This window comes from Ottowia pentelensis (assembly GCF_964341695.1).
The window spans coordinates 388,906-500,102 of record NZ_OZ224513.1 but is presented as its reverse complement, the minus strand read 5'-3'; the positions used below and the strand labels follow the sequence as shown (position 1 = coordinate 500,102).

The following is a 111,197-nucleotide window of genomic DNA, read 5'->3' as shown; positions in this document are numbered from 1 at the left end:
GCTGCTGGCCGCCTGCGCCACGCCGGCACGGCTGAGCCCGGCCGACCAGGCCCGGCTGGACGCCCGCCTGAACGCCCTGCTGCCCACCGACGTGCTGCTGCTGGGCGAGCAGCACGACGCGCCCGAGCATCACCGGCTGGAGCGCGCCACGGTGCAATGGCTGGCCGCGCGCGGGCGGCTGGCGGCGCTGGTGCTGGAGATGGCCGAGCAGGGCCACGACACGGCCGGCCTGCCGCGCAGCGCCAGCCAGGCCCAGGTGCGCCGCGCGCTGGCCTGGGACGAGGCCGGCTGGCCCTGGGACACCTACGGCCCGGTGGTGATGGCGGCGGTGCGCGCCGGCGTGCCGGTGTGGGGCGCCAACCTGCCGCGCGCCGAGATGCGCCAGGCAATGCAGGACGCCAGCCTGGACACGCGCCTGCCGCCCGCCGCCTGGGCCGAGCAGCAGCGCCGCATCCGCGAAGGCCACTGCGACCTGCTGCCCGAAGGCCAGATCGTGCCCATGACGCGCATCCAGATCGCGCGCGACCGAGCCATGGCCGAGACCGCGGTGCGCGCGCTGCAGCCGGGCCGCACCGTGCTGCTGGTGGCCGGCAACGGCCATGTGCAGCGCGGCCTCGGCATTCCGGAGTACCTGCCTAACAATATCAAGTCAAAAGTGGTCTCAGCCCAGGCAGAGCAAGCGCGAGCAGCTATCAATTCAGGATATTCGGCGATCCAGGCCGAAGCCGGCGCCGACCAGGTCTGGCCCACACCGCCGCTGCCGCCACGCGACCCCTGCGCCGAATTGCGCCAGCACTTCAAGCCCGCCGACGCGGCCCGATAGGCGCGGCGCCGAGGGCTATTGCACCAGCGGCGAGGCCGCGGCGTCCAGCGCCACGCCGTCCAGCTCGGCCTGGCCCGCCAGCACGCGCACGTACTGGCCGAGCGCGCGCCGCTCGGCGGCGTTGCGCAGCTCGGCCGCCACCCGTTCGCGCACCGCCTCGAAAGGCAGCTGCTCGCCCGGCACCCGCTGGTCGACCGCGACGATGTGAAAGCCGTAGCGCGTGTTGACCAGACCGGGCAGCACGCCCAGCTGCACGCCGTTGAACAGTGCCTGCTCGAACTCGGGCACGGTGGCGCCACGCTGCAGCTGGCCGAGCTGGCCGCCCTGCGCGCCCGAGGGGCAGTTGGACTGGCTGCGCGCCCGCTGCTCGAACAGCTCGGGCTGCGCCATCAGCTCCTTCAGCGTGCGTTCGGCCTGCGCGCGCACGGCCGGCACCGGCGTGCCGGGCGTGACCTGAAACAGGATATGGCGCGCATGCACCAGCTCGCCGTTGCGGTAGCGCGGCAGGTGGGCGTCGTACCAGCGGCGGCATTCGGCGGGCGTGGGTTCGGGCACGCCGACTTCGCGCGCCAACAGCTGCTCGATGGCCTCGGTGGTGGCCTGGGCGTCGGCGCCCTCGGCCAGCAGCTGCAGCGCCTGCGCGCGCTGGCGCAGCAGCTCGTGCACGGCGGCCAGCTGCGGGCTGGGCCAGTCGGCCGCATCCACCGCGATGCCGTTGACGGTGATGGACTCCGGCATCAGTTCAGGCTCCCGCCGCGCTTGCGCACGATCTGGTGCGGGCGCACCAGGTAGGCCAGGGTGCCCACGCCGCTCCAGATGTGCACCATGCGCGTGAAGGGCGACACCAGGAAGATGGTGAAGCCCAGCAGGATGTGCAGCTGGTACACCCAAGGCACGCCCTGCACCAGCTGGGCGTTGTCGCCGCGCAGCAGCACCACGCCCTGCACGTAGGCCACCAGGCGCTCGAACATCGCCCCATCCATGTGCTGCGCCGACAGCGGCACGGTGATCACGCCCAGCGCCAGCTGCAGCCACAGCATGGCGATGACGGCGATGTCCCATCGGCGGCTGTTGCCGCGGATGCGCTGATCCGACAGGCGCCGGTGGATCAGCAGCGTGGCACCGACCAGGGCGATGACGCCCGAGACGCCGCCCACCCCCATGGCCAGCAGCTGGTGCTGGCTGGGGCTCATCAGCCACATCACCAGCGGCTCGGGCATCAGAAAGCCGACGAAGTGGCCCAGGATCACCATCAGCACGCCGTAGTGAAACAGGTTGCTGCCCAGCTTGAGCTGGCCGTTGCGCAGGATTTGCGAGGAGTCGCTCTTCCACGAATAGGGTTCGCGGTCGAAGCGCACCAGGCTGCCCAGCAGCAGCACGACCAGGCAGATGTAGGGGTAGAGACCGAACAGGAAGGCGTTGAGCGGGGCAGGCAGGGTCATGGTGAACGCTCCGGAATCAGTCGATGGCTTGCTTGACGCGGTGCACGGTGAGCGGTTGCGGCCGGCCGGCCGGCGGCTCGAAGGCGGGGCGCTCTTCCCAGTCGCGGTCCAGGTCTTCGGGTGCGGCGGCCGGGACGTGCGCGTCCAGCCCCTTCTGGCCGGCCAGCGCCAGCAACGCCGCCGGCACCGCAGCATGGCGGCTGCCGCGCTGCGCCAGCGCCTGGCCCAGCGCGCGCAGCACGTGCGCGCATTCGCCGATCAGCTGCGGCGTTTCGGCCGGCTCGCAGCAGCTGAGGTATTCCAGCAGCACGGGCAGGTGGTCGGGCAGCTCGACGCCGGCCAGTTGCAGACCCACGCGCTGGTAGCGCTCCATCAGCTCCAGCATGGCGGGTCCGCGCTGGCGGTCGTCGCCGTGCACGTGCTCGAACAGGTTGAGCGAGGTGGCGCGACCATGGTCGAACAGCTCGACGTAGCGCGCCTGCACCTCCAGCAGTTCGCCTTGCCCCAGCTCATCGACCAGGGCTTGGAGCCCTGCTTTCTGACGCGCGTCCCAGCGGCGCTCGGCGCGCAAGGCCTGGGCGATCTCGGGCAGCGCGGCACGCAAATCGTCGTCGGGGTAGGCCAGCAGCGCGGCCAGCGCGCGCAGCGTGGTGGCGTGGGTGCGGGGCATCAGGTGTCCTCGTCCACCAGGCGGATCGGGATCATCTTGCGCCGACCCATCTTGCCGCCGAACAGGCCGGCCTTGGCGTCGATGCCGTCGCAGCCGTTGCCGAAGGTGAAGCCGCAGCCGCCGCGCAGCTGATAGGCGTTCTCGACCTCCTCGCGGTGCGAGGTGGGAATGACGAAGCGGTCCTCGTAGTTGGCGATGGCCAGGTAGCGGTGCATGGCCTCGACCGTGGCCGCGTCCAGGCCCACGCTGGCCAGCAGGCCCGCATCCTGCGGCTGGCCCAGCTGCCGCGCGCGAAACCAGGCGCGCATGGCCAGCATGCGCTTGAGCGCGCCGGCCACCGGCGCCTCGTTGCCGGCGGTCAGCAGGTTGGCCAGGTAGCGCACCGGAATGCGCAGCGAATCGACGTCGGGCAGGCCGTGCTCGGTGCTGCCCACGGCGCCGGCGTTGGCGTGCGCGGTGATGGGCGACAGCGGCGGCACGTACCACACCATGGGCAGGGTGCGGTATTCGGGATGCAGCGGAAAGGCGATCTTCCACTCCACCGCCATCTTGTAGGTGGGCGAGTTCTGCGCCGCCTCGATCCAGGCCTCGGGCACGCCGTCGGCCAGGGCCTGGCGCTGCACGGCAAGGTCGTGCGGGTCGAGAAAGACGTCGAGCTGGGCCTGGTACAGGTCGTTCTCGTTCTCGACGGCCGCCGCCTCGCCGATGCGGTCGGCGTCGTACAGCAGCACGCCCAGGTAGCGGATGCGGCCGACGCAGGTTTCCGAGCACACGGTGGGCAGGCCGACCTCGATGCGCGGGTAGCAGAAGGTGCATTTCTCGGCCTTGCCGCTGACCCAGTTGTAGTAGATCTTCTTGTAGGGGCAGCCCGACACGCACATGCGCCAGCCACGGCACTTGTCCTGGTCGATCAGCACGATGCCGTCTTCCTCGCGCTTGTAGATCGAGCCGCTGGGGCACGAGGCCACGCAGGCCGGGTTCAAGCAGTGCTCGCACAGGCGCGGCAGGTACATCATGAAGGTGTTCTCGAACTGCCCGTAGATGTCCTTTTGCACCGCCTCGAAGTTGTAGTCCTGGCTGCGCCGGCTGAACTCGCCGCCCAGGATTTCTTCCCAGTTGGGCCCCCATTCGATCTTGTCCATGGTGCGACCCGACACCAGCGAGATCGGGCGCGCCACCGGCGCGGTGGGCAGCTCGGGCGCGGTCTGCAGGTTCTCGTAGTCGAAGGTGAAGGGCTCGTAGTAGTCGTCGATCTCGGGCAGGTTGGGGTTGGCGAAGATGCGCGCCAGCACGCCCAGGCGCCCGCCTTGCTTGAGCACCAGCTTGCCGCGCGGCGTGAGCGCCCAGCCGCCCTTCCAGCGCTGCTGGTTTTCCCAGTCCTTGGGGTAACCGATGCCGGGCTTGGTCTCGACGTTGTTGAACCAGGCGTACTCCATGCCCTTGCGCGAGGTCCACACGTTCTTGCAGGTGACCGAGCAGGTATGGCAGCCGATGCACTTGTCCAGGTTCAGCACCATGGCGACTTGCGCGCGTATCTTCATGTCCGTGCTCCCGCGCCGGTGGCGCCCAGTTCGCGCTCGCGCGCGGCGCGCTGCACGTGGTCCATCCAGTCGATGCGGGCCATCTTGCGCACCACCACGAAGCCGTCGCGGTCATTGCCGACCGGGCCGTAGTAGTTGAACTTCCAGGACAGCTGGGCGCAGCCACCGATCATCTGCGTGGGCTTGACCAGGATGCGCGTGACCGAGTTGTGGATGCCGCCGCGCATGCCGGTGATCTCCGAGCCCGGCACGTTCACGATTTTTTCTTGCGCGTGGTACATCATGCACATGCCCTCCTGCACGCGCTGGCTGACCACCGCGCGCGCGGTGAGCGCGCCGTTGGCGTTGAAGCACTCGATCCAGTCGTTGTCCGCGATGCCGACCTTTTGGGCGTCGACCTCGGACAGCCACACGATGGGGCCGCCGCGCGACAGCGTCAGCATGATGAGGTTGTCGGTGTAGGTGCTGTGAATGCCCCACTTCTGGTGCGGGGTGAGAAAGTTGAGCGCGATCTCGGGGTTGCCATTGGACTTAAGCCCCAGCACCGCCTTGACCGAGCGCGTGTCCAGCGGCGGGCGATACAGCGCGAAGGCCTCGCCGTAGTCGCGGATCCACGGGTGGTCGAGGTAGAAGTGCTGGCGCCCCGTCAGGGTGTGCCAGGGCACGCTTTCGTGCACGTGGATGTAGTGGCCGCTGTAGCTGACCTCCTCGCTCATCAGGCCCGACCAGGTGGGCGCGGTGATGGCCTTCTTGGGCTGCGCCTGCAGGTCGCGAAAGCGGAACTTCTCGCGCGCGCGATCGGCGGCCAGGTGCGCATGCGCGCGCCCGGTGTGGGCCGACAGCGCCTCGAAACCGCGCACCGACAGCGCGCCGTTGCTGATCGGGTCGAGCATCAGGATGGTCTCGCAGGCGTCGATGTCGCTGTCGATGCGCGGGCGCCCCTGGGCCGGGCCGGCGGTCACGGTCTGGTTGAGCGCGGCCAGCGCCGCCACCTCGGGCGCGTTGTCCCACTGCAGGCCGTGGCTGCCGGAGCCGAGGCTGTCCAGCAGCGGGCCGAGCGCGGTGTAGCGGTCGTAGGTGGCGGGGTAGTCGCGCTCCACCACCACCACGTCGGGGCCGGTCACGCCCGGCACCAGCGGGCACTGGCCCTTCTTCCAGTCGGCCACCTCGAAGGGCTGCGCCATCTCGCCCGCGCTGTCGTGCAGGATGGGGCGCAGCACCACGTCCTGCTCGCGGCCCAGCCGGCCCACGGCCAGCTCGGAAAATTTCCTGGCGATGGCCTTGTAGATCTCCCAGTCGCTGCGCGACTCGTACACCGGGTCGACGGCGGCGGTGAACGGGTTGATGAAGGGGTGCATGTCGGTGGACGAGAGGTCCTGCTTCTCGTACCACGAGGCGGTGGGCAGCACCACGTCGGAATACAGCGCGGTGGTGGACATGCGAAAGTCCAGCGTCACCACCAGGTCCAGCTTGCCCTCGGGCGCCGGGTCGCGCCAGCGCACTTCCAGCGGCTTTTGGCCACCCTGCGCGCCCAGGTCCTGCCCCTGCAGGCCGTCGCGCGTGCCCAGAAAGTGCTTGAGGAAATACTCGTGGCCCTTGCCGGACGAACCCAGCAGGTTGGAGCGCCACACGAACAGGTTGCGCGGAAAGTTGGCCGGGTGGTCGGGGTCCTCGCAGGCCAGCGCCAGGCGGCCCGACTGCAGGGCCTCGACCACGTAGGCCTTGGCGTCGACACCGGCGGCCGCGGCATCGCGCGCCACCTGCAGCGGATTCTTGCCCAGCTGCGGCGCCGAGGGCAGCCAGCCCATGCGCTGCGCGCGCACGCTGCAGTCGACCAGCGAGCCGGTCTGCCGGCTGCGGTCGGCCAGCGGCGAGAGCAGGTCGGCCATGCCCACCGTTTCATAGCGCCACTGGTCGGAGTGCAGGTAGAAAAAATCGGTGCCCGCCATCTGGCGCGGCGGACGCACCCAGTCCAGCGCGAAGGCCAGCGTGGACCAGCCGACCTCGGGGCGCACCGCCTCCTGCCCCGTGTAGTGCGCCCAGCCGCCGCCGCTTTGCCCCACGGTGCCGCACAGCATCAGCATGTTGATGATGGCGCGGTAGGCCACGTCCTGGTGGAACCAGTGGTTCATGCCCGAGCCGATGATGACCATCGAACGGCCCCGGGTCTTCTCGGCGTTGTCGGCAAAGCCGCGCGCCACCTCGATCACCTGCGCGGCCGGCGTGCCGGTGATGCGCTCCTGCCACGCGGGCGTGTAGGGCACGTTGTCTGCGTAGTCTTTGGCGCAGGCGCCGCCCAGGCCGCGGTCGACCCCGTGGTGCGCGCACAGCAGGTCGAACACGGTGGCGACCATGACTTCGCCGGCCTGGGTCGCCAGCTTGCGCGCGGGCAGCTTGCGCAGCAGCACCTCGTCCTGCGCGTTGGCGGTGTAGTGCTCGTTGGCCACGCCGCCGAAGTAGGGAAAGGCGACGTCCAGCACCGCGTCGCTGCGCTCGATCTCGGTCAGCGACAGCGTGATGTCGCGCCCATCGACGGCCTTTTCGTCGAGGTTCCACTTGCCGTGGTCGACGCCGTGGTGGTCGGCCCAGTGAAAGCCCATCGAGCCGCGCGGCGCCACCGGCCGGCCGTCGGCATCCAGCCCCACCGTCTTCCAGTCGGCATGCTCGGGCGTGCCCAGCGCGCCGTCGAAGTCGCTGGCGCGCAGGTAGCGGTCGGGCACCCAGCGCGCGCCGTCGCGGCGCAGGGTGACCAGCATCGGCAGGTCGGTGAAGCGGCGGCCGTAGTCCTGGAAATACGGCACCCGGCGGTCGATGAAGAACTCGCGCAGGATCACGTGCACCATGGCCATGGCCATGGCGCCGTCGGTGCCCTGCTTGGGGTGCAGCCAGACGTCGGACAGCTTGGCGACCTCGGAGTAGTCGGGGCTGACGCCGACGATGCGCGTGCCGTTGTAGCGCGCCTCGACGAAGAAATGCGCGTCGGGCGTGCGCGTCTGCGGCACGTTGGAGCCCCAGGCCATGATGAAGCCCGAGTTGAACCAGTCGGCCGACTCGGGCACGTCGGTCTGATCGCCCCAGACCTGCGGGCTGGCCGCCGGCAGGTCGCAGTACCAGTCGTAGAACGAGAGCATGCTGCCGCCGATCAGGCTGATGTAGCGCGCGCCCGCGGCGTAGGACACCATGGACATGGCCGGAATCGGCGTGAAGCCGGCAATGCGGTCGGGCCCGTACTGCTCGATGGTGTGGATGTTGGCCGCCGCCACCAGCTCCAGCGCCTCGTCCCACCGGGCGCGCACGAAACCGCCCAGACCGCGCATGGCCTTGTATTCGGGGCCCTCGGCCTGGTTCATCAGCGCGGCCCAAGCCTCGACCGGCGCCAGCGTCTGGCGCAGTTCGCGCCAGCGCTTGATCAGGCGGCCGCGCACCATCGGGTACTTCAGGCGGTTGGCGCTGTAGAGATACCACGAGTACGAGGCGCCGCGCGCGCAGCCGCGCGGCTCGTGGTTGGGCACGCCCTCGCGCGTGCGCGGGTAGTCGGTCTGCTGGATCTCCCAAGTGACCACGCCCTGCTTGACGTGGATCTTCCAGCCGCAGGAGCCGGTGCAGTTGACGCCGTGGGTGGAACGCACCACCTTGTCGTGCGACCAGCGGTTGCGATAGCCGTCTTCCCACTGGCGGGCCTCGGTGCGCAACTCGCCCCAGCCGGCGGCGAACGGCTCGCGCTCACGCGTGAAGTAACGCAGACGCTCCAGAAACTGTCCCATGGCCCGATCCTCGGCGGATGTTGGTATCGGTGGTCACCGAGCCCATCCAGCCGCGTGCGGTCATGGCCACCGCCCTGCTGTCAGCCCGCCCAGTCGGCCATCGCTGCGATCATGGTGCTGCCGGGAAACAGTATGGCCAGTTCTGCGCTTGGCATCAAACCCATGGACGTGGTCAGGGCATTTGGCGACAGCACCTCGTGCGAGTGCCGCCGGCGCATCGGAGTTCCATCGGGCGCGACAAATTCGTCGGCGGCGGCGCTGGTTCAGTGGCGATACGGGTTGTTGGGCCGCCGGTCGTAACGGTCGGGCACGCCGTCCCGATCGCGGTCGCGGCGATGGCGCGCGCGATCGTGGCCGCGCCCTCGGTCGCGGTCGCGGTCGCGCCACTCGCGCTCGCGCCAGTGGGGCGGGCCGGCATGCACCGGGCGCCGCTCCCAGCGCTGCGGCCGGTACACCCAGCGCGGGCCCTCGGCCACCCAGGCGGGCGCCACGTAGGCATAGCCCGGCCGCGCCGCCAGCCAGTAGCCCCGGCGCCAGACGTAGTTGCCATGCGCCCATTCGTAATGCCCCGGCGCCCAGACGTAGCCGGGGCGCGCCATCGGCATCGGCTCGGGGCGCGGCGGCGGGGGCGGGCCGATCTGCACCGAGAGGTAGGCCTGGGCCTGCGCCGCGGTGGGCAACGCCAGGGCGCCGATCGAGGCCGCCAGCACGGCGGCGGACAGCAGGGCGGGTTTGACCAGGGTGCGCAACATGGTGGGATCTCCTCTTGAACCAATCGGCCCCCATTTCAACGCATGAAGCGCGTGGCGGCCGTAAACCGCAGGCAAAGCCGTGCAAAAGAATGAGCCGGCAGGCCCGCGAGGCCCCTGCGACAATCGGCGCCGATGCAAGACACCTACATTCTCACCCTGTCCTGCCCGGACCGACCGGGCATCGTGCATGCCGTCTCGGGCTTTTTGCTGGAGCACGGCGGCAACATCGAGGAAGCGGCGCAGTTCAACGACGCCGGCAACGGCCTGTTCTTCATGCGCGTGCAGTTCTCGTGCGCGCCCGGCAGCCCCGACGCCCTGCGCGAGGGCCTGGGCGGGCTGGCCGAGCGCTTCGGCATGCGCTGGCAACTGCACCCGGCCAGCCAGCCCATGCGCACCGTGATCTTCGTCAGCCGCGAGGGCCACTGCCTCAACGACCTGCTGTTTCGCTGGAAGTCGGGCCTGCTGCCACTCGACATCCGCGCCATCGTCAGCAACCACCGCGATTTCTACCAGCTGGCGGCCGGCTACAACGTACCCTTTCATCACATCGCCGTCGGCAAGGCCAACAAGGCGCAGGCCGAAGCGCGCCAGATGGAGATCATCGAGAGCGAGGGCGCCGAACTGGTGGTGCTGGCGCGCTACATGCAGATCCTGTCCGACGAGCTGTGCCAGCGCCTGGCCGGGCGCGCCATCAACATCCACCACAGCTTTTTGCCCAGCTTCAAGGGTGCCAAGCCGTATTACCAGGCGCATGCGCGCGGCGTCAAGCTGATCGGCGCCACGGCGCACTATGTGACCGCCGACCTGGACGAAGGCCCCATCATCGAGCAGGACGTGGCCCGCGTGGACCACAGCAAGAACGTGGAAGACCTGACCGCCATTGGCCGCGACACCGAAAGCCAGGTGCTGGCGCGCGCCGTCAAGTGGCACAGCGAGCATCGGGTGTTGCTGTCGGGGCAGCGCACAGTGGTGTTTCGATAGGGCGGGCGCTGGAAACGGTTGAGCGCTGGGGTATTTTGACGGTGGCTCTTGCGAGTCTCCGGCGATCGCACTCGGCCAAGAGCGGCCAGTCGAAACGCGACAACGAATGACCGCTTCAGGCTGGTCAAAAGCGCTCGTCGTTATCACCCAGTCGACTGCTTTGGACGCTGCACCAGACATTTCCGGTTCTGATTTTTTACGTCGGACTTGTCGGTCGAACTCCCGGGCCGCGGCGTCTAGACTAGAGTTGCTTCTGTTTCGTGCTCAGCTGCTTGGGAAGCATTTTGTTGAGCTCTTCGTCGGTGAAGAAGAGCTCCTCAGAATCTTTGAGCGCCTTCTGTGCAGCGGCATAGGCCTTGGCATTAGTGCGTGGCGCGGCTTTGTAGATGTCCTCTAGCGCTGCGTTCAGCCGGTCGCGCTCTCGCCGCACCTCGTCCATAGATCGACCATCTTGAAGATCCACCAGCAGGCTGAGCAACGCTTCTCGCGCACCCCAGAGCTTAGCGCCCACTTCGGTGTGGAGTTGGCCCTGCTCGCCGAGCGACGCTTCCTTAAAATACAGCGTGAAGCCAAGCAGGATAGCCGACAGGATGGCCCCGATGATGGTGCCAATCGGCTTGTCACCGAAGATAGCAATCAGGAGGCTACTGGCGGTCGCCGCCGACAACACGATTTCCGCGATCTTGATACGCTTGTAGCGGGCGACATAGTTATCCGCCATCTTCTGATGGGTCTTGTGCGTGTACGCTGCTCGTCCATACATCTCACGCAGCTGACTATCTAGGGCACTGGTCAATGTTTGACTAACTAGGGAAGGCGCTGCCATAAAGTCCTCGGTAGATCTGCTTTGCCGTGTAGTCGTATTTGTGCTGCTGGTTGTCGATAGCTTCCCGGGTGCGAAGCTCACCTTGCCGGGCCTTGTACTGAAAGCCACTGCCATAGACCCTTGAGCCACTGCCCGGCGCGGACCAGTAGGTCTGCGTTGTGTTTTGGCCAGCCAAGAACTCGAAGAAGTCCCGGGTCATCCAGTCGTAATAGACATAGGACTTGTCTCGGTATTGCCAGGCTCCGATGAACTGATAGGCCAGCGTGTCGATGAGCATGCCGCTCATAGGAACATTGTTCTGGTCGCGCCAAGCGCGAGTCATGCGGGCGAGTTCGACGAGGTTTCCGTTGCACGCACTGTTCCGAGTGCTAAATGCTGCCATCTCCTGCTTCGGCTGACACGTGCGCCAAGAGCCGCCGCCGTTAGAGTCCGCGAACGTGTACCCGTCTGCTTTGTTGAGGAATGCTGGAAGCACCTCGAACGTCACACCGTCATTGAACGCGATCACGACAACCTGTCCGTCGCCGCCGATCTTGCTCGTCGGATAGGTCTGCTGGATGGAGGTGCGAACGTGTGCGAGCAGTGCCGACTGCCCGTTGCCCTGGTACTTGTCGAACCGTTCGTACAGCACCGCTGGAAGCTCATAGAGCAAGTCAACGTCGCTGACACTCGGGATTGCCGTTGAACGACCATACGAACCTACGTAGAAGCGGTAGCTTGTCTTTGAAGCCAAGCTACGCAGGTCGGCATTCAACTGCCCGACGATTCGGCCCGTCCGGTAGGCGAACGATCCGCGCTCGTTCGCGCCTATGCGGATGTTTCCACAGAAGCCCTGAAACCATTCTCCAACGCCCATCCTGCCCCTCCAACAGTTATCTCCCTCAAAACGGCGGCCGTCAAAGCATCGAGCTGCGCGCCTGCCACGGGCGCGTATTCTCGCGTTTCCGGGCCTCCGTTCGACAAGGTAGAGCGTCTGCCATAAAAAGTCTGGGAGCGGCTTGACGCGGCCGGCTCTGAACTCTGTCACCTCTGCAGAGCTGCCGGTTATGAATGGCGCCTGATGGGCAAGAGCCGCAGTAGGCGCTATCAAGTTGACGGACAACACCCGCTGCAAACCGGCCGTAGCACCAGACCATCGACCAACCACAACGGGTCGACCTCGACCGCCGCGCAAACCTTGGCCCCACTGCCCTGACTCGCCTTCGCACGCCTGGACCTACCTGACGTCGCGCAAGCCAAAAATCGCCGTGCCCACCCGCACCATCGTGCTGCCGGCGGCAATGGCGGCTTCCAGGTCGGCGCTCATGCCCAGCGACAGGGTGTCCAGGCCCAGCCCGGCGGCGTTCATGTGGTCAAAAATGGCTCTGGCGCGCATGTGGACGGCGCGAGCAGCTTCGAAATCAGGAGCATGTTCGGGGATTGCCATCAGCCCGCGCAACCTCAATCGCGGCAAGCTGGCCACGGCGCGCGCCAAGGCCAGGGCCTCACCGGGGGCCACGCCCGACTTGTTGGCGCCGCCGTCCACATTGACCCGGATGCACACCTGCAGGGGCGGCAGCTCGGGCGGGCGCTGGGCCGACAGGCGCTCGGCGATCTTCAGGCGGTCCACCGTGTGCGCCCAGGCAAAGTGCGTGGCCACCCCGCGCGTCTTGTTGCTCTGGATGGGGCCGATGCAGTGCCACTCGATGGGCAGATCGGCCAGCAAGGCCATTTTTTCGACCGCTTCCTGGATGTAGTTCTCGCCAAAGGCGCGCTGGCCGGCGGCAAAGGCCTCACGCACGGCCTCGGGGCCGAAGGTTTTGGAGACCGCCAGCAGCGCGACATCCTGCACGTTTCGCCCGCTGGCCTGGCAGGCCGTTGCGATTCGGGTACGAAGCTGTTGGAGATTGCGCTCAATCATCGTCATAATCGCCCGAAAGTATCAAACTGCAACCATCCAACCGCTCGCAGAGGCCCCGTGGACATCACGCAATTGCTGGCATTCAGCGTCAAGAACAACGCCTCCGACCTGCACCTGTCGGCCGGGCTGCCGCCCATGATCCGCGTGCACGGCGACGTGCGGCGCCTGAACGTGGAGCCGCTGGACCACAAGAAGGTGTTCGCGATGCTCTACGACATCATGAACGACACCCAGCGCAAGGTGTACGAAGAAAACCTGGAGGTGGACTTTTCGTTCGAGATCGAGGGCCTGGCGCGCTTTCGCGTCAACGCCTTCAACCAGAACCGCGGCGCCGCCGGCGTGCTGCGCACCATTCCCAGCAAGATCCTGACGCTGGAGCAGTTGGGCGCGCCCAAGATCTTCGGCGAGCTGGCGCTGAAGCCGCGCGGCCTGGTGCTGGTGACCGGCCCCACGGGCTCGGGCAAGTCGACCACCCTGGCGGCCATGGTCAACCACCTGAACGAGATGGAATACGGCCACGTGCTGACGGTGGAAGACCCGATCGAGTTCGTGCACGAGTCCAAGAAGTGCCTGATCAACCAGCGCGAGGTGGGGCCGATGACGCACAGCTTTGCCAACGCACTGCGCTCGGCCCTGCGCGAAGACCCCGACGCCATCCTGGTGGGCGAAATGCGCGACCTGGAGACCATCCGTCTGGCCATGACGGCGGCCGAGACCGGCCACCTGGTGTTCGGCACGCTGCACACCTCCAGCGCGGCCAAGACCATCGACCGCATCATCGACGTCTTTCCGGCCGAGGAAAAGGAAATGGTGCGCGCCATGCTGTCCGAATCGCTGCAGGCCGTCGTCTCGCAGACGCTGTGCAAGCTGAAGGACGGCTCGGGCCGCGTGGCGGCGCACGAGATCATGATCGGCACGCCGGCCATCCGCAACCTGATCCGCGAGGCCAAGGTGGCGCAGATGTACTCGGCCATCCAGACCGGCCAGGGCATGGGCATGCAGACGCTGGACCAGACGCTGACGGACCTGGTGCGCCGCAACGTCATCAGCTCGGCCGAGGCGCGCGGCAAGGCCAAGATTCCGGAAAATTTTCCTAATTGATTTTTCAAGCCGAATCGACCTATAGCCCGCACCAATCAAGCGCAAACAGCTATTGATTCAGGAGTTCACATGGAACGCGACCAGGCCAGCAAATTCATCAACGACCTGCTCAAGCTGATGCTCACGCGCCAGGGCAGCGACCTGTTCATCACGGCCGACTTTCCGCCCGCCATCAAGGTGGACGGCAAGATCGCCAAGGTGTCGCCGCAAAACCTGACGCCGGCGCACACGCTGGCGCTGGTGCGCGCGGTGATGAACGACAAGCAGGCGGCCGAGTTCGAGCGCACCAAGGAATGCAACTTCGCCATCGCGCCGGCGGGCATCGGGCGCTTTCGCGTCAACGCCTTCGTGCAGCAGGGCAACGTGGGCATGGTGCTGCGCGTGATCCCGGCCGAGCTGCCCACCATCGACGGCCTGGGCCTGCCCAAGATCCTGAAGGACGTGGCCATGAGCAAGCGCGGCCTGGCCATCATGGTGGGCGCCACGGGCTCGGGCAAGTCGACCTCGCTGGCGGCCATGGTCGACTGGCGCAACATCCACAGCCAGGGCCACATCATCACGGTGGAAGACCCGGTCGAGTTCGTGCACCCGCACAAGAACTGCATCGTCACGCAGCGCGAGGTCGGCCTGGACACCGACGACTGGGAAGCGGCGCTGAAAAACAGCCTGCGCCAGGCGCCCGACGTCATCCTGATGGGCGAGATCCGCGACCGCGAGACCATGGAGCACGCCGTGGCCTTTGCCGAGACCGGCCACCTGTGCCTGGCCACGCTGCACGCCAACTCGGCCAACCAGGCGCTCGACCGCATCATCAACTTCTTTCCGGAAGAGCGGCGCGCCCAGCTGCTGATGGATTTGTCGCTCAACCTGCGCGCCCTGATCTCGCAGCGCCTGATCGGCAAGCAGGATGGCAAGGGCCGCACGGCGGTGATCGAGATCATGATCAACTCGCCCTTCATCTCCGACCTGATCTTCAAGGGCGAGGTCGGCGAGATCAAGGAGGCGATGAAGAAAAGCCGCGAGCTGGGCATGCAGACTTTCGACCAGGCGCTGTTCGACGCCTTCGAGGCCAACCTCATCACCTACGAGGACGCGCTGCGCAACGCCGACTCGGCCAATGACCTGCGCCTGCAGATCAAGCTGACCAGCAAGCGTGCCAAGACGCTGGACCTGGCCGCGGGCACCGAGCACCTTCAAATCGTCTGACCCCGGCCACGGCGCCATCCGGCTTCCTACAATCGCCGGATGAGCATCACTGTCGCCACCAAAACCTACGAACCCTGCCCGCCGCGCACCGTCGCCTTTCTGGGCCTGGGCGTGATGGGCGCCCCGATGGCCGGCCACCTGGCCCGCGCCGGGCACACGGTCACGGTCTACAACCGCACCGCCGCCAAGGCGACGGCGTTTTGCGCCCAGTTCGCGGGCACGCACCAGGCCGCCACACCCGCCGCCGCGGCGGCGGGCGCCGACTTCGTGTTCAGCTGCGTCGGCAACGACGACGACCTGCGGCAGGTGGTGCTGGGCGACAGCGGCGCCCTGGCCGGCATGAAGCCGGGCGCCGTTTTGGTCGACCACACCACCGCCTCGGCCGACGTCGCGCGCGAGCTGGCCGCGGCGGCGCAGGCGCGTGGCCTGCACTTCGTCGACGCGCCGGTGTCCGGTGGCGAGGCCGGCGCGCAAAACGGCGTGCTGACGGTGATGTGCGGCGGCGAGGCGGCCGCCTTCGAGCAGGCCCGGCCGGTGGCCATGGCCTTTGCCCGCGCGGTCACGCTGCTGGGGCCCAGCGGCGCCGGCCAGCTGAGCAAGATGGTCAACCAGATCTGCGTGGCCAGCGTGGTTCAGGGCCTGGCCGAGGCCATTGCGTTCGGCCAGCGCGCCGGGCTGGACATGAACCAGGTGCTGGCCGTGATCGGCAAGGGCGCCGCGCAAAGCTGGCAGATGGACAACCGCGGCCCGACCATGGTGCAGGACCGCTTCGACTTCGGCTTTGCCGTCGACTGGATGCGCAAGGACCTGGGCCTGGTGCTGGGCGAGGCCCAGCGCAACGGCGCGCGCCTGCCGGTGACGGCCCTGATCGACCAGTTCTACGCCGACGTGCAGGCCATGGGCGGCGGGCGCTGGGACACCTCCGCCCTCATCAAGCGGCTGAAGTAAAGACCGAAACCTACTTTGCTGGTGGCAGCGGCCGCACCTCGACCGGCGGCTGCTGGATCACCGTCGGCTGGCTCACCGGATGCACCTCGACCGCCGGTGCGGCACCGGGTGCCGCACCGGCGCCGCTGGACGGCACCGTGGTGACGGGCGCCGGCGGCGGTGTCGTGCCGGTCGAGTCGGCGGGGTGCAGCGCCGCCTGTTCGCTGATGTTGTCGATGATGCGCACCACCCGCTGCACGCCGGGCACGGTGCGCGCCACCTCGGTCGCCAGCGCCTCCTCGCGCTGGGTCAGGCGGCCCATCAGGTAAACCGTGCCGCGCTCGGTCAGCACCTTGATGCTGTTGGCCGGCACGCCGTTGGCGTCGATCAGCTTGGCCTTGACCTTGCCGGTCAGCACCGTGTCTTCCGAGCGCTGCGCGATGCTGGTGTCGGGCATCACCGCCAGCTCGTTGATGACGCCCACCACGTCCGGCGTGCCGCGCACCGCCTCGGCCGCCAGTTGCCGGTCTTGCGCGGTGGCCACCTCGCCGGTGATCAGCACCTTGCGAAAGTAGCTGGTGATGCTGACGTGGCCGCGGCGTTCGCCCAGCGCGTCGTTGACGCGGCTGGAGGCGCGCAGCTCGATGCTCTGGTCGGCCAGCTGGGTGGCGGTGCTGCGCCGGTCGGTGGCCACCAGGCCGCCCGCGGCGGCGGCGCCGCCCACCACGGCCACGGCGCAGCCGCCCAGCGCCAGCGTGCCCAGCACCAGGCCCAGGGCCATCCATCGTTGCATTCGGTTCGTCATGCGGCACTCTCCTCGTCGCCAAGCAGTTGTTGATCCAGGCCGTCGCACAGGCAGTGCAGCACCAGCAGGTGGGCCTCGTGAATGCGCGCCGCGTGCTCGCCGGGCACGCAGACCTGCACGTCGGTGTCGCGCAGCAGGCGGCCCAGCTCGCCGCCGCCGGCGCCGGTCAGCGCCACCACGCTCATGTCGCGCTCGTGCGCGGCCTCGGTGGCGCGCAGCAGGTTGGCGGCCTGGCCGTTGGTGGACAGCACCAGCAGCAGATCGCCCGCGCTGCCCAGCGCGCGCACCTGCGCGGCCAGGGCGTCGTCGTAGCCGCCCGCGCGCGCCGCCGCGGCGCTCAGCGTGGCGGCGTCGGCACCCAGGGCAAGCGCCGGCAGCTCGGGCCGCGGACGGCCGAAGCCGCCCACCAGCAACGCCACCAGCACCTGCGCCAGCGCGCCCGAGGCACCGTTGCCGCAGGCCAGCACCTTGCCGCCGCCCGTCACGCAGGCCAGCACCGCCTGCGAGGCCTCGGCAATCGGCCGCGCCAGCGCCTCGGCCCACTGGTAGTGCAGGTCGGCGCCGTCGATGAAGCGCTGGTGGATGCGTTGCTCGTGCATTGATAGAAATGATAGCAGCGCCGCGTGAAGCGACGCGGGACGATTGTCAGCAAGTGCGACCGCGCGCCGAAGCCGCGCCGTCACGCCATGGTCATCAACTGCGCGTTGCCGCCGGCCGCCGCGGTGTTGGTGCTGATCGACTGCTCGTGCACCAGCGCCGCCAGCTCGTAGCCCTGGCCCGCCAGCAGCTCGTCGCTGCTGCGGCTTTCGATGCGCACGATGGCGCCCTCGCGCGCCGCCACGCGGGCGGTGAGCGCCAGCAGCGCGTCGCCGTCGCCCTCGAACAGCACGGCCGCCACGGCGCGCGCGCCGTCGTCCAGGCCGGCATCGGGCGCCTCGTGCAGCCAGGCCTTGGCCTCGTCGCCGGCCGCCGCGCGCAGCGCCTGCCACAGGGCGGTGCAACCCGCGTCGGCCGGCGGCAGCACCACGTGGCAGGGGTTGCCGCTGGCCAGGCTGGCGGCCACTTGCTGCAGCAGGCCCAGCGGCGTGCGTGGCAGCGCCCACACCGGGCCGCGCGGCAGCAGGCGGTAGCGGTTGGCTTCGCCCGTGGGGCCGGCCATCGGCCAGCTGGCGCCCACGCGCGCGGCGGCCAGCGCGGCGTCGATGGCGGCGCGCGCAGGCGCCCGCTCGGCCTCGGGCAGCGGCAGGCCGGCCTGGCGCAGGCGCTGCAGCAGGGCCTGCGCGGGCGCCGCTTCGGCAGCGGGCGGCAGCGGAGTCAGCGCGGCCTGCGGCGGGCCCTGCACCAGCCGGTGCAGGTACAGCGGGCCGCCGGCCTTGGGCCCGGTGCCCGACAGGCCCATGCCGCCGAAGGGCTGCACGCCCACCACGGCGCCGATGACGTTGCGGTTGACGTAGACGTTGCCGGCCTGGATGCGCTCGCTCAGGTGGGCGATGGTCTCGTCGATGCGGCTGTGCACGCCAAAGGTCAGGCCGTAGCCGGTGGCGTTGATGTCCTCGATCAGGCGGTCGAGCTGCTCGCGCTGAAAGCGAACCACATGCAGAACCGGCCCGAACACTTCGCGGGTCAAGCGCGAGACGCTATCGATTTCAATGATCGTCGGGGCGACGAAGTGGCCGTTCAGGGCGCCGTCCCGGCCCGGCACCTCACGTTCGACGCGCGTCACCTTCTGGCCCGCCGCCCGCATGCGCTCGACGTGCGCCTCGATCTGCGCGCGCGCGGCCTCGTCGATGACGGGACCAACGTCGGTGTCCAGCCGGTCGGGATTGCCCAGGCGCCACTCCTGCAGCGCTGCGCGCAGCATGGCCAGCTGGCGCTCGGCCACGTCCTCCTGCAGGCACAGCAGGCGCAGGGCCGAGCAGCGCTGGCCGGCCGAGTCGAAGGCCGAGGCCAGCACGTCACCCACCACCTGCTCGGCCAGCGCCGACGAATCGACCACCATGGCGTTCTGCCCGCCGGTCTCGGCGATCAGCGGGATCGGGTGGCCGCCGGCCGACAGGCGCCGCGCCAGCTGGCGCGCGATGCCGCGTGCCACCTCGGTCGAGCCGGTGAACATCACGCCCGCCACCCCCGGGTGCGCGACCAGCGCGGCACCCACGGTCTCGCCTTGGCCAGGCACCAACTGCAGCGCGCCCGGCGGCACGCCGGCCTCGTGCAGGATGGCCACCATGGCGGCGGCCGTGAGCGGCGTCTGCTCGGCCGGCTTGGCCAGCACCGCGTTGCCGGCGGCCAGCGCGGCGGCCACCTGGCCGCAAAAAATCGACAGCGGAAAATTCCACGGGCTGATGGCCAGCACCACCCCCAGCGGGCGCTGGCGCGCGTTGTCGAACTGCGCCGCCACCTGCGCACCGTAGTAGCGCATGAAGTCCACCGCCTCGCGGATTTCGCCCACCGCATTGGCCACGGTCTTGCCGGCCTCGCGCACGATCAGGCCCATCAGCGGCTGGCTGCGCTGCTCCAGCAGGTCGGCCGCGCGCGCCAGCACGTCGGCACGGGCGGCGGGCGGCGTGCCGGCCCAGATCGGCGCGGCCTGCGCGGCGCGCGCGGCGGCGGCCTGCGCTTCTTCGACGCTGGCTTCGCGCACCCAGCCCACCACGTCGGCCCGCTCGGCCGGGTTGCGCAGCGGCTGCCAGCCTTCGGCTTGGGCCGGGTCGGCCGGCGGCTCGACGCCGGTGGGGGCGGCGGCGTGCGGCTGGCGCGTGCTGTGCAGCAGGGCGGCGGCCAGCGAGGCCAGTTGCTGCTCGTGGGCCAGGTTCAGGCCCTGCGAATTGACGCGCGCCTGAGCGCCGAGCTGGGCGAACAAGTCGGCCGGCAGGGCGATGCGCGGGTGCGGCGCGCCCAGGCGGCCTTCCTGGCGGCCCAATTCGAGCACCTGGGCCACGGGGTCTTGCACCAGCTCGGTCACCGGCACCTTGGCGTCGCCGATGCGGTTGACGAAGGAGGTGTTGGCGCCGTTTTCCAGCAGGCGGCGCACCAGGTAGGCCAGCAGGGTCTCGTGGCTGCCCACGGGCGCGTAGATGCGGCAGGGCCGCGCCAGCTTGCCTTCGGCCGTGGCGCCGGTGACCTGCGCGTACAGCGGCTCGCCCATGCCGTGCAGGCGCTGAAACTCGTACTGCCCGCTGTAGTAGCTGCCGCCCACGCCCTGCGCCAGGTGATAGAGGGCCGACAGCGTTTGCGCGTTGTGGGTGGCGAACTGCGGGTACACCGCATCGGGTGCCTCGAGCAGCTTGCGCGCGCAGGCCAGGTAGCTCACGTCGGTGTAGACCTTGCGCGTGTAGACCGGGTAGCCGGCCAGGCCATCGAGCTGCGCGCGCTTGATTTCGCTGTCCCAGTAGGCGCCCTTGACCAGGCGCACCATCAGGCGGCGGCGGCTGCGCCGCGCCAAATCCACCAGATAGTCGATGACCTGCGGGCAGCGCTTTTGATAGGCCTGCACGACGAAGCCGATGCCGTTCCAGCCGCGCAGGCTGGGCGCGGCGCACAGGGCTTCGAGCAGGTCGAGCGACAGCTCCAGCCGGTCGGCCTCCTCGGCGTCGATGTTCATGCCGATGTCGTAGTGCTTGGCCAGCTCGGCCAGGTGCAGCACGCGCGGCAGCAACTCCTGCATCACGCGCTCGTACTGCGCGCGGCAGTAGCGCGGGTGCAGGGCCGACAGCTTGATGGAAATGCCCGGCCCCTCGAAGATGCCGCGCCCGTTTGACGCGGCGCCGATGGCGTGGATGGCCTGCTCGTAGGCCTGCAGGTAGCGCTGCGCGTCCTGCGCGGTGGTGGCCGCCTCGCCCAGCATGTCGTAGCTGTAGCGAAAGCCCTGGGCCTCGTATTTTCGGCTGTTGGCCAGCGCCTCGGCGATGTGCTGGCCGGTGACGAACTGCTCGCCCATCAGCTTCATGGCGCGGTGCACGCCCTGGCGGATCAGCGGCTCGCCGCCCTTGCCGATGACGCGCGTGAGCGCCGAGGACAGGTTTTTCTCGCTGCTGGTGGAGGTCAGCTTGCCCGTCAGCACCAGGCCCCAGGCGGCAGCGTTGACGAACAGCGACGGCGAGCGCCCCACGTGCGCGCGCCAGTCGCCGTGGCTGATCTTGTCGCGGATCAGCGCGTCGCGCGTGGCCTTGTCCGGGATGCGCAGCAGGGCCTCGGCCAGGCACATCAGCGCCACGCCCTCCTGGCTGGACAGCGAAAACTCCTGCACCAGCGCCGCCACGCCGCTGGTCACGGGCGCATCGCGCAGACCCTGCACCAGGCGCGTGGCCAGCGCCTCGACCTGGGCGGCCTGCGCCTCGTCGGGCGTGCGCGCCAGCGGCAGCAGCGCAGGCAGGCATTCGGTCTCGGGCCGATGCCAGGCGGCCGTGATGGCGGCGCGCAGCGGGGTCTGCGGCAGCACCGACTGGGCAAAGGCCAGGAAAGGTTGCACCTCGTGCCCGGCCGTGGGTTGCACCACGTCCAGCGCCGAATCGTCCGCCGCCGCGCCGGCCGGCGTCAGCGGAATGTGGCTGGCGCCGCGCTCCAAAGCGTCGACGTACTGCACCACCGCCTGCTTGAGCAGCCAGTGCGGCGTGCGGCCCAGTTGCTGGGCGCTGGCGCGAATGCGCTCGCGCAGGGCGTCGTCGACCTTGATGCCGATGGTGGTGGACATGAGCGAACCTCGGGATGGGGAATGGCCCGGATTCTGACCAAGGTTGCACCTTTTCGATCTAGGGTGAACCCTGATCGATGACTTCACCCCCCGGCGTCGAAAGCCGCGCGCAGCCATTCGATGCGATCGCCCTCGATCGCCACCACGTCGAAGCGGCAGGGCGGCGGCGCCGGCCAGCGCAGCAGGTAGTGCCGCGCGGCAAAAACAAGGCGCCGCTGCTTGACGGCGCCCACGCTGGCCGCCGCCCCGCCCTGGCTGCGGCTGGCGCGGGCGCGCACCTCGACGAAGACCAGGGTGCCGTCCGGCTCGCGCACGATCAGGTCGATCTCGCCGCCGCCGCGGCCGGGGGTTCGATAATTGCGCTCGACCAGGCGCAGGCCGGCGCGCTGCAGGTGGGCCAGCGCCACATCCTCGGCGGCGGCGCCGCGCACGCGCGTGGTGCCGCCCGCCGCCGCGCCCCGATTCATCCAGCCCATGACCACGTGACCGTCCCCATGTCCGATTCCGTCCCCGTCGGCAAGGCCGACTTTCGCCCCGCGCGAGCCGCCGCCGCGGCCGCCGCCGGTGCGCAGCATTATCCGGTCGGCGCGCTGTACGTGGTGGCCACCCCGATCGGCAACCTGGCCGACATCACGCTGCGCGCGCTGCACGTGCTGGGCCTGGTCGACGCCATTGCCTGCGAGGACACGCGCCACACCCAGCAGCTGCTGCGCGCCTACGACATCGACGGCCAGCCGCTGATCGCCCTGCACCAGCACAACGAGGCCACGGCCGCGCAGGGCGTCATCGAGCGCCTGCAGGCTGGCCAGCGCGTGGCCTACGTGAGCGACGCCGGCACGCCGGCCATCAGCGACCCCGGCGCGCGCCTGGCCGCCGCCTGCGCCCAGGCCGGCCTGCGCGTGGTGCCGCTGCCCGGCGCCAGCAGCGTGACCACCGCGCTCAGCGCCGCCGGGCTGGCGGGCGACGGCGCCTTCGTGTTCCAGGGCTTTCTGCCCGCCAAGGCCGGCGAGCGCGACGCCGCCGTGCAGGCGCTGGCGCAGGAGCCGCGCGCCGTGGTGCTGCTGGAGGCGCCGCACCGCATCGGCGCGCTGGCGCCCGCGCTGGCGGCGCTGGGTGAGCGCCCCCTCACCGTGGCGCGCGAGCTGAGCAAGCAGTTCGAGCAGATCGCCACCCTGGCCTGCGCCGCCCTGCCCACCTGGCTGGCGCAGGATGCGCAGCGCCAGCGCGGCGAATTCGTGCTGGTGCTGCACCCGGCGCCCACCGGTGCTCAAGACGACGACGCCGAGCGCGTGCTGCGCCTGCTGCTGGCCGAGCTGCCCCTGAAAACCGCCGTCAAGCTGGCCGCCGAGATCACCGGCGCGCCGCGCAATGCGCTGTACCAGCAGGCACTGGCGCAGCGCGATGGCGGAGAAATTTGAATCAAAACGGGCGCTGACCGGCATGGGGCAAGCGCGATCAGCTATGCATTCGATAGTCGATCAGTGGAAGAAGGCGTAGCCCACCAACACCGCCACCACCAGCCCCACCCCATCGGCCAGCAGCGCGCAGGCCAGGGCGTGGCGCACGTGCTTGACGCCCACGCTGCCGAAGTACACCGCCAGCACGTAGAAGGTGGTTTCGGTCGAACCCTGGATGATGGCGGCCAGCTGGCCGGGGAAGGACGCCACGCCGTAGGTCTGCATCACGTCCACCATCAGCCCGCGCGCGCCCGAGCCCGACAGCACCTTCATCAGGCCAACCGGCACGGCGGGCAGAAAGTCGGTGGGCCAGCCCAAGGCCGCCACGGCCCAGGCGATGCCGCCCATCAGCCAGTCGAGCAAGCCGGCGGCGCGAAACACGGCGATGGCCGCCAGCATGGCGACCAGGTAGGGAATGATCTGCACCGCGACGACGAAGCCGTCCTTGGCGCCATCGACAAAGGCCGAATAGACGTCCACCCGCTTGATGAGCCCCGCGCCCATGAACAGCGCCACGATGGCGAGGATGGCGCCGGCGCCGATCACGCCCATCCACTGCGCGGCCTGCTCGGGCGGCAGGCGCGAGAGCCACCACACCAGCGCGCCGGTGACGGCGGCAAAGCCCGCCAGCGGCGCCAGCAGGCTGGCACGCCACAGCGCGATGCGCTGCACCCAGGCGACGGCCAGCAGCGCCACCAGCAAGGTGATGGCGGTGACCACCAGCGTGGGCAGGAAGATGTCGGCGGCGTTGAAATGCGCCACGCCCTGCTTGACCGCCAGCGTCTGGCGGATGGCGATGACCGAGGTGGGGATCAGCGTCAGCCCGGCGGTGTTGAGCACCAGGAACATGATCTGCGCGTTGGTGGCGGTGTCGGGCCGGGGGTTGAGCGACTGCAGCTCCTGCATGGCCTTCAGGCCCAGCGGCGTGGCGGCGTTGTCCAGGCCCAGCAGGTTGGCGCTGATGTTGAGCGTCATCGCGCCGTGCGCCGGGTGGCCGGCCGGCACGCCGGGAAAAATCTGGCGCATCACCGGCCGCACCGCGCGCGCGAAGTGCTCGATCATGCCGGCCTGTTCGCCGATGCGCATCAGGCCCAGCCACAGCGCCATCATGCCCGTCAGGCCCAGCGAGATCTCGAAGCCCGTCTTGGCGGCGCCGAACAGCGCCTCCAGCTGGCGCGGAAAGGCGCCCAGGTCGCCCCCCAAAGTCTGCACCAGCGCCGCGACGAAGGCGCTGAGGAAGAAGCCGAGCCAGACGTAATTCAGAACCAACGCGGGCTCCGGGTCTTACGCCCTCTCCCCCTGGGAGAGGGTTGGGGTGAGGGCGGGCAGCGCATCGGCATGCGCGGCGATATGCAGGCGCCGCTGCCCCTCACCCCAACCCTCTCCCGCGCGCGGGAGAGGGGGCAATGCGTTCATCACGCGCCGTGGCACTTCTTGTACTTCTTGCCGCTGCCGCAGGGGCAGGGGTCGTTGCGACCCACCTTGTCGCTGTGGGCGGGCGCCACGCGCGGGCCCAGGCTGCGGGCGATGGCGTACAGGTCGTAGACGGCCCAGATGGCCTCGCCGAAGGCGTCGAAGCGCGCCTGGCTGACGCTGGGCGGGCCGGCCTCCTCGAACAGGTTGACGGCGGGCGGCTCGCGCTCGTCTTCCAGCAGGTCGACAAAGCAGTCCAGTGCGTCGGCCATGGCCTCGGCGACTTCCTTGTCGCGTGGCGGCGCCCAGTCGTCGGCCCAGTATTCGGTGGCGTCCAGAAAGCCGGCCGCCCACACCTGGGCGAAGGGCGGGGGCTCGCCGCCCTTGGCGGCCTCGCTGCGCTCGGGCTCGGGCAGGCTGGCCAGCAGGCCGCGCCAGTCCAGCACGCCGGGGTCCAGCGCGCGCTCGTCGTTCAGGTCGTCGACGGCCGACTGCAGGCTGGCGCGCAGCTGCGCCTCGCGCGCCAGCCAGTGCATCATGAAGTGCGTGCGCTCGCCCTCGCTGGGGAACACCGCCTCTTCATCGCGGCCGAACAGCATGGGCAGCCACTCGTCGGGCGGCACGGCGCGGCGCGTGCACAGCAGCGCCGTCAGCACGCCCTCGCAGTATTCCCACTGCGGCGTGTCCTCGGGGTGGCGCTCGCGCACGGTGTCGAGCGCGTCTTCCAGCGCGCCCAGCGTTGCGCCGACGGCGTCTTCGTCGTCGGGGTGGAGCGTTTCGGGCGGCGTGTCGGCTGGGGTCATGGGAAGGCCTGCAATCAAATCCGGCCATCGTAACCGCGCCGGCGTTCACACCCGGCGCCGGCGCAGCCCCAGTCCCATCACCGCACCCACCACGATCAGCGCGCCCAGCACCTGCAGCGGCGCCACGGACTGGCCCAGGATCAGCCAGCCCAGCACCAGGGCGAACACCGGCTCGACGTTGAGCACCGGCGAATTGCCCACCACGCCCAGGCGCGGCAGCACGGTGAACAGCAGCGTGATGCCGGTGCCGTACAGCAGCATCAGCAGGACGAGGCCCAGCCAGCCCACCGGCGCCGTGGGCAGGGCAAAGCCGCCCTGCGCCAGCGCGGCGGCCACGGCCACCAGCGCGGCGACGGCGATCGAGCCGAAGGTGCGCACGCGGCCGTCCAGCCGCCCGGCCTCGTGCTGGGTCAGCACCAGGGCCAGGCCGAACAGCGCGGCGGCCACCAGCGCAAAGCCCACGCCGGCACCGATGGCGCGCCACTGCCCGGCCGCGCCCAGGCCCGAGGCGGCGCCCAGCACGTCGAGCGCCAGCACCAGGCCGAGCAGAATGATCGGCATGGCCAGCAGCACCGTGCGCTCGGGCCGGTGGCCGTACAGCAGGCGCGCCCACAGCGCCGTCATCAGCGGAAAGGCGTTGAACACCAAGAGCGCCAGCACCACCGGCAGGCGCGCCACGGCCGCGTACAGGCACAGGCTTTGCACCCCGATCAGCACGCCGATGGCGGGCAGCGCGCGGCGCTCGCGCGCCGTCAGGGCCACCGGCACGCGCTGCAAGATCAGCAGCGCACCGACGGCCAGTGCCGTGCCCGTGCTGCGAAACGCCACCGCCGTGGCCACCGTCACGCCGTGGTCGAACGCCAGCCGCGCCGCCACATGGTTGCTGGCCATCAGCAGGGCGATCAGCAGCAGCGCGAGAAACCCGGCCCAGCCGGGGCCGCGCGGCGCCATCAATACAGGCCCAGCTGGCGCGCGTGCAAGCGCGCCAGGCCCAGCAGCGCGTCGGTGAAGGGCGTGGCCACGCCGCTGAGTTGCCCCAGCTCGCGCACCGAGCCGACCAGGGCGTCGATCTCGACCGGCTTGCCGGCGCGCACGTCCTGCAGCATCGAGGGCGTGAACACGCCCAGCTTGCGCGTGACGCGGTGGCGGTCCTCGGGTGTCTCGGCGATCGGCACGCCGATGCGCGCGCCGATTTCGCGCGCTTCCAGCATCACGGCGCTGACAAAGCCGCGCGCCAGCTCGTCGTCCATGATGCGGTCGGCCGTGGCGCCGGTGAAGGCGCTGATGGGGTTGATCGTCATGTTGCCCCACAGCTTGTACCAGACGTCCTTCTGGATCTGCGGCGACACCGTGACATCGAAGCCGGCCGCGCGCAGCAGCGCCGCCAGCGCCGTCAGGCGCGGCGAATCGCCCCCCGCCGGCTCGCCCACGATCAGGCCGTTGCCGAAGTGGCGGCGCACCACGCCGGGCGCATCGAGCGAGCAGCTGGCGTGCACCACGCAGCCGATCACGTGCCGCGCGGCAATGGCCTGCGCGATGACGCCGCCCGGATCGACCGACTCCAGCCGCGCGTCGGCAAAGGCGCCGCCGAAGCCCTGCAGGAACCACCAGGGCACGCCGTTCATCGCCGTCAGCACGACGGTATCGGGCCCCAGCAGCGGACCGATGTGTCGCGCCACCTCAGCCATGGCCGGCGCCTTGACGGCGACGATGACCACATCCTGCACGCCCAGCTCGGCCGGGTCGGCGGCGGCCTGCACGGCAAAGGCGCGCTCGGTCGGCTCGCCATCTGCGCCCGCCTCGATCAGGCGCAGGCCGTGCTCACGCAAGGCCGCCAGGGTGGCGCCGCGCGCCACGCAGCTGACTTGCGCGCCCTGCGCCGCCAGGCGCGCGCCCAGCCAGCCGCCGATGGCGCCCACGCCGTAGATGCAGATTTTTTGAAACATATGGCCTCTTGGCGCCCTTGCATCAAGCGCAGGCAGCTCTAATTTTTATAGCTCGGATCAAGCCGATCCACCTGCCGCACCAGTGCGTCGAACACGTCCTGCCCGGCGCCCTTGCTCGGGTCGAACTGGAAGGAGTCGCGCGTGCACTGCGCGGCGATGGCCTCGGGCACGGGCAGCGGCGCGCCCATGCTTTGGGTGGCCAGCTGCACTTCGCAGGCGCGCTGCAGGGTCCACAGCACGGCAAAGGCCAGCGGCAGGGTCTCGCCCCAGCTCAGCAGGCCGTGGTTGCGCAGGATGACGGCCTTGCGGCCAGCAATACTGCTGACCACGCGCGGCCCTTCGTTGGCGCGAATCGTGATGCCCTCGAAGTCGTGGCAGGCCACCATGCCGTGCAGCTGCGCGCTGTAGAAGTTGCTCTGGCTCAGCCCCGAGGCCAGCGAGGCCACGGCCACGCCAGCGGTGGTGTGCGTGTGCATCACGCAGTGCGCGCCGGCCACGCCGTCGTGGATGCAGCTGTGCAGCACGTAGCCGGCGGGGTTGATGGGGTGCCGGGAGCCGTCGAGGATGTTGCCCGCCAGGTCGATCTTGACCAGGTTGCTGGCCGTGACCTCGCTGTAGTGCAGGCCGAAGGGGTTGATGAGAAAGTGCTTGTCGCCCCCGCTGGCGCTTGCGGGCACGCGCAGGGTGATGTGGTTGTAGATCATCTCGGTCCAGCCGAGCATCGCAAACACGCGGTAGCAGGCGGCCAGCTGCACGCGCGCGGCCCATTCGTCGGCGTGCACGCGGCCCAGCAGGTTGCGCAGGGGGACGTCGGCGGCGTTCATGCAGTCCCCTTGAAAATTTTGGCCAGGCGCGTGGTCTCGCGCGCCAGACTGACGGTGTCCAAGCCCACGGCAACGAAGGTGGCGCCCCACTCCAGGTAGCGGTGCGCCACGGCCTCGTCCACCGCCAGCGTGCCGGCGGCCTTGCCGGTGGCGACGATGCGGCGCGTGGCGCTTTCGAACAGCGCCAGCATCTCGGGGTGACCGGGCTCGCCGCGATGGCCCATCGAGGCCGACAGGTCGGCCGGACCAATGAAGATGCCGTCCACGCCGTCCACCGCGGCAATGGCCTCCAGGTTGCCAATGGCCGTGCGCGTCTCGGCCTGCACCAGCACGCACAGGCGGTCGTTGGCCTCGTGCACGTAGCGCGGGCGGCGCCCCCAGCGCGCGGCGCGCCCGCCGGCCACGCCGCGAATGCCGCCGCTGCCGTCCGCCTCGGGATAGCGCGCGGCACGCACGATGGCCGCCGCCTGCTCGGCGGTGTCGACCATGGGCACCAGCAGGGTCTGCACGCCCAGGTCCAGGTACTGCTTGATCAGCATCTCGCCCACGTGGCCCAGGCCCATGGGCAGGCGCGTGATGGGGTGCACCGCCGGATAGGCGGCCAGGGCCTGCAGCTGGTAGAGGATGCTTTGCAGGCTGTGCGAGGTGTGCTCGCCGTCGATCAACAGCCAGTCGAAGCCCGCGCCGGCCGCGATCTCGCCCGTCAGCGTGTTGGGCAGGTTGAGCCAGTAGCCGATCTGGGGGCGCTTCTCGAGCAGCGCCTGCTTGAACAGGTTGGGAGGGGTTTGCATGGTGAGCCTTGGTGGATCGAGGAAATACCTTTGAACGCAGAGGACGCAAAGGATTCGCAAAGGGCGCAGAAGGATTCAAAATTTTTATTGAATTCCTTTCAATGCCTTGTGCAAAAAGCGCCAACAGCTATTGTTTTAGAAGCATCTTTTGTTTGTCTTTTTTGCGCCCTTTGCGAATCCTTTGCGCCCTCTGCGTTCGGCTGTTCTACCTCAGACAAACGCAAACGCCAGCTTGCCCAGCGGCCCGTAGTCGGCCTCGAACACGTCGCCCGCGCGCGCCGCCACCGGCCGCGTGAACGAGCCGGCCAGCACGATCTGGCCGGCCTTGAGCGTCTCGCCCCAGCGCGCCAACTTGCCCGCCAGCCAGGCGATGCCGATGGCCGGGTCGCCCTGCACGCCGGCGGCCAGGCCCGTTTCTTCGACGGCGCCGTTTTGCCGCAGGATGGCGCCGACCCAGGCGCGGTCGATGGCGCGCGCGTCGGCGCGGCCGGCGCCGATGACGATGCCGGCGTTGGCCGCGTTGTCGCTGATGGTGTCGAACACCTTGCGCATGACGCGCGTGTGGCGGTCGAACTGCTCGATGCGCGCATCGATGATCTCGATTGCCGGCGTGACATATTCTGTAGCGGCCAACACTTGCTCCACGCCGACTTCAGGCCCTTTCAGGTCGGACTTGAGGACGAAGGCCAGCTCCACCTCGACGCGCGGGGCAATGAAGCGCGAGGCCGGGATCTCGAGCACCTGGCCGGGCGTGTAGGTGTAGCGCATCGAGTCGAGCAGGGTGCCGTAGTCGGGCTCGTCGATCTGGCTGCTGATCTGCATGGCGCGCGAGGTCAGGCCGATCTTGTGGCCGATGACCTGGCGCCCCTCGGCCAGCTGCAGCGCCACCCAGGCGCGGCCGATGCGGTAGCCGTCTTCCACCGTCATGCCGGGAAAGCGCTTGGAAAAGTGCTCGACGGGCACGCGGGATTTTTCGCTGGCCTGCAGTTCGGCGGCGAGGGTCTGGATCTGGTCTTCGGTCAGCATGCTATTTCTTCAATCTGCGGTGCAGGGTGATGCGCCGTTGCCCTCACCCCTGCCCTCTCCCAGAGGGAGAGGGAGAAAAGCCCTCGCCCCTTTGGGGAGAGGGTTGGGTGAGGGGCCGCGGCCTATCCAACATCACGCTGGCTTTTTGAACAAAGGATGCAGCGTGCTGTGCTTGGCGTCGAACACCTCGGCGCCCTCGTCCACCTGCACCGTCAGGCCGATGTGGCGCGTGGCCATCACGGGGTCGAGCCGCCCGCGCAGCGCGGCGGTCACGGCCTCGCCGGCGCGCTGCTGCGTGGCCGCGCTGCGCCCGCGCGCCATGCGCAGGTTGGCGTACATGAAGGCGTATTCGCCCGGATCGGGGCCGCTGATGCCGGTCTTGCCGGCGCCCGCGGCGCGCCCGGCGGCGCCGCCGTCGGCCAGCGCGAAGTGCGGCGCCGGGTAGGCCAGCACGCGCGTGCCGCCGTGGGGAAAGACCTGGGCGCCGGCCTCGTCGCGCACGGCCAGCATGGCGTCGGCGGCGTCGCGGCACAAAAGGGGCATGTCGACGATGGCGTCGAGGTTGCCGGAATAAAGAATCACCAGATGGGGCATGTTTTTCTCACAGTCTCGCGCTGGACCTGAAGCTCGTCGCACGCGAGGCCTCGGGCGGCGGCACCGCCGCGCCATCCTGGGGCGTGACGGGAAACACCGCGTTGATCTGGCCCGTGCCCGAGGCGGCGAAGTAGGGCGTGATGACCTCCGCCCGGCCGTCGTAGGCCGACCAGCCCAAGGCGCCCAGCAGCATCGCCGTATCGTGCATGAAGCCCTCGCCGTGGCCCTTGCTCGCGTACTCCGGCAGCATGGCACAAAAATCGGCCCATTCGCCCGCCTGCCACATGTCGATTACGTGGTGGTCCAGCCGCTCCAGGAAGGGGCTCCAGATCTTGAAGGCGAACTCGGGCGCCAGCCCGTTTTGCGCAAAGCGGTGCGACAGCGAGCCGCTGGCCAGGAAGGCCACGGTGCCGTCGTAGTGCTTTTCGACCGCCTCGCGCATGGCCCAGCCCAGGCGTGCGCTGTCGTTGAGGTAGTGGCTGGTGCACAGCGCCGACACCGACACCACGCGAAAGTGCTCGTCGGTGTTCATGTAGCGCATGGGCACCAGGGTGCCGTACTCGGGCTGCAGCGTGGTCGCGTCGTGCGCCAGCGTTTCCACGCCCTGCTCGTTGCACACCCGCGCCAGCAGCCGCCCGAGCTCGGGGTTGCCGTTGAAGGCGTAGGCCATGTTGCTGATGAAGTGCGGCAGCTCGTTGCTGGTGTAGGTGCCGGCCCAGCGCGGCGCGCAGTTGAGGTGGTAGTTGGCGTTCACCAGCCAGTGGGTGTCGAACACCACCAACGTGTCCACCCCCAGCGCGCGGCAGCGCCGGCCGATCTCGCGGTGGCCCTCGATGGCGTCGGCGCGCGTGCCGTGGCGCTCGCCCGGCAGCTCGCTCAGGTACATGCTGGGCACATGGGTGATCTTGGCGGCCAAGGCGAGCTTGCCCATGGTTTGTCTCCTCGCGCGGTGATCGGTGGTGCAGGGCGCGGCTCAGCCTTCCTGCGTGATGCCGGCCTGGCGAATGACCTGCGCATAGCGCGCGATCTCGCTCTGGATGAAGGCGCCGAACTGCGCCGGCGTGCCCGACTTGTCGGCGATGCCGCCCTTGTTCAGCGCCTCGGCCACCATCGGCGCCTTGAGCGCCTGGTTCACCGCCGCATTCACGCGCTGCACGATGTCGTCGGGCACGCCGGCGGGCGCCAGCATGCCGTTCCACGAGTTGGACTCGACCTTGGCGCCCTGCTCGGCCAGCGTCGGGATGTCGGGCGCGTACTGCGAACGCTGCGCGGTAGCCATGCCGATGGCCACCAGCTTGCCCGAGCCCACGTGGCCGCGAAACTCGGGCCAGTTGCCGAACATCATCGACACCTGCCCGCCCAGCAGGTCGGCCAGCGCGGGGGCCTGGCCCTTGTAGGGCACGTGCACGATGTTGGGGGCGTTCAGCGCGGTCTTCAGCATCTCGCCGGCCAGGTGCGCCGAGGTGCCGTTGCCGAACGAGGCGTAGCTGAGCGGCTTGCCGGCCTTGTACTGCGCCTGGATGTCGGCCACGGTCTTCAGGCCGCTGCCGGGGTGCGTGGCCAGCACGTGCTCCGACAGGCCCATCAGCGCCACCGGGCGCAGGTCTTTCACGCTGTCGTAGGGCAGCTTTTTCACCAGCGTCTGGTTGACGCAAAAGCTGTTGGCCACGGTAACGAAGCTGTAGCCGTCGGGCGCCGACTTGGCGACGTTGTCGACGCCGATCACGGTGCCGGCACCGGGGCGGTTCTCGACCACCACGGTCTGCCCCAGCGACTTGCCGAGCTCGGCCGCCACCAGGCGCGTGACGTAGTCGGTGGTGCCGCCGGGCGGAAAGGGCACCACCCAGCGCAGCGGCTTGGTCGGCCAGGCCTGGGCGCGCGCGGCCAGCGGAAGGACGGCGGCCGCGGCGGCGGCCTGGATGAGATGACGACGTTGCATGATTTCAAGTTCCCCAGTGTGGAATGTGATGACTGCCCAGCGACACCGCGATGTTCTTGGGCTCCAGAAAAACCTCATAGCTCCAGGTGCCGCCCTCGCGTCCCGTGCCGCTGGCCTTGGTGCCGCCGAAGGGCTGGCGCAGGTCGCGCACGTTCTGGCTGTTGACGAAGCACATGCCGGCCTCGATGGCGGCGGCCACGCGGTGGGCGCGGCCGATGTTCTCGCTCCACACGTAGCTCGACAGGCCGTACTGGATGTCGTTGGCCAGTTCGATGGCGTGCGCCTCGTCCTTGAACGGAATCAGGCAGGCCACGGGGCCGAAGATTTCTTCCTGCGCGATCTTCATGCGGTTGTCGACGTCGGCGAACACCGTCGGCCAGACGTAGTTGCCCTGGGCCACGCGCGCCGGCAGCTCGGGCGCGTAGCTGGGGCGGCCGGTGCCGCCGCACAGCAGGGTGGCGCCCTCGCGCGGGCCCAGCTCGATGTAGTGGCGCACCTTGGCCAGGTGGTTCTGGCTGATCATCGGGCCGACGATGGTGTTTTCGTCCTGCGGGTCGCCCACCGTGATCTTCTTGGCGCGCTCCGCAAACCGCAGCGCGAAGTCGGCGTAGATGCTGGCCTGCACCAGGATGCGGCTGCCGGCGGTGCAGCGCTCGCCGTTGTTGCTGAAGATCATGAACACGGCGGCGTCCAGCGCGCGATCCAGGTCGGCGTCTTCAAACACCACGAAGGGGCTCTTGCCGCCCAGCTCCATGCTGAATTTCTTCAGGCCCGCGCTGCGCACGATGCGGTTGCCGGTGGCGGTCGAGCCGGTGAAGCTGATGGCCCGCACGTCGGGGTGCGCGCACAGCGGCTCGCCGGCCTCCTTGCCGAAGCCGTGCACCACGTTCAGCACGCCGGCGGGGATGCCAGCCTCCAGCGCCAGCTCGCCCAGGCGCGCGGCCGTGAGGGGCGACAGCTCGCTCATCTTCAGCACCGCCGTGTTGCCGAAGGCCAGGCAGGGCGCGACCTTCCACGTCGCCGTCATGAAGGGCACGTTCCAGGGGCTGATCAGCGCGCAGACGCCGACCGGGTGGAACAGCGTGTAGTTCAGGTGCGTGGGCGTGGGGTAGGTGTGGCCGTCGACGCGCACGCACATCTCGGCGAAGTAGCTGAAGTTGTCGGCCGCGCGCGGCACCAGCTGCTTGCCGGTCTGGCCGATGGTCTGGCCGGTGTCGTCGGTCTCGGTCTTCGACAGCTCGGGCACATGCTTGGCGATCAGCGCGCCCAGGGCGCGGATCTTCTTGGCGCGCTCGGGTGCGGGCAGGCCGGCCCACTTGGGGAAGGCCGCCTTGGCGGCGGCCACGGCGGCGTGCACCTCGGCTTCGCCGCCCGAGGCGACCTCGGCCAACACGGCTTGGGTGGCGGGGTTGGTGGTTTCGAAGTAGTCGCGGCCGGCGACCGCCTTGCCGTCGATGAGATGATCAATTTTCATGGGAGGCCTTGTTCAAGTTCAACGTGAACGAATACCGGACGCAGAGGACGCAAAGGTTTCGCAAAGGACGCAAAAAAGACAGAATCTCACGAGGTTTTTTCTGCGTCCTCTGCGAGTTTTTTCGTCCTCTGCGTTCGGCTGCTCGGGCTTTCGACGATGGTGTTTTCCAGGGCGCCGATGCCCTCGATCTCGCACACCACCACGCTGCCCACCGGGCAGTCCACCACGCCGTCGGGTGTGCCGGTGAGGATCACGTCGCCCGGGTTCAGCGTCATGAAGCTGCTGAAGTACTCGATCAGCGTCGGCACGTCGAACACCATGTCGGCGGTCGTGCCCTGCTGCGTGACCTGGCCGTTCACCGTGGTGCGCAGCGCCAGCTTCGTCGGGTCGGGCACATCGGCCGCATCGACCAGCCAGGGGCCGATGGGCGTGCCGGTGTCGCGGTTCTTCACGCGCAGGTTGGGGCGGTACCAGTTTTCCAGGTAGTCGCGCACGGCGTAGTCGTTGGCCACGGTGTAGCCGCCGATGAAGTCGTAGGCGTCGGCCTTCTTCACGTGTTTGGCTTCGCGGCCGATGACCACCGCCAGCTCGCATTCGTAGTGCATGTTCTGCACGCCGTCGGGGCGCACGGTGTGACCGCGGTGGCCGATGAACGACGCCTCGCCCTTGGCAAAGGCCAGCGGCTCCTCGGGCGGCTTGAAGGCCAGCTCGCGCGCGTGGTCGGCGTAGTTCAGGCCAAGGGCCAGCACGGTGCGCGCGCGCGGCACGGGCGCCAGCGGCGGCAGCCAGACGACCTCGTCGAAATTCAACCGGCGGCCCTGGAACGCCGGCGTCAGCAGTTCGAGGCGGCCGTCGCGTTCGATGGCGTCATGGATCGCGCCGGCCCAGGCGATGCGGGCGTATTTCATGCGGCCTCCTGAACCAAGGTGTGCATCAGCGGCGCCAGTCCTAGCGCACTGATCTCGACCCGGTCACCCGCCCGCACGCGGGGCCGCGTGCCATCGGGCAGGCAGTCGCTGCCCAGCAGCAGCACGTCGCCGGGCTGCAGGGTCATGAAGGCGCCGACGTCGGCCAGCAGGGCGGCGGCGTCGCGCACCAGGGAGGACAGCTCCACCGTCTGCACCAGCGCGCCGTTGACGCGTGCCTCGATCCGCAAGGCCTTCAAGTCCACCTCGCGCAGCGGCGTGACGGCCGGCGCGCAGACCAGAAAGCCGTCGCGGTTGCGATAGCGAATGGCCGGGCGGTAGTAGCTGGCGTGCGGCAGGCTCAGGTCGTCCAGCAGCACGCAGCCGGCCACGCGGGCTCGTCCATCAGTTTCTGAATTGATAGCTGCCCGCGCTTGACTGGAGTCGGTTACAGCCGTATTTGGCTCAAAATCACCGATCACCAACCCCAGCGTGGCGCCCAGCTCGACCTCGCCCGTCACCGGCACCGCCGCGCCCGCGGGCGCAAAGCAGTTGGCGGTTTTGACGTAGAGCACGGGCGCGCGCGGCGCGGCCTTGTACGGCGCCTCGCTCATCCGGGGCGCCCACAGGTCCCACTCGCGGCGAAAGTTCAGCAGCGTGCCGTACGCGGTGCCGCGCGGCAGCCAGGGTGCATGCAGGCTCATCGCACACTCTCCTCTTCTTCGGCCGCCTCGGCCAGCGCATGCGGCGGCAGCGCGATCAGCTCGTCCAGCAGCGCGTAGAGCTGCGTCAGGCGCGCGGGGCCCAGGTGCGCCGCCAGGTCCTCGTACTGCGACTCGATGGAGTTCGACAGCCCGTCGGCCACCGTCAGCCCCTCGTCCGTGGCCCAGACCAGGCTGCGCCGCGCGTCCTCGGCGCTGCGCTGGCGCGTGACCAGGCCGTCGCGCTCCATGCGCGCCAGCATGCCCGTCAGGCTGGGGCCCAGGATGTAGGCGCGCTCGGCCAGCTGGCCCGTTTCCAGCCCGTCCTCGGCGTGCTCGCGCAGCACGCGCAGCACGCGCCACTGCTGGTCCGACAAGCCATGCGCGCGCAGGGCCGGCCGGCGGTGCTGCATCAGCGCCTCGCGCGCCTGCAGCAGCAGCAGAGGCAGGTTGCGGTGGGCGAACGGGGCGGTGCGGGGCATTTATTTAATATATTAAATTTCTGCCGGCAACGCAAGCCGCTCACAATCAGGGTATGTCCTCATCCTCGCTTCAAGACCGCCTGGGCCTGCGCTGGCCCCTGTTGCAGGCGCCCATGGCCGGCGCGCAGGCCAGTGCCCTGGCGCTGGCCGTCAGCGGCGCCGGCGCGCTGGGCGCCCTGCCCTGCGCCCTGCTGGCGCCCGATGCGCTGCGGCGCGAGCTGGCCGTCATGGCCGCCAGCGGCCGGCCCTACAACGTCAACTGGTTCTGCCACGCGCCGCCGGTGCCCGACGCCGCGCGCGAGGCCGTGTGGCGCGCGGCGCTGAAGCCCTATTTCGACGAGCTGGGCCTGGACGTCGACGCCGTGCCGGCCGGCCCGGGCCGCGCGCCCTTCAGCGCCGAGGCGGCCGAGACCATGGCCGAGTTCAAGCCACCGGTGCTCAGCTTTCACTACGGCCTGCCCGCGCCGGCGCTGCTGGCGCGCGTCAAGTCCTGGGGCGCTTTCGTGCTGTCGTCGGCCACCACCGTGCCCGAGGCGCTATGGCTTGAGGAGCACGGCGCGGACGCCATCATTGCCCAGGGGCTGGAGGCCGGCGGGCATCGCGGGCACTTCCTCAGTGACGACCTGAGCGAGCAAATGGGCACCTTCGCCCTGCTGCCACAGGTGGTGCAGGCGGTGAAGCTGCCGGTGATCGCCGCCGGCGGCATCGCCAGCGCCGACGGCGTGCGCGCCGCGCGGGCGCTGGGTGCCGCCGGCGTTCAGGTGGGCACCGCCTATCTGTGCGCCGACGAGGCGCTGACCACGCCCGCGCACCGCGCCGCGCTGCAAAGCGAGGCCGCGCGGCACACCGTCATCACCAACCTGGTCACGGGCCGGCCGGCGCGCGGCATCGTCAACCGCGTGATGCGCGAGCTGGGGCCGATGAGCGATGCGCCCTCGGCCTTTCCGCTGGCCACGGCCGCCATGGCCTACCTGCGCGCGCAGGCCGAAAAACAGGGCCGGCTGGACTTCACCCACTTCTGGAGCGGGCAAAACGCCAGCGGCTGCCGCGCCGCGCCGGCGGCGGACATCACGCGCGCACTGGCGGCGGGCTGGGACTGAGGATCAGGCCTTGGGCGCCTTGGTGAAGCGCAGGTAGGGCTTGACCTTGCGGAAGCTGCCGAACTGCTTTTCGGCGTCGGCGTCGGACAGCTTGGGCGACACCACCACGTCGTCACCGGGCTTCCACTCCACCGGCGTGGCCACCGGGTTCTTGTCGGTCACCTGCAGGGCGTCCAGCGTGCGCAGGATTTCGTCCACGCTGCGGCCCACGCTGGGCGGGTAGGTCAGCACGGTGCGCACCACGCGCTTGGGGTCGATGAAGAACACCGAGCGCACGGTCACCAAGGCGTCGGCCTTGGGGTGGAACATGCCGTATTCCTTGGCCACCTTGAGGTCGGGGTCGGCCAGGATCGGGTAGCCGACCGGCGCACCGCCCACCTCGGCCACGTCCTTGGCCCACTTGACGTGCTCGGCCACCGGGTCGACCGACAGGCCCAGCAGCTTGGTGCCGCGCTGGTCGAACTCGGCCTTGCGGCGCGCGAAGGCGCCCAGCTCGGTGGTGCAGATCGGCGTGAAGTCCTTGGGGTGCGAGAAAAACACGACCCAGTGGCCGGCCGCGTAGTCGCTGAAGTGGATCGACCCCTGGGTGGAGTCGAGGGTGAAGTCGGGGGCGGTCTCGCCCAGTTGCAAGCTCATGGTGATGGCCTTGTTGCAGTGCTATGCCCGTGCGTATCGCGCCTGCACGCCGCCGCGAAGGGCGCCAGCCAGCCGGCATCAACACCGGCCGGCGCCCCGCATCGCGCGGGGCGGCCGCAGACGCGAATCAGCATACGCCGATGCGGCGCGCGATGGAAATGGTCAATGGTTGTGAGCACATGACCGCGGGCGATATGCGCGCGCCGGGCCGCTACGCGCCGGGCACATCGACCGCCAGAGCGGGCCGCGCCGGCGGCGCCAGCCAGCGCGCCGCCGCGGCCTGCAGGGCTTGCGGATCGCCCGTGCTGAACAGCTGCAACTCGGTGGCGCCACTGCCCGGCGCCAGGCCACCGGCGCGCTGCAGCAGCTGGCGCGTGTGGCGCGCCACGGGGGCGCCGGTTTCCACCAGTTGCACATCCGGCCCCACCAGGGCGCGCAGCACGTCCCGCGCAAACACGTAGTGCGTGCAGCCCAGCACCAGCGTGTCGATCTGCCCGGTTTCAGTGCCAAATGGGCCTGCAGCGCCCACGTAGCTTGCGCACAATGCTTTCATTTTGATAGTCCACGCGCCGCCCGGCGCCGGCTCGGCGGCGGCGCGCTCGATGGCGTCGGCCAGGCCGTCGCAGGGCTGCAGCACAAAGCGCGTCGGCCCCTGCAGCGACTGCAGCAGGCGTGCGAACTTGCCGCTGGCCAGCGTGCCGCGCGTGGCGAAGACGCCGACGTGCCCGGTGCGCGTGACCGCCACGGCGGGCTTGAGCGCGGGCTCCACCCCCACCACGATCAGGCCCGGGTGCTGCCGGCGCAGCCGGGCGATGGCCGCCGCGGTGGCGGTGTTGCAGGCCACCACCAGCGCCTTGATGCCGTGCGCGCGCCGCAGCCAGTCGGTGATGGCCAGCGCACGCTCGACCACGAAGGCCTCGTCGCGCTCGCCATAGGGCGCGTGGCCGGTGTCGGCCAGGTAGACGAAACGCTCGTGCGGCAGTTCGGCCTGCAGCGCGCGCAGCACGCTCAGGCCACCGACGCCGCTGTCGAACACGCCGATGGGGGCGAAGAGGGAAGACGCAGTCACGGAAGTCACGGCCGGGCATTGTCCGCCTGCCTCGCTACCATGCTCGCCCATGGCCCAACCCAAGACCGTCTACACCTGCAACGAATGCGGCGCAACCAGCCCGCGCTGGCTGGGCAAGTGCCCCGCCTGCGGGGCCTGGAACGCGCTGGTGGAGAGCGTGGCCGAGGCGCCGGCCGCCGGCAAGAACCGCCTGGGTGGCGCCTTCAGCGCGCTGGCGCCCAGCGCCGCCGTGCAGCCGCTGGCGGCCATCGAGGCGGTCGACGTGGCGCGCACGCCCACCGGCCAGGCCGAGCTGGACCGCGTGCTGGGCGGCGGCATCGTCGAAGGCGGCGTGGTGCTGATCGGCGGCGATCCGGGCATCGGCAAGTCGACGCTGCTGCTGCAGGCGCTGGATGCGCTGCAGCGGGCCAGCCTGCCGACGCTCTACGTCACGGGCGAGGAAAGCGGTGCGCAGGTGGCGCTGCGCGCCAGGCGCCTGGGCATCACCGGCTCGCAGGTGGCGGTGCTGGCCGAGATCCAGCTGGAAAAAATCCTCGCCACGCTGGGCGCGCAGCAGCCTGCCGTGGCCGTCATCGACTCGATCCAGACCGTCTACAGCGACCAGCTGACCAGCGCGCCCGGCAGCGTGGCGCAGGTGCGCGAGTGCGCGGCGCACCTGACGCGCTGGGCCAAGGCCAGCGGCTGCGCCATCGTGCTGGTGGGCCACGTGACCAAGGACGGCCAGCTGGCCGGCCCGCGCGTGCTGGAGCACATGGTGGACACGGTGCTGTACTTCGAGGGCGACACGCACAGCAGCTTTCGCCTGATCCGCGCCATCAAGAACCGCTTCGGCGCCGTCAACGAGATCGGCGTGTTCGCCATGACCGAGCAGGGCCTCAAGGGCGTGAGCAACCCCAGCGCGATCTTCTTGAGCCAGCACGCCGAGCCGGTGCCGGGCAGCTGCGTGCTGGTCACGCTGGAGGGCACGCGGCCGATGCTGGTCGAAATCCAGGCGCTGGTCGATTCGGGCGGCGTCAGCCCGCGCCGCCTGTCGGTCGGGCTGGAGCGCGACCGCCTGGCCATGCTGCTGGCGGTGCTGCACCGCCACGGCGGCGTGGCCACGGGCGACCAGGACGTGTTCGTCAACGCAGTGGGCGGCGTGCGCATCAGCGAGCCGGCGGCCGATCTGGCGGTGCTGCTGGCCATCACCGGCAGCCTGCGCGCCCGGCCGCTGCCCAAGGGCTTCATCGCCTTTGGCGAAGTGGGCCTGGCCGGCGAGGTGCGGCCCGCCCCGCGCGGCCAGGAGCGCCTGCGCGAGGCGGCCAAGCTGGGTTTTTCGGTGGCCGTGGTGCCCAAGGCCAACGCGCCGCGCAAGGCCGACCGCGCGCTGGAGGGCCTCACCATCCACGCGGTGGAGCGCGTGGACGAGGCGATCGCGCTGGTGCGCGGATTGGATTGAACCTGCCGCCCCGTTTGCCGTCGAATGCCTGCTGGTCCAGCGAAACGGAGAAATCGGCGATGCCGATTTCTCCGTTTCGCTGGACTAATTCCATTTCCATATCAATAGATCAATAATATCCATGTCACCGATCCCGCAAGGAGAACGACATGGCAAGAACAGCCCGAGGTGCCGACAGTCTGGAGTCGGCCCGTCAAATGCTGGCCGGCGCACAGACCGCTGAGCAGCTTCGCCAAGCACAGGCGGTGGTGTTGCCGCTGGACTATGGCTTGAGCCTGGAGCAAACCGCGCAGGTCATCGGCCGCTCCCCGGCGTGGACCTGCCGCTTGCGCAATCGCTTCCTGGCCGGCGAGGTTGCAGGTGACGGCCAGCGCCCCGCGCGCGGCGGCAGGCGCCACCAGAACATGACGACTGAGCAGGAGCGCCAGGTGCTGGCGCCCTTTCTTGATCGCGCTCGCACGGGCGGCATCCTGGTGGTCGGTCAAGTCAAGTGTGAAATCGAAGCTGCCCTGGGCCGTCCCATGGCGCTGTCCTCGGTCTACAACCTGCTGCACCGCCACGGCTGGCGCAAGCTGGCCCCCGACAAACGCCATCCGCAAAGCGATCCTTTGGCTCAAGAGGAGTGGAAAAAAAACTCCCCGAGCGCCTTGCCGAAATCTGCTCGCACTGGCCGCAGCAAGGCCCCATCAAGCTGATGTTCCAGGACGAGGCGCGCTTTGGACGCATCAACGACGTGCGCCGCTGCTGGGCGCCCAAGCCGGTGCGGCCGCTGTGCCAAGCCATGTTGACCCACGAGTACACCTACGCGTACGCCGCCGTCGATGTGGCAAGCGGCCAGTTGGACTCGCTCATCTTGCCTCACGTCAACACCGAGTGCATGCAGTTGTTTCTCGACGAGGTGAGCGAGCGTCACCCGCACGAGCGCATCGTCATGGTGCTTGACGGTGCCGGCTGGCATGCCAGTGGTGAGCTGCACCCGCCCGCCAACATGCGCCTACTGAGCCTGCCCCCCTATGCGCCGGAGCTCAACCCGGTGGAGCACGTGTGGGACGAGCTGCGCGAGAAGCGATTCCACAACCGCGTCTTCGACAGCCTGGAGGCGCTCGAAGATCACCTTGAGCTCGCCCTGCGAGACTTCGAGAGCAACTGCGAACGGATCCGATCCATCGTCGCCTGGCCGTGGATTATTGATGCGCTATTGAATTAGAAATGGAATAACGCCCGGGCGGCGCGCACGGCTGAGCAGCACCCGCGCCATGGACTTGGCGCGATCCGACCAGCAGTGCGCGGCCACCCGACGTATGCTGTGCAAAGCGCAAGCTTGGTGCTGCCACCGCGTGGCGGGGCAGCCCAGGCACCGCAACTTCGCGGCGCGGTTCGCTCGCGGGCCGGCCGCAACGGGAGAGTTCGCATGGATGTCATCAGCAACTCCGCCGCGCGTCACGCGCGCCTGCGCGAAGAGGAACTGTCGATCGACGAGTACCTCGCGCTGTGCCAGAGCGACCCCATGGCCTACGCCAGCGCCGCACAGCGCATGCTGGTGGCCATCGGCGAGCCCGAGATGGTGGACACGCGCAAGGACCCGCACCTGTCGCGCCTGTTCGCCAACAAGGTGATCCGCCGCTACCCGGCCTTTGCCGAGTTCTACGGCATGGACGACTCGATCGACCAGGTGGTGAGCTTTTTTCGCCACGCGGCGCAGGCGCTGGAAGAGCGCAAGCAGATCCTGTACCTGCTGGGCCCGGTGGGCGGCGGCAAAAGCTCGATCGCCGAGCGCCTGAAGTACCTGATGCAGAAGGTGCCCTTCTACGCGCTCAAGGGCTCGCCGGTCAACGAGTCGCCGCTGGGCCTGTTCGACCCGGCCGAGGACGGCCCGATGCTGGAGGAGCAGTTCGGCATCCCCCGGCGCTGCCTGCAGCACGTGCTGTCGCCCTGGGCCGTCAAGCGCCTGGAGGAGTACGGCGGCGACATCCGCCAGTTTCGCGTCGTCAAGCGCTATCCCAGCATCCTGCGCCAGATCGCGATCTCGAAAACCGAGCCGGGCGACGAGAACAACCAGGACATCTCCAGCCTGGTGGGCAAGGTCGACATCCGCAAGCTGGAGAACTTTGCCCAGGACGACACCGACGCCTACAGCTATTCGGGCGGCCTGTGCCTGGCCAACCAGGGGTTGCTCGAATTTGTCGAGATGTTCAAGGCGCCGATCAAGGTGCTGCACCCGCTGCTGACGGCCACGCAGGAGGGCAACTACAAGGGCACCGAGGGTTTCGGCGCCATTCCGTTCGACGGCCTGGTGCTGGCGCACAGCAACGAGAGCGAATGGAAGGCGTTTCGCAACAACCGCAACAACGAGGCCTTCCTGGACCGCATCTACATCGTCAAAGTGCCGTACTGCCTGCGCGTATCCGAGGAGGTCAAGATCTACGAGAAGCTGATCCGCGAGTCCTCGCTGGCCGACGCCGTGTGCGCGCCCGGCACGCTCAAGATGATGGCGCAGTTTGCCGTGCTGACGCGCCTGAAAGAGCCCGAGAACTCCAGCATCTTCAGCAAGATGCAGGTGTACGACGGCGAGAGCCTGAAGGACACCGACCCGCACGCCAAGAGCTACCCCGAGTACCGCGACTACGCCGGCGTGGACGAGGGCATGAGCGGCATCTCCACCCGCTTTGCCTTCAAGATCTTGTCCAAGGTGTTCAACTACGACAGCACCGAGGTGGCGGCCAACCCGGTGCACCTGATGTACGTGCTGGAGCAGCAGATCGAGCGCGAGCAGTTTCCGGCCGACCTGGAGACGCGCTACACCGGCTTCATCAAGGAATACCTGTCGCCGCGCTACGCCGAGTTCATCGGCAAGGAAATCCAGACCGCCTACCTGGAAAGCTACAGCGAGTACGGCCAGAACATCTTCGACCGCTACGTCACCTACGCCGACTACTGGATCCAGGACAGCGAGTACCGCGACACCGACACCGGCGAGGTGTTCGACCGCAACGCGCTGAACGCCGAGCTGGAAAAGATCGAGAAGCCCGCCGGCATCGCCAACCCCAAGGACTTCCGCAACGAGATCGTCAACTTCGTGCTGCGCGCGCGCGCCAACAACCAGGGCAAGAACCCGAGCTGGACCAGCTACGAGAAGCTGCGCGTGGTGATCGAGAAAAAGATGTTCTCCAACACCGAGGAGCTGCTGCCCGTCATCAGCTTCAACGCCAAGGCCAGCGCCGACGAGGCCAAGAAGCACGAGGACTTCGTCACCCGCATGGAATCCAAGGGCTACACGCCCAAGCAGGTGCGCCTGCTGTGCGAGTGGTACCTGCGCGTGCACAAGAGTTCGTAGAAAGCGCCCGAGGACCGCTTGCGATGGCCTTGCACATCATCGACCGCCGCCTGGCCGGCAAGAACAAGTCGGTGGGCAACCGCGAGCGCTTTCTGCGCCGCTACAAGCAGCAGATCGCCGACGCGGTGCGGCGTGCCGTGGCGCAGCGCGACATCCGCCACATCGAGCAGGCCGAGAACATCACCATCCCCAAGAAGGACATTCACGAGCCGATCTTCCGCCACGGCGCGGGCGGCGTGCGCGACACGGTACACCCCGGCAACGTCGACCATGTGCGCGGCGACCGCATCGCACGGCCCGAGGGTGGCGCCGGCCAAGGCGGCGGCGGGCGCGCCAGCGACAGCGGCGAAGGCGAGGACGACTTCACCTTCACCCTGAGCAAGGAAGAGTTCATGCAGCTCTTCTTCGAGGACCTGGCGCTGCCGCGCCTGCTGCGCACCCACATCGGCGAGACGCCGCAGTACAAGACGCGCCGCGCCGGCTTCAGTCACGACGGCACGCCGCACAACCTGGCGGTGCTGCGCACCATGCGCGGCGCCCTGGGCCGGCGCATCGCCCTGGGCAAGCCGGCCAGCCGCGAGCTGCAGGCGCTGCAGCGCGAGCTGGACGAACTGCTGGCGCAGGACGACGGCACCAGCGAGGCGGTGGCCGAGCTGCAGCGGCACATCGAGGCGCTGCGCGCGCGCGTCGGCAAGGTGGCGTTTCTCGATCCGATCGACCTGCGCTTTCGCAACCTCACGCGCGTGCCGGTGCCCAGCAGCCAGGCCGTGATGTTCTGCCTGATGGACGTGTCGGGCTCGATGGACGAGCAGCGCAAGGACCTGGCCAAACGCTTTTTCATCCTGCTGTACCTGTTTCTCACGCGCCACTACGAGAAGATCGAGCTGGTCTTCATCCGCCACCACGCGCAGGCCGACGAGGTGGACGAGGACACCTTCTTCCACTCGCAGGAGAGCGGCGGCACGGTGGTCTCCAGCGCGCTGCTGCTGCTCGAGCAGATCATGCGCGCGCGCTACCCGGCGCAGGACTGGAACATCTACGTCGCCCAGGCCAGCGACGGCGACGACTACGGCGACGACAGCGCCACCTGCCGCAAGCTGCTGACCGACAAGATCCTGCCGCTGGTGCGCTACTTCGCCTACGTGCAAGTGGCGCCCGAGGAGCAGAACCTGTGGCAGGAATACGCCCAGCTGCCGCCGCTGTTTCCCTGGTTCGCGATGCGCAAGGTGGACGATGCGAGCGAGATCTACCCGGTGTTTCGCGAGCTGTTCAAGAAAGAGGGGGCCACTTCATGATCCTCTCGATGTACCCCGTGCTGGAGCGGCGCAGCGGCCACCACCACCGCAAGCCGGGCGGCGCCGGCGAGCGCGGCCCGCGCGGCGTGCCGACCGACCCGCTGCCGGCCGGCAAGCGCCCGTCGCACCCGCTGCCCGACCCGAGCGACTGGAGCTTCGAGTTGATCGAGCGCTACCACGGCGCCATTGCCGCCACCGCCGAGCGTTTCGGCCTGGACACCTACCCCAATCAGCTCGAAGTCATCAGTGCCGAGCAGATGATGGACGCCTATGCCAGCCTGGGCATGCCGGTGGGGTACCGCCACTGGAGCTATGGCAAGGCCTTTCTGGCCGTCGAGCGGCGCTACCGGCGCGGGCAGATGGGCCTGGCCTACGAGATGGTGATCAACGCCAACCCCTGCATCAGCTATCTGATGGAGGAAAACTCCACCGCCATGCAGGCGCTGGTGATCGCGCATGCCGCCTACGGGCACAACAGCTTCTTCAAGGGCAACTACCTGTTCGGCATGTGGACGGATGCCGGCAGCATCATCGACTACCTGATCTACGCGCGCGACTACGTGGCGCAGTGCGAGGAGCGCCACGGCCTGGACGCGGTCGAGCAGCTGCTGGACTCGTGCCACGCGCTGGCCAGCTTCGGCGTCGACCGCTACCGCCGCCCGTCCAAGAAGAGCCTGGCGCGCGAGCTGGCCGAGCACGAGCAGCGCGAGGCCTACGCCCAGCAGCAGGTCAACGTGCTGTGGAGCACCCTGCCCACGCGCCCCGGCAAGGACAGCGCCGCGGCGCCCGAGAACGAGCGCTTTCCCAAGGAGCCGGAGGAAAACATCCTCTACTTCATCGAAAAGAACGCCCCCTTGCTGGAGCCCTGGCAGAGAGAAATCGTGCGCATCGTGCGCAAGATCGCGCAGTACTTCTACCCGCAGCGCCAGACCCAGGTGATGAACGAGGGCTGGGCCACCTTCTGGCACCACACCCTGCTCAACACGATGTACGACGAGGGCTGGCTGACCGACGGCGTGATGATCGAGTGGCTGGCCTCGCACACCAACGTCATCTACCAACCACCGGTGGAGCACCCGGCCTACAGCGGCATCAACCCCTACGCGCTGGGCTTTGCCATGTACCGCGACATCCGGCGCATCTGCGAAAGCCCCACCGAGGAGGACCGGCGCTGGTTTCCAGACCTGGCCGGCACGCCCTGGCTGCCGGCGCTGCACCACGCCATGCGCAACTACAAGGACGAGAGCTTCGTCGGCCAGTACCTGAGCCCGGCGCTGATCCGCCACCTGCGCCTGTTCGCCGTGCACGACGACGCGCGCGAGCGCGAGCTGCTGGTGAGCGCCATCCACGACGAGGACGGCTACCGCGAGCTGCGCCAGCTGCTGTCGCGCCAGTACGACCTGGGCGTGCGCGAGCCCAACATCGAGGTCTGGAACGTGAACCTGCGCGGCGACCGCTGCCTGACCCTGCGCCACACCCAGGTGCAGGGCCGCCCGCTGGCCGACGACGCCAAGGAGGTGCTCAAGCACGTGGCACGCCTGTGGGGCTTCGGCGTGCAGATCGAAAGCGTGGGCGAAGGCGGCGAGCTGCCGGTGCTGCTGCACAGCGTACCGGCGCCCAGCCCCTGAGGGCGGCGCGCGATGCGCGTGCCGCTCGGCTGGACAAGGCCGGCTCGGCCCTGCCGCAAGGGGCTCGGTTACTATATTTTTAGTAGCTTTTCGCGCTTTGTTGACGGGCGACAGAGGCCTATTTCACTTAAAATTTCCATCGAAACCGCTTGCCCGCACCGGCCCGGTGCCGACGCGTTTCATGCCTTTTTAGTCAAATTTTATTGACTTTCATACGAAACAAAATATAATGAAGAGGCTTCAGCGGCGCACCGCCTTGGTGCTGCGTGGCTGAAGGTCGGGGCGCTGAGCGCGCCGACGCCAGCCTTCCACCTGCGCTGCCTCCAGGGCGGCCGCGGAAGGCGCCCAGGACTTGCTGGAGCCAGCACGCGCTCCACATCGCCCGCCCAGGGGTCGAACGCCGGTCGCACCGGCCTGCATCCGGCCCCGTCCAACTCGATTGATCGCGCCGCGCGCGCTGGAGCGCCCTTGCCGGGCTCGCGCCATGCCTTGCCGTCGCCAACCCAGGGGAAAGCGCATGGCCAAGACCATCCGGATCGAACATGTATTCAAAGTCTTCGGCGAGCAGCCGGAGCAGGCCCTCGCACTGGCGCGCCAGGGCCATTCCAAGCAGGACATCGTGGCGCAGACCGGCCAGTCGATCGGCGTGTTCGACGCCAGCTTCACCATCCAGGCCGGCGAGATCTTCGTCGTCATGGGCCTGTCGGGCTCGGGCAAGTCCACCCTGGTGCGCCTGCTCAACCGCCTGATCGAACCCACCGCCGGGCGCATCGTGGTCGATGGCGAGAACATCAACGACTACGGCGAGGCCGAGCTGCGCGCCTTTCGCCGCAAGGACATCAGCATGGTGTTCCAGTCCTTCGCGCTGCTGCCGCACCTGACGGTGCTGGACAACACCGCCTTCGGGCTGGAGCTGGCCGGCGTGGACCGGGCCACGCGGCTGGAGCAGGCACGCGCCGCGCTGGCGCAGGTGGGGCTGGAGGTGTGGGCCAACGCCTACCCCGACGAGCTGTCGGGCGGCATGCAGCAGCGCGTGGGCCTGGCGCGCGCGCTGGCGGCCGACCCCTCGATCCTGCTGATGGACGAGGCCTTCTCGGCGCTCGACCCGATCATCCGCACCGACATGCAGGACGAGCTGCTGCGCCTGCAGCAGGACAAGCGCCGCACCATCGTGTTCATCTCGCACGACCTGGACGAGGCCATGCGCATCGGCGACCGCATCGCCATCATGAAGGACGGCCAGGTGGTGCAGGTGGGCACGCCGGAGGAAATCCTGCGCGCGCCGGCCGACGAGTACGTGCGCAACTTCATCCGCGGGGTGGACGCCGCCGCCGTGTTCAAGGCCGGCGACATCGCGCGCAAGACCCAGGTGGAGGTGTCCGAAAGCCCGACGCGCGGCTGCCGCCCGGCCCTGAAGCGCCTGCAGCAGCAGGACCGCGACTGGGGCTATGTGGTCAGCCCCGACCACGCCTTCCTGGGCGTGGTGTCGGCCGAGTCGCTGCGCCAGGCGCTGCGCGGCCACGAGGGCCCGCTGGGCCTGCGCCACGCCTTCGTGCCCGACGTGGCGCCGGTGGCCGCCGACACGCCCATCAGCGAGCTGTACGGCCTGATGGTGCAGTGCCCTTGCCCGCTGCCGGTGGTCGCCCCGGACGGGCGCTTCCTGGGCGCCATCAGCCAGACCACGCTGCTGAAGTTTCTGGACCCCAGCACCGATCCGCACGGCAACCCCCTGCCACCGCCCACCGCCGCGAGCGACGCGGCCGACGCGCCTACCGTGGCCGTGGCCGCCTGAACGGAAGATTCCCATGAGCGAAACCACGAACGACCCCTGGAGCGCCGCCACCAGCGGCCCCGCGGCAGCCGATGCCGCCAATCCCTATCAGGCGGCGGACGCCGCCCTCAATCCCTACGAAGCCGCCCCGCCCCCGCCCGGCAGCGATGCCTGGCTCAGCGGCGGCACGCCGGCGCCCGGCGGCAGCGACTTTCTGGCCGGCGCAGCGACCGCCACGCCGCCCGCCGACCCCGGCTGGTCCATCGGCCAGCTGTGGGACGGCAGCCTGCCGGTGCAGGACTGGATCAACCAGGGCCTGGACTGGCTGGTGCTGCACTTTCGGCCCGTGCTGCATTCGCTGCGCGGCCCGGTCGACGCCCTGCTGGGCGGCGTGGAAGCGGCGCTGCAATACCCGCCCACGGGCGTGATGATCGCCCTGCTGTCGCTGCTGGCCTGGCAGCTGGCGGGCAAGGCGCTGGGCCTGGCCACGCTGGTGTCGCTGGCGGTGGTGGCGGTGCTGGGCATCTGGCCCGAGGCCATGGTGACGCTGTCGCTGGTGCTGACCTCGCTGCTGTTTTGCGTCCTCATCGGCCTGCCGCTGGGCATCTGGCTGGCGCGCAGCGAACGCGCGCAAAAGTGGGTGCGCCCGATCCTGGACGCCATGCAGACCACGCCGGCCTTCGTCTACCTGGTGCCGGTGGTCATGCTGTTCGGCATCGGCAATGTGCCGGGCGTCATCGTCACCATCATCTTCGCGCTGCCACCGCTGGTGCGCCTGACCAACCTGGGCATCCGCCAGGTGCGCCCCGACCTGGTCGAGGCCGCGCGCGCCTACGGCGCCTCGCCCTGGCAGCTGCTGGTGAAGGTGCAGCTGCCGCTGGCCATGCCCTCGATCATGGCCGGCATCAACCAGACCCTGATGCTGAGCCTGTCGATGGTGGTGATCGCCTCGATGATCGCCGTCGGCGGCCTGGGCCTGATGGTGCTGCGCGGCATCGGCCGGCTGGACATGGGCCTGGCGGCCGTGGGCGGCCTGGGCATCGTGATCCTGGCCATCGTGCTCGACCGCATCACCCAGACCATGGGCCAGCCGCGGCGCGACCAGCGCCAGCGCTGGTTCCAGCGCGGGCCGGTCGGCCTGCTGCGGCGTCTGGTCGGCGCGCGGCCGGCGGCGCCCGCCCTGCCGGCCGCTTCCGCCACGCCCGTTGCCCCCGCCGCGCCCGCCGCCTCGCCTTCCCACGCCTGACGGCGCGCCCTGTTTTTTTGCCCCACGAGGAGACCCCTGTCATGACCTCCATCCTGTCATCCACCACCCGACGCGGCCTGCTGGTCGCCCTCGGCCTGGCCGCTGCCGCCGTGGCCGCCCCCGCGCTGGCCGCGGGCGAGCTGCCCGGCCAGGGCGTCGTCGTGCAGCCGCTCAAGAGCACCATCGCCGAGGAAACCTTCCAGACCGAGATCGTGATGAAGGCGCTGGAAAAGCTGGGCTACGACGTCCAGCCGATCAAGGAAGTGGACTACCCCGCCGCGCACCTGGCCATCGCCAGCGGCGACGGCACCTTCCTGGCCGACCACTGGGACCCGCTGCACAACGACTATTACAAGAACGCCGGCGGCGACGCCAAGCTGTGGCGCGACAACGCCTATTCCACCGGCGCGCTGCAGGGCTACCTGATCGACAAGAAGACCGCCGACCAGTACCACATCACCAACATCGAGCAGTTCAAGGACCCCAAGATCGCCCAGCTGTTCGACACCGACGGCGACGGCAAGGCCGACCTGACGGGCTGCAACCCCGGCTGGGGCTGCGAGCGCGTGATCGAGCACCAGCTGGACGCCTACGGCCTGCGCGGCACGGTGACGCACGTGCAGGGCAATTATTCGGCGCTGATCGCCGACACCATCGCGCGCTACCAGCAGGGCCAGCCGATCTTCTATTACACGTGGACGCCCTACTGGGTCAGCAACGTGCTGGTGCCGGGGCGGGACGTGACGTGGCTGCAGGTGCCGTTCTCGTCGCTGCCGGGCGAGCAAAAGGGCATCGACACCCGGCTGCCGGGCGGCCAGAACTACGGCTTCGTGGTCAACACCCAGCGCATCCTGGCCAACCGCGCCTTCGTCGACGCGCACCCGGACGTGAAGAAGCTGTTTTCGGAAATGAAACTGCCGGTGGCCGACATCAACGCCCAGAACAAGGCCATGCACGACGGCGCCAACAAACCGGCCGACATCGCGCGCCATGTGGACGGCTGGATCAAGGCGCACCAGAAGACCTTCGACCAGTGGATCGCCGACGCCCGGGCGGCGGCCAAGTCCTGAGCGCCGCCTGAACGCCAGGTTTCAAGCCAAATCGGCTGCTCGCGCTTGTCCAACAAGCGCGAGCAGCTATTTTTCTGATAGTTATTCGACGCTTCGCGGCAGCCGGCGACAATAGCGGCATGACCTGGCGACGCTTGTTTGCAATTCTTCTGGCCGTGGCCCTGGGCGCCGGCGCCTGGCGCGCGGGGGGCTGGTCGGGCCTGGCGCTGATGGGCAGCGCGCTGGTGCTGTGGGCCCTGCTGTACTACAACCAGATCATGACGGTGATGCGGCGCGCCGCCGACCGGCCGGTGGGCTATGTCGGCAGCGCGGTGATGCTCAACGCCAAGCTGCAGGCCGGCCAGCCGCTGCTCAAGGTGCTGGCGATGACGCGCGCGCTGGGCCAGCCCCTGACCGAGGTCGGCGTCGACCCCGAGGTGTACCGCTGGACCGACCCCGGCGGCTCGTTCGTGACGGCCGAATTCAGGGGCGGCAAGCTGCTGCAGTGGAAGCTGGAGCGCCCCGCCCCCGAGACCGCCCCCGACCCCGCCGCCGGGCCTCCGGGCGAGGCTTAAAATCAAGGGCTTGTGGCCGACGCCCCGCGCGGCGCCCCCGTGATGGCACTCCTCCTTCTGGAACACCCGAATCATGAGCTCTCCCGCACCCTCGCTCGACGACCGCGACGGCAAGATCTGGCTGGACGGCCAGATGGTGGACTGGCGCGACGCCAAGATCCACGTCCTGACCCACACGCTGCACTACGGCTGCGGCGCCTTCGAGGGCGTGCGCGCCTATGAGACGGCCGCCGGCACGGCGGTGTTCCGCCTGCAGGACCACACCCAGCGCCTGCTCAACAGCGCCAAGATCCTGCGCATGAAGGTGCCCTTCAGCGCCGAAGAGCTGAACGCCGCGCAGAAAGAAGTGGTGCGCGCCAACGGCCTGAAGAGCTGCTATCTGCGCCCGCTGGTGTGGATCGGCTCGGAGAAGCTGGGCGTCTCGCCCAAGGGCAACCGCATCCACGCCATGGTGGCGGCCTGGTCCTGGGGCGCCTATCTGGGCGAGGACGGCATGAAGAAGGGCATCCGCGTGCGCACCAGCAGCTACGCGCGCCACCACGTCAACATCACCATGACGCAGGCCAAGACGGTCAGCAACTACACCAACTCGATCCTGGCCAACATGGAGGCCACCGACGATGGCTACGACGAGGCCGTGCTGCTGGACAGCAGCGGCTTCGTCAGCGAAGGCTCGGGCGAGAACCTGTTCGTCGTCAAGGACGGCACCGTCTACACGCCCGACCTGTCGGCCGGCGCGCTCAACGGCATCACGCGCAACACCGTGCTGCACATCTGCGAGGACCTGGGCCTGAAGGTGGTGCAAAAGCGCATCACGCGCGACGAGTGCTACATCGCCGACGAAATGTTCTTCAGTGGCACGGCGGCCGAGGTCACGCCCATCCGCGAATACGACCGCATCCAGATCGGCGCCGGCCAGCGCGGACCGGTCACCGAGAAGATCCAGGGCGCGTTCTTCGACATCGTGAACGGCCGCAACGCCAAGTACGCCCACTGGCTGGCCCAGGTTTGAACGGGGACATCGACGACATGCGCACCGCCCCCGTGATCGAACTGCAGGCCGCCGATCTGACGCCCGACGGCGAGATCTTCTGTCCCAACCCCAAGGCCGACATGAAGCTGTGGAACACCCACCCGCGGGTGTTCCTCAAGCTGAGCGCAACCGGCCACGCCAAGTGCCCCTACTGCGGCACCGAGTACCACGTGCAGCCCGACCAGGCGCTGGCGCACGTGCACGCGCACGCGCATCACTGATCGTCCGGGGGCGTTCGCACCCATGGCCTTGCTCCGGGGGGTGCCGCCCGCCACGGCCCTGATGAACGCGGCGGCATTCCTGCTGCTGGCGCTGTCGCTCGGCCTGCGCTCGGGCTACTCGCTGGGCGCCGTGCTGCTGCTGGCGCTGGGGCTGGCGGCCTGGCCCGGCGTGCTGGCGGGGCGCGTGCGCTGGTCGCCGCCGCTGGCGGCCTGGGCCGGCGCGGTGGCGCTGATGGGCGGCGTGTGGAGCATGCACATCGTCGACGCCAACGGCCAGCTGATCACCGATTCGCTGGGGCTCGACCGCTGCGTCAAGTACCTGGGTGCCCTGCTGATGCTGCCGGCCCTGCTGGTGCGCCGGCCCGCGGCCGCCGCCCTGGGCTGGGGCTGCGCGCTGGGCGCCATCGGCGCCGGCCTGACGGCGCTGTGGCAGGTGCAGGTGCAGCACCTGGATCGGGCCGAGGGCTACACCAACGCCATCCAGTTCGGCAACCTGGCGCTGCTGCTGGGGCTGTGCAGCGCCATCTGGGTGCTGCAGTGCCGCCCGCCGCGTGCACCCGCGCTGGTCGGCTGGGTGGGCGCGGCAATGGGCCTAGTGGCCAGCCTGGCCTCGGCCAGCCGCGGCGGCTGGGTCATGCTGCCGCCGCTGCTGCTGCTGATCCTGTGGCTGCAGCGCGCACCCAGCCCCGCGCCGGCGGGGCGGCGGGCGCTGCGCGCCGTGCTGGTCACCGCCGCTGTCTCCGCCGTGCTGGCCACGCTGCCGGTGGTGCAGCAGCGCGCCGAGCTGGCGGCCGACGAGCTGCAGCAGCAGGCGCAGCAGGGCGCGGGCACCTCCGTCGGCCTGCGCGTGTCCTTCTGGCGCCAGGCCTGGGCCGACGGCCTGGAGCACCCCTGGGTGGGCGTGGGCCAGCTGGGCTACGAGCAGCGCCAGCGCGCGGCGGTGGCGCAAGGCGCCATGCCGGCGCTGGCCGTGCGCTACAACCACGCGCACAACGAATGGCTGGACATGTTCGCCAAGCGCGGCCTGCTGGGCGTGCTGGGCCTGCTGCTGTTCTATGCCGTGCCGGGCGTGCTGTTTTGGCGCGCGCTGCGCCAGGCGGGCGGCGACACGCCCGCGCAGCGCACGCGCCGCGCCGCCGCGCTGTGCGGGCTGACCACGGTGCTGGCCTATCTCGGCTTCGGCGTCACGCAGGTCATGTTCGCCCACAACAACGGCAACCTGATGTATTTGCTGACCGTCTCGCTGTGGCTGGCGGTGAGCTGGCCGGGTGCGGGCGAGCCGTCCCGCCCGACCACGGAGCCCAGGCCATGACGCCGCCGGGCGCGGACGCCGCCTCGCCCGCGCGGGCGCTGCGCGTGCTGCACTTCGTCTCGGGCGGCTTCTCCGGCGCCACCCAGGTCGCCATCGACCTGTGCGGGCCGCAGTCGGGGCAGGACACCCTGCTGGTGCTGCGCCGGCGCCATTCGATCGACCCGGCGCCGCGCGTGGCCCAGCTGCGCGCCCAGGGCCTGCAGGTGGAGGTGGTGCCGCGCTGGTCGCACTGGGCCACCATCCGCGCGCTGATGCGCCTGTGTCGCGACTGGCGGCCCGACGTGCTGGTGGCGCACGGCTTCAGCGAGCACCTGTGGGGCCGCTACGCCGGCCTGTGGGCGGGCGTGCCGCGCCTGATCCAGGTGGAGCACAACACGCGCGAACGCTACGGCTGGTGGCGCCTGCGCCAGTCGCTGTGGCTGGCGCAGCGCACCGAGCGGATCATCGGCGTGTCGCGCGCGGTGCGCGACGCGCTGGTGGCACGCGGCCATCCGGCCGAGCGCTGCACCGTGGTGCTCAACGGCATCGACCTGGCGCGCTGGCAGGGCGGACGGCCCTGGGACGAGCGCGAGGACGCGCTCGTCATGCCGGCGCGCTTTGCCGGGCAGAAAGACCACTTCACCCTGATCCGCGCCACCGCCCTGCTGGCGGCGCGGGGGCTGCGCCCGGTGGTGTACCTGGCCGGCGAGGGCAAGTCGAGCTGGCGCGCGCGCGCCGAACGGCTGGCGCGCGAGCTGGGCGTGGCCAAGCAGGTGCGCTTTCTGGGCTATGTGCGCGACATGCCGGGCTTGCTGGGGCGCGTGAAGCTGTGCGTGCTGTCCACCCACTACGAAGGCCTGGGCCTGGGCCTGATCGAGGGCATGGCCGCAGGCTGCTGCGGCATCGGCAGCGACGTCGAAGGCGTGCAGGAAATCCTGACGCCCGGCGAAACCGGTTTTCTGGTGCCGCACCAGGACGCCGCCGCCTTGGCCGAGCTGCTGGCCGAGCGCCTGCAGGATTCGCCCGGCAGCGCCCGCATCGCCGCCGCCGGCCGGCGCCACGTGCAGGCCACGTTCGACCGCCAGCGCATGCGCCGCGAGTACCTGGCGCTGTTTCAGCCGCCGGCGCGCTGACACGCCGCCAAAAAGAACGCCACCCCGAGGGGTGGCTGGAAAATGAAGATGGTGGTGAATGCTCGGGTCGCAGGGGCGAGGCATTCTTGAACCGCCAGGCGCGTGACAGCAGCGTTGAGATGATTGTAAACAAACGTGTATCGATTCGACAACCGTTCTTGGTACAAACACCCACCGATCGTGAACTAATGCTCAACCGGGATCGGCCAGCGGCAGGCGCAGGGTGAAGCGCGCGCCGCCGCCGGGGTGCTCGCCGCAGCGCACGCTGCCGCCATGGCGCTGGGCGATCGAGCGCACCAGCGCCAGGCCCAGGCCCACGCCGCCCTCGCGCTCGCTGGCGCCGGGCAGGCGGTAAAAGGGCTCGAAGATGCGCTCGCGCTGCTCGGGCGGCACGCCCGGCCCGTGGTCGTCCACCTGCAGCACGGCCTGCGCGTCAGCGACCGACAGCGTCACGTCCACGGCCAGCTGCTGCCCGGCGCGCCGGCCGTGGCGGGCGGCGTTCTCCAGCAGGTTGCGCACCGCACGCCGCAGCAGCTTGGACACGCCACGCACCAGCACCTCGCCGGTGCCGGGCGCCAGGCTCAGCTCGGCATCCACGCGCGCCGCCTCCTCGGCCGCCAGGCCAGCCAGGTCGATCAGCTCCAGCGTGCCCAGGTCGGTCTGCGGCGCCTCCAGCCGGCTGGCCAGCAGGATTTCATCGACCAGCTGGTCCAGCTCGGCGATGTTGCGCTGGATCTCCGCAACCGCCAGCCCTTGCGAACCGAGGGACTCGCCGCCGCCGGGCCGCCCCAAGGCGGCGACGGCCCCCTCGGGGGGCAGCGCAGCAGGCGCAGCCGCGGAGCGTGGGGGCATGAGTTCGAGGGCCATCCTGATGCGCGCCAAGGGCGAGCGCAGCTCGTGCGAGGCATTGGCCAGCAGCGACTTCTGCGACTGCAGCAGCGCGGCCTGGCCTTGCATCAGCTCCTCGATGCGGGCGGCGGCGGCGTTGAAGTGGCGCGACAGGTCGGCCACCTCGTCACTGCCGGCCACCGGCACGCGCTCGTCCAGGTGGCCCTCGCCCCAGCGCTGCACACCGCGCTGCAGGCTCTCCAGCCGCTGGGTCAGGCGCCGGGCGATCGGAAACACGCCCACCATCACGGCCAGGCCCGCCAGCCCCACGATCCAGATGAAGCCATAGGGCGGGCGCAGCCAGCTCAGCAGCCGGCGCGAGCCGGCCGGGCGCGCGCGCGTCGCGGCCGCGCGCGGCGGTGCCAGCTCCAGGTTGAGCACCTCGCCGTCGTCCAGGGTGACGGCGAACTCGGTGCCGTGGCCGGGTCCGCGGCGAATCAGCGCCGCGGCGCTGCCGATGCGCTCGCCCCCCTCGTTGCGCACCACCACCTCGCGCGGTGGCTGCAGCAGGCGCATGCGCTCGCGCTCGCGCTCGGCGCGGTGCCAGGCCCAGCCCAGCACCAGGCTCAGCAGCAGCACGCTGCCGGCCACGGCCAGCCAGATGCGCACGTACAGCTTGCGGGCAATGGGATTGGCCATGGCGATCGCGGCCCCGGCACCGTCGGCGCGGCGGCCCTAGTCCTGCTGCTTGGCAAAGACGTAGCCGACCCCGCGCACGGTGACGATGCGCTTGGGGTTCTTCACGTCCTGCTCGATGGCGGCGCGGATGCGGCCGATGTGCACGTCGATCGAGCGGTCGAACGCCTCCAGCTCGCGCCCGCGCACCGCCTCCATGATCTGCTCGCGCGTCAGCACGCGGCCGGCGCGCTCGGCCAGCGTGACCAGCAGGTCGAACTGGTAGCTGGTCAGCTCGCAGGGCGCGTCGCCCACGGTGACGGTGCGCGCGTCGCGGTCGATCTCCAGGCTGCCGAAGCTCATGCGCTGCTGCTCGGGCGCGGCGCCGCCCTGGCGCCGGCGCAGCACGGCGCGGATGCGCGCCAGCAGCTCGCGCGGCTCGAAGGGCTTGGGCAGGTAGTCGTCGGCGCCCAATTCAAGCCCGATGATGCGATCCATCGGGTCGCCCTTGGCCGTCAGCATCAGCACCGGCACGCGCGCCGCATCGCCCGGCAGCGCGCGGATGCGCCGGCACACCTCCAGCCCGTCGATGCCGGGCAGCATCAGGTCCAGCACCACCAGGTCGACCGGCGCGTCCTGCAGCATCGCCAGGCCCGACTCGCCGTCGCCCGCGTGCGCCACGCCGTAGCCCGACTGCCGCAGGTACTCGCCCACCATGGCGGCCAGGCGGGCGTCGTCTTCGATCATCAACAGGTGGGCGGTGCTCATGCGCGGCTTGGACAGAAGGGGTTGCGATCCATCATCGCGCCGGCACGGCCCCAAGGCTTGTCGCGCGGGTAAAGATAGGTAAACGGCGGGCGCCGACCGGTCGTGCATCGGCGCCGCATTCAACTATTATTTTCATAGTTACTTGCGCTTGATTCATGCGCGCTGCGGCCCGATTTGGCTTGAATCGCCCTTTTGCACCCGCGCCGCCAGCGCCACCAGCACCAGCACCGGCAGGCCCAGCAGCGCCGTGCTGGTGAAGAACTGGGCGTAGCCGAAGGCGTTGACGTAGTCGCCCGAAAAGCCGGCGACGAACTTGGGCAGCAGCAGCATCATCGAGCTGAACAGCGCGTACTGCGTGGCCGAGTAGCTGATGTTGGTGAGGCTGGACAAATAGCCGATGAAGGCCGCCGACGCGATGCCCGAGGCCAGGTTGTCGGCCGACACCACGACAATCAGCGCCGGCACGTTGTGCCCCACGCCGGCCAGCCAGGCAAAGGCCAGGTTGGTGGCGGCGCTGAGCACCGCGCCCAGCAGCAGCACGCGCATCACGCCCACGCGCAGCGCCAGCGCGCCGCCGACGAAGGCGCCGGCCAGGGTCATGATGACGCCGTAGACCTTGGTGACCGCCGCCACCTCGTCCTTGCTGAAGCCCATGTCGACGTAGAACGGGTTGGCCATGATGCCCATCACCACGTCGCTGATGCGGTACAGCGCGATCAGCGCCAGGATCAGCAGCGCCTGCCAGCGGTAGCGCCGAAAGAAGTCGGCAAAGGGCTCGACCAGCGCGCCCCGCAGCCATTCGCCCAGGTTGCGAGCGGGCGCGATGGGCCGCGGCGCCGGCTCGCGCGCCCCCAGCACGGTGACCATGCCGACGACCATCGAGGCGGCCATGACCAGGTAGGCCAGCCGCCAGGCCGCGTCGTCGTAGCCGGCGGCCGCGCCCTGCGCACGCGCGGCCAGCCACAGCACGCCGGCGCCGGCCCAGATCATGGCCAGCCGATAGCCGGTCTGGTAGGTGGCGGCCAGCGCGGGCTGCTCGTCGGGCGGGGCGGACTCGATGCGAAAGGCGTCCAGCGCGATGTCCTGCGTGGCCGAGGCAAAAGCCACCGCCAGCGCGCACCCCACCACCGCCGTCAGCGACACGCGCGGATCGGCCAGCGCCATGCCCACCAGCCCGGCGGCCACGCCGGCCTGCGCCAGCAACAGCCACGAGCGCCGTCGCCCCAGCGCGCGCGTCAGCAGCGGAATCGGCAGCCGGTCGACCAGCGGCGCCCACACCCACTTGAAGCCGTAGGCCAGGCCCACCCAGCTCAGGTGGCCGATGGTCGAGCGGTCGACGCCGGCCTCGCGCAGGCGAAAGCTCAGCGTGCCCAGCACCAGCAGCAGCGGCAGCCCGGCGGCAAAGCCCAGCGTCAGCATGCGCAGGCTTTCGGGCGCCAGGTAGACCTTGAGCGTGTCGCGCCAGCGGGGGCGCGGCGTGGCGGCGTCTGTCATGCGTCAGCCCGGGCCTGGGTTTTTGCTCCCTCGCCTCTTTGGGGAGAGGGCTGGGGTGAGGGGCCAGCGGCGTTGGATCGGGCTCGCTGTTGTTCGATGTTCAGTTGACTCTGCAGGCACCTGCTGGCCGGGATGTGCGCCCGGCAGCGCACCCACTTTCTTTTGCTTCGCCAAAAGAAAGTAGGCAAAGAAAAGGCGACCCCAAGTCTGCGGCCCCTGCGCTTCGCTACGGGGCAAACCTGCGTCGTGGCGCTTGCGGGGTGCGCGGTGGAACTCGCTGCGTTCACTGCGTTCTCTCCGCTCAAACAACCCCCGCGAGTCAGTCCACGAAACGCGTGCATCCTGCGGTGCACGCGCCACCCCGCAAGCACCGCGCTGCAGGCGCAGCCACAGGGGTTTTGATGCGGGCCATCGCTGCGCTCGGCCCCGGCTTTGAAATCCCCTCTGGCCGTGCCGAGAAGCGCAGCGGCTGGGGCGGGCATGGGGAGCAGAGCATGCCCATGCAACGTGTTCTGACTTGCTGCGGTTGTTCGAGCGAAGTGAGCGCAGTGAACGCAGCGAGTTCCGCAGCACCGCCCCAGACGCGAGCATCGCAGGTTGCCCGCAGCGCAGCGCAGGGACACGGCCAGTGGGGTCGCCTTTCTTTTGCCTTCTTTTCTTTGGCGACGCAAAGAAAAGAAGGTGCGCCGCCGGGCGCACATCCCGGCCAGCAGGAGTGAGCAGGATCAACCGAATGTCAAACGACAGCGAGCCGATCCAACGCCAGCAGTCCCTCATCCCCACCCTCTCTCCAAAGGGACGAGGGAGCAACCCCAATGCGGCGCCTCGCATCTCAATCATGAACAAACGGGTTGTGCCGACGCTCTTCGCCGAACGTGCTCTCGGGCCCGTGGCCGGGGATGAACACCGTCTCGTCCCCCATGGGCCACAGCCGCTCGCGGATGCTGGCCAGCAGCTGCGCGTGGTTGCCGCGCGGAAAGTCGGTGCGCCCGATGCTGCCGGCAAACAGCACGTCGCCGACAAAGGCTCGCTCGGCCTGCGGCGAATGGAACACCACGTGGCCCGGCGTGTGGCCCGGGCAGTGGCGCACGTTCAGCACGCACTGCCCCACCTGCACCGTGTCGCCGTCGTGCAGCCAGCGCGTGGGCACGAAGGGCTCGGCCGCGGCAAAGCCGAACATGCGGCCCTGCTCGGCCAGGCCGTCGATCCAGAACTGGTCGCCCTCGTTCGGCCCGACGATGGGCAGGCCGCGGCGCCGCGCCAGCTCGGCCGTGCCGCCCGCGTGGTCGATGTGCGCGTGCGTCAGCCAGATCTGGCGCAGGTCCACACCCAGCGCCTGCACGGCCGCCTCGATGCGCGGCAGGTCGCCGCCGGGGTCGATCACCGCGGCTTCCATGGTCTGCTCGCACCACACGATGGAGCAGTTTTGCTGGAAGGGCGTGACGGGGATGGTCTGGTAATGCAGGCGGGCGGCGGACGTCATGGCGGGTGGTGATTCACTTCGCGCCATTGTCCACGGTTCCGGCGTGCCGCCGTCGCCATAATCGCCCCATGTCCCCGCGCCCGCCCCGCACCGAAACCCAGGTGCGCATCGACCTGGCCGCCGCCTACCGCATGGCGGCCGCCAACGGCTGGGACGACACCATCTACACCCACCTGTCGGCCAGCGTGCCGGGCGAGCCGGGGCATTACCTGATCAACCGCTTCGGTCTGGGCTTCGACGAGGTCACGGCGTCCAACCTGGTCAAGGTCGACGTCGCCGGGCGGGTGGCGGATGGCTCGGGCGCGCGCGTCAACCCCAGTGGCTTCGCCATCCACGGCGCGGTGCACGCGGCGCGGCCCGACGTGGAATGCGTGATCCACCTGCACACGCCCTGGGGCGTGGCGCTGTCGATGCTGCCGGAGGGCCTGCAGCCGACCTCGCAATGGGCCATGCGCCTGCACCGGCGCCTGGGCCGCCACCCCTACGAAGGCCTGGCGCTGGGCAAGGATGAGCAGCAGCGCCTGGTGGCCGCCCTGGGCACGCTCGACGGCCTGCTGCTGGACAACCACGGCCCGCTGCTCGTCGGCCGCACGGTGGCCGAGGCCTGGATGTTGATGCACATGCTGGAGCGCGCCGCGCAGGCGCAGCTGCGCGCCATGGCCGCCGCCGGCGGGCGCGTGATGCAGGCCACGCCCGAGCTGGCGCAGCTGACTTACCAACAATGGGTGGGCGACGGCAGCGAATGGGACGGCGACCTCGAATGGCCCGCCCTGCTGCGCCGCGTCGAGCGCCTGCACCCCGATTTCAAGCACTGACTCACGGAGAACCCGCCATGCCCACCATCCGCGTCGAACTGTTCGAAGGTCGCACCCCCGAGCAAAAGCGCGCCCTGGCTGCCGCCCTGACCGAAGCCACCGTACGCACCCTGGGCGGCTCGGCCGACAGCGTGGACGTGCTGTTCTTCGACATCGCCCGCCAAAACTGGGCCACCGGCGGCGTGCTGTGGAGCGACAAGGGCAAGTCGCCGCCGGCCGCCAGCGGCTCGTGAGGCGCCGCACGCGGCGCAGTTTGCTGCATAAAGCGTAGCTACCCGCGCTGATCTGGCGTGCGCTTCAGCCCGAAAACGTCACACAATGCCGATGTGCATCAGGTTGGTGGTGCCGGTCTGGCCGAAGGGCACGCCGGCGATGGCGACGTAGGGGTCGCCCGCTTGGCCGAAGCCTTCGCGGCGCACCAGGTCGCCGGCCAGCATGCGCACTTCGTTGAACTCGGTGACCTCGCTCACGTGCAGCGAATGCACGCCCCAGGCCAGCACCAGGCGGCGCGCGGCCGACCGCTGCGGCGTCAGGCTGAGGATGGGCGCCTCGGCGCGCTCGCGCGCGACGCGAAAGCTGGTGGCGCCCGAATGCGTGGCGCAGACGATGGCGGCCGGGCGCAGCAGCGCCACCGCGCGGCGCATGGCGCAGCAGACGGCGTCGGGCACGCTGGTCTGGCCGGGCAGATTGGCGCTTTGCGAGGCTTCGAGAAACTGGCGGTACAGCGGGTCGGCCTCGACGCGCTCGATGATGCGGTTCATGATGCGCACCGCCTCCAGCGGGTGCTTGCCGCTGGCCGATTCGGCCGACAGCATCACGGCGTCGGCGCCGTCGTAGACCGCGGTCGCCACGTCGGAGGCCTCGGCGCGCGTGGGCACGGGGCTGTCGATCATGGATTCGAGCATCTGCGTGGCGACGATGACGGGGCGCCCCTTCTTGCGGCAGGCGCGCACGATGCGCTTTTGCAGCGGCGGCACGCTCTCGGCGGGCAGTTCGACGCCCAGGTCGCCACGCGCCACCATCACGGCGTCGGCGGCGGCGATGACCTCGTCCAGGCGCTCGATGGCGGCGGGCTTTTCCAGCTTGGCCACCAGGCTGGCGCGCTGGCCGACCAGGGCGCGCGCCTCGTCGATGTCCTCGGGGCGCTGCACGAAGCTGAGGGCCACCCAGTCCACGCCGATTTCCAGCGCCACGGCCAGGTCGCGCCGGTCTTTCTCGGTCAGCGCCGAGATCGGCAGCACCACGCCGGGCACGTTGACGCCCTTGCGGTCGGACAGCTTGCCGCCCACCAGCACGGTGGTGTCGGCGCTCTTGGCGTCGCAGCGCTCGACCTTCAGGCGCAGCTTGCCGTCGTCCAGCAGCAGCTCGGCGCCGGGCACCAAGGCGGCGAAGATCTCGGGGTGCGGCAGCTGGACCGCCTGCGCGGTGCCGGCGATGGGATCGAGCTGCAGGCGAAAGGCCTGGCCCTCGGCCAGCTGCACCGGGCCGCCTTCGAAGGTGCCCACGCGCAGCTTGGGGCCCTGCAGGTCGGCCAGGATGGCGATGGGGCGGCCGTGCTTGGCCTCGACGGCGCGCAGCGCGGCGGCGCGGGCGCGGTGGTCGTCGGCCACGCCGTGGCTGAAGTTGAGACGAAACACGTCGACGCCGGCCAGAAACAGCTGCTCGATGAGGGCGGGGTCGCTGCTGGCGGGGCCCAGGGTGGCGACGATCTTGGCGTTGCGGGTGCGGCGCATGGGGGCCTTGTGCCTCAGGGTTGGGCGGGTGCGGCTTCGATCAGCAGCGCCCGGAAGTCGTTGACGTTGGTGCGCGTGGGGCCGGTGATGACCGAGTCGCCCAGCGCCTGGAAGAAGCCGTGGCCGTCGTTGTGGTCCAGCGCGTCCTTGGGCGCGATGCCTTTTGCCCAGGCGCGCGCCAGCGTGCTGGGGTCGATCAGCGCGCCGGCGATGTCCTCGGCGCCGTCGACGCCGTCGGTGTCGCAGGCGATGCCGTACACGCCAGCCTGGCCGCCCAGTGTGATGGCCGACGACAGCAGGCATTCGACGTTGCGCCCGCCGCGGCCCTGGCCGCGCAGCGTGACGGTGGTCTCGCCGCCCGACAGCAGCACGCAGGGCGCGGGCACGGGCTGGCCGTGGCGCGCCACCTGCAGTGCCATGCCGGCCAGCACCTTGCCGACCTCGCGCGCCTCGCCCTCCAGCGCATCGCCCAGGATGTAGGGCGTGACGCCGGCCTGGCGCGCCACGGCGGCCGCGGCCTCCAGCGCCAGTTGCGGCGCGGCGATCATGCGCACGGCGTTGCCGACCAGGCGCGGGTCGCCCGGCTTGACCGATTCGCCCGCGCCGCTGTCCAGCAGCGCGCGCACCTGCGGCGGCACCTCGATGCCGTAGCGCCGGATGACCGCCAGCGCGTCGGCGCAGGTGCTAGGGTCGGCCACGGTGGGGCCGGATGCGATGTCGATCGGGTTGTCGCCCGGCACGTCCGAAATCAAGAGCGTCAGCACGCGCGCCGGATGGCAGGCCGCCGCCAGGCGCCCGCCCTTGATGCCCGACAGGTGGCGGCGCACGCAGTTCATCTCGCTGATGGTGGCGCCCGACTTGAGCAGTGCGCGGTTGACGTCCTGCTTGTGCTGCAGCGTGAGGCCCGGACCGGGCAGCGGCAGCAGGGCCGAGCCGCCGCCCGAGATCAGGCACAGCACCAGGTCCTGCGGCGTCAGGCCCTTGACGAAGGCCAGCATGCGCTGCGCCGCGGCCAGGCCGGCGGCGTCGGGCACGGGGTGCGCGGCTTCGACGATCTCGATGCGCTGGCAGGGCGCGCCATAGCCATAGCGCGTGACGACCAGGCCGGTGAGCGGCCCCGGCCAGTGCTCTTCCACCGCCTGCGCCATGGCGGCCGAGGCCTTGCCGGCGCCGATGACGATGAGCCGCCCGCCGCCCAGCTGCGCGGGCGTGGGCAGGTGCGGCGGCACGCACAGCGCCGGCTGGGCGCTGGCCACCGCGGCGTCGAACATGCGCCGCAGCAGCTCACGCGGATTCGGGCTGGCCGTCATGCAGGGCTCCACGGGGTACTCAATCTTTTAAAACCGAACGCAGAGGACGCAAAGGAATCGCAAAGGGCGCAAAAGAGACAGAATGAAATCACTTTCCAATCGATAGCTGTCGGCGCTTGCTGCATGCCGGTTTTGACCACATTCACCCATGATTCTTGAATCTTCTGCGTCCTCTGCGAGATCTTTGCGTCCTCTGCGTTCGGCTGTTTTGATGCGGTCGAAAACGCCGCGCCCTCAAGCCGGCTTCTGGCCGATCTCGAAGTTGGACAGCTTCTCCAGCGCGCGCACCATGCCCGAGTGGTCCCAGGCCGCGCCGCCGTGCGCCACGCAGGCGCTGAACAGCTGCTGCGCGTTGGAGGTGGCCGGCAGCGCCAGACCGAGCTGGCGCGCGGCGGTGAGCGCCAGGTTCAAATCCTTCTGGTGCAGCTTGATGCGAAAGCCCGGATCGAAGGTGCGCTTGATCATGCGCTCGCCCAGGATCTCCAGGATGCGCGAGGTGGCCAGGCCGCCCAGCAGCGCCTGACGCACCTTGGCCGGGTCGGCCCCGGCGCGGGCGGCAAACAGCAGGCCCTCGGCCACGGCGTTGATGGTGAGGGCCACCACGATCTGGTTGGCCACCTTGCAGGTCTGGCCGTCGCCGATCTCGCCCACGCGGGTGATGTTCTTGCCCATCAGCTCGAAGACCGGTTTGGCGCGCTCGAACGCGGCTTCCTTGGCACCGCACATGATCGACAGCGTGGCGTTCTTTGCGCCCACGTCGCCGCCGGAGACCGGCGCGTCGATGTAGTCGCAGCCCAAGGCCTCGATCCGGGCGGCGTATTCCTTGGTCTCCACCGGCGAGATGGAGGACATGTCGATCACCAGCTTGCCCTTGGTCAGGCCCTCGGCCACACCGCCCTTGCCGAACAGCGCATCGCCCACGTCGGGCGTGTCGGGCACCATGATGATCACGATGTCGGACGCCTGCGCCACTTCGCGCCCGCTGGCGCAGGCCTTGCCGCCCGCCTGCACCAACTCGGCCGGGACGGTGCCGCGCGTATGCAGGTGCAGCGTGTGGCCGGCCTTGATCAGGTGGCCTGCCATGGGCGTGCCCATGATGCCCAGGCCGACGAAGCCGATGTGGAGGGGTTGAGTGCTCATGGTTTCTCCTTGGTTCATTGCGCCAGCGCCTTGATCCAGCCCAGGCCGGCGCGGGTGGCGGCGGCCGGCTTGTATTCGCAGCCGATCCAGCCGTCGTAGCCGATGCGATCGAGAAACGCGAACAAAAAGGCGTAGTTGATCTCGCCCGTGCCCGGCTCGTTGCGACCCGGATTGTCGGCCAGTTGCAGGTGGGCGATGCGCGCCAGCTGCTTTTGCAGGGTGGCGGCCAGCTCGCCCTCCATGCGCTGCATGTGGTAGATGTCGTACTGCAGGAAGGCGTTGTCGGCGCCCACCTCGTCCAGCAGCGCCAGCGTCTGTGCGCTGCCGTGCAAGTAGAAGCCTGGGATGTCGAAGGTGTTGATGGGCTCGACCAGCAGCTTCAGGCCGGCCTTTTTCAGCTCGGCAGCGGCGTAGCGCAGGTTTTCCACCAGGGTCTTGTGCAGTGTGGCGTCGGCCACGCCGGCGGGGACTTTGCCCGCCAGGCAGTTGAGCTGGCCCACGCCCAGCACCCTGGCGTAGGCGATGGCGCTGGCCACGCCGTCACGGAACTCGGCCGTGCGGTCGGGATGGCAGGCGATGCCGCGCTCGCCGGCATCCCAGTTGCCGGCCGGCAGGTTGTGCAGCACCAGCTGCAGGCCGTTGGCGTCCAGCCGCTGGCGAATGTCCTCGGCCTTGAAGGCGTAGGGAAACAGGAATTCCACCGCCTGGAAGCCGTCCTGCGCGGCCAGCGCGAAGCGGTCGAGAAACGGCACTTCGTTGTAGAGCATCGTCAGGTTGGCGGCGAGCTTGGGCATGTCAGTCACTCCGATCTTGGCAAAGGTTCAGTCCAGCAGGGACACGGCGGTCGCGGTGGGCACATCCTGCCGGCCGGCGGCCATCTCCTCGAACTCGGTGACATTGTCGATCTCCGTGCCCATCGAGATGTTGGTCACGCGCTCGAGGATCATCTCGATCACCACCGGCACCTGAAACTCGGCCATCAGCGCCTCGGCCTTCTGGATGGCGGGGGCCACCTGGTCGGGCGTGTGCACGCGAATCGCCTTGCAGCCCATGCCCTCGGTGACCTTGACGATGTCCATGCCATAGCCGTTCACCTCGGGCGAGTTGACGTTGTCGTAGGCCAGCTGCACGCAATAGTCCATCGAGAAGCCGCGCTGGCTCTGGCGGATCAGGCCCAGGTAGCTGTTGTTGACCACGATGTGAATGTAGGGCAGCTTGAACTGCGCGCCCACGGCCAGCTCCTCGATCAAAAACTGGAAGTCGTAGTCGCCCGACAGCGCGACGATCTTGCGCTTGGGGTCGGCCACGCGCACGCCCAGGGCGGCCGGCAGCGTCCAGCCCAGCGGGCCGGCCTGGCCGGCGTTGATCCAGTGGCGCGGCTGGTACACGTGCAAGAACTGGCCGCCGGCGATCTGCGACAGGCCAATGACCGAGACGTAGCAGGTGTCCTTGTCGAAGGCATTGTTCATGCACTGGTAGACGCGCTGCGGCTTCATCGGCACGTTGTCGTAGTTGGTCTTGCGCAGGTACTGGATGTCCCTCTTGCGGCCCTGGCATTCGGCGGCCCAGGCGGAGAAGTCGCGCAGCTTGCCGGCCTTTTTCCACTCCTTGGCGACCTCGACGAACAAGCGCAGCGCCGCCCCGGCATCGGAGACGATGCCCAGGTCGGGCGTGAAGATGCGGCCGATCTGCGTCGGCTCGATGTCGACGTGAACGAAGGTGCGGCCCTTGCAGTACACCTCGGTCGAGCCGGTGTGGCGATTGGCCCAGCGGTTGCCGATGCCGAGCACGAAGTCGCTCGCCAGCAGGTTGGCGTTGCCATAGCGCTGCGAGGTCTGCAGGCCGACCATGCCGGCCTGCAGCGGGTGGTCGTCGGCGATGGCGCCCCAGCCCATCAGGGTGGGGATGACGGGCACGCCGAGGGTTTCGGCGAATTCGACCAGCAGCGCGGACGCATCGGCGTTGATGACGCCGCCGCCGGCCACGATCAAGGGCTTGCCGGACGCCACCAGCATCGTCAGGGCTTTTTCGACCTGCTTGCGCGAGGCGGCGGGCTTGTAGACCGGCAGCGGCTCGTAGGTGTCGATGTCGAACTCGATCTCGGCCATCTGCACGTCGAAGGGCAGGTCGATCAGCACCGGGCCGGGGCGGCCCGAGCGCATCAGATGAAAGGCCTGCTGGAACACGCGCGGCACCTGCGCCGGCTCCAGCACCGTGGTGGCCAGCTTGGTGACGGGGCGGGCGATGCTGGCGATGTCCACCGCCTGGAAGTCTTCCTTGTGCAGCTTGGCGCGCGGCGCCTGGCCGGTGACGCACAGGATGGGGATGGAGTCGGCGCTGGCCGAATACAGGCCCGTCAGCATGTCGGTGCCCGCCGGGCCGCTGGTGCCCAGGCAGACGCCGATGTTGCCGGCCACGGCGCGGGTATAGCCCTCGGCCATGTGCGAGGCGGCCTCGACGTGACGCGCCAGCACGTGGGCGATGGTGCCGCGCTCCTTGAGCTGGGCGTAGAACGGGTTGATGGCGGCGCCGGGCACGCCGAAGGCCTGCGTCACGCCTTCCTTCTCCATCACCAGCACGGCGGCCATCGCAGCCTTCATCTTTGCCATTGTTTGCTCCTTGTTGGGGTTGCGTCGATGGTGCCGGCGATGGCCGCGCGGGGGAAGGCCCAGGGGCGCATATGACCCATTCCGCCATGGAATAAATGCCGGCGCCGCGCTAGGATGCGCGCATGGATCGCTTTCAGGCCATGCAGATCTTCGTGCGGGTGGTGGAGACCGGCAGCTTCAGCAAGGCCGCGGCCGAGTTGGGCAGCACCCAGCCCACCGCCACCAAGGCCGTGGCCGAGGCCGAGCGCCACCTGGGCGTGCGCCTGCTGCACCGCTCCACGCGCGGCGTCACGCCCACCGAGGCCGGCGCGCTGTATCACGAGCGCTGCAAGGCCATCCTGCGCGAGGTGGAAGAGGCCGACAACCTGGCCGGCCTGGCGCAGGCCGGCAGCAGCGGTACGCTGCGCATCAACTCGTCGGTGGCCTTCGGGCGGCGCGTGCTGATCCCGCTGGTGCTGCGCTACATGGCCGAGCACCCCGGTCTGCAGATCGAGCTGGGCTTCGACGACCAGTACGTCAACCTGGTCGAGCAAGGGGTGGACGTGGCCATCCGCATCGGCCGGCTGGCCGACTCCAGCCTGGGCGCGCGCCACCTGGGCATCAACCCCTGGGTGCTCACGGCCGCGCCGGCCTACCTGGCGGCGCACGGCCCGCTGCGCACGCCGGCCGAGCTGTCGGCCCACGCCTGCCTGATCTACAGCAGCGTGCAGGGCGATGCGCGCTGGCTGCTGCACGGCCCGGGCGGCGCGGACCTGTCGATCCCCGTGCGCGGCCCGCTGCGCAGCAACAACCTGTCGGCCATCCTGGCGGCCTGCCGCGCCGGCATGGGCCTGGCCATGCTGCCCTGGTACGTGGCGCGCGAGTCGGTGGACGAAGGCCGCATCGTGCCGCTGCTGGATGAATACGCGCTGCCGGTGCAGGAAATGCACGCCGTGTTCCCCTCGCCCAAGCTGGTGCCGGCCAAGGTCACCGGCTTCATCGCCTGGCTGCAGCAACAGCTGGATGGGCCGTGGTGGACGCGGGCTTTCTGAACAAAATATGCCACTGGCGCCCGACCTGCGGGCGCGTACAGCTATTGAATTGATAGTTTCCGGATCGATGAACCGGTCCGGTCAACCCCAGGAGCGCGTCAGCAATTCATCGAGCGCATCGGCGATGCGCTGTCCGTGCGCGGCCAGCGAGCCCACAGCCTCGCCCAGCTGGTCGAGGGCCACCGACACCATGTCCAGCGGATGCAGCACGACCGACACGCCTTCGATCTCGAACACCGGGTTCATCCGCGCGCCAACCGTGGGCGTGTTGGGCGGCAACAGCGAGGCCCGCACCAGCGGCACCACCACGCGGCGGCGGTAGACATCGAACTGGGCCGACTGGACCAGCACCACGTAAGGGATCGAGGCGCGCAAGGCACCCTGGTTGCGATGCACGTCGAACTGGGCCATCAGAGCGTGGAATGCTCGTCGGCAAAGGAGCCGATCGACGCGCTCACGGCATTCCAGTCGGCCATGCAGGCATCGACCCGGCGCTGGCGGTCACGCCGGGCGCCCTGCTGCGCGGCCACGTAGTCGGCCAGCAGCGCCTCCATGGTGGCCGAGAGGTTGTCGGTGTAGGCCTTGGCCTGGGTCACCAGGGCCTCGCTGAGGGTGAGGTTGACCGGCCGCTTGCGCGCGGCCGCGACGGGTACAGGCATGACGCGATGGTCCAGGAAAAGATGATGCGCATATTATGCGCATGCCTTGGGCCAAGCCTCACAACGTCCAGTCGTACTCGATCGTGATCGGCGCATGGTCGCTGAACTTCTGCTCCTTGTAGATCGCCTCGCGGCGCGCGCGCTCGGCCATGGCGGGCGTGGCCAGGTGGTAGTCCAGCCGCCAGCCCACGTTCTTGGCGTAGGCCTGGCCGCGGTTGCTCCACCAGGTGTAGGCGGCGTCGGTGGCCTCGGGTTGCAGGCGACGGTACACGTCGACCAGGCCGCCTTCGGTCAGCACGCGGGTCATCCAGGCGCGCTCTTCGGGCAGAAAGCCGCTGTTCTTCTGGTTGCTCTTCCAGTTCTTCAGGTCGATCTGCTGGTGCGCGATGTTGACGTCGCCGCACAGGATGAACTCGCGCTCGGCCTTCAGCCGCTGCAGCACGGGGTAGAAGCCGTCCAGGAAGCGGAACTTGGCCTCCTGCCGCTCGGGCCCGGACGAGCCGCTGGGAAAGTAGCAGCTGATGACCGAGAAGCGGCGCTGGGGCGTGTCGAAGCGCAGCTCGACGTAGCGGCCCTCGGCGTCGAACTCGGCCATGCCGAAACCGGTGACGACATCGCTGGGCGCGTGTCGCGTGTAAACGCCGACACCGGCGTAGCCCTTTTTCTCGGCCAGGTGAAAGTGGCCCTGCAGGCCGGCCAGCACCTCGAAGCGGCCGGCCAGGTCGGGCTGCTGGGCCTTGACCTCCTGCACGCAAATACAATCCGGCGCGTGCTGCTCCAGCCAGGCTTCGACGCCCTTGGTGGCGGCCGATCGGATGCCGTTGAGGTTGAGGCTGGTGAGTTTGAACAAAAGGACGTCTCCCATGAGCGCAACACAGGTGGGCAGCGTGCAGGACCAATTGGCGCGCGACTTCGTGCGGTTCGCCATCGACAGCGGGGTGCTGCGCTTTGGCGACTTCAAGACCAAGGCCGGGCGCCAGTCACCCTATTTCTTCAACGCCGGCCTGTTCGACGACGGCGCCAAGCTGGGCCGCCTGGCGCAATTTTATGCGCGCGCCCTGCTCGACTCGGGGATCGAATTCGACGTCATCTTCGGCCCGGCCTACAAGGGCATTCCGCTGGGCGCGGCCGTCGCCGTCGAGCTGGCGCGCCTGGGCGTGAACAAGCCCTTTGCCTACAACCGCAAGGAGGCCAAGGACCACGGCGAGGGCGGCACCTTGGTCGGCGCCCCGCTGCAGGGCCGGGTGCTGATCGTCGACGACGTGATCTCGGCCGGCACCGCCGTGCGCGAGTCGATCGCGCTCATCCGGGCCGCCGGCGCCACGCCGCACGCAGTGGCCATTGCCCTGGACCGGCAGGAAAAGGCGACCGAAAATGGCCAGGACGTCCCCTGGAGCGCCGTGAACTACGTCCGCGATCAGCTGGGTTTGCAGGTCTGCGCCATTGCCAAACTGGCACATTTATTGCAACTTTTGAAGACGGAAACCTCGTTTTTGCCATACTACGACGCCGTGGCCGCGTACCGCAGCCGCTACGGCGTGGATTGAACCCCGCAAACGCATGAACACCGCCCCGACCCTGCGCCGCCTTCGGTGCATCGCCGCCCTGGCCCTGCTGGGCTGGGGGCCGGTCTGGGCGCAGCAAGGCGCCATCTACACCTGCACCGACGCCCAGGGCCGGCGCATCACCTCCGACCGCCCCATCGCCGCCTGCATCGACCGGCCGCAGCGCGAACTGAGCAACAGCGGCGCCACCTTGCGCGTCATCCCGCCCACCCCCACCGCGGCCGAGCACGAGGCCCAGCGCGCCCGCGAGCGCGAGGCGGCGCTGGCGCGCCAGCGCGCGCGCGACGCCATCCGCCGCGACCAGGTGCTGCTGGCCCGCTACCCGGATGCCGCCACGCACGACATCGAGCGCAAGAAGGCGCTGGCCCAGAGCCAGGCGGTGATGGACGCGGCCGAGCAGCGCCTGGCCGAGTTGCGCGCCGAGCGCACGGCGCTGAACGAGGAAATGGAGTTCTACCGCAAGAACCCCGCCAAGGCCCCGGCGCGCGTGCGCCGCGCGATCGAGGACAACGAGCAGGCCCAGCAGGAGCAGCGCCGCGCCATCGCGGGCCAGCTGGAAGAGCAGGCGCGCATCAACGACCGCTTCGACGCCGAGGCGGCGCACCTGAAAACCCTGTGGATCGGCGCCGCGCCCAAGGACGGCGGCGCCAGCCGCCCCTGAACGCCGCCCCCGGCGGGCGCCTCAGGCCAGCCGGGCCTTGAGCAGTTCGCTGGCCTGCTGCGGGTTGGCCTTGCCCTGGCTGGCCTTCATCACCTGACCGACCAGGGCGTTGAAAGCCTTGTCCTTGCCGGCCTTGAACTGCTCTACGTTGCCTGGGTTGGCGGCGATCACCGCGTCGACGATTTTTTCCAGCGCGCCAGTGTCATTCATCTGCCGCAGGCCCTTGGCCTCGATCACGGCGTCCACCGTGCTGCCCGCGCCCGACCACAGCGCGTCGAACACCTGGCGCGCGGCGGCGTTGCTGATGGTGCCGTCGTGGATGCGGCCGATCAGCTGCGCCAGCTGCGCGGCCGACACCCTGGCGGCCTCGATGCCGATCTCGTCGGCGTTCAGGCGCTTGGACAGCTCGCCCATCACCCAGTTGCTGGCCGGCTTGGGTTGGCCGCTGGCCTGGGCCGCCGCCTCGAAGTAGGCCGCCATGGCGGGCGACTGCGTGAGCGTGCTGGCGTCGTACTCGGGCAGGCCGTATTGCTGCACGAAGCGCTCGGCCATGGCGCGCGGCAATTCGGGCATGTGCGCGCGCGTCTGCTCGATCCATTGCTCTGAAATGCAGAGCGGCGGCAGGTCGGGGTCGGGAAAGTAGCGGTAGTCGGCCGAGTCTTCCTTGGTGCGCATGGCGCGCGTTTCGCCGGTGTCGGGGTCGAACAGCACGGTGGCCTGCTGGATGGCGTGGCCGTCTTGCAGCTGCTCGATCTGCCAGCGAATCTCGAAGTCGATCGCCTGCTGCATGAACTTGAAGCTGTTCAGGTTCTTGATCTCGCGCCGCGTGCCCAGCGGCGCGCCGGGCTTGCGCACGCTGACGTTGGCATCGCAGCGAAACGAGCCTTCCTGCATGTTGCCGTCGCAAATGCCGATCCAGGTGACGATCTTGTGCAGCTCGCGCGCGTAGGCCACCGCCTCGTCGCTGCTGCCCATGTCGGGCTCGGTCACGATCTCCAGCAGCGGCGTGCCGGCGCGGTTCAGGTCGATCCCGCTCATGCCCTGATAGTCCTCATGCAGCGACTTGCCGGCGTCTTCTTCCAGGTGGGCGCGCACCAGGCGCACGGTTTTTTTCTCGTCGCCGACAAAGAAGGACACCGTGCCGCCCTGGACGACCGGAATCTCGAACTGGCTGATCTGGTAGCCCTTGGGCAGGTCGGGATAAAAATAGTTCTTGCGGGCAAAAACACTGCGCGGCGCAATGTGGGAGCCGAGCGCCAGTCCCAATTTGATAGCGCACTGCACGGCCTCGCGGTTCATCACCGGCAGCGTGCCGGGCAGCGCCAGGTCGACCGCGCAGGCCTGGGTGTTGGGCGCCGCGCCGAAGGCCGTGGGCGCGCGGCTGAAGATCTTGCTGTTCGTCTGCAGCTGGGTGTGGGTCTCGAAGCCGATGACGACCTCGTAGCCCTGGATCAGTTTGGGGGCGCTCATGGCCGGACTCCCGCCGGGCCGCCCCAAGGGAGGCCCGCCCCCTCGGGGGGCAGTGAATACACGAAGTGAGGAACGTGGGGGCACATTGTCAAAAGCCCTCCGGACGGCGGAGGTGGAAATCGGTCGCCTGCTGCAAGCGGTGCGCCACGTTCAACAGCCGCCCTTCCTGCAAATAATTGCCGATCAGTTGCAGGCCCACCGGCAGGCCGCCGGCGCCAAAACCGGCCGGCACGCTCATGCCGGGCAGGCCGGCCAGGCTGGCGGGCAGCGTGTAGACGTCGGCCAGGTAGTCGGCCAACGGGTCACGCGCGGCGCCCAGTGCCCAGGCCACGGTGGGCGCCACCGGGCCGGCAATGACGTCGCATTGCTGGAACGCAGCCTGGAAGTCGTCGGCGATCATGCGGCGCAGCTTTTGCGCCTGCAGGTAGTAGGCGTCGTAGTAGCCGTGCGAGAGCACGTAGGTGCCGGTCATGATGCGGCGCTTGACCTCGGCGCCGAAGCCTTCGGCACGGGTCTTCTTGTACATGTCCTCCAGGTCGACGTAGTCCTTGGCGCGGTGGCCGAACTTGACGCCGTCGAAGCGCTCCAGGTTGGAGCTGGCCTCGGCCGGGGCGATGATGTAGTAGACCGGAATGGCCAGCTCGGTGCGCGGCAGCGAGATGGGCACGCGGCGCGCGCCCAGCTTTTCCAGCTCGGCCAGCGCCGCCTCGACCGCGGCGCGCACGTCGGGCGCCAGGCCGTCACCCAGAAACTCTTGCGGCACGCCGATGCGCAGGCCGTCCAGCGAGTCGTTCAGGCCGCGCGTGAAGTCCTCGGTGGGCACGTCCAGCGAGGTCGAGTCGCGGTCCAGGTCGGGGCCGCACAGGACGGACAGCAGCAAGGCGCAGTCCTCGGCCGTGCGCGCCATGGGCCCGGCCTGGTCCAGGCTGGAGGCGAAGGCGATCATGCCGTAGCGGCTGGCGCGGCCATAGGTGGGCTTGATGCCGGTGACGCCGCAAAAGCTGGACGGCTGGCGGATCGAGCCGCCGGTGTCGGTGCCGGTGGCGGCGGGGCTCAGGCCCGCGGCCACGGCGGCGGCGCTGCCGCCCGACGAGCCGCCCGGCACGTGCGCCGGGTTCCAGGGGTTCTTGACGGCGCCGAAGGCCGAGTTCTCGTTGGCCGAGCCCATGGCGAACTCGTCGCAGTTGAGTTTGCCCAGGCCGACCATGCCGGCCTCGGCCAGCTTGCGCACCACGGTGGCGTCGAAGGGCGAGCGGTAGCCCGCCAGCATGCGCGAGCCGGCGGTGGTGGGCCAGTCGCGGGTGACGAAGATGTCCTTGTGCGCCAGCGGCACGCCCGTGAGCGGCGGCGCGTCGCCCGCGGCCAGGCGCGCGTCGGCGGCCTGCGCCTGCGCCAGCGTGATGGCCTCGTCGACGGCCAGGAAGGCGCCCAGCTCGGCGTGCTGCGCGATGCGGGCCAGAAAGTGCCGTGCCAGCTCGACCGCCGAGACCTCGCGCGCGCGCAGGGCGGCGGCCAGCCGTGCCACGCTTTGGTGGTGCAGGGCGGCGCCGCTCATTCGATCACCCGCGGCACCAGGAACAGGCCGTCTTCCACCGCCGGGGCGCTTTGCTGGTTGGCCTGGCGCTGGTCGGGCTCGCTGGCCACGTCCTCGCGCAGGCGCAGTTGCACGTCCTGCACGGCGGCCAGCGGGTGCGCCAGCGGCTCGACGCCGGTGGTGTCGACGGCGCGCATGGCCTCGACGAGGCCGAAGAAGCCGTTCAGGCGCTCCAGCAAGGGCTGGCGCTCGCCGTCGGGGAGCGCCAGACGCGCCAGGTGCGCGATGCGGTCGATGTCAGTCAGGGTCAAAGCCATGTAACAAGCCGAAAAATCAGGGAAAAGCTCAGGTATTGGGCCGCCGCGCACCGGTGACGCCGGCGGGGCGATGAAGTATTATCCCGCCTTCGCCCAAACGGCCTGAAAACGGCCGCTTTTGAGCGCAACCCCCTCCCATTTCGCATCTCGAACCCATTCGCGCAGGGGCGGCGAAGGCTGGTGCCCACCGACGCGCCCAGAAGGACTTTTCATGTTTGGAGCATTCCGTCGGTACTTCTCCACCGACCTGGCCATCGACCTGGGCACCGCCAACACCCTGATCTACGTGCGGGGCAAGGGCATCGTGCTGAACGAGCCCTCGGTGGTCTCGATACGCCACGAGGGCGGCCCCCAGGGCAAGAAGGCGATCCAGGCCGTGGGCGCCGAGGCCAAGGCCATGCTGGGCAAGGTGCCCGGCAACATCGAGGCCATCCGCCCGATGAAGGACGGCGTGATCGCCGACTTCACCGTCACCGAGCAGATGCTCAAGCAGTTCATCAAGATGGTGCACCCGCGCGGCCTGTTCAAGCCCAGCCCGCGCATCATCATCTGCGTGCCCTGCGGCTCGACCCAGGTCGAGCGCCGCGCCATCCGCGAATCGGCGCTGGGCGCCGGCGCCAGCGAGGTCTACCTGATCGAGGAGCCGATGGCGGCGGCCATCGGCGCCGGCCTGCCGGTGTCCGAGGCCAGCGGCTCGATGGTGGTGGACATCGGCGGCGGCACCACCGAGGTGGGCGTCATCAGCCTGGGCGGCATGGTCTACAAGGGCAGCGCGCGCGTGGGCGGCGACAAGTTCGACGACGCCATCATCAACTACATCCGCCGCAACTACGGCATGCTGATCGGCGACCCGACGGCCGAGTCGATCAAGAAGCAGATCGGCAGCGCCTTTCCGGGCAGCGAGGTGCGCGAGATGGAGGTCAAGGGCCGCAACCTGTCGGAGGGCGTGCCGCGCAGCTTCACCATCAGCAGCAACGAAATCCTCGAGGCGCTGACCGAGCCGCTGAATTCCATCGTGTCCGAGGTGAAAAAGGCACTGGAGGAAACCCCGCCCGAGCTGGGCGCCGACATCGCCGAGCGCGGCATGATGCTGACCGGTGGCGGCGCGCTGCTGCGCGACCTGGAGCGCCTGCTGGCCGAGGAAACCGGCCTGCCCGTGCTGGTGGCCGAAGAGCCCCTGACCTGCGTGGTGCGCGGCTGCGGCATGGCGCTGGAGCGCATGGAGCGGCTGGGCAACATCTTCACCAATGAATAGGCTCCCCCTGTGGCGCTGCGCGCCTTCCCCCTGAGGGGGACAACGCCAGCGGCCGGTGCAAGCCCGGCCGCGGCGTTCTGGCGTGGCCTGCTCCGCGGCCTTCGGAACGGCTTGCCGCGCCGCTGATCCGCCATGCCGCTCGAAACGCTCGACCGCACCCCCCCGCCCTTCTTCAAGCAGGGGCCGTCGGCGCTGTCGCAGCTGGTGCTGCTGAGCGCGCTGGCGCTGTTCCTGATGGTGGCCGACGCCCGCTTTCACCTGGTGCAACCGCTGCGCGCGGCGATCGCCACCGTGCTGTATCCGGCGCAGTGGCTGGCGCTGCAGCCGGTGCAGGCGGCGCGCGAGTTCGGCGGCTACCTGACCGACCTGAAGACCGCGCGCAAGACCGAGGAGGCGGTGCGCCGCAAGCTGGTCGAGCAGTCGCAGCGCGCCGGCCAGGTGGAGCAGCTGCTGCTGGAAAACGCCCGCCTGCGCGGCCTGCTGGCGCTGCGCGAGCGCATCCAGGTGCCGTCGCAGGCGGCGCAGGTGCTGTACGACGCCACCGACCCCTACAGCCGCCGCGTGGTGATCGACAAGGGCCAGCTGCAGGGCATCGCGCCCGGCTCGCCGGTGCTGGACGGCGAGGGCGTGCTGGGCCAGGTGACGCAGGTCTACCCCTTCGTGAGCGAGGTCACCCTGCTGATCGACCGCGACCAGGTGATCCCGGTGGTCAACACCCGCACCGGCACGCGCGGCGTGGCCTTCGGCGACCCGACGGCGCAGGGCGGCCTGCTGGAGCTGCGCTACATGCCGACCGGCGAGGACGTGAAGGAGGGCGACCTGCTCAGCACCAGCGGCATCGACGGCGTGTATCCGCCCGGCCTGCCGGTGGCGCGCGTGGTCAGCGTCGACCGGCAGGGCGACAGCAGCTTCGCCCGCATCCTGTGCCAGCCGCTGGCGCAGCTGCAGGGGGCCACGCAGGTGATGGTGCTGACACCGATGGCGCAGGTGGCGCCCCCGCCCATCGCCGCCGCGCCCGCCGCGCCGCCGGCGGCTGCCGCCCAGCCGGTGACCAAGGCCGACGGCAAGCCGGCCGCCAAGGCCGCGGGCAAGAGCGGCGCCGCCTCGGCGGCCAGGCCCGCCAACCGCAGGAGCGCGCCATGATCATGCCGCGTGGTCAGCAACTGCTGCTGCCGGCGCGCCCCGGCTTCATCTGGGGCAGCCTGCTGGTGGCGCTGATGCTGGACCTGCTGCCGCTGGGGCGCCTGCCAGGCATGCCCGACTTTCTGGCGGTGGTGCTGGTGTTCTGGGCCATCCACCAGCCGCGCCGCGTGGGCATGGCGGCGGCCTTCATCTTCGGGCTGCTGCTGGATGTGCACCAGGCCGCGCGCCTGGGCCAGCACGCGCTGGCCTACACGGTGCTGATCTACTTCGCGATCATGCTGCACCGGCGTATCCTGTGGTTCGGGCTGCCCGGCCAGGCGGTGCAGCTGCTGCCGCTGTTCGCGGCGGCGCACGCCATCACCACCGTGCTGCGGCTGATCGGCGGGGCGGCGCTGCCGGGCTGGTCGCTGCTGCTGGCGCCGGTGCTGGAGGCCGCGCTGTGGTGGCCGGTGAGCGTGCTGCTGCTGGCGCCGCAGCGCCGCGCGCCCGACCCGGACGAGAACCGACCCTTGTGACTTTCAAGCCAAACAAGCCTCCAGCCCTTGCGCAACAAGCGCGATAAGCTATATTATTCAGAGCAATGACCGAACTGCGCAATCTCGAAGCCGAGCTGACGCGCTTTCGCCTGCGCCTGCTGGTGGTGGCGCTGGTGATGCTGGGTGCCTTCGGGCTGCTGGGCTGGCGGCTGTACGTGCTGCAGGTGCTGCGCCACGACGACCTGGCGCGCCAGGCCGAGACCAACCGCACGGCGGCGGTGCCCATCGTGCCCAACCGCGGCGAAATCTTCGACCGCAACGGCATCGTGCTGGCGTCCAACTACCGCTCCTACACGCTGGAGATCACGCCCTCGCGCCTGGGCCGCCCGGTGGACGAGGCCATCGACGCCATCGGCCAGGTGGTCGAGATCTCGCCGCGCGACCGGCGCCGCTTCAAGCGCCTGCGCGAGGACTCGCGCAACTTCGAGTCGCTGCCCATCCGCATGCACCTGAGCGACGAGGAAGTGGCGCGCTTTGCCGCGCAGCGCTGGCGCTTTCCGGGCGTGGAGATCAAGGCGCGGCTGTTTCGCGACTACCCGCTGGGCGAGACCGGCGCGCACCTGATCGGCTACATCGGCCGCATCAACCAGAAGGAAAAGGACCGCATCGAGGACTCGGACGACGCCGCCAACTACCGCGGCACCGACTACATCGGCAAGCTGGGCGTGGAGGCCAGCTACGAAAAGCTGCTGCATGGCACCACCGGCGTGCAGCGCATGGAGACCTCGGCCGGCGGCTACGCCGTGCGGCGCCTGGTCACGCAGCCGGCGGTGCCCGGCGAGTCGATCAAGCTGACCATCGACATCCGCCTGCAGAAGATGGTCGAAGAGCTGTACGGTCGGCGCCGCGGCGCGCTGGTGGCCATCGACCCGCGCAATGGCGAGGTGCTGGCGCTGGTGAGCAAGCCCACCTTCGACCCCAACCTGTTCGTCGACGGCATCGACCAGGAAAACTGGGACGAGCTCAACGGCTCGCTCGACAAGCCGCTGCTCAACCGCGCGCTGCGCGGCACCTACCCGCCGGGCTCCACCTACAAGCCCTTCATGGGCCTGGGCGCACTCGAGACCGGCAAGCGCGTGCCGTCCACCGTGGTGATGGACGGCGGCTCCTGGACCTTCGGCGGCCACACCTTCCGCTCGGGCCACGCGCTGGGGCCGGTCGACCTGCACCGCGCCATCGCCAAGTCCAGCAACGTGTACTTCTACCAGCTGGCCAACGACATGGGCGTCAACGGCATCCACGACTTCATGAAGCCGCTGGGCTTCGGCCAGATCACCGGCATCGACCTGCCGGGCGAGGTGCGCGGCGTGCTGCCCTCCACCGCCTGGAAGCGCGCCACCTACCGCCGCCCGCAGCAGCAGAAGTGGTACGCCGGCGAGACCATCTCGCTGGGCATCGGCCAGGGCTACAACAACTTCACCATGCTGCAGCTGGCCAACGCCACCGCCACCCTGGCCGGCGGCGGCGTGCACCACGTGCCGCACCTGCTGATGGCCGAGCAGGACCCGCACAGCGGCCAGTTCCACGCCAACGCCGAGCCCGCCGGCCAGTCCATGGGCTACAAGCCCGAGCACGTGGCCACCATCCTGCGCGCCATGGTGGCGGTGACGCAGGAGGGCACCTCGCGCGGCGTGTTTGCCGGCGCGCCCTACCTGTCGGGCGGCAAGACCGGCACCGCGCAGGCCATCAGCGTGGGTCAGAACGCCCACTACAACGCCGCCAAGCTGGCCGAATACCAGCGCGACCACTCGCTGTACATCGCCTTCGCGCCGGCCGAGCACCCCACCATCGCCGTCGCCGCCATCGTCGAGAACGCCGGCTTCGGCGCCGCCGCCGCCGCCCCCATCGTGCGCCGCGTGATGGACTACTGGGTGGCCGGCCTGGTGCCCAGCGACGAAGACATGAAGGCCGTCGAGCGCGGTCAGGCCGGCCCGCCCATCGGCACGCCGCGCCGCGTCACCGACCTGGCGGCGCCCTGAGCGGCGATCCAGGCTACTCGGTCAATCTATCGACAAGATAGATACGATTGGGTTTGCAAATCATCGGTCGTCCTCCAGAATGGGGCTCATCGGGTGCGCCGCGCCCGGTTTTCCCCATCCATCACCCGGAGATCGCCATGACCGACGCCCCCCGCAAGTGCCCCGTCACCCACCTGACGACCGACTTCGGCGCCCCCGTGCCGACCAACCGCGACAGCCTCACGGCCGGCCCGCGCGGCCCGCTGCTGGCGCAGGACGTGTGGCTCAACGAGAAGCTGGCCGGCTTCGTGCGCGAGGTCATCCCCGAGCGGCGCATGCACGCCAAGGGCTCGGGCGCCTTCGGCACCTTCACGGTGACCAAGGACATCACCCAATACACCCGCGCCAAGATTTTTGAAAAGGTCGGCAAAAAGACCGAAATGTTTGCCCGCTTCACCACCGTGGCCGGTGAGCGCGGCGCGGCCGACGCCGAGCGCGACATCCGCGGCTTCGCCCTCAAGTTCTACACCGAGGAGGGCAACTGGGACATGGTGGGCAACAACACGCCCGTGTTCTTCATCCGCGACGCGCGCCAGTTCCCCGACCTGAACAAGGCCGTCAAGCGCGACCCGCGCACCAACCTGCGCAGTGCTACCTACAACTGGGACTGGTGGACGCTGATCCCCGAGGCGCTGCACCAGGTCACCGTGGTGATGAGCGACCGCGGCATCCCCAAGAGCTACCGCCACATGCACGGCTTCAGCTCGCACACCTACAGTTTCTGGAACCAGGACGGCGAGCGCTTCTGGGTCAAGATGCACTTCCGCACCCAGCAGGGCATAGCGAACCTGACCGACGCCGAGGCCGAGGCCCTGGTCGGCAAGGACCGCGAAAGCCACCAGCGCGACCTGTACGAGGCCATCGAGCGCGGCGACTTCCCCAAGTGGACGATGTACGTGCAGGTCATGCCCGAGGCCGATGCCGAGAAGTACGCGCTGCACCCGTTCGATTTGACCAAGGTCTGGTACAAGGGCGACTACCCTTTGACCGAGGTCGGCGAGTTCGAGCTGAACAAGAACCCCGAGAACTTCTTTGCCGACGTCGAGCAGGTCGCCTTCGCGCCCGGCAACCTGGTGCCCGGCATTGGCGCCAGCCCCGACAAGATGCTGCAGGCCCGCCTGTTCAACTACGCCGATGCGCAGCGCTACCGCCTGGGCGCCAACTACCACCAGATCCCCGTCAACCAGGCGCGTTGCCCGGTGCACAGCAACCACCGCGACGGCCCCGGCCGCGTCGATGGCAACTACGGCGGCCTGCCGCACTACGAGCCCAACAGCTTCGGCCAGTGGCAAGGCCAGCCCGAGTTCGCCGAGCCGCCGCTGAAGATCACGGGCAACGCCAAGCACTGGAGCTTCCACGAAGACGACAGCAACTACTTCGAGCAGCCGGGCAAGCTGTTCCGCCTGATGAGCCCGGCGCAGCAGGAGGCGCTGTTCGGCAACACCGGCCGCGCCATGGGCGACGCGCCCGAGTTCATCAAGTTCCGCCACATCCGCAACTGCCATGCCGCCGACCCGGCCTACGGCGCTGGTGTGGCCAAGGCGCTGGGGCTCGATCTGGCGAAGGCGCTGGCGTCGAAGAAGGATGACCCCATGTTCGGCAGCCCGCTGGTGGCGCTGCCGGCCTGAGCCTGCAGAATATGAGCTAAAAGTGGCTTCAGCGCTTGCCAATCAAGCGCTGAACGCTAACTAAATCATAGCAATTCAAGCCGACAAAAGGCCTTGGTCATCGCCAAGGCTTTTTTGTCCGCACCCCTTGTTCGACTCGAACGGCCGCGGAGCAGGCCATCCGGGAACGTCGCGGAGCGGGCTTGCCCCGGCCGCTGACGTTGTCCCCCTCAGGGGCTGAGGTCCGCGGCTCCAGACCTGCCTGCGCAGGTCTGGACGGACCGAAGAGCCGTCGCCTCTGGCGGCGAGCACGTGGCGCGTCAGCGCCACAGGGGGGGCGTTGGTTGGGCTGGCGGGGATCGAACATTCCTGTTTAACCCGCATAAACACTCATTTTTCGATTGTTCGATCTGCAATATACCAACAAAAATACCAACAATTCGCGCCGTGTCCCATCTTTTTGACCTAGGGGTCATCAGGAAATGGCAACATCACCCGCATGGCCGATCCTGGCCGGGTGATGGAGGGGACATGGACTGGTTTGAGCGTCTGACGGGCTTTCGGGAATCGGGCTACAGCGAAATCCACCGGCAGTTGGTGGTCGAGGGCGAACGGCTGCGCTCCCTGGTCAACGGCAAGGCCTACGGCATCGGGCGGCTGGAGCTGCCCTCCCTGGCCGAACTGCGCCAGCGCGCTATCGCCCCGCCCGGATCGCTGAAGGTCGGCATCGTCACCGGCGACGTGCGTGCGCTGCACCGCCAGCCGGAGTTCGCGGGCGCGCTGTTCCAGGTCGCCAGCCAGTTCAACCTGCTGGAAATGGTCGGCCCCAACGTCTCACCCGAGGACGGCGTCACGCGCTACGCCCATGACCGCACCCAAGGCCCGGCCTGCGCCATGGCGGCCGGTGCAGCCACCATCTACCGCAACTACTTCGCCCCGTGTGGCGGTGCCATCGGCCAGACCCGCGACCGGCAGCTCGATGGTCTGGCCGACCTGGGCGCTGCCTTGGGTGAGCTGACCGGCCGCCCCGTGCCCGAACTCTGGCGCATGCAAAACGGCTACGCGCTGGCCAGCCCGGACGGACTGCAGGCCATTGCTCAGGCCCTGAAATCCGCTGATCCGGCCCTGGTCGACGGCTTGCGCGGTCACCTCCGCATCGGGGTTCACGCCGGGGTGGAGGTCACCGATGCCGAGGGCGAGCCCCGGCCCATCGTCTCCCAGGCGTTCTGCTCGGCCCTGCCCGTGGCCTACACCCGCGTGCCGGCCGCGCAGTGGGCGCCGCTTGCCCGCCTGGTGCTCGAGGCCGCTTACGAAGCCACCCTGCTGGCCGCTGTCGAGAATGCTCAGGCCGGCGGCTCCAACGTGGTGCTGCTCACGCACCTGGGCGGCGGGGCGTTCGGCAACGACGACGACTGGATCCATGACGCCATGGCCCGGGCGCTGGATCTGGCGCGCCGCTGGGCGCTGGATGTGCGCATCGTCTGCTACGGCGCGCCGTCACGTGCCACGCGCGAGCTGGTGGACCGGCATGTGCCCAGATCGAATCCTTCCAGAGCCCGTTGATGCGCTTCCTCTGTTCCGTCTGCCAGCAGGAGTTTTCCTCGCCGCTGCGCACCCTCGACTGGCGCCGGCAGCGCTTGGCGTTTCAGGAGGTGGGGGATGCGATCCAAAGCACGCTCCACATCGAGGACGCCGATGCCCTGCGCAACTACTGCAGCGCACAGTGCCGCGACTGCAACGAGCCAGATTTCATTGATGCGCTGAAGCTGAAATTTCTCAGCCCCAAGGTGGAGCCGGTCATGCCCTGTGGTCACTGCGGCGGCCCGGTCGATAGCAGCCAGCCGCACACGGCCTTCGCCCAGGTCACCCTGCAGCTGAATGAAAGCGGGGAGGTCGTCCAATGCACCGGCGACCGGCAGTTGGCCGTGCTGTGTGCATCCTGCGACCCGCACGACGATGCCGAGCAGGCCGCCGAGGCACGCGAGTGGGGGCACGTGGGCTGGCGGGGGTGGTCTAGCTGGTGATGTAGCGCGCGAACGTCATTCGAGCGATGCACCCGCCGCACTCAAGAACGATCTGGCGTTCTGGCCCCTGCGACTGTTGAAGAATGCTCAGCTTGCGCTTGCTGAAGCACTCGGGGCAGTATTTGTGCGTGGACTCGTTCGGGCTGGTGACGTCGTTTGCGACGTAGGCAAACGCGCCCGCTCCAACCTCCTTCAGCGCGTATGCATTCGCTTGTAGGTCAAAATCATCGCGCTTTTTGATCTTGCCCTGAAGCTGCGCTACCTCGCTTTTAAGTGACTGGTTTTGTTCCATCAGTTGGTTGCACTTGTCCGTCAGCGCGAACAATTTTGAGCTGAAGTCCAGACTGATCGACGCGATGCTTGCCTGCTTTGTGACGTCGCTAGCAGCTTTGGTGATGTCTAGTAAAGCTTTGGCCGAGCCAAGGGCGGCCGATATTTCAGCAAGCATGTAGTAAGCCTATCGTAGTGCGGTTGACCTGGGATGATGCGTCGCTCCACCTCACGCAGAAGCTTGAAGCCGAAGCCGTGGATCGCAAGCAGGCACTCCGGGTAGCGCGCTGCGATCTGCTCCACGGTTGTCGACTAGTGCGACTCCAGCAGGCGCCGGACGCGGGGCGTGAGCGGGGTGAGCGAATCGGCCATGTCCGCATTGTGGGGCAGGGTGAGGGCGTGAAAAAGCCCGCACGGGGCGAGCTGGTGAGGGTGGGGCGGCGCGGTTAGGCGGCTCTGCGCTCCGGCTCTTTGTACTCCAGAGGCTCCAGGCGCTCATTGGCCTGCGCAGCCTGGGCCTCAAGGTTGCGCATAACTTCGCGCATGCCTTCTTTTGCCCATCGGCTGAGGATATCGCGCATCAATGGCTGGTAGCCAACCCCGTGATGCTGCGCGATCAGCTTGTAGGTTTCGATCAAGCTGATCGGCATGCGGATAGAGATGGCCTTTAAGCCTAATGCAGCGTCCAGAGCGTCTTCGTACTCTTGTCCTGCGATGCGCGTCGTTTCCTGGTTGACGCCCAAGGCTCCGCTTTCCCATGCAGAAGGGGTGCCTTTTACCTTTTTCATGTCCATTGCTCCTATTTGAGTAGCTGGTGGTAGACAGCTACCATTGCATCTGTTGGCTCGAAACAAGTCTTGATGACTACATTGGGGCCTTTTTGTATATACACAACCTTGAGGCGTCGACCAGCGTTCGTGTAGGCGATGAAGAACAGGCTGGGCGGATCAGTCTGATGGTCTTCCAGGTCATCAAGAAGTACCGGAAACTTCCTGTTAAGGAAGCATTGCTCCACTTCATTCCGTGTGACACTGTGCTTCTCCGTGAGCTTCTTTAGGATGCTTGGTGCGATGGAGAACTTCAACATCGGAGTGATCATAGCATTTTGTATATACACTGTGGATTAGTTGTGGCTATCTATCTGCACCAGTTCCGCTGGTGTTCGCTAACTGTTGCATCCCGGACGATTGCATAGATGAAAACCGCTACCCGCTGTTCATGGCCCGAGCCGTATTGCGGGAGTTGATAGAGTCCTTGCAAGCCACCGGGAGTGCCACGCCATGCTGATAGCCCTGCACAAGAACGCCCGCACGACACCGGCCGTGCGCGCCGAGATCGCGGCCAGCCACGAGACCGCCGCTGTCCTGGCCCAGCGCTTTGGCATCACCGAGCAAACGGTCTACAAGTGGAAGAAGCGCCAGGTCTTTGGGGATCGCTCGCACACGGCCCATCGCCTGCAGACGGTGCTCACGCCGGCGCAAGAGAGCGTGGTGGTGCACCTGCGGCGCACCTTGCTGCTGCCCCTGGATGACCTGCTGGCTGTCACGCGGGAGTTCATTTGCCCCCATGTCTCGCGCTCAGGCCTGGATCGGTGCCTGCGCCGCCATGGCGCGGGCAACCTCAATGCCCTCAAGCCCCAGGAGCCTACCGTGGCCCACAAGGCCTTCAAGAGCTACGAGCCGGGCTATGTGCACATGGATGTGAAGTACCTGCCCCAGATGCAGGATGAGAGCAGTCGGCGCTACCTGTTCGTGGCCATCGACCGGGCCACGCGCTGGGTGTACGTGGCCCTCAAGGCCAACAAGACCGCCGCCAGTGCACAGTCCTTCCTGAAGGCACTGCACAAGGCCTGCCCGATCAAGATCCACAAGCTGCTGACCGACAACGGCAAGGAGTTCACCGATCGCCTGTTTGCCAGCCGCGAGCGCCAGCCCAGCGGCAACCACGAGTTCGATCAGTTGTGCGACGAGTTGGGGATCGAACACCGCCTGACCAAGCCCAGAACGCCCAGGACCAATGGCATGGTGGAGAGGTTCAACGGTCGCATTGCCGACGTGCTCAAGACGCACAGGTTCAACAGCCGCGAGGACATGGAGCAGACCTTGCTGCGTTATGTGGCCCTGTACAACCACCAACTGCCGCAGTCAGCGCTGGGCAGCAAGACGCCTATGCAGACCATGAAGCAGTGGTATCAGGAGAGCCCGCATCTGTTTCACAAGCGACCTTATGATCGTCCGGGATGCGACACCTAACTGTCAGCTAGTAGCGCTCGCGATGAGGCCCTGTAATGCGTTCGCTTGCGTCCTGTGGAGGCTTCATGGACTTGCTGGAGGTGCGTGTCTAAAGACCCACGGCGCCACCGGCTCCTTGTCCGCCCACAGCCCACGCCGCGCATCCTCAGCGGCGGCACGGTGTTTCGGTGGCAGGCAGGGAGCGCCCACATCGCCATCCAGAGCGGTTTCCGTTTACCGGCGGATTCCACTGCTGTACGGCCCACCCGGCTGCAGCTTGCCGATGGCGCTCCACACGCCCATGTACGCATCGTGCAGGGGCTTGTCCTTGGTGGAGCCCTTGAAGTTGCTGTAGTCGATGTTCATGACTCGCTGGGTGATCGCGGCGGCCACATCGGTGCGCTTGATCCGCGCCCGGCAGCGGTAGTCGTTGCCCAGCGTCACTTCGACCTCGGCGCCGGGAAACACGCGCTCGATGTCGCCGTCACGGCGCGCTCGCACCAGCAGTTCGTCAGGGGTGCAGTCCTTGTCCACGATGGACAGGAATGCATTGTTCAGGCACAGCCACATGGGTTCATTCCTATGTCAGGTCAGATCGACGTTCCAAATCCATTCACTGGCCCGTTTGCGTAGATCGACGGGGCCATTCGTGTCGTAGCTGTGCTCTTGTCCGCGCGCTCCGTAAGCGCAGAGCGCTCCGGCATCTGTCGCGACCACCTTCAATCGCTCAGTCAGCAACCGCCATCCATACGGGCTGAGGATCTCTTCACGCAGGCCCTCATGCATGCCTGTCGGGATGGCGATTCGCGTCGGCCATTCGCCATACCGCGTGAAGTGTCCCGCCAGGGTGTCAAGTACCCGATGCCCGGATGCCAAACCCCACTCGTAGATCACTATCGCCTTGGCTGGCAGCGCTTTCAGAATGGGGGCGTCGTTCGGGTGTGACGTGATGCCTCGCAGCTCACTGATCGGCACCAGCATCACCACCTGCGATTCCCAGCCCATGGCCGCCGGGCTGCCCCCGATCCGCCGGGCGGTGTAGTAGCGCGTCACGCTGGTGGATCGGACACTGTCGCACAGATAGCCGGTCAGCTCGACCTGCAGGCCCGACTCCTCGAAGGCCTCCTTGATGGCCGAGGCGCGCGGGCTCAGGCCGTCGAGCTTGCCCTTCGGGAACGTGTGCCGGTAGCCCCCGAAGGCATTGGTGGGCGCCACCACCCACACCCGGCCGTCGGGCTCAATCGTCACCACGCCAGCGGCCGGCTTCTTGCCGGGTGCGCTGGGCACTGGTGGCTCGGTGAAGCTCAGGCCTGCCACAAGCGCCTCCCAGCCGGCTGCATCCGTCGGCGCCCCCTGCCAGGCCGACACCGGGACGTCGTTGATCGTCTCCGGCATCGCGCTGTCTGGCACGGCCGTAGCGATGCCTTGGGGGTCGGCCCACGCCTGGGCAAGGCTGGCCTTGCTGGGCTGTTTGATCGGAACAGTGTGGCCGTGCTCGTTACAGCGTGGATGCATCTTGGTCATGGTGGCTTTCTTCATTGGGCCAAACAAAATCGTCATCCTCGATGAAATGCCCGTCGCCCAGGCTGCGGTTCCAAAATAATTGAAAGGCTGGCCGTGAACTTTGCTAACGGGGTTTCGATGAACGCGACTCTGCAGATCACGTCACTTTCCTTCGAAGTCTTTCGCTCAATTCGCGCATTCCTGAGCCCATAGTCGGCACCAACTCGTCGTAGCCGCTAGATTGTGGATGCACAACTACAAACTCAGAACTAGCCGCAAACGAACCCGCGATGATGTCGTCCGCCTCGAGCAAAGGTTGAGACCCTCTGCTTCCAATCAAGCATCGTTTCACGCTGAGTGGAAATACCACATACTCGACTGAATCATCATGCTCAACCAGCGGAATGCCGCGAGTTCCGACGGAAGCTCCCCATGCAATTGAATCGCCGAGCACCAGTGCGACATCAAAGTCCTGAACGACGTATCTAAATTTCGAGTAGCTGGTCGCTCTTTGCGCAGGCGTGGGTTCCTTTTTGAGCAACGCGTTGTGTGCATCGACAATACGTGTAGGCACCAGCTTCTCCAAGCGGCTGAAGGCCAGCGAAGTGATCAACTGAAAGCTTGGATCCCTTGCCTGATCTGACGCGTCGAGCTTCGCTCTTATAACGCCAACAACTGTGTCGACCATGGTCGCAGTTTGAGAGCGCCAGGCTGCGGAACGCGTGTAGAAGTGCGAAAGGACAGTCGCTGCGTCGACGCAATCCACGGTTCCCTCGGGGCATTCGACCAACTTGCATAGCACTTTCCAAATCTTCGTCTCTTCGCGGGTGATCGCTTCATCCGTCGTCCCGTCACCTGGAGTTCCATGGAAATCGGTTTCTAAGGCCACGTTCTTGGTCTTGGCCGAAAATCGCGACCCGTCAGTGCGGATGACCATCACCGCGCCGTTTGTATCCGCGAACCGGCGCAACAGCATCTGCGGGATGTAATGTTGTCGCCTACCTGCCATTGGAGAACCCGTCTGTCGTAGCATTTGCCCACAGCGCTGCGATCGCGCTGCTCTTCGCGTAAGCGACCGGGTAGCAGAAATTCGATGGCTCGAGACCAGTCTTCATTTGGAAACCCCGCCTCTCAACCCCTCATACAACCCCGCCGGCCCCAGCAGAATCCCCTTCAGCCCGGCCCGCACCTGCTCCGAGTCCAGCGCCTGCTTGCTCATGATCTGATGCGCCTCGAAGGCCTCGATGATGGCGTTCATCAGTTCGGCCTCGAAGTTGGGTGAGGCGGCGAACTGCGCCTTGGTGTTGTTGCGCGCCTGCTCGGCCAGCAGCTCGGACTCCATCAGCTTGCCCCGGATGACGTGGTTGACGTAGACCAGCTTGTCGTCGTCGGTCAGCTCGCCTTCGAACAGGTCGTTCACCTTGGCCAGGATTTCCGACAGCAGCGCCTTTTCCTTGTCCTGCCCCTGGCCTGAGCCGGTCTCGGTCATGGGCTTGAGCTTGAATTCGCTGTCCGTGTCGTTCAGCACCAGCGTGCGCTGCCCCTGATCCTTCAGCTTGTGGTGCGTCAGCACCACCTTGGACAGGTCGATCCCCTCGCGCTCGCGGCCAAAGTCCAGCAGCGGCAGCAGGCGCTTGAAGAAGAGGGCGCGTTTTTCGATGGCGGTATTGCCGTAGTCGAACAGCTGGCCGAGGAAGGCGTAAACCCGCACATAGGTGGCCAGGTCGCGCTTGAACAATTGCAGCGCGTCCAGCTCGTCCTTGGCCGCCTGCTGCTCGGGGCCGTCGGGCTTGGCGCTGTCCAGTCTGGCCTTGGCGGCCTGGTACTGCTTCAGCAGCCGATCCGCCACCGGCTCGATGGCCGCCACCAGCATGGCCTGGGTGGCGTTGGGGTTCAGCTCGGCGTTCACCACCCGCTCGACCTCGAACTCGTCATAGTGCCCGCTCGCATCCAGCTTGGCCTTCAGCTCCAGGATCAGGTTCGGGTCGGTCACGCCGGCCAGCTCGGCCGTCTCGTAATAGATTTGGAAAGCCGCCAGCACCTCGTCTGGTTCATTGACGAAGTCCAGAACATAGGTGGTGTCCTTCAGCCCATGCGGGCCGTTGTAGGCCCGGTTCAATCGGCTCAGGGTCTGCACCGCCTGAATGCCGGCCAGGCGCTTGTCCACGTACATGCCGCACAGCAGGGGCTGGTCGAAGCCGGTCTGGAATTTGTTGGCCACCAGCAGAATCTGGAACGCCTCGGTGTCAAAGGCCTCGCGCATGTCCTTGCCTGCCAGGCCCGGGTTCAGGCTGGCCGAGCGTTCGGTGACCGGCTCACCGCTCTGCTCGTCCAGCACCTCGCCCGAGAAGGCCACCAGGGTGCCGATGGCGTAGCGGTGCTCCTGGATGTACTGGTCGATGGCGCGCTTGAAGCGCACCGCCTCCAGCCGGCTGGCCGTGACCACCATGGCCTTGGCGTGGCCGCCCAGCAAGGGTTGCACGTTGTCGATGAAGTGCTCGACGATGATGGCCACCTTCTGGCTGATGTTGTAGGGGTGCAGGCGCACCCAGCGCATCAGGCCCTTGACGGCGGCGCTTTGCTCGACCTCGGCATCGGTCCAGTCCCGGCCCTCGTGGGTGAGTTGAAAGGCCAGTTTGTACGGCGTGTAGTTCTTCAGCACATCGAGGATGAAACCCTCCTCGATGGCCTGGCGCATGGAATAGACGTGGAAGGCCTGCGGCAGGTTGCCCGGGCCGGCCGGCTGATCGGGCTGTGGGCGGCGGCCAAACAGCTCCAGCGTCTTGGCCTTGGGCGTGGCGGTGAAGGCGATGTAGGTGATGCCGGCGTCTGCCCCGGCGCGGGCGCTCATCTGCGCCAGCATGATGTCTTCGTTGCTGACTTCGCCGCCATCCTGCAATTCCTTCAGCTCCTCGGCGCTCAGCAGCTCTTTCAGCTTGGCGGCCGCTTCGCCGGTCTGGCTGGAATGGGCCTCGTCGGCAATCACGGCAAAGCGCTTGCCCTGGGTGGCGGCCAGCTCCTGCACCTTGGCCAGCGCGAAGGGGAAGGTCTGGATGGTGCAGACGATGATCTTCTTGCCGCCCGACAGGGCTTCGGCCAGTTGGTGGCTCTTGCTGGCGTCGTTGCCGGTGATGGTCTGCACCACGCCGGTGACGCGCTGAAAGTCGAAGATGGCGTCGCTCAACTGCGCGTCCAGCACGTTGCGGTCACTCACCACCAGCACGCTGGAGAACAGCTTCTGGTTCTGCGCATCGTGCAGGTCGGACAGAAAGTGCGCCGTCCAGGCGATGGAGTTGGTCTTGCCCGAGCCGGCACTGTGCTGGATCAGGTACTTGCCGCCTGCGCCATCGGAGCGCACCGATTGCACCAAGCGGCGCGTGGCGTCCAACTGGTGGTAGCGCGGAAAGACGATGGCCTTGATCTTCTTCTTGTCGTCGCGCAGGGTGACCAGGTAGCGCTCGATGATCTCCAGCCAGGAGTCGCGCTGCCACACCTGCTCCCACAGGTAATGGGTGCGGTGGCCGGCCGCATACGGCGGATTGCCCGCCCCGCCGGCATCGCCCAGGTTGAAGGGCAGGAACTGCGTGGCCGGCCCCAGCAGCCGGGTGGCCATGTGCACCAGCCGGTTGCTGACGGCAAAGTGCACCAGCGCGCCGCGCGGGAAGTCGAGCAGCGGTTCGGTGGTGGCCTTGCCCTTGGGCTTGGGAATCCGGTCGAAGCGGTACTGGTCGATGGCCCGGTTGACGTCCTGGGTGAAGTCGGTCTTGAGCTCGGCGGTGGCCACCGGAATGCCGTTGAGCAACAGCACCAGGTCGATGATGTCGTCGTGGTTGGTCCGCACTTGGCGCAGCACGCGCAGGCGGTTGGCTGCGTACTTGGCCTGCAGCTCGGGGTTCATGCCCAGCGCCGGCTTGAACTGGGCCATGCGCAGCGGGGCCTTCAGGCCCAGCAGGTCGAAGCCGTGGCGCAGGACGTGCAGCGTGCCCTGGGTGTCGAGGGCCCTGCGCAGGCGGTCGAGCACGATGGTTTCAGTGGCGGCGCCGTGGTTCTTGAGCAGGGTCTCCCAGGCCTGCGGCTGGGTGGCCTGCAGCCAGGCCATCACGTCGGCCGGATACAGCGCACGCGGGGTGTCGTAGCTGCGGGCGTCGCCCTCGGTGCCGGGTTCGGCGTACAGCCAGCCGTGGGCGGACAGGTGGTCGCAGATGTCGCGTTCGAGGTGGAATTCGGTGTGCACGGACATGGCGGTGGTTTATGAGCCAAATCGGGCTCTGGCGCTTGTGCAGCAAGCGCGAGCAGCTATTGAAGCACGAGTATTCATGCCGCCAGGCCGCGCACGTCGATCTGGCCGGTGACGGCGGCGGAGATCAGGGCGGTGCGGCGTTCTTGGAGCAGGGTGATGGCGGTGCGGGCTTCGGACAGCAGCGAATCGAGTTTCTCCGATTCCAGCTGGATATAGGAACTGATGCTGGCCCGCTCCTCCGCTGTTGATGGAACTGCGATTACGAGATTCATCAACGCTTCGATGGTAAGTTTGGGCTGTGCTGAGCCAGTTATCACGGGAGCCAATTCAAGCGCCTCGATGCGCTCTGCCCAGAATCGCACGTTCGCATCAATGGGCTTAAGAATGTGCGCGTGGTTATTGACCCAGTACTTACCAGTTGCCACAAAAGCAATTGGGGTCACACGACTCAGCAGATTTGCACCATCTTCGGAAACAAGAACGAGGTCCTCCTCAAATATGTACTCGTCAATGCTGTCGATCACCCCCGAAGCGCCGTAATACGGAAAATCTCCTTGCTTGGCGGTTCGTTCTTCAGCGCTGAGCGGCACCCGTCGGCTGTCAAGGCTGGAAAAGAACCTCTTTATTGCACCAACCTCCCAATGCGCCGGCACCTCCCCCAGCCACTCCACGCCCGAGTCCTTCATCGGCACGTTAGGGTCCAGCCCCTTGGTCACGGCGTGGGAGATGACGGCCTGGCGCTTTTCCTGCAGCAGGGCGATCAGCTTTTCCTGCTCGGCCACCAGCGCGTCGATCTTGGCGGTTTCGCGGTCGAGGAATGTGGCGATGGCGGTTTGTTCGATCACCGGCGGGAGCGGCGCAGCCAGACGGATGAGCTCCGAAGCATTGATCGCTGGGTAGCTGACCCCAACAGAACGAGCGATTACCTCATTGACGAAGCCTTCTGTATGGCAGGCGTAGCCGAGGAATCGACTCGCCAGCTTTCGCGGACGGAGCACGGCGAACCCGGTCGAGGCCACCATGTTCTCCGGCGGGTTGGATACTTGAGCGATGGCGCGAAGGTATGTCCGCACCGTCGAAATCAGGATGTCACCATCGCGGACGATGCGGCGCGCCCGCGACGGCGCTGCGCCAAAAGCGACGAGCGAGGTCTCCACGATCCCACGCCCAGCCTCCACGCCAGAAATCTCCACGTACTCGATCACCTGATCTGCTGGCGTTGTCTCTGGCAACACTTCGTCATTACATGAAGCAACGGCGTTGAGACGCTCGACCGCCCAATGCTCCGGCACGTCCCCCAGCCATTCGACGCCGCTGTCCTTGTACGCCGGGTATCGCGCGAAACTCATGCGGCCTCAAACAAAGGTCGCCACCGACACGCCAAAGCGCTCGGCGAGAGCCCGCACCTGGCGCAGGTTCAGCTCGCGCTTGCCAACAAGAATCTCAGAAACCACGCCCTGGCTGCCCAGCTCGGTCAAGTCGCTCTGGCGCAGGCCGTGCTGCTCCATCAGAAACTTGAGCGCCTGCACGCCCGTGGCCTCGGGCAGCGGGTGGTGGCGGGTCTCGTAGTTTTCGATCAGATCGCCCACGATGTCGGCCAGCTCCATGGCGGGGTGACGCTCGTCGCCCTGGGCGGTGTCCAGCAACTGCTCCAGCATGGCCGTCATGCGGGCGTAGTGGGCTTTGCTGCGGATGGGGGCAATGTCGGTGGCGGCGCGAAACTGCTCCCAGGCCGGGAGCAGGTGGCGGGTGTCGATGGCTGCGTTCATGGTTTCCATGCTCCTTTGTCGTAGTCCTGGTGCGTCAGCACCGCCTTGATGTACAGCACCTGCGCCTCGAAGCGGATGTAGGCGATCAGCCGGTACTTGTTGCCGCCGATGTCGAACACCACCAACTCGCCCACCTTGTCCACGGCGTTGAAGGCGGCCTTGAGCTCGGCGCAGTGGGCAAAGCGGTTCTTCTCGATCACCCGCCGCCAGCCTTGCAGTGGTGCCTCGGCCTGGGGATGCCTGGCAATGAAGGCCCGCAAGGCGCTGTTGCTGATGACGCGCATGGGGACAGTCTATCTCAAATTGAGATATTGAGTCGTGCCGTAGGGCGTCATGCCGACAGCCCCCTGATCATCTCCAGGATGCGGTCGGTGGTGGTTTTCAGCTCGGCATCGATCTCGGCCAGCGGCCGGGGTGGCTTGAAGACGTAGAAGTGGCGGTTGAACGGGATTTCGTAGCCCACCTTCGTCTTGTCGGGGTCGATCCAGGCGTCGGGCGCGTGCGGCAGCACCTCGCGCTCGAAGTACGCGGCCACGTCGTCCTGGTAGGGCACGTTCTCGGTGTCGCGCAGGCTGCTGTCGGGCTGGGGCTTGCCTTTTTGCTTGCCTTTGAGGCCCAGCACGATCTGCCCGGCTTCATCCCGCAAGGGGCGCTCCACGGTGATGGCGTGGTAGCCGAAGTCCTCGTTGTCGAAGAGGCGGCTGATGGGCTTGCCCTCGTCGTCCTGCGCTGGCTGGAAGTTGCCGAACAGGCGGGTGATGTGGGCAATGTGATCGTCCGAGAGTTCCTTGCGCTTGGAGCCGAGGCTCTTGCGCATTTTCTGCCACATGCCGCTGGCATCGATCAGTTGCACCTTGCCCCTGCGCGCGGGCGGCTTGCGGTTGCTGATGATCCAGACGTAGGTGGCGATGCCGGTGTTGTAGAACATGTCGGTGGGTAGGCCGACGATGGCTTCGAGCAGGTCGTTTTCAAGCACGTAGCGGCGGATTTCGGATTCGCCCGAGCCGGCGCCGCCGGTGAACAGGGGCGAGCCGTTGAGCACGATGCCGAAGCGGCTGCCGCCTTCCGATGTGGGGCGCATTTTGCTGAGCAGGTGCAGCAGGAACAGCATGGAGCCGTCGGACACGCGCGGCAGGCCGGGGCCGAAGCGGCCGGCGAAGCCTTGGGTCTCGTGCTCCTTGCGCACTTCCTTCTCGACTTTCTTCCATTCGACGCCGAAGGGCGGGTTGGAGAGCATGTAGTCGAAGTGCTCGCCGGAGTGGCCGTCGTCGGAGAGGGTGTTGCCGAAGACGATGTTGCCCACGTCCTGGCCCTTGATGAGCATGTCGGCCTTGCAGATGGCGTAGGACTCGGGGTTGAGTTCCTGGCCGTAGACGTTCAGGCTGGCCCGGGGGTTGAGTTCGGCCAGGTATTCACCGGCGACGCTGAGCATGCCGCCGGTGCCGGCCGTGGGGTCGTACAGGGTGCGCACCACGCTGGGTTTGGACAGGGCGTCGCTGTCTTCGACGAACAGCAGGTTGACCATCAGGCGGATGACTTCGCGCGGGGTGAAGTGCTCGCCGGCGGTTTCGTTGGAGAGTTCGGCGAACTTGCGGATCAGCTCCTCGAACACGGTGCCCATGTCGGCGTTGCTGACCTTGCTGGGGTGCAGGTCGATCTGACAGAACTTCTCGGTCACCTGGTAGAGCAGACCGGCCTTGGACAGGCGCTCGATCTGGGTCTGGAACTCGAAGTGATCGAAGATGTCGCGTACCTCGGGTGAGAAGCCTTGCAGGTAGCTCTGCAGGTTCTGCGCCACGTGGGTGGGGTCGCCCAGCAGCTTGTTCAAGTCCAGCGGCGACTGGTTGAAGAACGGCAGGCCGGTCTTGCGCTTGAGGAAGGGGTCGGGGTTGACGCCCAGCTTTTGCCTGGCGGCGAGTTCGGCCAGCACCGCATCCTTGGTGGATTCGAGAACGCTATCGAGGCGGCGCAGGACGGTGAAGGGGAGGATGACCTTGCCGTAGTCGGACTGCTTGTAGTCGCCGCGCAGCAGGTCGGCGACGGACCAGATGAAGGAAGACAGGGCGGGTTGGGATGCCATGTGTCCGAGTGTATCGGGGCGTGCGGTGCCCACTGAGGGGCGGTGAAAGCCTGGGCACTTCGCAACCACAAGGGCAGGTGGTGCTTTGCCGGTCAGAAGGTCGAAGGCGCGTAGGGTCAGGAAGATGCCGCGTTGCAGTCGTGAAGGCAGACTGAGGCAATGGCCCGCCAACCCCTCGACCCGACGTATTGGGCGGAAATTCGCCGTCACTGGGAATTCGACCCGGACTCGCCGTCGTATCTGGAAGCCGCGCGGCGCGCGGCTGAGAACCACGACTTTGCCCTGCCGACCAAGGCGGCCATTGCCAAGCGCGCGGCCGGACAACGGTGGCAGCGCCATGGCTCCATGATCGGGGTCAACGAGAGCGCGCACCTCAAGGCCGACGCGCTGGTGAATGCCGACGGCACGCGGGCCGATGTTGACGGTCAGGTTGACGGTGCGGCGCCAAAAAAAGGAAGTTTGGAATCCGCCAGGATGGCGCAGGCCTCGCGCGAAGAGTCCGAAAACAAACGCGCCGAACTCGACGTGCGCCACCGCACCGAGTGGCGCCAGGTGGCCGTGCTGCGGCAGGAAGCCCTGTCCAGGCGCCACACCGACCCCGTCGAGGCATTCAATCGCCTGAAGGTGGCGAAGATCACCGCCGAGATCACCATGCTGCAGCAAAACGGCGAGCGGCGAGCCTGGGGCATGGAGATGTCATTCGATTCGGCCCAGCTGGCCGAGATGTCAGATGCGCAGCTTGAGGCGATTGCGGCGGGGAAGATGCCGAGGTAATCAGGCCGTCGTTGAGTTCACGCCTTCGTTGAGTTCACGCCTTCGTTGAGTTCACGCCTTCGCCCTGTTCGGTATCCATGCCGCTTTGGGCGTCCTGGATCCGCTGCATAGGCAGGAGCGGGGCGGTCTGAACCACCACGGCGTCGACGTCCAGGACGGTGCTGGGTGCAAAAAGCGTGGCGAACGCGCGGCGGGAACGCTCATCGGCACCGGCCACCCATTCGGCCGCGCTGGCCTTGTCAGCCTCCATCGTGGCGGCGAGCCAGTAGCACACGCACCGGCGCGGCACGCCGCCTCCAGCGATGGCGTTCCAGCATTCGCGGATGGCCACCTCTCTGACGACCAAGCCTTCGCGTTCCAGCAGCTTCATGGTCTTGACCAAGTTGGAAATGTCGGCACCGATGTGCCGGGCGATGTCGCTCACGGCATAGGGCGGTTCGCCCCATTCCGAAAAATCACTTCCCAGCTCGGCCAGTGCAGCCAAGGCGGCGCGTTTGGTTCGGGTCATCCTGGGCATGTCTTATTCACCAGTTGCGGAAGTGGTGTTCTCGATGCTGGATCGGGTGCATCGGGCCGGAAAATAGTCCGGAAAATCAGAACCTCGCATCAGCGCTGAACCCGCGAGGTGCCGGCGCCTTTTGGGGCAGCGTGGCCTGCGGCGCATCGCCTCCCCAGCCATCAAACCGCGTCTGATCACCTTGATAGAACAGGCTGATGCGCCCACACCGACCCTGCCGGTTTTTTGCCACCGACAACTTGGCGTAGTGCTTCCACTCGGGGCTCATCTCAGGCTTGGCCTGGATCGGCCGGTGAACGAACAGCACCACGTCGGCGTCCTGCTCGATGGCGCCCGAGTCGCGCAGGTCGGACAGCGCCGGTGTGGCGTCCACCCGTTCCTCGACCTTGCGGTTCACTTGGGCGAGGCAGATCACCGCGATCTCCAGCTCCTTGGCGAGCGATTTCAGGCCCCGGCTGATTTCCTCGAGCTGGTAGGCGCGCGGCGCCTTGGCGTCCAGGCCAGACATCAGGCCGATGTAGTCCACCACCAGCACGTCGAGGCCGCGCGTGCGCTTTAGGGCCCGGGCCTTGGCACGCACCTGGTTGATGTTCAGGCCGCCCTGATCCGACACGCGGAAGTTCAGGTTCTTGGCGCGATCCACGCCGTCCATGACGCGATCCCAGGCCAGGCCGTCGCCACGGTTCGGGCGCATCACGCTCGACAGGCTCACACGGCCCAGCATCGCCGTCATGCGGTCGCGCAGCTCGCGGTGCGGCATCTCCATGCTCAGAAAGCCGACGCCGTAGTCCTGCGCCATGTGCAGGCCGATGGTCATCGCCAACGCCGTTTTGCCTTGCGCTGGGCGCGCGCCGATGATGTAGAGCCCGCCCGGCCGCAGCCCGCCTTCGAGGAATTCGTCCAGGTCGGCCAAGCCCGTGGCCCACGAGCGGATTTTCCCGGCTGCCCGGTCTTCTAGCACCTGCGTGTGGGCCAGCATCCCCTCGTGGGCCTCAATCCATTCGTCGCGCGGCGCGTCCTGCACCAGCTTGGCGAGCCGGGCCTGAGCAGCCTCGATGCGGTCGTCGATGTCGCGGTTTTTCTCGAAGGCAAGGCCGCTGATTTCGTCGGCCACGCGCATCAGGTCGCGGCTGCGCGACTGCTCGATCACGATGCCGGCGTGGTGCGCCAGGTTGGCCGTGCTGGGCACGAACTGCGCCAGCTCGTTGAGCTGTGCCAGCGTGACACCAGCGCCCCCCAGCGCCTGCGCCACCGTCACCACGTCGGCAGGCTTGCCGGTGCCTAGCTGGCGGGCGATTTCAGCGAACACGACGCGGTTGTCGTCCGAGAAAAAATGCTCAGGCTTGAGGCGGTCGCTGATGCGGTCGAATGCCGAGTTGTCCAGCAGCAGCGCGCCGACCACCGCCGATTCCGACTCCAGCGCAGCCGGCGGGATGCGCAGCGGGGCGAGAAAGTCTGGCGCGTTCATGCGGCCACCGCCTGTTCTGCGTTGTCAAAATTGCCCTCAATGACCTTCGCAAAGTTGGCCTCGTTCATCAGCCAAGCCAGCGTGCAGCCTGCCCATTTTCCGTTGCGACCGGTCAGGAAATCCGACACGGCAACGTAGCCAAAAAATCGATCGAAGAAATCGATAGCCTGCTCGGGGGTTTCGGCGTATGGCTTGCCACTACGGGTCTTTGCCGTCAGCACCCATCGCCACCGCGACCGCATGTCGCGCGCTCGCGTCCCACCCCATAGCTCCGGCTTTGGATTCGGAAGCATCGGCAGCCGCTTGGCAAACAGGTCGATCAGCTTGGCATGCGGGCAGTCGGGAATGCCGGGGGCGGCAGCACCGGCTGGCGACGAAGAAGCGTTAGCTTCTTCAATAGAACTGATGGATATTGACGGATCAATGACGGATTGGGCCGCACCGGCGCGGCCCGTCTCGCCGCATCCATGCGGCCCGTCTGCCGCATCCACGCTACCCGTCGCATCGGTGCTACCCGTCGCATCCACGCGACCCGTAGGGGCCGCATCCATGCTGCCCGTAGGGGTAGCATCCATGCGACCCGTCTTCAGGCGATCAAGCGCCAATTGGTATTCACGGGTTGTGCCCGGTGCGCCTCCGTCCTTATTGCCAACGACGGTGACCAACCCCTTGGCGATAAGTCGGCCAATGATGCGCTGCACTTGAGAACGGCCCAGTCTGACCCGCTTTGCGATCCATCCGATGGACGGGAAACAGAAGCCGCTGTCATTGCACCGGTCAGCCATCGCCAACAACACCAGCATTTCGCCGCTGCTTTCGGGATCAAAGCAGCTCTCCCAGACGAGAGCCGAAACTGTGATGCTCATTGCCTCACACCTCCGCTGATCTGTCGCAGGAACGCCTGGGCTTCGTCCAGGTCTGCCAGCTCGCGCAACAGGCCCCAGCGGGCCGCGATGAGGCATGGCGTGCCGTCGCTGCGCGTGCTGGTGGTCAACGTGTGGCCGGCGAGGGCGAATTGTTTGCGCAAGGATTCCAGGCGCTCGGCCTGGCCCTGCGATGTGATGGACTTGGAAATCACCTGCGGCTCCTGTGCTCGACGGATCGCGCCCACCCTGAGGGCAGGCGCAATCACTGGGCCTAGTCGGCCAGCGATTCGATTTCGTGGGCGCGCTGCCGGGCGTCAGTCGCCATCTGGGCAACGGCACCGAGGACCGCCTGGCGCCGCTCGATGTCGAGTTCCGCGAGCGCGGTGGCGCCGGAGCTGATGGTCAGCAGGAGCAAAAGGCTTTCGATGCGAAACAGGTCGTGCTCGAGCTGCGCGCCAAGGTCGTTGGCGATGGCAATTTGGCTGGAATTGTTGACCTGCGGGTAACTTTCAGGAATAATCTGACTATTCATTTGCAAACTCCATTTTTGCGGTGAACTGGGTTGAGGCGTTGACGCGCCTCGCCCTTTTTTTTGACCAAAACTCGGCCAAAAAATCAGGCATGTGGACGTTAGCTATGCTTTCGAGAGCAGTCAAGCGAGAATTTGCTTAGGCTGCAGCCTTGCTGGCGCGCCAGGCCAGCAGTTCGGCCTCATCAAAAACCACAATCCTCGGAGTGATCCTGAATGGTTTCGGGAAGCTCGGATCCGTAGACATGATCTTGTAACTAGTGGACCGCGCACAGCTGATGGTCTTATGCACATTTCCAGCGCGAACGCTACGAAAAGGCAATTTTTTGCTATCGCCAAAACTCATAAAAATCTGACCTCTCCAAATCTCAGCTTGATTGCTGCTGTCCCGCAGTTTCCATCAAGGTCCTTTGCGGCGCAACACACGTTTCACCACTGAGATGGCGTCTTAATTACCCGCAGGTCAATATGAATGCTTGGTCAATAAGTTCGATATTTTTTGCGAACCCAATGAATATGCGCTTTTGACCTATCCAATAATTACCCTCAGGTAATTCAACGGCGCGCAATAAACCGAAATTGTCTTATTTGTTTCAGTTTGTTTTGTGGCGTTCTAGAGCAGGATTACGCTGTTTTTTCCCCAATTGGGATCACGTCGGCACCGACTCGCAGCTTGTCCAGATAGTCAGCCCACTGCACCATCATGTCCCGCCGCTGTGCGATGTAGCTGGTGCGGTCGTAGGCGGCACCCAGCGGGCCGCTCTTGCCATGGGCCAGTTGCGCTTCGATCACTTGCGGATCGGCGTCCAACTGCTCTCCAAGCACTGTGCGCGCCATCGCCCGAAAACCATGGGCGGTCATTTCCTCGCGGCTGTAGCCGAGACGACGAAGGGCCGTGTTGATGGTGTTGTCGCTCATGGGGCGCTCACCAGTCAGCAGGCTGGGGAACACGTAGCGGCCATGCCCAGTCAGTGGGTGCAGTTCGCGCAGAACCGTGACGGCTTGCGGGGCCAGCGGCACGAAATGCGGCCGGCCATTGATTTTCTGGGCCTTGCGCCGCTTCATCGCCTCGGCTGGGATGGTCAGCATGGCGTCTTCCAAATTAACCCAGGCCCATTCCATCGCTCGGATATTGCCGGGTCGCTGGAACAGCAGCGCCAACAGCTGCAGCGCGATGCGCGTTGCTGGGTGGCCGGTGTAGGCGTCCATCGCCCGCAGCAGCTCGCCCACCTGCTTCGGGTCGGTCACTGCTGCCATGTGCGTGACGGTCAGGGGCTGTAGCGCGTCGCTCAGGTCGGCCACCGGGTTGCGCTCGCTTCGCTCGGTTTGCACCGCGAAGCGGAAAACCTGGCCGGCGTTCTGGCGCAGCGTGTGCGCTGTGTCCAGGATTCCGCGCTTTTCCACCAGCCGCAGTACGTCCAGCACCTGGCGCGCCGTGATCGAGCCTATGGGGCGACGCCCCAAGGCTGGAAACAGGTAGCTTTCCATGCCGGTCAGCCACTTGTGGGCGTACTTCTCGCTCCACCCCGACGCCTTGATCTTGTGGTACTCGCGGGCCACCAGCTCAAAGGTATTGGCAGCTGCAACAGCCCGGGCTGCGCTGGCTTCACGCTTGACCTCGCCGGGATCTTGCCCGTCGGCAAGCAATTCGCGCGCGGCATCGCGTCCTTTGCGTGCCTTGGCGAGGCTCACAGCCGGATATACCCCCAACGCCAACAACCGCTGCTTGCCCGCGTGCCGAAAGGCCAGGCGCCAGTACTTGCTGCCTGTCGGCATGACGTGCAAAAACAACCCACCGCCGTCACTGTACTTGTCGCCAGCAGAGCGGCCCGTGGGCTTGACTTGTTTGACAAAGGTGTCAGTGAGTGCCATCGAATGCCCTGTTTGTTGGTATCGATTTGGCGGATTTCACTGGGTACCAGCAGAGATACCAACCAAATGCTTGGATGTCATGGTATCAAGGCTGACAACTCCGGACAATAAAAAACCCGCGATGCCAGAAGGCATGCGGGTTTTGAAGGCTTTCCCGGTCAATCCCGGACAAAGAGTTGGTGCGGCTGGCGGGGATCGAACCCACGACCCTCGGCTTCGGAGGCCGATACTCTATCCACTGAGCTACAGCCGCTTGAAGTGGAGCCGGTGATTATCGCCCATCAAACGCCGGCACCGGGCGCCACGGCCAGACCGATGCCGCGCAGAAAGGCTTCGATGGCCACTTGGCCCGTGTCTTCCAGGTCGAAGCCGCCGTCGAGCAGCCAGTTGTAGATCAGGCCATGCATCATGGCGCCCAGCCCGTGCGCCAGTTGCAGCGCGGGCGCCGGCAGGCGCACGCGGCGCGCGGCGGCGGCGCGCTCGAGCAGTTGGCGCAGGCAGTCGGTGCTCATGCGCTGCAGGGCGACGTGGCGCTCCAGCGCCGGTGCCAGGTCCTGCGCGTGCTCGGCCTTCTGCATGACGATCTGCAGCACGCGGCGGGTCTGCGCGTCGTGCGCGATCTGGTGCAGGGCGTGGCGCACGTGCTCGCACCAGGGCGCCAGCACGTCGCCCTCGCGGGTCAGCAGCTCTTCCAGTTCGGCGCTGAGCGGCAGCGTGACGCGGTCCAGCATGGCGTTGAACAGCGCGGCCTTGTCCTTGAAGTGCCAGTACAGCGCGCCGCGCGTGACGCCGGCGGCGTGGGCGATGTCGGCCAGCGAGGTGCGCGACACGCCCTGCTGCAGGAACACGCGCTCGGCCGCGTCCAGCAGCGCGGTGCGGGTGGCAAGAGCGTCTTCCTTGGTGCGGCGGGCCATGGTGGATGCTGGCGGGAACGAGAACAAGCCGCAACGATGCGGAAGAATTTTCGATCGATTGATTATATACATCCAAGAATGTATGTATAATTTCCCTGCTGCACGTCGCACAATAGCCCCTTTCGCCCGCCAGCCGCCCAGACCGCGTGCCCTCAGGCTGAGCCCATGCATCGCGCCCTCGACCGTTTCAGGCGCGGTCCTTTTTTGACTTTCATCAAAACCACCATGACGTCCGAACCTCAAGCCGCTCGCTCTTTTTCGACGCACCGCCTGGCCGCCGCCGGCGCCCTCGTCGTGCTGGCCGCCACGCTGGCCGCGTGCGGCGACAAATCCGGCGCGGCCGCGGACCACGGCGGCGGCGGCGCCCCCCCGCCGCCCGAAGTGGGCGTGGTGACGGTGCAGCCGGGCACGGTGCAACTGAGCACCGAGCTGCCGGGCCGGCTGGAGCCCTCACGCGTGGCGCAGGTGCGCGCCCGCGCCACCGGCATCCTGCTCAAGCGCAATTTCGTCGAGGGCAGCGACGTCAAGGCCGGCCAGGTGCTCTACCAGATCGACGCGGCGCCCTACGACGCCGCGCTGCAAAGCGCGCAGGCACAGCTGGCGCAGGCGCAGGCGCAGCTGGCGCAGGCCAGCGCGACGGCCACGCGCTACAAGCCGCTGGTGGCCGCCCGCGCCGTGAGCCAGCAGGACTACGACGCCGCGGTGGCCGCCGAGAAGGCCGCCCAGGCGCAGGTGGCCGCCGGCCGCGCCGCCGTGCGCACGGCGCGCATCAACCTGGGCTACGCCACCGTGACGGCGCCCATCTCGGGGCGCATCGGCCGCTCGCTGGTGACCGAGGGCGCCCTGCTGAGCGCGCAGTCGGCCACCGAACTGGCGACCATCCAGCAGATCAACCCGCTGTACCTCAACATCACCCGGCCCGCCACCCAGGTGCTGCAGCTGCGCGAGGCACTGCGATCCGGCCAGCTGGCGCGCGCCGGCAAGGCCGAGGCGGCGCGCGTGCAGGTGCTGCTGGAAAACGGCCAGACCTATGGCGAACCCGGCCGCCTGCTGTTCACCGACCTGACGGTCGACCCGACCACCGGCCAGGTGGGCCTGCGCGCCGAGGTGCCCAACCCGCAGGGCCTGCTGCTGCCGGGCATGTACGTGCGCGCGCGCCTGCAGCAGGCCGACGTGGACAACGCCATCCTGCTGCCGCAACAGGCCGTCACGCGCGGCGGCCCCAAGGGCGACACGGTGATGGTGGTGGGCGCCGACGGCTCATTCGCGCCGCGCACGGTCAAGATCGGCGAGGCGCAGGGCACGCAGTGGATCGTGCTCGACGGCCTGAAGGCCGGCGAGCAGGTGATGGTGGACGGCTTCATGAAGCTGTCGCCCGGCTTGAAAGCCGTCAAGCCCGTTCCTTTCAAGCCAAATCAGCCCTCAGCCGGCGCTGGACAAGCGCCAGCAGCTACTGATTCTGCAGCATCCACACCGCCTGCGGCGGTCGCCGCCTCGGCCCCTGCCGCCGCCGCGTCGCGCTGATCGGACACGAGCGACCGATCATGCCCAAGTTTTTCATCCACCGTCCCATCTTTGCCTGGGTCATCGCGATTTTCGTGGTGGTCGCGGGCATCGTCTCGATCACGCAGCTGCCGGTGTCGCAATACCCGTCGGTGGCGCCGCCCACCATCCGCGTGATGACCTCCTACCCCGGCGCCAGCGCCGAGACCATCGACGAGACCGTGATCTCGCTCATCGAGCGCGAGATGAACGGCGCCGAAGGCCTGATGTACATGGAGTCCACCTCGCCGGCCGGCGGCTTCGCGCAGCTGACGCTGACTTTCAAGCCGGGCACCGACCCGAACATCGCCCAGGTCGAGGTGCAAAACCGCCTGGCGCGCGCCGAGCCGCGCCTGCCCGACCTGGTCAAGCGCACCGGCGTGCGGGTGGACAAGGCAACCGCCAACTTCCTGATGGTGGTGTCCTTCGAGTCCAAGGGCGCCAGCACCCGCGACGACGTGGCCGACTACGTCAACCGCAACATCCTGCCCGAGCTGCAGCGCGTGGAAGGCGTGGGCGGCGTGCAGCTGTTCGCCTCCGGCCGCGCCATGCGCGTGTGGATCGACCCGGCCAAGCTGGAGGGCTACGGCCTGACGCCGGCGGACGTCAACGCCGCCATCACCAGCCAGAGCATGCAGATTGCCGGCGGCGCGCTGGGCGACACGCCCAGCCTGCCGGGCCAGAGCATCAACGCCCTCATCAACGTGCCGAGCGGACAGCTGGAAACGCCCGAGGAGTTCGGCAACGTGGTGCTGCGCGCGCGCGCCGACGGCTCGGCGGTGCGCATCCGCGACGTCGCCCGCGTCGAGCTGGGGGTGGAAACCTACGCCTTCCAGTCGCGCCAGAACGGCCAGCCCGCGGTGGCGGTGGCCGTGCAGCTGACGTCCAGCGGCAACGCCATGGCCACGGCCGCGGCCATCAAGCAGCGCATGAGCGAGCTGCAGGCCTTCCTGCCCGAAGGCGTGAGCTGGTCGGTGCCCTACGACACCTCCAAGTTCGTCGAAATCTCCATCGACAAGGTGGTGCACACGCTGCTCGAAGCCATCGTGCTGGTGGTCATCGTGATGTTCGTGTTCCTGCAGAACTGGCGCTACACGCTGATCCCGACCATCGTGGTGCCGATCGCGCTGCTGGGCACCTTCGCGGTGATGCTGGCGGCCGGCCTGTCGATCAACATCCTGGCCATGTTCGCCATGGTGCTGGTGATCGGCATCGTGGTGGACGACGCCATCGTGGTGGTGGAGAACGTCGAGCGCATCATGGCCGAGGAAGGGCTGCCGCCCAAGGCGGCCACCATCAAGGCGATGAGCCAGATCTCGGGCGCGGTGGTCGGCATCACGGTGATCCTGGTGTCGGTGTTCACCCCGCTGGCCTTCTTCAGCGGCGCCACCGGCAACATCTACCGCCAGTTCGCCATCGTGATGGCGACCTCGATCGCGTTTTCGGGCTTCTTCGCGCTGTCGCTCACGCCGGCGCTGTGCGCGACCTTGCTCAAGCCCATTCCCAAGGGCCACGCGCACGACAAGAAGACCGGCTTCTTCGGCCCCTTCTTCAACTGGTTCAACCGCGTTTTCGGCCGCGCCACGCGAAGCTACGAGGGCGGCATGGTGCGCGTGATGCGCCGCAGCTGGGTCATGGTCGGCGTGTACGCGGTCATCATCGCCTGCGTGGCCTTTCTGTTCATGCGCCTGCCCACCGCCTTCCTGCCGACCGAGGACCAGGGCAACGTGATCGTCAACGTGCAACTGCCGCCGGGTGCCACGCAGGAGCGTACCGTCGCGGTCATGAAGCAGGTCGAGGACTACATGATGAAGCAGCCCGAGGTCGAGAACATGGTCGGCATCATCGGCTTCAGCTTCTCCGGCACCGGGCAGAACATGGCGCTGGCCTTCGCCACGCTGAAGGACTGGAGCGAGCGCACCAAGCCGGGGGAAAGCGCCCAATCGCTGGCCGGGCGCGCCACCGGTGCGCTGCAGAGCATCCGCGACGCCTTCGTGATCGTCATCACGCCGCCGGCCATCCCCGAGCTGGGCACCGGCAGCGGCTTCGCCTTCCGCCTCCTGGACCGCAACGGCATGGGCCACGACGCGCTGGTGGCGGCGCGCGGGCAGCTGCTGGGCATGGCCGCGCAAAGCAAGATCCTGGCCGGCGTGCGCCCCGAGGGCGTGGAAGACGCGCCGCAGCTGCAGGTCGACATCAATCGCGATGTCGCGGCGGCGCAGAACGTCAGCGTGGCGGCCATCGCCAACACGCTGGGCACGGCGCTGGGCTCGGCCTACGTGACCGACTTTCCGAACAAGGGCTACATCCAGCGCGTGACGGTGCAGGCCGACGCCAACCGCCGCATGACGCCGGAGGACGTGCAGGCGCTGAAGGTGCCCAACATGCAGGGGCAGCTGGTGCCGCTGTCCACCATGGTCAGCACCCACTGGTCGACCGGCCCGATGCAGCTCAAGCGCTACAACGGCTATCCGTCGATGTCGATCGCCGGGCAGGCCGCGCCGGGCTACTCGTCGGGCGACGCCATGGCCGAGATGGAGCGCATCGCCGCGCAGCTGCCGCCCGGTTTCGGCTACGAATGGACCGGCATTTCGCTGGACGAGAAAAAGGCCGGCGCGCAATCGACCATCCTGTACGCGTTCTCGATCCTGGCCGTGTTCCTGTGCCTGGCCGCGCTGTACGAAAGCTGGAGCATCCCGCTGGCGGTGATCCTGGTGGTGCCGCTGGGCGTGCTGGGCACCCTGTTCGGCGTCTGGTTTCGCGGCATGCCCAACGACGTGTACTTCCAGATCGGCCTGATCACGGTGATCGGCCTGTCGGCCAAGAACGCCATCCTGATCGTGGAATTCGCCAAGGACCTGCAGGCCGAGGGCATGAGCGTGGTGCAGGCCTCGCTGGCCGCGGCCCGACTGCGCTTCCGGCCGATCCTGATGACCTCGCTGGCCTTCATCCTGGGCGTGGTGCCGCTGTACGTCGCCACCGGCGCCAGCTCGGGCAGCCAGCGCGAGATCGGCACCGGCGTGTTCTGGGGCATGACCATCGGCACCTCGCTGGCGGTGATCCTGGTGCCGGTATTTTTCCTGATCGTGCGCTCGCTGTTCCGCGGCAAGCAGGAGGACAAGCACAAGCACACGATCGCATCCGACGACGATTCATCGGGCCGCGAAAACGACCCCAACGAGGCCTTGATCCCATGACGACACCCATGACACGGATGACACGGCCCGGCCTGCGCACCGGCCTCGGCGCCCTGACGCTGGCCGTGCTGGCGGGCTGCTCGCTGGTGCCCCCCTACGAACGCCCCGCCGCGCCGGTGGCCAGCGCCTGGCCCGCCAGCGCCGGTGCGTCGGCGGAGGGCGCCACCGCCGCCGCCGACCTGCCCTGGCAGGACTTCGTGCACGACGCCCAGCTGCGCGAGCTGATCGCGCTGGCGATCGACAACAACCGCGACCTGCGGGTGGCGGTGCAGAACATCGAGCAGGCCCGGGCGCAATACCAGATCCGGCGCGCCGACCAGTTCCCGACCATCGGCGTCAGCGCCTCGGCCTCGCGCTCGGCGCCCAACCCGGCCGGTGGCAATGCGCCCAGCGTGGCATCCTCCGCCAGCATCATGGTCGGCGGCGCCTCGTGGGAGCTCGACTTCTTCGGCCGCGTCGCCGCCCTCAAGGACGTGGCGCTGGCCGACTACCTGGCCACCGAGGAGGCGCGCAAGGCGGCGCAGATCAGCCTGGTGGCCACCGTCGCCAGCAGCTGGCTGCAGCTCAAGACCGACACCGAACTGCTGCTGCTGGCCGAGCGCACGCTGGGCACGCGCCAGCAGTCGCTGGGCCTAACCAAGCTGCGCTTCGACCACGGTGCCGCGTCGGCGCTGGACCTGCGCCTGGCCGAATCGCTGACCGCCAGCGCGCAGGCCACGCGCGCCCAGCAGCAGCGCCTGCGCGCGCAGGACGTCAACCTGCTGACGCTGCTGGTCGGCCAACCGCTGCCCGAGCGGCTGATCCCGCCGCTGCCGCCGGTGGCCACGCCGGCCGCGCCGAGCGATCCGTCGCAACCCACGCCCGCCGTTCAGCCGCCGGCCGAACTGCCCACCTTCACCGCGGTGCCGGCCGGCCTGCCGTCCGACCTGCTGCTGCGCCGCCCCGACGTCCGCGCCGCCGAGCAGCAGCTGATCGGCGCCAACGCCAACATCGGCGCGGCGCGCGCCAACTTCTTCCCGCGCATCTCGCTCACCGGCTCGCTGGGGCGCACCAGCAGCGACCTGGACGGCCTGTTCGGCTCGGGCGGCAGCAAGGCTTGGTCCTTCGGCCCCAGCCTGCTGCTGCCGATCTTCGACATGGGCCGCAACCAGGCCGGGCTGGACGCGGCCAAGGCCGGGCGCGAAATCGCCGTGGCGCAGTACGAGAAGGCCATCCAAAGCGCCTTCCGCGAGGTGGCCGATGCGCTGGCCGGCCGCGCCACCCTGGCCGACCAGTTGACGGCGCTGCAGGCGCAGGCCACGGCCGAGCGCGAGCGCTTCGGGCTGGCCGACCTGCTCTACCGCAACGGCGTCGCCAGCTCGCTCGATCTGCTGGACGCGCAGCGCTCGCTGTTCGCCACCGAGCAGGCGCTGGCGCAGGTGCGGCTGGCGCAGCGCGTCAACGAGGTGCAGCTGTACAAGGCGCTGGGCGGCGGCTGGAGCGAGCCGGCGCCGGCCGCCACCGCCGCGGCGCACTGACGCGGCCGCGCGTCCGGCGCGAAGGGGTCATCGGCGCCGCGTGAATGGAGCGTCGTCAGGCGCGCCCTATAATCGAAAACCGCCGTGCGCGGGCGGCCGCAGCCGCCCCGCGCCGTCCGCAGAACATTCACGAACAAGCCCCCGAGGACGCCATGAGCGAGAGCATGCACGAGGAAGAACACACCGGCCTCATGAAGACCCCATCCCAGGTGTTCTGGGTCAGCGCCGCGGCCTTCGTCATCCCCATCTTCACCATCATCGGCCTGGTCACCTACTTCAGCTCGGGCAAGGACCAGTCGCCCGGCGAGACCGACGCGGCGCAAAAGATCGCCGCGCGCATCCAGAAGGTCGGCACGGTCGAGATCCGCGACGCCAACCGCCCGCTGGCCAGCGGCGAGGACGTGTACAAGACGCAGTGCATCGCCTGCCACGGCACCGGCGTGTCGGGCGCGCCCAAGTTCGGCAACGCCGCCGACTGGGCGCCGCGCATCAAGCAGGGCTACGACACCCTGCTGCATTCGGCTCTGGCGGGCAAGGGCGCGATGGCCCCGCAAGGCGGCGGCAACTATTCCGACGTCGAGATCGGCCGTGCCGTGGTCTACATGGCCAACCACGGCGGCGCCAAGTTCGACGAGCCGGCGGCACCCGCCGCGGCGGCGACCGAAACGGCTGCGGCGGCCCCTGCACCCGCTGCGGCGGCAGCGCCCGCTCCGGCACCGGCACCGGCACCGGCTGCGGCTGCGGCCGCGGCCCCTGCAGCGGCCGCAGCCGCCGCACCCGCGGGCGGCGGCGTCGACCTGGCCGCCGGCAAGAAGATCTACGACACCACCTGCGTCGCCTGCCATGGCAGCGGTGTGGCCGGTGCGCCCAAGTTCGGCGACAAGGCGGCCTGGGCGCCGCGCTTGGCGGCCGGCTTCGACGAGGTGCTGAAGATCGCCACCGAGGGCAAGGGCGCCATGCCGCCCAAGGGCGGCTCCACCGCGTCGGACGCCGACTTCAAGGCTGCCGTGACCTATCTGGTGGACGCGGCGAAGTAGCGCGCGCCTGCGCCGCTGCAAAAAGGCCGATCGTCGATCGGCCTTTTTCTTTGGCTTGGGCGGCAGATCAACCGACGGACGCGGCCGGCCGCGGGTTCGGCACGTAGCCAAAGCGCGCCGGCAAGTCGCCCGCCCGCACGGGCTCGGGCTGCCAGTGGCCGTGCTCCACCTGCAGCGCGGCGGCTTCCATGTCCAGCGTGTGCACCAGGCCCAGACCCAGCGGCGTGTCCACGTACAGGCGGCCGTTCTCGTCCAGCAGCACGCGCCGCCGCTGCGTCGCCACGCCGGTGTGCGAGGCCAGCACGCCATCGGCCGCCACGCGCCACACCCAGGGCGTGGCCTGCAGTTCGACGTACACGCGCTGCGGGCCGTTCTGGAAATGCCAGCGGCCCCGCTCATCGGCCTGGTAGTTGCGCGCGATGAAGGCCTTCAGCCCCTGGTGCTCAAGGCGCGCGCCGCGCGCGCCCGGCACCTCGCTGGCAAACGCGCCCAGCGCCTGCGCGGCGGCGTCGCGCAGCCACCAGTTGCCGCGCGCGTCCAGCCCCAGCCAGCCGTAGCAGTGCGGCACGTTCGGCCATTTGGCGATGGCCTGCCTGACGATGTCGTCCATCGAGCCATTATGGGTCGGCCCCGGCGCCCTTGACACGCCTCCCTTAAAATTGACGATAGCTATTGTTTTAACCTCATTCATTGTCGTTATGAAACCACCTCAGCTCACCCTGCTGCGCTCCACGTCGCTCGTGGCGGCAGTCTGCTTGGCTGGCGCGCCGGCCCTGGCGCAGCCGAAAACGGGCGAGTCGGTGTACCGGTCGGTGTGCATGGCCTGCCACGACACCGGCGTGGCCCATGCCCCCAAGAAAGGCGACGCCGCCGCCTGGAAGCCCCTGATCGAAGAAGGCCAGCACGTGCTGAGCGCGCACGCCTTCGTCGGCGTGCGCGCCATGCCGGCGAAGGGCGGCGACGAAAAGCTGACGCTGCAGGAGTTCTCGCGTGCGGTGGCCTGGATGGCGCGCGAATCGGGCGGCGACTGGCAGGACCCGGACGCCGCCATGATGCACCGCATCAGCCTGGAAGCCGAGAAGCGTCTGGACGCGGACATTCGTGCCAAGCAAAAGCTGAAGGCCGAACTGCACCGCCAGGACCAGCGGCGGCAGGCCCGCTAATTCCATTTCCATATCAATAGATCAATAATATCCATGTCACCGATCCCGCAAGGAGAACGACATGGCAAGAACAGCCCGAGGTGCCGACAGTCTGGAGTCGGCCCGTCAAATGCTGGCCGGCGCACAGACCGCTGAGCAGCTTCGCCAAGCACAGGCGGTGGTGTTGCCGCTGGACTATGGCTTGAGCCTGGAGCAAACCGCGCAGGTCATCGGCCGCTCCCCGGCGTGGACCTGCCGCTTGCGCAATCGCTTCCTGGCCGGCGAGGTTGCAGGTGACGGCCAGCGCCCCGCGCGCGGCGGCAGGCGCCACCAGAACATGACGACTGAGCAGGAGCGCCAGGTGCTGGCGCCCTTTCTTGATCGCGCTCGCACGGGCGGCATCCTGGTGGTCGGTCAAGTCAAGTGTGAAATCGAAGCTGCCCTGGGCCGTC

General features: G+C 68.2%; 105 protein-coding genes and 1 tRNA gene (2 of these 106 only partly in view). 41 read left to right on the top strand and 65 right to left on the bottom strand.

Features of this window, described 5'->3' with window-relative positions:
- Positions 1 to 823 carry the 3' portion of a ChaN family lipoprotein gene (locus ACWHMB_RS02430; RefSeq protein ID WP_377481881.1) on the top strand. The gene continues 44 nt to the left of window position 1, outside the view, so the window shows 823 of its 867 coding nt (coding positions 45-867); the start codon falls outside the window, past its left edge; its stop codon occupies positions 821 to 823.
- Positions 824 to 838: 15 nt separating this feature from the next.
- Here the strand turns inward: ACWHMB_RS02430 and ACWHMB_RS02425 are convergent, their stop codons facing one another.
- The 6 genes from ACWHMB_RS02425 to ACWHMB_RS02400 form a co-directional block, all read right to left on the bottom strand.
- On the bottom strand, positions 839 to 1,561 hold the full coding sequence (locus tag ACWHMB_RS02425; protein ID WP_377481884.1) for a peptidylprolyl isomerase: 723 nt from the start codon (positions 1,559 to 1,561) through the stop codon (positions 839 to 841).
- Positions 1,561 to 2,265, bottom strand: a complete 705-nt coding sequence (gene narI, locus ACWHMB_RS02420) for a respiratory nitrate reductase subunit gamma (protein ID WP_377481887.1) — start codon at positions 2,263 to 2,265, stop codon at positions 1,561 to 1,563. Before narI ends, ACWHMB_RS02425 begins: the two co-directional genes overlap by 1 nt.
- A gap of 16 nt (positions 2,266 to 2,281) precedes the next feature.
- Positions 2,282 to 2,935, bottom strand: coding sequence for a nitrate reductase molybdenum cofactor assembly chaperone (narJ, locus tag ACWHMB_RS02415; RefSeq protein WP_293221326.1), 654 nt, complete (start codon positions 2,933 to 2,935; stop codon positions 2,282 to 2,284).
- Entirely contained in the window at positions 2,935 to 4,476 is a 1,542-nt protein-coding gene (narH, locus tag ACWHMB_RS02410; RefSeq protein WP_377481890.1) for a nitrate reductase subunit beta, read from the bottom strand. The genes narJ and narH overlap by 1 nt, the downstream gene beginning before the upstream one ends.
- Positions 4,473 to 8,240: a nitrate reductase subunit alpha gene (locus tag ACWHMB_RS02405; protein WP_377481893.1), complete on the bottom strand. Its 3,768-nt coding sequence runs from the start codon at positions 8,238 to 8,240 to the stop codon at positions 4,473 to 4,475. Before ACWHMB_RS02405 ends, narH begins: the two co-directional genes overlap by 4 nt.
- A gap of 263 nt (positions 8,241 to 8,503) precedes the next feature.
- Positions 8,504 to 8,992, bottom strand: coding sequence for a hypothetical protein (locus ACWHMB_RS02400; protein WP_377481896.1), 489 nt, complete (start codon positions 8,990 to 8,992; stop codon positions 8,504 to 8,506).
- 132 nt (positions 8,993 to 9,124) lie between these two features.
- Here ACWHMB_RS02400 and purU point away from each other — a divergent pair, with 132 nt between their 5' ends.
- A complete protein-coding gene (gene purU, locus ACWHMB_RS02395) occupies positions 9,125 to 9,973 on the top strand; it encodes a formyltetrahydrofolate deformylase (protein WP_377481900.1) in 849 nt (282 codons plus the stop codon).
- A 241-nt stretch (positions 9,974 to 10,214) separates the two neighbouring features.
- Here purU and ACWHMB_RS02390 read toward each other — a convergent pair whose 3' ends face one another.
- The 3 genes from ACWHMB_RS02390 to ACWHMB_RS02380 form a co-directional block, all read right to left on the bottom strand.
- Positions 10,215 to 10,799, bottom strand: a complete 585-nt coding sequence (locus ACWHMB_RS02390; RefSeq protein ID WP_377481903.1) for an SLATT domain-containing protein — start codon at positions 10,797 to 10,799, stop codon at positions 10,215 to 10,217.
- Positions 10,777 to 11,655: an SMODS domain-containing nucleotidyltransferase gene (locus ACWHMB_RS02385; RefSeq protein ID WP_377481906.1), complete on the bottom strand. Its 879-nt coding sequence runs from the start codon at positions 11,653 to 11,655 to the stop codon at positions 10,777 to 10,779. The genes ACWHMB_RS02390 and ACWHMB_RS02385 overlap by 23 nt, the downstream gene beginning before the upstream one ends.
- 360 nt (positions 11,656 to 12,015) lie before the next feature.
- Positions 12,016 to 12,705, bottom strand: a complete 690-nt coding sequence (locus tag ACWHMB_RS02380) for a YggS family pyridoxal phosphate-dependent enzyme (protein ID WP_377481909.1) — start codon at positions 12,703 to 12,705, stop codon at positions 12,016 to 12,018.
- Positions 12,706 to 12,756: 51 nt separating this feature from the next.
- Here ACWHMB_RS02380 and ACWHMB_RS02375 point away from each other — a divergent pair, with 51 nt between their 5' ends.
- From ACWHMB_RS02375 to ACWHMB_RS02365, 3 genes are all read left to right on the top strand, one after another.
- A complete protein-coding gene (locus ACWHMB_RS02375; RefSeq protein ID WP_377481912.1) occupies positions 12,757 to 13,800 on the top strand; it encodes a type IV pilus twitching motility protein PilT in 1,044 nt (347 codons plus the stop codon).
- Between the two features lie 69 nt (positions 13,801 to 13,869).
- Positions 13,870 to 15,006, top strand: a complete 1,137-nt coding sequence (locus ACWHMB_RS02370; protein ID WP_377481915.1) for a PilT/PilU family type 4a pilus ATPase — start codon at positions 13,870 to 13,872, stop codon at positions 15,004 to 15,006.
- Positions 15,007 to 15,045: 39 nt separating this feature from the next.
- Entirely contained in the window at positions 15,046 to 15,954 is a 909-nt protein-coding gene (locus ACWHMB_RS02365; RefSeq protein WP_377481918.1) for an NAD(P)-dependent oxidoreductase, read from the top strand.
- 10 nt (positions 15,955 to 15,964) lie between these two features.
- Here the strand turns inward: ACWHMB_RS02365 and ACWHMB_RS02360 are convergent, their stop codons facing one another.
- The 4 genes from ACWHMB_RS02360 to ACWHMB_RS02345 form a co-directional block, all read right to left on the bottom strand.
- Positions 15,965 to 16,738: a BON domain-containing protein gene (locus ACWHMB_RS02360; protein ID WP_377481921.1), complete on the bottom strand. Its 774-nt coding sequence runs from the start codon at positions 16,736 to 16,738 to the stop codon at positions 15,965 to 15,967.
- Entirely contained in the window at positions 16,735 to 17,337 is a 603-nt protein-coding gene (locus ACWHMB_RS02355; protein ID WP_293226246.1) for an SIS domain-containing protein, read from the bottom strand. The genes ACWHMB_RS02360 and ACWHMB_RS02355 overlap by 4 nt, the downstream gene beginning before the upstream one ends.
- Before the next feature lie 80 nt (positions 17,338 to 17,417).
- Positions 17,418 to 21,428 carry a trifunctional transcriptional regulator/proline dehydrogenase/L-glutamate gamma-semialdehyde dehydrogenase gene (gene putA, locus ACWHMB_RS02350; protein ID WP_447648425.1) on the bottom strand — a complete coding sequence of 1,337 codons (4,011 nt, stop codon included), beginning with the start codon at positions 21,426 to 21,428 and terminating at the stop codon, positions 17,418 to 17,420.
- An 83-nt stretch (positions 21,429 to 21,511) separates the two neighbouring features.
- Entirely contained in the window at positions 21,512 to 21,904 is a 393-nt protein-coding gene (locus ACWHMB_RS02345) for a YraN family protein (protein ID WP_293224770.1), read from the bottom strand.
- An 18-nt stretch (positions 21,905 to 21,922) separates the two neighbouring features.
- Between ACWHMB_RS02345 and rsmI the strand changes: the two genes are divergently transcribed.
- Entirely contained in the window at positions 21,923 to 22,846 is a 924-nt protein-coding gene (gene rsmI / locus ACWHMB_RS02340) for a 16S rRNA (cytidine(1402)-2'-O)-methyltransferase (RefSeq protein ID WP_377481928.1), read from the top strand.
- 60 nt (positions 22,847 to 22,906) lie between these two features.
- On the opposite strand, the gene ACWHMB_RS02335 is transcribed toward rsmI, so the two are convergent.
- From ACWHMB_RS02335 to hpaR, 14 genes are all read right to left on the bottom strand, one after another.
- Positions 22,907 to 24,154, bottom strand: a complete 1,248-nt coding sequence (locus ACWHMB_RS02335) for a nucleoside recognition domain-containing protein (RefSeq protein WP_377481931.1) — start codon at positions 24,152 to 24,154, stop codon at positions 22,907 to 22,909.
- A gap of 146 nt (positions 24,155 to 24,300) precedes the next feature.
- On the bottom strand, positions 24,301 to 25,101 hold the full coding sequence (locus ACWHMB_RS02330) for a YecA/YgfB family protein (protein WP_377481934.1): 801 nt from the start codon (positions 25,099 to 25,101) through the stop codon (positions 24,301 to 24,303).
- A gap of 45 nt (positions 25,102 to 25,146) precedes the next feature.
- The gene (locus tag ACWHMB_RS02325; protein WP_377481937.1) at positions 25,147 to 26,052 is read right to left on the bottom strand and encodes an EamA family transporter; all 906 of its coding nucleotides are present in this window, start codon (positions 26,050 to 26,052) and stop codon (positions 25,147 to 25,149) included.
- The gene (locus tag ACWHMB_RS02320) at positions 26,052 to 27,047 is read right to left on the bottom strand and encodes a 2-dehydropantoate 2-reductase (protein WP_377481940.1); all 996 of its coding nucleotides are present in this window, start codon (positions 27,045 to 27,047) and stop codon (positions 26,052 to 26,054) included. The genes ACWHMB_RS02325 and ACWHMB_RS02320 overlap by 1 nt, the downstream gene beginning before the upstream one ends.
- Positions 27,048 to 27,085: 38 nt before the next feature.
- Positions 27,086 to 27,871: a class II aldolase/adducin family protein gene (locus ACWHMB_RS02315; RefSeq protein ID WP_377481943.1), complete on the bottom strand. Its 786-nt coding sequence runs from the start codon at positions 27,869 to 27,871 to the stop codon at positions 27,086 to 27,088.
- A complete protein-coding gene (locus ACWHMB_RS02310; protein ID WP_377481947.1) occupies positions 27,868 to 28,662 on the bottom strand; it encodes an aldolase/citrate lyase family protein in 795 nt (264 codons plus the stop codon). Before ACWHMB_RS02310 ends, ACWHMB_RS02315 begins: the two co-directional genes overlap by 4 nt.
- A gap of 210 nt (positions 28,663 to 28,872) precedes the next feature.
- Entirely contained in the window at positions 28,873 to 29,688 is an 816-nt protein-coding gene (hpaH, locus tag ACWHMB_RS02305) for a 2-oxo-hept-4-ene-1,7-dioate hydratase (protein ID WP_377481950.1), read from the bottom strand.
- 132 nt (positions 29,689 to 29,820) lie between these two features.
- Positions 29,821 to 30,282 carry a 5-carboxymethyl-2-hydroxymuconate isomerase gene (locus tag ACWHMB_RS02300; RefSeq protein WP_377481953.1) on the bottom strand — a complete coding sequence of 154 codons (462 nt, stop codon included), beginning with the start codon at positions 30,280 to 30,282 and terminating at the stop codon, positions 29,821 to 29,823.
- A gap of 7 nt (positions 30,283 to 30,289) precedes the next feature.
- Positions 30,290 to 31,213, bottom strand: coding sequence for a 3,4-dihydroxyphenylacetate 2,3-dioxygenase (hpaD, locus tag ACWHMB_RS02295; protein ID WP_377481956.1), 924 nt, complete (start codon positions 31,211 to 31,213; stop codon positions 30,290 to 30,292).
- Positions 31,214 to 31,255: 42 nt separating this feature from the next.
- Positions 31,256 to 32,221 (bottom strand): tripartite tricarboxylate transporter substrate binding protein, encoded by a 966-nt coding sequence (locus tag ACWHMB_RS02290; RefSeq protein WP_377481959.1) that lies wholly within the window; start codon positions 32,219 to 32,221, stop codon positions 31,256 to 31,258.
- 4 nt (positions 32,222 to 32,225) lie between these two features.
- Complete coding sequence (gene hpaE / locus ACWHMB_RS02285; protein WP_377481961.1) at positions 32,226 to 33,695, bottom strand: 5-carboxymethyl-2-hydroxymuconate semialdehyde dehydrogenase; 1,470 nt, start codon at positions 33,693 to 33,695, stop codon at positions 32,226 to 32,228.
- Positions 33,696 to 33,781: 86 nt separating this feature from the next.
- Complete coding sequence (locus tag ACWHMB_RS02280) at positions 33,782 to 34,603, bottom strand: fumarylacetoacetate hydrolase family protein (protein ID WP_377481964.1); 822 nt, start codon at positions 34,601 to 34,603, stop codon at positions 33,782 to 33,784.
- A complete protein-coding gene (locus ACWHMB_RS02275; RefSeq protein ID WP_377481967.1) occupies positions 34,600 to 35,304 on the bottom strand; it encodes a fumarylacetoacetate hydrolase family protein in 705 nt (234 codons plus the stop codon). The genes ACWHMB_RS02280 and ACWHMB_RS02275 overlap by 4 nt, the downstream gene beginning before the upstream one ends.
- A complete protein-coding gene (gene hpaR / locus ACWHMB_RS02270; RefSeq protein WP_293224802.1) occupies positions 35,301 to 35,783 on the bottom strand; it encodes a homoprotocatechuate degradation operon regulator HpaR in 483 nt (160 codons plus the stop codon). The genes ACWHMB_RS02275 and hpaR overlap by 4 nt, the downstream gene beginning before the upstream one ends.
- Positions 35,784 to 35,836: 53 nt before the next feature.
- On the opposite strand from hpaR, the gene ACWHMB_RS02265 reads away from it, so the two are divergent.
- A complete protein-coding gene (locus ACWHMB_RS02265) occupies positions 35,837 to 36,883 on the top strand; it encodes an NAD(P)H-dependent flavin oxidoreductase (RefSeq protein WP_377481970.1) in 1,047 nt (348 codons plus the stop codon).
- Between the two features lie 3 nt (positions 36,884 to 36,886).
- On the opposite strand, the gene ACWHMB_RS02260 is transcribed toward ACWHMB_RS02265, so the two are convergent.
- Positions 36,887 to 37,519 carry a peroxiredoxin gene (locus tag ACWHMB_RS02260; protein WP_377481973.1) on the bottom strand — a complete coding sequence of 211 codons (633 nt, stop codon included), beginning with the start codon at positions 37,517 to 37,519 and terminating at the stop codon, positions 36,887 to 36,889.
- 211 nt (positions 37,520 to 37,730) lie between these two features.
- Complete coding sequence (murI, locus tag ACWHMB_RS02255; RefSeq protein WP_377481993.1) at positions 37,731 to 38,588, bottom strand: glutamate racemase; 858 nt, start codon at positions 38,586 to 38,588, stop codon at positions 37,731 to 37,733.
- Between the two features lie 49 nt (positions 38,589 to 38,637).
- Between murI and radA the strand changes: the two genes are divergently transcribed.
- The 14 genes from radA to ACWHMB_RS02185 all read left to right on the top strand — a co-directional run bounded on the left by radA (position 38,638) and on the right by ACWHMB_RS02185 (position 54,602).
- Positions 38,638 to 40,026, top strand: a complete 1,389-nt coding sequence (radA, locus tag ACWHMB_RS02250; protein WP_377481976.1) for a DNA repair protein RadA — start codon at positions 38,638 to 38,640, stop codon at positions 40,024 to 40,026.
- A 149-nt stretch (positions 40,027 to 40,175) separates the two neighbouring features.
- The gene (locus ACWHMB_RS02245) at positions 40,176 to 40,721 is read left to right on the top strand and encodes a helix-turn-helix domain-containing protein (RefSeq protein ID WP_377516474.1); all 546 of its coding nucleotides are present in this window, start codon (positions 40,176 to 40,178) and stop codon (positions 40,719 to 40,721) included.
- The gene (locus ACWHMB_RS02240; protein ID WP_377516475.1) at positions 40,649 to 41,233 is read left to right on the top strand and encodes an IS630 family transposase; all 585 of its coding nucleotides are present in this window, start codon (positions 40,649 to 40,651) and stop codon (positions 41,231 to 41,233) included. The genes ACWHMB_RS02245 and ACWHMB_RS02240 overlap by 73 nt, the downstream gene beginning before the upstream one ends.
- 204 nt (positions 41,234 to 41,437) lie before the next feature.
- Positions 41,438 to 43,360: a PrkA family serine protein kinase gene (locus ACWHMB_RS02235; protein WP_377483067.1), complete on the top strand. Its 1,923-nt coding sequence runs from the start codon at positions 41,438 to 41,440 to the stop codon at positions 43,358 to 43,360.
- A 23-nt stretch (positions 43,361 to 43,383) separates the two neighbouring features.
- Positions 43,384 to 44,655 (top strand): YeaH/YhbH family protein, encoded by a 1,272-nt coding sequence (locus ACWHMB_RS02230; protein WP_377483065.1) that lies wholly within the window; start codon positions 43,384 to 43,386, stop codon positions 44,653 to 44,655.
- Positions 44,652 to 46,283 (top strand): SpoVR family protein, encoded by a 1,632-nt coding sequence (locus ACWHMB_RS02225; RefSeq protein ID WP_377483063.1) that lies wholly within the window; start codon positions 44,652 to 44,654, stop codon positions 46,281 to 46,283. Before ACWHMB_RS02230 ends, ACWHMB_RS02225 begins: the two co-directional genes overlap by 4 nt.
- Before the next feature lie 517 nt (positions 46,284 to 46,800).
- On the top strand, positions 46,801 to 48,075 hold the full coding sequence (gene proV / locus ACWHMB_RS02220) for a glycine betaine/L-proline ABC transporter ATP-binding protein ProV (protein ID WP_377483061.1): 1,275 nt from the start codon (positions 46,801 to 46,803) through the stop codon (positions 48,073 to 48,075).
- Between the two features lie 13 nt (positions 48,076 to 48,088).
- Positions 48,089 to 49,300: a glycine betaine/L-proline ABC transporter permease ProW gene (gene proW, locus ACWHMB_RS02215; protein WP_377483059.1), complete on the top strand. Its 1,212-nt coding sequence runs from the start codon at positions 48,089 to 48,091 to the stop codon at positions 49,298 to 49,300.
- Positions 49,301 to 49,341: 41 nt separating this feature from the next.
- A complete protein-coding gene (gene proX, locus ACWHMB_RS02210; RefSeq protein ID WP_377483057.1) occupies positions 49,342 to 50,370 on the top strand; it encodes a glycine betaine/L-proline ABC transporter substrate-binding protein ProX in 1,029 nt (342 codons plus the stop codon).
- 119 nt (positions 50,371 to 50,489) lie between these two features.
- The gene (locus tag ACWHMB_RS02205; protein ID WP_377483055.1) at positions 50,490 to 50,924 is read left to right on the top strand and encodes a glycerate kinase; all 435 of its coding nucleotides are present in this window, start codon (positions 50,490 to 50,492) and stop codon (positions 50,922 to 50,924) included.
- Between the two features lie 73 nt (positions 50,925 to 50,997).
- The gene (locus ACWHMB_RS02200) at positions 50,998 to 51,936 is read left to right on the top strand and encodes a branched-chain amino acid transaminase (protein WP_293221825.1); all 939 of its coding nucleotides are present in this window, start codon (positions 50,998 to 51,000) and stop codon (positions 51,934 to 51,936) included.
- Positions 51,937 to 51,953: 17 nt separating this feature from the next.
- A complete protein-coding gene (locus tag ACWHMB_RS02195; RefSeq protein WP_293221827.1) occupies positions 51,954 to 52,178 on the top strand; it encodes a zinc-finger domain-containing protein in 225 nt (74 codons plus the stop codon).
- 22 nt (positions 52,179 to 52,200) lie between these two features.
- Positions 52,201 to 53,490, top strand: a complete 1,290-nt coding sequence (locus ACWHMB_RS02190; RefSeq protein WP_377483052.1) for an O-antigen ligase family protein — start codon at positions 52,201 to 52,203, stop codon at positions 53,488 to 53,490.
- A complete protein-coding gene (locus tag ACWHMB_RS02185) occupies positions 53,487 to 54,602 on the top strand; it encodes a glycosyltransferase (protein ID WP_377483050.1) in 1,116 nt (371 codons plus the stop codon). Before ACWHMB_RS02190 ends, ACWHMB_RS02185 begins: the two co-directional genes overlap by 4 nt.
- A gap of 192 nt (positions 54,603 to 54,794) precedes the next feature.
- Here ACWHMB_RS02185 and ACWHMB_RS02180 read toward each other — a convergent pair whose 3' ends face one another.
- The 4 genes from ACWHMB_RS02180 to ACWHMB_RS02165 form a co-directional block, all read right to left on the bottom strand.
- Positions 54,795 to 56,129 (bottom strand): ATP-binding protein, encoded by a 1,335-nt coding sequence (locus ACWHMB_RS02180; protein ID WP_447648424.1) that lies wholly within the window; start codon positions 56,127 to 56,129, stop codon positions 54,795 to 54,797.
- 36 nt (positions 56,130 to 56,165) lie between these two features.
- Positions 56,166 to 56,873 (bottom strand): response regulator, encoded by a 708-nt coding sequence (locus tag ACWHMB_RS02175; RefSeq protein WP_377483045.1) that lies wholly within the window; start codon positions 56,871 to 56,873, stop codon positions 56,166 to 56,168.
- A 153-nt stretch (positions 56,874 to 57,026) separates the two neighbouring features.
- Entirely contained in the window at positions 57,027 to 58,367 is a 1,341-nt protein-coding gene (locus ACWHMB_RS02170; RefSeq protein WP_377483043.1) for an AmpG family muropeptide MFS transporter, read from the bottom strand.
- Positions 58,368 to 59,199: 832 nt separating this feature from the next.
- The gene (locus ACWHMB_RS02165; RefSeq protein ID WP_377483041.1) at positions 59,200 to 59,850 is read right to left on the bottom strand and encodes an MBL fold metallo-hydrolase; all 651 of its coding nucleotides are present in this window, start codon (positions 59,848 to 59,850) and stop codon (positions 59,200 to 59,202) included.
- Positions 59,851 to 59,918: 68 nt separating this feature from the next.
- On the opposite strand from ACWHMB_RS02165, the gene ACWHMB_RS02160 reads away from it, so the two are divergent.
- Positions 59,919 to 60,665, top strand: coding sequence for a class II aldolase/adducin family protein (locus tag ACWHMB_RS02160; RefSeq protein WP_377483039.1), 747 nt, complete (start codon positions 59,919 to 59,921; stop codon positions 60,663 to 60,665).
- A 17-nt stretch (positions 60,666 to 60,682) separates the two neighbouring features.
- Entirely contained in the window at positions 60,683 to 60,898 is a 216-nt protein-coding gene (locus ACWHMB_RS02155) for a 4-oxalocrotonate tautomerase (RefSeq protein WP_377483036.1), read from the top strand.
- Between the two features lie 78 nt (positions 60,899 to 60,976).
- Here ACWHMB_RS02155 and pyk read toward each other — a convergent pair whose 3' ends face one another.
- The 5 genes from pyk to gcl form a co-directional block, all read right to left on the bottom strand.
- The gene (pyk, locus tag ACWHMB_RS02150; protein ID WP_377483034.1) at positions 60,977 to 62,398 is read right to left on the bottom strand and encodes a pyruvate kinase; all 1,422 of its coding nucleotides are present in this window, start codon (positions 62,396 to 62,398) and stop codon (positions 60,977 to 60,979) included.
- A 14-nt stretch (positions 62,399 to 62,412) separates the two neighbouring features.
- Positions 62,413 to 63,708, bottom strand: a complete 1,296-nt coding sequence (locus tag ACWHMB_RS02145) for a glycerate kinase type-2 family protein (RefSeq protein WP_377483032.1) — start codon at positions 63,706 to 63,708, stop codon at positions 62,413 to 62,415.
- 234 nt (positions 63,709 to 63,942) lie between these two features.
- Complete coding sequence (locus ACWHMB_RS02140) at positions 63,943 to 64,848, bottom strand: 2-hydroxy-3-oxopropionate reductase (protein ID WP_293221846.1); 906 nt, start codon at positions 64,846 to 64,848, stop codon at positions 63,943 to 63,945.
- A gap of 14 nt (positions 64,849 to 64,862) precedes the next feature.
- Positions 64,863 to 65,642: a hydroxypyruvate isomerase gene (hyi, locus tag ACWHMB_RS02135; protein ID WP_293221847.1), complete on the bottom strand. Its 780-nt coding sequence runs from the start codon at positions 65,640 to 65,642 to the stop codon at positions 64,863 to 64,865.
- 27 nt (positions 65,643 to 65,669) lie between these two features.
- Complete coding sequence (gene gcl, locus ACWHMB_RS02130; protein WP_377483030.1) at positions 65,670 to 67,457, bottom strand: glyoxylate carboligase; 1,788 nt, start codon at positions 67,455 to 67,457, stop codon at positions 65,670 to 65,672.
- A gap of 122 nt (positions 67,458 to 67,579) precedes the next feature.
- On the opposite strand from gcl, the gene ACWHMB_RS02125 reads away from it, so the two are divergent.
- The gene (locus tag ACWHMB_RS02125; protein WP_377483028.1) at positions 67,580 to 68,488 is read left to right on the top strand and encodes a LysR family transcriptional regulator; all 909 of its coding nucleotides are present in this window, start codon (positions 67,580 to 67,582) and stop codon (positions 68,486 to 68,488) included.
- An 81-nt stretch (positions 68,489 to 68,569) separates the two neighbouring features.
- Here ACWHMB_RS02125 and ACWHMB_RS02120 read toward each other — a convergent pair whose 3' ends face one another.
- The 3 genes from ACWHMB_RS02120 to ACWHMB_RS02110 are packed head-to-tail and all read right to left on the bottom strand — an operon-like array spanning position 68,570 to position 70,012.
- Entirely contained in the window at positions 68,570 to 68,899 is a 330-nt protein-coding gene (locus tag ACWHMB_RS02120; protein ID WP_377483026.1) for a CcdB family protein, read from the bottom strand.
- Entirely contained in the window at positions 68,899 to 69,147 is a 249-nt protein-coding gene (locus ACWHMB_RS02115) for a type II toxin-antitoxin system CcdA family antitoxin (protein ID WP_377483024.1), read from the bottom strand. Before ACWHMB_RS02115 ends, ACWHMB_RS02120 begins: the two co-directional genes overlap by 1 nt.
- 58 nt (positions 69,148 to 69,205) lie before the next feature.
- On the bottom strand, positions 69,206 to 70,012 hold the full coding sequence (locus ACWHMB_RS02110) for an exodeoxyribonuclease III (RefSeq protein WP_377483021.1): 807 nt from the start codon (positions 70,010 to 70,012) through the stop codon (positions 69,206 to 69,208).
- Here ACWHMB_RS02110 and pyrE point away from each other — a divergent pair.
- A complete protein-coding gene (gene pyrE, locus ACWHMB_RS02105) occupies positions 70,011 to 70,694 on the top strand; it encodes an orotate phosphoribosyltransferase (protein WP_377483019.1) in 684 nt (227 codons plus the stop codon). The genes ACWHMB_RS02110 and pyrE overlap by 2 nt on opposite strands.
- A 13-nt stretch (positions 70,695 to 70,707) precedes the next feature.
- Positions 70,708 to 71,373 (top strand): DUF4124 domain-containing protein, encoded by a 666-nt coding sequence (locus tag ACWHMB_RS02100; RefSeq protein WP_377483017.1) that lies wholly within the window; start codon positions 70,708 to 70,710, stop codon positions 71,371 to 71,373.
- Between the two features lie 21 nt (positions 71,374 to 71,394).
- Here ACWHMB_RS02100 and gatB read toward each other — a convergent pair whose 3' ends face one another.
- From gatB to gatC, 3 genes are all read right to left on the bottom strand, one after another.
- Positions 71,395 to 72,843: an Asp-tRNA(Asn)/Glu-tRNA(Gln) amidotransferase subunit GatB gene (gatB, locus tag ACWHMB_RS02095; RefSeq protein ID WP_377483015.1), complete on the bottom strand. Its 1,449-nt coding sequence runs from the start codon at positions 72,841 to 72,843 to the stop codon at positions 71,395 to 71,397.
- 88 nt (positions 72,844 to 72,931) lie between these two features.
- A complete protein-coding gene (gene gatA, locus ACWHMB_RS02090; protein ID WP_293221856.1) occupies positions 72,932 to 74,398 on the bottom strand; it encodes an Asp-tRNA(Asn)/Glu-tRNA(Gln) amidotransferase subunit GatA in 1,467 nt (488 codons plus the stop codon).
- Positions 74,395 to 74,694: an Asp-tRNA(Asn)/Glu-tRNA(Gln) amidotransferase subunit GatC gene (gene gatC / locus ACWHMB_RS02085; protein WP_293221858.1), complete on the bottom strand. Its 300-nt coding sequence runs from the start codon at positions 74,692 to 74,694 to the stop codon at positions 74,395 to 74,397. The genes gatA and gatC overlap by 4 nt, the downstream gene beginning before the upstream one ends.
- A 211-nt stretch (positions 74,695 to 74,905) precedes the next feature.
- Here gatC and ACWHMB_RS02080 point away from each other — a divergent pair, with 211 nt between their 5' ends.
- The 7 genes from ACWHMB_RS02080 (at position 74,906) to ACWHMB_RS02050 (ending at position 83,277) form a co-directional block, all read left to right on the top strand.
- Positions 74,906 to 75,949, top strand: a complete 1,044-nt coding sequence (locus ACWHMB_RS02080) for a rod shape-determining protein (RefSeq protein ID WP_377483011.1) — start codon at positions 74,906 to 74,908, stop codon at positions 75,947 to 75,949.
- Positions 75,950 to 76,081: 132 nt separating this feature from the next.
- The gene (gene mreC / locus ACWHMB_RS02075; RefSeq protein WP_377483009.1) at positions 76,082 to 77,092 is read left to right on the top strand and encodes a rod shape-determining protein MreC; all 1,011 of its coding nucleotides are present in this window, start codon (positions 76,082 to 76,084) and stop codon (positions 77,090 to 77,092) included.
- Positions 77,089 to 77,607: a rod shape-determining protein MreD gene (mreD, locus tag ACWHMB_RS02070; RefSeq protein WP_293226607.1), complete on the top strand. Its 519-nt coding sequence runs from the start codon at positions 77,089 to 77,091 to the stop codon at positions 77,605 to 77,607. The genes mreC and mreD overlap by 4 nt, the downstream gene beginning before the upstream one ends.
- A gap of 65 nt (positions 77,608 to 77,672) precedes the next feature.
- A complete protein-coding gene (gene mrdA, locus ACWHMB_RS02065) occupies positions 77,673 to 79,607 on the top strand; it encodes a penicillin-binding protein 2 (protein ID WP_377483007.1) in 1,935 nt (644 codons plus the stop codon).
- Positions 79,608 to 79,744: 137 nt separating this feature from the next.
- The gene (locus tag ACWHMB_RS02060) at positions 79,745 to 81,274 is read left to right on the top strand and encodes a catalase (protein WP_377483004.1); all 1,530 of its coding nucleotides are present in this window, start codon (positions 79,745 to 79,747) and stop codon (positions 81,272 to 81,274) included.
- 510 nt (positions 81,275 to 81,784) lie between these two features.
- A complete protein-coding gene (locus tag ACWHMB_RS02055) occupies positions 81,785 to 82,816 on the top strand; it encodes a hypothetical protein (protein ID WP_377483001.1) in 1,032 nt (343 codons plus the stop codon).
- Positions 82,813 to 83,277 carry a hypothetical protein gene (locus tag ACWHMB_RS02050; protein WP_377482999.1) on the top strand — a complete coding sequence of 155 codons (465 nt, stop codon included), beginning with the start codon at positions 82,813 to 82,815 and terminating at the stop codon, positions 83,275 to 83,277. Before ACWHMB_RS02055 ends, ACWHMB_RS02050 begins: the two co-directional genes overlap by 4 nt.
- On the opposite strand, the gene ACWHMB_RS02045 is transcribed toward ACWHMB_RS02050, so the two are convergent.
- The 3 genes from ACWHMB_RS02045 to ACWHMB_RS02035 form a co-directional block, all read right to left on the bottom strand.
- Positions 83,267 to 83,725, bottom strand: coding sequence for a hypothetical protein (locus ACWHMB_RS02045; protein ID WP_377482997.1), 459 nt, complete (start codon positions 83,723 to 83,725; stop codon positions 83,267 to 83,269). The two genes, ACWHMB_RS02050 and ACWHMB_RS02045, sit on opposite strands and share 11 nt — an antisense overlap.
- Positions 83,726 to 83,993: 268 nt before the next feature.
- On the bottom strand, positions 83,994 to 84,335 hold the full coding sequence (locus tag ACWHMB_RS02040; RefSeq protein ID WP_377482995.1) for a hypothetical protein: 342 nt from the start codon (positions 84,333 to 84,335) through the stop codon (positions 83,994 to 83,996).
- A gap of 11 nt (positions 84,336 to 84,346) precedes the next feature.
- Positions 84,347 to 84,634, bottom strand: coding sequence for an ADP-ribosyl-(dinitrogen reductase) hydrolase (locus ACWHMB_RS02035; RefSeq protein ID WP_377482993.1), 288 nt, complete (start codon positions 84,632 to 84,634; stop codon positions 84,347 to 84,349).
- Between the two features lie 193 nt (positions 84,635 to 84,827).
- Between ACWHMB_RS02035 and ACWHMB_RS02030 the strand changes: the two genes are divergently transcribed.
- Entirely contained in the window at positions 84,828 to 85,799 is a 972-nt protein-coding gene (locus ACWHMB_RS02030; protein ID WP_377542642.1) for an IS481 family transposase, read from the top strand.
- Positions 85,800 to 86,012: 213 nt separating this feature from the next.
- Here the strand turns inward: ACWHMB_RS02030 and ACWHMB_RS02025 are convergent, their stop codons facing one another.
- The 8 genes from ACWHMB_RS02025 to ACWHMB_RS01990 all read right to left on the bottom strand — a co-directional run bounded on the left by ACWHMB_RS02025 (position 86,013) and on the right by ACWHMB_RS01990 (position 95,370).
- Positions 86,013 to 86,348: a hypothetical protein gene (locus ACWHMB_RS02025; protein WP_377484633.1), complete on the bottom strand. Its 336-nt coding sequence runs from the start codon at positions 86,346 to 86,348 to the stop codon at positions 86,013 to 86,015.
- A 15-nt stretch (positions 86,349 to 86,363) separates the two neighbouring features.
- Positions 86,364 to 87,317, bottom strand: coding sequence for an NUDIX hydrolase (locus ACWHMB_RS02020; protein WP_377542741.1), 954 nt, complete (start codon positions 87,315 to 87,317; stop codon positions 86,364 to 86,366).
- Between the two features lie 121 nt (positions 87,318 to 87,438).
- Positions 87,439 to 88,290: a DUF4238 domain-containing protein gene (locus tag ACWHMB_RS02015; protein WP_377542739.1), complete on the bottom strand. Its 852-nt coding sequence runs from the start codon at positions 88,288 to 88,290 to the stop codon at positions 87,439 to 87,441.
- Between the two features lie 102 nt (positions 88,291 to 88,392).
- Positions 88,393 to 91,521 (bottom strand): type I restriction endonuclease subunit R, encoded by a 3,129-nt coding sequence (locus ACWHMB_RS02010; RefSeq protein ID WP_377484639.1) that lies wholly within the window; start codon positions 91,519 to 91,521, stop codon positions 88,393 to 88,395.
- Positions 91,522 to 91,595: 74 nt separating this feature from the next.
- Entirely contained in the window at positions 91,596 to 92,870 is a 1,275-nt protein-coding gene (locus ACWHMB_RS02005) for a restriction endonuclease subunit S (protein WP_377484641.1), read from the bottom strand.
- 6 nt (positions 92,871 to 92,876) lie between these two features.
- Positions 92,877 to 93,290, bottom strand: a complete 414-nt coding sequence (locus ACWHMB_RS02000) for a helix-turn-helix domain-containing protein (protein ID WP_377484643.1) — start codon at positions 93,288 to 93,290, stop codon at positions 92,877 to 92,879.
- Positions 93,287 to 93,574 carry a type II toxin-antitoxin system HigB family toxin gene (locus tag ACWHMB_RS01995; RefSeq protein ID WP_377484645.1) on the bottom strand — a complete coding sequence of 96 codons (288 nt, stop codon included), beginning with the start codon at positions 93,572 to 93,574 and terminating at the stop codon, positions 93,287 to 93,289. Before ACWHMB_RS01995 ends, ACWHMB_RS02000 begins: the two co-directional genes overlap by 4 nt.
- 47 nt (positions 93,575 to 93,621) lie before the next feature.
- Positions 93,622 to 95,370: a type I restriction-modification system subunit M gene (locus ACWHMB_RS01990; RefSeq protein ID WP_377484647.1), complete on the bottom strand. Its 1,749-nt coding sequence runs from the start codon at positions 95,368 to 95,370 to the stop codon at positions 93,622 to 93,624.
- Between the two features lie 159 nt (positions 95,371 to 95,529).
- On the opposite strand from ACWHMB_RS01990, the gene ACWHMB_RS01985 reads away from it, so the two are divergent.
- Complete coding sequence (locus ACWHMB_RS01985; RefSeq protein WP_377484649.1) at positions 95,530 to 96,144, top strand: hypothetical protein; 615 nt, start codon at positions 95,530 to 95,532, stop codon at positions 96,142 to 96,144.
- A 34-nt stretch (positions 96,145 to 96,178) separates the two neighbouring features.
- Here the strand turns inward: ACWHMB_RS01985 and ACWHMB_RS01980 are convergent, their stop codons facing one another.
- The 9 genes from ACWHMB_RS01980 to ACWHMB_RS01940 form a co-directional block, all read right to left on the bottom strand.
- Positions 96,179 to 96,652, bottom strand: coding sequence for a hypothetical protein (locus tag ACWHMB_RS01980; RefSeq protein WP_377484651.1), 474 nt, complete (start codon positions 96,650 to 96,652; stop codon positions 96,179 to 96,181).
- A gap of 85 nt (positions 96,653 to 96,737) precedes the next feature.
- Positions 96,738 to 98,129, bottom strand: coding sequence for a replicative DNA helicase (locus ACWHMB_RS01975; RefSeq protein WP_377484653.1), 1,392 nt, complete (start codon positions 98,127 to 98,129; stop codon positions 96,738 to 96,740).
- The gene (locus ACWHMB_RS01970; protein WP_377484655.1) at positions 98,126 to 98,995 is read right to left on the bottom strand and encodes a helix-turn-helix domain-containing protein; all 870 of its coding nucleotides are present in this window, start codon (positions 98,993 to 98,995) and stop codon (positions 98,126 to 98,128) included. Before ACWHMB_RS01970 ends, ACWHMB_RS01975 begins: the two co-directional genes overlap by 4 nt.
- Complete coding sequence (locus ACWHMB_RS01965) at positions 98,992 to 99,207, bottom strand: hypothetical protein (RefSeq protein ID WP_377484657.1); 216 nt, start codon at positions 99,205 to 99,207, stop codon at positions 98,992 to 98,994. Before ACWHMB_RS01965 ends, ACWHMB_RS01970 begins: the two co-directional genes overlap by 4 nt.
- A 59-nt stretch (positions 99,208 to 99,266) precedes the next feature.
- Positions 99,267 to 99,527: a hypothetical protein gene (locus ACWHMB_RS01960; protein ID WP_377484659.1), complete on the bottom strand. Its 261-nt coding sequence runs from the start codon at positions 99,525 to 99,527 to the stop codon at positions 99,267 to 99,269.
- 136 nt (positions 99,528 to 99,663) lie between these two features.
- The gene (locus ACWHMB_RS01955; RefSeq protein WP_377484661.1) at positions 99,664 to 99,870 is read right to left on the bottom strand and encodes a helix-turn-helix transcriptional regulator; all 207 of its coding nucleotides are present in this window, start codon (positions 99,868 to 99,870) and stop codon (positions 99,664 to 99,666) included.
- Between the two features lie 278 nt (positions 99,871 to 100,148).
- Entirely contained in the window at positions 100,149 to 101,396 is a 1,248-nt protein-coding gene (locus tag ACWHMB_RS01950; protein WP_447648423.1) for a tyrosine-type recombinase/integrase, read from the bottom strand.
- 177 nt (positions 101,397 to 101,573) lie between these two features.
- Positions 101,574 to 101,649 (bottom strand) — tRNA-Arg (locus tag ACWHMB_RS01945).
- Between the two features lie 28 nt (positions 101,650 to 101,677).
- Positions 101,678 to 102,310: a TetR family transcriptional regulator gene (locus ACWHMB_RS01940; protein ID WP_377484664.1), complete on the bottom strand. Its 633-nt coding sequence runs from the start codon at positions 102,308 to 102,310 to the stop codon at positions 101,678 to 101,680.
- 225 nt (positions 102,311 to 102,535) lie between these two features.
- Here ACWHMB_RS01940 and ACWHMB_RS01935 point away from each other — a divergent pair, with 225 nt between their 5' ends.
- From ACWHMB_RS01935 to ACWHMB_RS01920, 4 genes are all read left to right on the top strand, one after another.
- A complete protein-coding gene (locus ACWHMB_RS01935) occupies positions 102,536 to 103,834 on the top strand; it encodes an efflux RND transporter periplasmic adaptor subunit (RefSeq protein WP_377484666.1) in 1,299 nt (432 codons plus the stop codon).
- A gap of 20 nt (positions 103,835 to 103,854) precedes the next feature.
- Entirely contained in the window at positions 103,855 to 107,049 is a 3,195-nt protein-coding gene (locus ACWHMB_RS01930) for an efflux RND transporter permease subunit (RefSeq protein WP_377484668.1), read from the top strand.
- Between the two features lie 17 nt (positions 107,050 to 107,066).
- A complete protein-coding gene (locus ACWHMB_RS01925) occupies positions 107,067 to 108,566 on the top strand; it encodes an efflux transporter outer membrane subunit (protein ID WP_377484674.1) in 1,500 nt (499 codons plus the stop codon).
- 152 nt (positions 108,567 to 108,718) lie between these two features.
- A complete protein-coding gene (locus ACWHMB_RS01920) occupies positions 108,719 to 109,603 on the top strand; it encodes a c-type cytochrome (RefSeq protein WP_293226592.1) in 885 nt (294 codons plus the stop codon).
- A gap of 67 nt (positions 109,604 to 109,670) precedes the next feature.
- Here ACWHMB_RS01920 and ACWHMB_RS01915 read toward each other — a convergent pair whose 3' ends face one another.
- Positions 109,671 to 110,213: a DUF2946 family protein gene (locus ACWHMB_RS01915; protein WP_377484670.1), complete on the bottom strand. Its 543-nt coding sequence runs from the start codon at positions 110,211 to 110,213 to the stop codon at positions 109,671 to 109,673.
- An 88-nt stretch (positions 110,214 to 110,301) separates the two neighbouring features.
- Here ACWHMB_RS01915 and ACWHMB_RS01910 point away from each other — a divergent pair, with 88 nt between their 5' ends.
- On the top strand, positions 110,302 to 110,766 hold the full coding sequence (locus ACWHMB_RS01910; RefSeq protein ID WP_377484672.1) for a c-type cytochrome: 465 nt from the start codon (positions 110,302 to 110,304) through the stop codon (positions 110,764 to 110,766).
- Between the two features lie 61 nt (positions 110,767 to 110,827).
- Positions 110,828 to 111,197 carry the 5' portion of a helix-turn-helix domain-containing protein gene (locus ACWHMB_RS01905; protein WP_377516474.1) on the top strand. Its footprint extends 176 nt past the window's final position, so only the first 370 of its 546 coding nucleotides appear in the window; the start codon lies at positions 110,828 to 110,830; its stop codon lies beyond the right edge, outside the window.

Coding starts and splice junctions, on each gene's coding strand:
- ACWHMB_RS02180 (WP_447648424.1), bottom strand. CDS start 56,129: ATGGCCAATCCCATTGCCCGCAAGCTGTACGTGCGCATCTGGCTGGCC.
- ACWHMB_RS02200 (WP_293221825.1), top strand. CDS start 50,998: ATGAGCTCTCCCGCACCCTCGCTCGACGACCGCGACGGCAAGATCTGG.
- ACWHMB_RS02365 (WP_377481918.1), top strand. CDS start 15,046: ATGAGCATCACTGTCGCCACCAAAACCTACGAACCCTGCCCGCCGCGC.
- ACWHMB_RS02100 (WP_377483017.1), top strand. CDS start 70,708: ATGAACACCGCCCCGACCCTGCGCCGCCTTCGGTGCATCGCCGCCCTG.
- ACWHMB_RS02055 (WP_377483001.1), top strand. CDS start 81,785: ATGGACTGGTTTGAGCGTCTGACGGGCTTTCGGGAATCGGGCTACAGC.
- ACWHMB_RS02310 (WP_377481947.1), bottom strand. CDS start 28,662: ATGCAAACCCCTCCCAACCTGTTCAAGCAGGCGCTGCTCGAGAAGCGC.
- ACWHMB_RS02040 (WP_377482995.1), bottom strand. CDS start 84,335: ATGAAAAAGGTAAAAGGCACCCCTTCTGCATGGGAAAGCGGAGCCTTG.
- ACWHMB_RS01990 (WP_377484647.1), bottom strand. CDS start 95,370: ATGGCATCCCAACCCGCCCTGTCTTCCTTCATCTGGTCCGTCGCCGAC.
- ACWHMB_RS02145 (WP_377483032.1), bottom strand. CDS start 63,708: ATGACGGCCAGCCCGAATCCGCGTGAGCTGCTGCGGCGCATGTTCGAC.
- ACWHMB_RS01930 (WP_377484668.1), top strand. CDS start 103,855: ATGCCCAAGTTTTTCATCCACCGTCCCATCTTTGCCTGGGTCATCGCG.
- gatB (WP_377483015.1), bottom strand. CDS start 72,843: ATGAGCGCCCCCAAACTGATCCAGGGCTACGAGGTCGTCATCGGCTTC.
- ACWHMB_RS02195 (WP_293221827.1), top strand. CDS start 51,954: ATGCGCACCGCCCCCGTGATCGAACTGCAGGCCGCCGATCTGACGCCC.
- radA (WP_377481976.1), top strand. CDS start 38,638: ATGGCCCAACCCAAGACCGTCTACACCTGCAACGAATGCGGCGCAACC.
- ACWHMB_RS02060 (WP_377483004.1), top strand. CDS start 79,745: ATGACCGACGCCCCCCGCAAGTGCCCCGTCACCCACCTGACGACCGAC.
- ACWHMB_RS02125 (WP_377483028.1), top strand. CDS start 67,580: ATGGATCGCTTTCAGGCCATGCAGATCTTCGTGCGGGTGGTGGAGACC.
- ACWHMB_RS02360 (WP_377481921.1), bottom strand. CDS start 16,738: ATGACGAACCGAATGCAACGATGGATGGCCCTGGGCCTGGTGCTGGGC.
- hyi (WP_293221847.1), bottom strand. CDS start 65,642: ATGCCCAAGCTCGCCGCCAACCTGACGATGCTCTACAACGAAGTGCCG.
- narH (WP_377481890.1), bottom strand. CDS start 4,476: ATGAAGATACGCGCGCAAGTCGCCATGGTGCTGAACCTGGACAAGTGC.
- ACWHMB_RS02320 (WP_377481940.1), bottom strand. CDS start 27,047: ATGTTTCAAAAAATCTGCATCTACGGCGTGGGCGCCATCGGCGGCTGG.
- ACWHMB_RS02005 (WP_377484641.1), bottom strand. CDS start 92,870: ATGAGTTTCGCGCGATACCCGGCGTACAAGGACAGCGGCGTCGAATGG.
- ACWHMB_RS02275 (WP_377481967.1), bottom strand. CDS start 35,304: ATGAGCCTGCATGCACCCTGGCTGCCGCGCGGCACCGCGTACGGCACG.
- ACWHMB_RS02225 (WP_377483063.1), top strand. CDS start 44,652: ATGATCCTCTCGATGTACCCCGTGCTGGAGCGGCGCAGCGGCCACCAC.
- ACWHMB_RS01915 (WP_377484670.1), bottom strand. CDS start 110,213: ATGGACGACATCGTCAGGCAGGCCATCGCCAAATGGCCGAACGTGCCG.
- ACWHMB_RS01995 (WP_377484645.1), bottom strand. CDS start 93,574: ATGCGCGTCATCAGCAACAGCGCCTTGCGGGCCTTCATTGCCAGGCAT.
- ACWHMB_RS02120 (WP_377483026.1), bottom strand. CDS start 68,899: ATGGCCCAGTTCGACGTGCATCGCAACCAGGGTGCCTTGCGCGCCTCG.
- ACWHMB_RS02355 (WP_293226246.1), bottom strand. CDS start 17,337: ATGCACGAGCAACGCATCCACCAGCGCTTCATCGACGGCGCCGACCTG.
- ACWHMB_RS01935 (WP_377484666.1), top strand. CDS start 102,536: ATGACGTCCGAACCTCAAGCCGCTCGCTCTTTTTCGACGCACCGCCTG.
- ACWHMB_RS02300 (WP_377481953.1), bottom strand. CDS start 30,282: ATGCCCCATCTGGTGATTCTTTATTCCGGCAACCTCGACGCCATCGTC.
- ACWHMB_RS02405 (WP_377481893.1), bottom strand. CDS start 8,240: ATGGGACAGTTTCTGGAGCGTCTGCGTTACTTCACGCGTGAGCGCGAG.
- pyk (WP_377483034.1), bottom strand. CDS start 62,398: ATGCGCCGCACCCGCAACGCCAAGATCGTCGCCACCCTGGGCCCCGCC.
- ACWHMB_RS02080 (WP_377483011.1), top strand. CDS start 74,906: ATGTTTGGAGCATTCCGTCGGTACTTCTCCACCGACCTGGCCATCGAC.
- ACWHMB_RS02280 (WP_377481964.1), bottom strand. CDS start 34,603: ATGAAATACGCCCGCATCGCCTGGGCCGGCGCGATCCATGACGCCATC.
- ACWHMB_RS02265 (WP_377481970.1), top strand. CDS start 35,837: ATGTCCTCATCCTCGCTTCAAGACCGCCTGGGCCTGCGCTGGCCCCTG.
- gcl (WP_377483030.1), bottom strand. CDS start 67,457: ATGGCAAAGATGAAGGCTGCGATGGCCGCCGTGCTGGTGATGGAGAAG.
- ACWHMB_RS02425 (WP_377481884.1), bottom strand. CDS start 1,561: ATGCCGGAGTCCATCACCGTCAACGGCATCGCGGTGGATGCGGCCGAC.
- ACWHMB_RS02035 (WP_377482993.1), bottom strand. CDS start 84,634: ATGTTGAAGTTCTCCATCGCACCAAGCATCCTAAAGAAGCTCACGGAG.
- ACWHMB_RS02400 (WP_377481896.1), bottom strand. CDS start 8,992: ATGTTGCGCACCCTGGTCAAACCCGCCCTGCTGTCCGCCGCCGTGCTG.
- ACWHMB_RS01910 (WP_377484672.1), top strand. CDS start 110,302: ATGAAACCACCTCAGCTCACCCTGCTGCGCTCCACGTCGCTCGTGGCG.
- ACWHMB_RS02345 (WP_293224770.1), bottom strand. CDS start 21,904: ATGGGCTGGATGAATCGGGGCGCGGCGGCGGGCGGCACCACGCGCGTG.
- ACWHMB_RS02110 (WP_377483021.1), bottom strand. CDS start 70,012: ATGGGAGACGTCCTTTTGTTCAAACTCACCAGCCTCAACCTCAACGGC.
- hpaE (WP_377481961.1), bottom strand. CDS start 33,695: ATGAAAATTGATCATCTCATCGACGGCAAGGCGGTCGCCGGCCGCGAC.
- mreC (WP_377483009.1), top strand. CDS start 76,082: ATGCCGCTCGAAACGCTCGACCGCACCCCCCCGCCCTTCTTCAAGCAG.
- ACWHMB_RS02175 (WP_377483045.1), bottom strand. CDS start 56,873: ATGAGCACCGCCCACCTGTTGATGATCGAAGACGACGCCCGCCTGGCC.
- ACWHMB_RS02155 (WP_377483036.1), top strand. CDS start 60,683: ATGCCCACCATCCGCGTCGAACTGTTCGAAGGTCGCACCCCCGAGCAA.
- ACWHMB_RS02385 (WP_377481906.1), bottom strand. CDS start 11,655: ATGGGCGTTGGAGAATGGTTTCAGGGCTTCTGTGGAAACATCCGCATA.
- ACWHMB_RS02140 (WP_293221846.1), bottom strand. CDS start 64,848: ATGAGCACTCAACCCCTCCACATCGGCTTCGTCGGCCTGGGCATCATG.
- ACWHMB_RS02330 (WP_377481934.1), bottom strand. CDS start 25,101: ATGACCCCAGCCGACACGCCGCCCGAAACGCTCCACCCCGACGACGAA.
- ACWHMB_RS02165 (WP_377483041.1), bottom strand. CDS start 59,850: ATGACGTCCGCCGCCCGCCTGCATTACCAGACCATCCCCGTCACGCCC.
- ACWHMB_RS02245 (WP_377516474.1), top strand. CDS start 40,176: ATGGCAAGAACAGCCCGAGGTGCCGACAGTCTGGAGTCGGCCCGTCAA.
- ACWHMB_RS02030 (WP_377542642.1), top strand. CDS start 84,828: ATGCTGATAGCCCTGCACAAGAACGCCCGCACGACACCGGCCGTGCGC.
- hpaR (WP_293224802.1), bottom strand. CDS start 35,783: ATGCCCCGCACCGCCCCGTTCGCCCACCGCAACCTGCCTCTGCTGCTG.
- ACWHMB_RS02000 (WP_377484643.1), bottom strand. CDS start 93,290: ATGAACGCAGCCATCGACACCCGCCACCTGCTCCCGGCCTGGGAGCAG.
- ACWHMB_RS01980 (WP_377484651.1), bottom strand. CDS start 96,652: ATGACCCGAACCAAACGCGCCGCCTTGGCTGCACTGGCCGAGCTGGGA.
- ACWHMB_RS02390 (WP_377481903.1), bottom strand. CDS start 10,799: ATGGCAGCGCCTTCCCTAGTTAGTCAAACATTGACCAGTGCCCTAGAT.
- ACWHMB_RS02235 (WP_377483067.1), top strand. CDS start 41,438: ATGGATGTCATCAGCAACTCCGCCGCGCGTCACGCGCGCCTGCGCGAA.
- ACWHMB_RS02380 (WP_377481909.1), bottom strand. CDS start 12,705: ATGACGATGATTGAGCGCAATCTCCAACAGCTTCGTACCCGAATCGCA.
- narJ (WP_293221326.1), bottom strand. CDS start 2,935: ATGCCCCGCACCCACGCCACCACGCTGCGCGCGCTGGCCGCGCTGCTG.
- ACWHMB_RS02170 (WP_377483043.1), bottom strand. CDS start 58,367: ATGACAGACGCCGCCACGCCGCGCCCCCGCTGGCGCGACACGCTCAAG.
- ACWHMB_RS01955 (WP_377484661.1), bottom strand. CDS start 99,870: ATGAGTTTTGGCGATAGCAAAAAATTGCCTTTTCGTAGCGTTCGCGCT.
- ACWHMB_RS02230 (WP_377483065.1), top strand. CDS start 43,384: ATGGCCTTGCACATCATCGACCGCCGCCTGGCCGGCAAGAACAAGTCG.
- ACWHMB_RS02315 (WP_377481943.1), bottom strand. CDS start 27,871: ATGAACGCCGCCGACGTCCCCCTGCGCAACCTGCTGGGCCGCGTGCAC.
- ACWHMB_RS01920 (WP_293226592.1), top strand. CDS start 108,719: ATGAGCGAGAGCATGCACGAGGAAGAACACACCGGCCTCATGAAGACC.
- proX (WP_377483057.1), top strand. CDS start 49,342: ATGACCTCCATCCTGTCATCCACCACCCGACGCGGCCTGCTGGTCGCC.
- proV (WP_377483061.1), top strand. CDS start 46,801: ATGGCCAAGACCATCCGGATCGAACATGTATTCAAAGTCTTCGGCGAG.
- ACWHMB_RS01940 (WP_377484664.1), bottom strand. CDS start 102,310: ATGGCCCGCCGCACCAAGGAAGACGCTCTTGCCACCCGCACCGCGCTG.
- ACWHMB_RS02185 (WP_377483050.1), top strand. CDS start 53,487: ATGACGCCGCCGGGCGCGGACGCCGCCTCGCCCGCGCGGGCGCTGCGC.
- ACWHMB_RS01985 (WP_377484649.1), top strand. CDS start 95,530: ATGGCCCGCCAACCCCTCGACCCGACGTATTGGGCGGAAATTCGCCGT.
- ACWHMB_RS02290 (WP_377481959.1), bottom strand. CDS start 32,221: ATGCAACGTCGTCATCTCATCCAGGCCGCCGCCGCGGCCGCCGTCCTT.
- ACWHMB_RS02025 (WP_377484633.1), bottom strand. CDS start 86,348: ATGTGGCTGTGCCTGAACAATGCATTCCTGTCCATCGTGGACAAGGAC.
- ACWHMB_RS02015 (WP_377542739.1), bottom strand. CDS start 88,290: ATGGCAGGTAGGCGACAACATTACATCCCGCAGATGCTGTTGCGCCGG.
- ACWHMB_RS02190 (WP_377483052.1), top strand. CDS start 52,201: ATGGCCTTGCTCCGGGGGGTGCCGCCCGCCACGGCCCTGATGAACGCG.
- ACWHMB_RS02260 (WP_377481973.1), bottom strand. CDS start 37,519: ATGAGCTTGCAACTGGGCGAGACCGCCCCCGACTTCACCCTCGACTCC.
- ACWHMB_RS01950 (WP_447648423.1), bottom strand. CDS start 101,396: ATGGCACTCACTGACACCTTTGTCAAACAAGTCAAGCCCACGGGCCGC.
- hpaD (WP_377481956.1), bottom strand. CDS start 31,213: ATGGGCAAGCTCGCCTTGGCCGCCAAGATCACCCATGTGCCCAGCATG.
- ACWHMB_RS02325 (WP_377481937.1), bottom strand. CDS start 26,052: ATGGCGCCGCGCGGCCCCGGCTGGGCCGGGTTTCTCGCGCTGCTGCTG.
- purU (WP_377481900.1), top strand. CDS start 9,125: ATGCAAGACACCTACATTCTCACCCTGTCCTGCCCGGACCGACCGGGC.
- ACWHMB_RS01975 (WP_377484653.1), bottom strand. CDS start 98,129: ATGAACGCGCCAGACTTTCTCGCCCCGCTGCGCATCCCGCCGGCTGCG.
- mreD (WP_293226607.1), top strand. CDS start 77,089: ATGATCATGCCGCGTGGTCAGCAACTGCTGCTGCCGGCGCGCCCCGGC.
- ACWHMB_RS01960 (WP_377484659.1), bottom strand. CDS start 99,527: ATGAATAGTCAGATTATTCCTGAAAGTTACCCGCAGGTCAACAATTCC.
- proW (WP_377483059.1), top strand. CDS start 48,089: ATGAGCGAAACCACGAACGACCCCTGGAGCGCCGCCACCAGCGGCCCC.
- gatC (WP_293221858.1), bottom strand. CDS start 74,694: ATGGCTTTGACCCTGACTGACATCGACCGCATCGCGCACCTGGCGCGT.
- ACWHMB_RS01970 (WP_377484655.1), bottom strand. CDS start 98,995: ATGAGCATCACAGTTTCGGCTCTCGTCTGGGAGAGCTGCTTTGATCCC.
- narI (WP_377481887.1), bottom strand. CDS start 2,265: ATGACCCTGCCTGCCCCGCTCAACGCCTTCCTGTTCGGTCTCTACCCC.
- ACWHMB_RS02370 (WP_377481915.1), top strand. CDS start 13,870: ATGGAACGCGACCAGGCCAGCAAATTCATCAACGACCTGCTCAAGCTG.
- gatA (WP_293221856.1), bottom strand. CDS start 74,398: ATGAGCGGCGCCGCCCTGCACCACCAAAGCGTGGCACGGCTGGCCGCC.
- ACWHMB_RS01925 (WP_377484674.1), top strand. CDS start 107,067: ATGACACGGCCCGGCCTGCGCACCGGCCTCGGCGCCCTGACGCTGGCC.
- pyrE (WP_377483019.1), top strand. CDS start 70,011: ATGAGCGCAACACAGGTGGGCAGCGTGCAGGACCAATTGGCGCGCGAC.
- ACWHMB_RS02115 (WP_377483024.1), bottom strand. CDS start 69,147: ATGCCTGTACCCGTCGCGGCCGCGCGCAAGCGGCCGGTCAACCTCACC.
- mrdA (WP_377483007.1), top strand. CDS start 77,673: ATGACCGAACTGCGCAATCTCGAAGCCGAGCTGACGCGCTTTCGCCTG.
- hpaH (WP_377481950.1), bottom strand. CDS start 29,688: ATGCTGACCGAAGACCAGATCCAGACCCTCGCCGCCGAACTGCAGGCC.
- ACWHMB_RS02045 (WP_377482997.1), bottom strand. CDS start 83,725: ATGCTTGCTGAAATATCGGCCGCCCTTGGCTCGGCCAAAGCTTTACTA.
- ACWHMB_RS02020 (WP_377542741.1), bottom strand. CDS start 87,317: ATGAAGAAAGCCACCATGACCAAGATGCATCCACGCTGTAACGAGCAC.
- ACWHMB_RS02160 (WP_377483039.1), top strand. CDS start 59,919: ATGTCCCCGCGCCCGCCCCGCACCGAAACCCAGGTGCGCATCGACCTG.
- putA (WP_447648425.1), bottom strand. CDS start 21,428: ATGTCCACCACCATCGGCATCAAGGTCGACGACGCCCTGCGCGAGCGC.
- ACWHMB_RS02010 (WP_377484639.1), bottom strand. CDS start 91,521: ATGTCCGTGCACACCGAATTCCACCTCGAACGCGACATCTGCGACCAC.
- ACWHMB_RS02205 (WP_377483055.1), top strand. CDS start 50,490: ATGACCTGGCGACGCTTGTTTGCAATTCTTCTGGCCGTGGCCCTGGGC.
- rsmI (WP_377481928.1), top strand. CDS start 21,923: ATGTCCGATTCCGTCCCCGTCGGCAAGGCCGACTTTCGCCCCGCGCGA.